The organism is Leucobacter sp. VD1, from assembly GCF_037150695.1.
Lineage (GTDB): Bacteria > Actinomycetota > Actinomycetes > Actinomycetales > Microbacteriaceae > Leucobacter.
Genome location: NZ_JBBCPO010000002.1, coordinates 508,186 through 623,528, shown reverse-complemented (window position 1 = coordinate 623,528; position 115,343 = coordinate 508,186). Strand labels below are relative to the sequence as shown.

Genomic DNA, 115,343 nt, shown 5'->3' with positions numbered 1-115,343 from the left:
ATCGCCCTGTCGATGCCGGCGTGGGAAATTCGCTCGAAGAGCTGCAGGGGCTCGCCCGCTGATTCGATCACTACTGCGCCAGGGGTGATGCCGCCGACCTCCCATTCTTCGCGCAGCGCCTCGGCTGAACGCATGAACCGCTCGGGCACCGCCCACAGCACGCCGTTGCCCGCGCCGAGCGCGGCGAGCACCGACTCTGCCTGTTGTGAGAGCGGTGTGGTCGCGTCGGCGACGACGAGCACCAGGCCTTCCGAGACGAATGTGGCTCCGCGAACCGCCGCCAACCCTTCTGCGAGCTGACCACAGTAGCGGGCGGCATCGACGATGTCGCCCACTTCGGCGTCGAGCTCTGCTGCGGGCGCCCCGGTGTCGGCGGCGAGCGTCTGCAGCAGGCGGTCGCGCGCGGCGACCACGGCAAGCGCGGCCCGCCGCAGCCGCGACGCTCGCGCCCGCGGGGCTTGGCCGCTCCACCGCTGGCCGGCATCACGTGCCGCGCGCAGCAGCTGCTCGGCGGTATCGGGGGTGGCGGGGGTGGCGGGGGCGTCCGCAGCCCCGGGCTGCGCATCGGCCGTGGTGTCATCTGCGAGGTCGGTGCCGCGCGCGTCGGCAAGGGCATCATCAGACTGCGCACTTTCAAGCTGCGCGCTGTCAGCCGCGCGGGCGAGCAGTGCTCGCACCCAGTCGCGGTTGCCTGCGAGGCTTGCATCGGTGGCTGGTTCGCCCGCGAAGCCAGATTCCGAGACCACCGGGATCGGGCACGGCGGGGCCAACGGTTCGAGACGCACTTCACCCGTTGAACCTCGGGTGAGGCCGAGCACGGCGGCGGTGAGGCCGCCGGTGTCGAAGCGCGCTGGTTCGTCGGGTGCCCGGTAGAACAGGGCGCTGTCGCGCTCGCTGGGATCCCATTCGCGGGCGCGCAGCTGGGTGCGGTGCGATGCGGGGGGCGGATCAGCGGCGAGTGCGGCAGCCGCCCGGAACGCCGCCTGTTCCGCCTCAGCCCCCTCCGCCTCGACCAGCGCGTCGAAGCGGGCGATCACCGACTCGGGATCCGCCGCTTCGGCCGCGAAGCCCACGAGCAGATCGACAGCACCCGAGAACTCTCGTGGCGCGACGACGGGCAGCGAGACGCGCACCTCGGGGGCCGCGTCTGCGATCACCTGCGCGAGACCGGGGGCAATGCCGCTGCGTAGCTGCAGGGAGAACAACTCCTGCGCACCCAGCTGCTCGGCCAGGGCTACGGTGCCGCTCAGCACGAAGAGGTCTTCAGAGGCGATGATGGGGCGCAGCACGGCGGCCCGAGCCGGGTGCAGCGCCAACTCGATCAGGCGCAACAGCTGCGCTGTGACCTGCTCGCGCTCCTCGAGCACGGGCACCGGCAGCCCGCTCTCAATAGAGGCGATGCGCTCGGCGCTCGCCACCCCGGAAACCCCGATCACGGCTTCAACTGCTGCCCCGCCATCGGCCGCGCGCTGCTGCGCCCAGCGGCTGATGCGGTCGTAGTGCTCACGCGCTTCGGGCAGCTCGGCCATGATGCGCACCCCCAGCCGCACCCGGTCGAGCGCTGCATCGGCGAGGGCGCGCACCACAATCTCGGGCAGCAGGCGCGCCCAGCGCACGCTACGGGGTTCGAGGTGCACAGTGGTGCCGTGCTCGGCGGCCGCGTCGAGCACCGGGCGCAAGGCGCGCACCGCGCGCAGCACGTCGTCTTCGGCAGACCAGTCACTGCCGCCGGGTGCGATGCGGGCGGGATCGACCACGAGGTGCCCCACTGCGGGCAGCGCGCAGAGCGCCACTAGCCTGGCCACCTCGGCCTCGGCACCGGCAGGCCCGTGCACGGCCTCGCCGAGCGGCACGACCACGGGCACCATGTCGGCTTCGGCCACACGCCGCAGCGCCTCGGTAAGGCGACTCATGCGCGCCGGGCCTGCGAGCCTGCCGCTGCTCGGCAACTTCGCGGCGAGCACCAGATCGGCAACTCTGTCGCGCAGGCGCCGTCGCGCCATCGGCAGCACGGCCCAGGGCAGGCCCAGCGACGTGGCACCCCCGGCACGCACTGCCAGGCGGTCGCGTGTCGGCAACGACGGGGGCACCTCCTGTGAGACTTCTCGCAGCCCAGCAGCAGACGCGAACACGTCTTCGGTGCTTGCCAGCAGTTCGAGCAGGCGCCGAGTGAACTCGAAGCTCTCGGGGTCTTGTCGCATCGCCCGCAAGAAGCCCGGCTGCGCATCGCCGTCGCGAGCACTCAGCGCTGCGAGCCACCCCGCGGCGCGAGCCTCAGCCTGATCGGCGATCGCCTCCCACGTCGTGTCGCGACCGAACATCTCTGCTGCCATGTGCCCACTGTAGAGGTCACCTCCGACAAAATCGGGAGCGCACGCGGGCACCGCTCAAGCCCCTGCACACGGGTATCGTCCATGCCCGCAAGCAGTCCCCGCCTCCGCGCCCGATCCGCGCCAATCGCGTGCATCGAGGTAACGCGTGTGGTCGTTATCGCGCCGGATAACGACCACACGCGTTACCTCGTCGCCACCGACAGCAGGGAGGAAGCGAGGAACGGAGGCAGGGCGAGAGCCCCTACGAGAGCAGCGCGCGGTCGTCGAGCTGGGCGCCCTTGATCTTGCCGAACTCCTCGAGCAGGCGCGGCACCGTGAGCGTGCGCTTCTCTTCTGCAGAGGCCGAGAACACGATCCGCCCCTCGTGCATCATGATGAGGCGATTGCCGAGATTCAGCGCCTGCTCCATGTTGTGCGTCACCATCAAAGTAGTCAACCCACCCTGCGACACGATGCGCCCGGTGAGTTCGGTCACGAGCGCGGCCCGCTGCGGATCGAGCGCGGCCGTGTGCTCGTCGAGCAGCAGGATGCTCGGATGTGTGAACCCGGCCATGAGCAGTGACAGCGCCTGCCGCTGACCACCCGAGAGCAGGCCGACCTTCGCGGTGAGCCGGTTCTCAAGGCCGAGTTCGAGCGACCGCAGATCTTCGCGAAAACGTTCGCGCAGCGAGCGGGTGAGCGCAAGACCCAAGCCGCGCCGTTTGCCGCGCCGCACCGCGAGCGCGAGGTTCTGCTCGATGGTGAGATCAGGAGCGGTGCCCGCCATCGGATCCTGGAACACGCGGCCCACATACGCGGCCCGCTGATGCTCCTTGAGCTTGTTCACGCGGCGACCGTCGATCTCGATGCTGCCACTATCCACGGTGTAGCGGCCGGAGATCGCGTTGAGCAGCGTCGATTTGCCGGCACCGTTCGAACCGATCACGGTGACGAAGTCGCCCTCGTCGAGGTGCAGACTGAGCCCGGCGAGCGCGCGCCGCTCATTGACGGTGCCCGCGAAGAAGGTCTTCTCAATAGTGTCGATCTTGAGCATGCGACTACCTTCCGCTGGTCTCTGAGGGGGATGCACCGTTGGCGGGCGCGGCGGTCGCCGGTGCGGGATCCGCCCCGCTCACCGCAGCCTGCGCAGCCCTGTCGGCTTCGGTCTCGATCACCACCGAAGCCCCGCGGCGACGCAGGGCCGGTAGCTTGCGCAGGAAACCCCAGCGCGGCAGCAGCAACGCCACCACCACCAGGGCGGCCGTGATGAACTTCATGTCGTTGGGGTCGAGCCCGGCGCGCAGTGCGAAGAAAATAATGAGGCGGTAGAGCACGGCACCGAAGATTACGGCGAGGCTTGCCACCCAGATGAAGCGTTGTCCGAAAATCGCCTGGCCGATAATGACGGAGGCGAGACCCACGAGGATGAGACCGACACCCATACTGATGTCTGCGAAGCCCTGATACTGCGCCACGAGCGCACCGCAGAGCGCGACAAGACCGTTCGAAATCGCGAGGGTGAGGATCGTGGTGCGATCGGTGTTCACACCGAAGCTGCGGATCATCTGGCCGTTGTCGCCGGTCGCCTGGATCGCGAGGCCGAGGTTGGTCGACAGGAACCAGTCGACCACGAGCTTGAGCACCAGCACACCTGCCGCGATGATTGCGACGCCGCCCCAGCTGCCGAGCAGATCGCCCTCGCGCAGCGGAGTGAACAGCGTCTCGGCGCGCAGCATCGGCAGGTTGGCGGCACCTGTCGCGCCCTCTTTCGCCGTGCCCATGATGCGCAGATTGATCGACCACAGCGCGATCATGGTGAGAATGCCCGCCAGCAGGCCATCGATGCGGCCCTTCGTGTGCAGCAGGCCTGTCACGATGCCCGCGATCACTCCGGCACCGGCGCCGGCCGCCGTCGCGAGCACGGGGTTCTGTCCGAGCGTGATCAGCGCCGCCGCGACGGCTGCGCCGGTGGTGAAGCTGCCGTCGACGGTGAGGTCGGGGAAGTTCAGCACCCGGAAGGTGAGGTACACACCAAGCGCCATGACTCCGTAGATGAGTCCGAGTTCGAGCGCGCCGATCATGCGATGTTCCTTACTGTCGTACAGAGCCGCCGGCCGAGCCGTCGGGGCGGGATCCGAGAGAGGATCCCGGCCCCGTCGAGCTCAGCCGGCGGCGAATCTGCGGGTCTCGGCTACTCGCCGACGGTCTCAGCCTGGTCGAGGATGTCCTGCGGGATCTCGACGCCCATGCGCTTCGCAGCGCCCGGGTTGACGACGTAGGCGAGCTCGGTGGCGAACTCGACGGGCATGGTGGCAGGCTTCTCACCCTTCTGCAGGATGCGGATCGCCATCTCACCGGTCTGACGGCCGAGCTCGGTGTAGTCGATGCCGAGCGTGGCGATCGCGCCGCCCTCGACGGTGCCGGCCTCGGCGCCGATCACGGGGATCTGCTTCTCTTCAGCGACCTGCACGAGCGAGGAGATGCCACCCACGACAAGGTTGTCGGTGGGCACGTAGATGGCGTCGACGTCACCGAGGGCCTCGGTGGCCTGCGCGATGTCGTTGGCGGTGGTGACCGTCTTGGTGACGATCTCGAGGTCGAGACCGGCGGCAACCTTCTCAGCTGCGGCGACCTGCACCTCGGAGTTCACCTCGCCCGAGGCGTAGACGATGCCCACAGTGGTGGCGTCGGGCACGAGCTGCTTGATGAGCTCGAACTGCGCCTGCAGGGCATCCTCGGGCACGGCATCGCTGGTGCCGGTGACGTTGCCGCCCGGCTTCGCGTTGGAGTTGACGAGCTCGGCGGAGACCGCGTCGGTGACAGCGGTGAAGAGCACGGGCTTGTCGGTGATGGCCTGCGCTGCTGCCTGCGCGGCCGGGGTGGCGACGGCGAGCACGAGGTCGGTGTCGGAGGAGGCGAAGCCCTGAGCGATCGACACAGCGGTGGCCTGCTCGCCGTTGGCGTTCTGCAGATCGAACTCGACGGTTTCACCCTCGACGTAGCCGGCGTCGATGAAGGCCTGCTTGAAGCCTTCGGTGGCCGAGTCGAGTGCAGGGTGCTGCACGAGCTGGCTGATGCCGATCGAGACCTTCTCGATGGAGGCATCGGCGCTGTCGGTTGCTTCTGAGGAGCCTGAGCAGGCGCTGAGCGTGAGCGCGGCAGCAGCGGTGAGGCTGACTGCGGCGAGCGCACGGCGGAACGAGGTCTGACGCATGTGTTATCGATCCTTCGCAGGTCTACCCGCCGAGGCCAGTGCCTCGGCGAACTGAGAGATCGGCGCGAGTAAACGCCGATTCAAGCATCGTAGACTGCGGCGACCTTATTCGCGCAAACCGGCCGCGGTTTCGTGATCCACACGTTGTGTTGGGGTGACGCGATACGCCGCCTCGTTCTGCCAGAGGCGGCGTATCGCGACTCCCCGCGGGAGGGGCGGGCATGGGGCCCGCCCCGGTTCAGGCGAGCAGTGCTCTGTCGTCGAAGCTTGCGCCCTTGATCTTCGCGAACTCAGCGAGCAGCAGCGGCACGGTGAGGCGCTGCTTCTCCTCGGCCGAGGCCTGGAAGACGATGCGCCCCTCATGCATCATGATGAGGCGGTTGCCGAGCTTCAGCGCCTGCTCCATGTTGTGCGTCACCATGAGGGTTGTCAGACCGCCCTCGGCGACGATGCGCTCGGTGAGGTCGGTGACGAGCGCTGCCCGCTGCGGATCGAGCGCCGCGGTGTGCTCATCGAGCAGCAGGATCCGCGGCTTCGTGAAGCCCGACATGAGCAGGGACAGCGCCTGCCGCTGACCACCCGAGAGCAGGCCGACCTTCGCGGTGAGCCTGTTCTCGAGGCCGAGTTCGAGCGAGCGCAGCTCCTCGACGAACTGCTCGCGCCTGGCCTTCGTGATCCCAAGGCCGAGGCCACGGGTCTTTCCGCGCTGCAGCGCGAGCGACAGGTTCTGCTCGATCGTGAGGTCGGGCGCGGTGCCCGCCATCGGATCCTGGAACACGCGGCCCACGTAGCGTGCGCGCTGGTACTCCTTGAGCTTGTTGACCCGGCGGCCGTCGATCTCGATGGTTCCGGTGTCGACGGTGTATCGACCCGAGATTGCGTTGAGGAGGGTCGACTTGCCGGCGCCGTTCGAACCGATGACGGTGACGAAGTCTCCCTCGTCGAGCGTCAGGCTAAGTTCGACAAGCGCCTTGCGTTCGTTGATGGTGCCCGCGAAGAAGGTCTTCGAGATGCGATCGATGTTCAGCATGTGCGCCTACCTTTCTGCGCCGGGAACGGTGACGCCGGTGGTCGCCGAGGCGACGAGATCGGGCGCTGGATCCTTCGATCCCGGTCTGCGGTTGCCGCGATCCTTGAACGATGGGAGCTTCTTGAGGAAGCCCCAGCGCGGGAGCAGGAGCGCGAGGATGACGAGCACTGCGGTGACCGCGCGCATGTCATTCGGGTTGAGGCCGACCGACAGTGCGAAGAACACGATGAGTCGGTAGAGCACTGAGCCGATGAGCACCGCGAGGCTCGCCATGAACAGGTTGCGCTGCCCGAGCACCGCCTGGCCGAGGATCACCGAAGCGAGGCCGACGAGGATGAGGCCGACGCCCATGCTGATGTCGGCGAAGCCCTGATACTGCGCGACGAGTGCGCCTGCGAGGGCAACGAGACCGTTCGAGAGGGAGAGGGTGAGGATCTTGGTGCCGTCGGTGCTCACACCGAAGCTGCGGATCATCTGCTCGTTGTTGCCGGTGGCCTGGATCGACAGCCCGAGGTCGGTCGACAGGAACCAGTCGACGATGAGCTTGAGGAGGAACAGGGCCACGGCGAAGACGAGTACCGCGATCCAGGTCTTGCCCATCCAGCCACTGTCGCGGAGCGGCGTCATGACGGTGTCTTCACGCAGCAATGGCACATTCGCTTTGCCCATGATGCGGAGGTTGATCGACCAGAGGGCGATCATCGTGAGGATACCGGCGAGGAGTCCGTCAATGCGGCCCTTCGTGTGGAGGAGACCGGTGACGGCCCCGGCCACGAGCCCGGCCGCGCCACCCGCGAGGGTGGCGAGGACCGGGCTCTGGCCCGAGGTGATGAGCGCAGCGGCAACCGCAGCTCCGGTGGTGAAGCTCCCGTCGACGGTCAGGTCGGGGAAGTTCAGCACCCGGAAGGTGAGGTAGACGCCGAGCGCCATGACTCCGTAGAGGAGCCCGAGTTCGATTGCTCCGATCATCGTTACTCGATGACGTTCGATGCGCGCTCAACGAGAGCCTGCGGCACCTCAACGCCGAGACGCTTTGCCGCTTCGAGGTTCACCGTGAGCTCGAGATCCTTCGAGGTTTCGACAGCCATCGTTGCGGGGTCGGCGCCTTCCTTGAGGATGCGCACTGCCATCTCGCCGGTCTGGTAGCCGAGCTTCTCGTAGTCGATGCCGAGGGTGACAACGGCACCGCCCTTCACATGCTCGGAGTCGGCGCCGACGACGAGTATGCCGCGATCCTCGGCAACGCCGATGATCGAACCGAGGCCGGCGATGACGAGGTTGTCGCTGGGGGTGTAGATCGCGTCGACGTCGCCCAGTGCCTCAGTGGCCTGCTTGAGCTCGTTCGCGTTCGTGACGGTCTGCTCGACGAGCTTCATGCCGCGCTCCTCGGCGGCCTTACGCGCCAGCTCGACCTGCACCTCGGAGTTCACTTCGCCGGAGCTGTAGACGACGCCGACGGTCTTCGCATCGGGGTTGATCTCGGTGATGAGGTCGATCTGGTCGGCGACGGGGTTCATGTCGCTCGTGCCGGTGACGTTGCCGCCCGGCTTCTTGTCCGACTTGACGAGGTCGGCGGCGACGGGGTCGGTGACGGCGGTGAAGAGCACCGGCACCTCGGTGATGTTCTGCATGGCGGCCTGTGCCGAGGGGGTGGCGACGGCGAGCACGAGGTCGGGGTTATCGTTCGCGAGCGTCTGGGCGATGGTCGTGGCGGTAGGCACTTCGCCGTTCGCATTCTGCTCGATGTACTTGATGTTCTCGCCCTCGGTGTAGCCCGCGTCTGCGAGGGCTGCCTTGAATCCCTTGACTGCGGCGTCGAGGGGCGGGGCCTGTACGAACTGGCTGATACCGACGGTGGTCTGCTCCGAGCCGGAGCCCTCGCCACCGGCGGGGGACGAGCAGGCGCTCAGCGCGAGCGTCGCGGTTGCGGCGAGACCGAGCAGAGCAAGTGCCTTGCGGTTGCGGGTGAATGCCATGGTGGAGTCCTCACTCGAGTTCCATATTGCGTGCCTCGGGCGGGATTGCGCCGAGGAAGATGGGGTCACACGACGCGATAGGACTGCGTCGTCCGATTGGTGTTGATGCTAGCTCCGAGGAGCCGATACGGCAAAGTTGCCATGAGAAAACTGGCGAGATGTAGCAACTAGCCCAGGACAACCCGGGTTTGGCTATACATTCTGTGCAATATTGCTCCGCGGATCGGCCGTCCCGCCGATCTGCGAAAGCTATGCATCAGCTCAGCGCTTCGACCACCGCGTCGTTCTCCGCGGGCGTTCCGATCGAGATCCGCACCCCCTCCCCGGGGAAGCAGCGCGCAGAGATCCCACGCGCACTCAGACGCTCGGCGACCGTTGCACTCGCAGCGCCGGCCGGCAGCCAAACGAAATTCGCCTGCGACGGGGTCACTGCGTGCCCGGCAGCGACCAGCCCTGCGGCGAGCCGCGCGCGCTCCGCGATCATCACGTCGATCCGCTCCTGGAGCTGCGCCTCAGCACGGAGCGAGCACACCGCCGCCTCCTGCGCGAGCCTGGTGACGGCGAACGGGATCGCCACCTTGCGAAGCGCCTCGGCAACCTCGGTCGGGGCGATCGCATACCCGACCCGCAGCCCGGCGAGCCCGTATGCCTTCGAGAAGGTGTGCAGCACCGCGACGTTCGGCCGGCGGCGGAACACCTCGACACCGTTCGGAGAATCAGGGGCGACGTCGAAGTGCACGTAAGCCTCGTCAATGACGACGAGCACGTCCTCAGGCACCGCTTCGAGGAACGCGTCGAGCTCATCTGCCGAGACGACGGTGCCCGTCGGGTTGTTCGGGTTGCACACAAAGATGAGTCGCGTGCGGTCGGTGATCGCAGCGGCCATCGCGGGGAGATCATGCCGCGCACCGGCGTCGAGGGGCACCTCGACGGGCACAGCGCCTGCAACGCGGGTGAGGATCGGGTAGGCCTCGAAGGATCGCCAGGCGAACATCACTTCGTCGCCTGGCGCCGTCATCGCGTGGATGAGCTGCGCCGCGACCTCTACGGAGCCAGCCCCGAGAACGATGTGCTCCGGCTCCACAGCGAAGCGCTCGGCGAGCGCCGCCGTGAGCTCGGGGGCGGCGATGCTCGGGTAGCGACTCACCGAATCGCCTACGATGCGCCCGAGGTGCTCGACGACCTCGGCAAGCGGCGGGTACGGGTTCTCATTCGAGGAGAGCTTCGCGCTCAGCCCGTCCGGGCCGACGGGTGCCGGCTTCCCGGCACGGTACGCGGCGATCTGTTCAAGCCCGGGACGGAATCCCAGGCGGGGTGCTGTGTGCGACGTCATCGGCGTTCACCTTTCGAAACGGGGCGTGTACTGCGATGTCGTCACCCTAGGAAGCAGGGCCGAAGCTCGTCAAACCGTCCATAAAATCAGCAACAAGCTGCTCAGAACGTATAGCGCTCCCGGGCTTGAATCGTACAGAATGTATATGTTGGGGCGATGGCCGCCCGACGGCACCAGCGGACGCGAAGGAGCACCGTGAGCATCGATCAGCTCGACGTGAAACTCATCACCCTCATCAGCAAAGAAGCAGGCATCTCAGTGGTCGAGTGCGCCAGACGCCTCGGCATCGCCCGCGCCACCGCCCAGGGACGCCTCGATCGACTCAGGCGTACGGGCGTCATCTCTTCGATGGCCCCGCACATCGATCCCGTGGCGATCGGCTACTCGATCCGCTGCTTCTGCTCACTCCAGATCAGGCAGTCCGTGGGGCATCAGCGCGTCGCCGAAAACCTCACCCAGATTCCCGAGCTCCTCGAACTCCACACCGCCACTGGAGACGCCGACATGATGGCCACGATCGTCTCGCGCTCGACGCAGGATCTGCAGCGCGTGCTCGACCTCATCTCCCGCACCGAAGGGGTCGTCAGGGTCTCTTCACGACTCGCGCTCGGCACCCACTTCGAGGGGCGCACACTCCCCCTCGTGGAAGCTGCCGCCGGCGAGGGGGCCCGGGCTGCCGATTCCGCTCGCGCGAGATGATCAGGCGACCCGAGCTCCGCTGAGCCGAGCGAGCGCTACACCAGCTCGCGGGTTTCGTGCAGCGTGCCGATGCGCTCGCCGCTCTCGAAATCGAAGAGGTGCACGCGGTCGGGCTGCGGCGAGACCGTAACGAGGTCGCCGGGATCTGCGTGGTCGCGGCCATCCACGCGCACCACCAGCGACACGCGCTCGCCCGCGAGCTCCGCGTCTCCGAACAGGTAGCCGTCAGCTCCCAGCTCCTCGATGAGGGTCGTCTTCACCGGGATTCCCTGGTCGCCGGCACCGCCGACCACCAGATCTTCGGGGCGCACACCGACGGTCACCCGGCCGCCGCTGATCTTTGCCCGCACGCTCTCCGCCACCGGCAGCACGGCGTTGCCGAGCAGCAGGCCGCGGTCATCGACCTCGACCGTGAACAGGTTCATCGCCGGGCTTCCGATGAAGCCGGCCACAAAGGTGTTCACCGGGTGGTCGAGCAGTTCACGCGGCGACCCCACCTGCTGCAGCACACCGAGCTTCATCACCGCGATGCGATCCCCCATCGTCAGCGCCTCAGTCTGATCGTGGGTCACGTACACGGTTGTGACGCCGAGCCGACGCTGCAACGTCGCGATGCGCGAACGGGTCTGCACGCGCAGCTTCGCGTCGAGGTTCGACAGCGGCTCGTCCATCAGGAACACCTTCGGGGCGCGCACGATCGCACGGCCCATCGCCACGCGCTGCCGTTGGCCGCCCGAGAGCGCCTTCGGTTTGCGATCGAGGTACTCGGTCAGGTCGAGTTGTTCGGCGACCTCCTCGACGCGCTTGCGCCGCTCCTCCTTGGAGACGCCCGCAATCTTCAGAGCGAAGCCCATGTTCTCCGCCACCGACATATGCGGGTACAGCGCATAGTTCTGAAACACCATCGCGATATCGCGATCCTTCGGGGAGACCTGCGTGACATCCTGCTCATCGATGAGGATGCGCCCCTCGGTGACCTCTTCGAGACCCGCGAGCATGCGCAGGGCCGTCGACTTGCCGCAGCCCGACGGACCCACGAGCACAAGAAACTCGCCGTCCTCGATGTCCAGATTCAAATGCGTCACCGCGGGCCGTTCCGTTCCCGGGTATTGCAGGGTCACGTCGTCGTACACGACTCTCGCCATTGAGGTTTCCTCTCGTTCCACCGGCAGGTACGTGCCGGACGATCCGTTGTGAAATCGAAGTCGTCGGCGCGGCAGCCGACGCTGCCAGTGTGGCAGAACCCCTCTGCATTGCCAAGGAGGGGCGGATCACGGGCCGCGTCTCGGCACGCGATCAATGCGGGAGGCGGATCGCGATCCGCACCACCTCCCCCGTGATCAGGCCGCCTGCCCGTACTCCCCCGACGCCACGATAACGGCCCGCGCGATCACCGCATCACGCATTATGAACCCCATTACCGCGGGAGTGGCCTGCGGGTCGAGGTCGATGTGCTCGACATTCAGCGCGTGCACCACGAACCAGTAGTGGTGCACGCCCGTACCCTCGGGCGGAGCCGCTCCGGTGAACACCGGCTGCCGATACTCGTTGGGCATCGCGAGAGCCCCCGCAGGCAGCAGCGCGCTACCTGCCGAGCCAGCACCCGCCGGCAGTCCCGTGACGCTCCCCGGGATATTCGCGACCGCCCAGTGCCAGAACCCAGACCCCGTCGGCGCATCGGGGTCGAAGCAGGTCACGGCAAAGCTGCGGGTCTCAGCGGGGAACCCCGACCAGCTCAGCTGCGGCGAACGGTTCGATCCGCCCGCTGACTCGGCGTACAATTCCGCCGGCAACGGTTCTCCGTCCTGGATATCGGCGCTCGTCACCGTGAAGCCGGGCACCTCCCGCATGCCGGCGTACGGGTTGATCGCGCCTCGACTCGGATTCTTCTGCGTCATCGCTGGAGCCTTCCTCGGTAGCTTCTTCGGGTGCCCGACGCGCCCAGCACGGCGCCGTGTGCGCCGCACTGCGATCGGCCGAATCGGATCCTCACCCAGCCTAGGCCCGAACCCACCGCTCCGCACAGCCCTCCCACGCCCGCGGATATACTGGGCCGGGACCAGATGGATCCGCGGCGGCGAAGCGAGGCGAGGCATGGCAAGTACCACAGGTTCTGAACGAGCCCGTGCCACACTCGCCTACCTGCGGCGCAAGATCACCACAGGCGAGTGGCCCGTTGGCAGCCGCATCCCCATCGAGCCCGAGCTCTCTGAGCAGACCGGCGTCGGCCGCTCCACAGTGCGCGAAGCCGTGCGTTCACTCGCCAGCATGGGCATGCTTGAAACGCTGCCGGGCCGCGGCACCTTCGTGCGTTCCTCGGCACCCACGAGCACCCTGCTGAACGAGTTCTTGAACGACTTCACGCTCGAAGAAATCCTCAGCTATCGCCGCGCACTCGAAATCGAGGCCGCGCAGCAGGCCGCACTGCACCGCACCGATGAAGACGTCGCCGCACTCGAGCAGGCGGCGGCCGAAGAAGTGGGCTGCACCCGCTGCCCCGTACTCGGCCTCGCCGCAGGATCAGACAACTCGGCCTTCGACAGCAAGTTCCACCGCCTCATCTTCGACTCGGCGAAGAACCGCCTGCTCGCCTCGCTCTACGCGGGCATCAACGATCAGCTGCGCACCCCCGAGCACCGCGGGCGTCTCGCCAATGTGGCCACGGGCGCCGAAATGGAACGCGACCACGCGCGCGTGCTCGACGCGATCCGCCGCCGCGACTTCATCGACGCCGTGCACGCCATGGTCGACCACGTCGACCACGACGTGGTGATCGTGAACGACCAGCACGAGGTCGTGCCGCCGCTGGCGCGCACCCCCGAGCAGCAGCAACGCATCAACGACGCGCGCGCCGCAGAAGACGCACGCGTCGAAGAGGGGGCGCGCACGACGCCCAGCACCACCACCGTCTAACCAAATGCGGCGGCACGCGCTCACGCGCGGAGCTGCCTAGACGGTGAGCTCGTGCTCCACGTAGACCCGCAGCGCATCGCGCACGAATTTCGCGCCCGCCGCGCCACCGTAGTTCGCGGCGAACCGCTCATCGGCCACATACATCTCTGCAAGACCGAGCACGTAGCCAGCGAGGTCGCCTCCGGCCTGGTGCGCCGGGGTGCCCGGGATGCCCTGAAGCCACTCGACGTGCCGGCGGGCCAGATCCTGGCCCGCCGGCGCGGCGGGATCCGCCCCACCCTCGGCGGCCGCAATCCAATCTCGGCCCAGCTGCTCCATTACGCCACGCCACTCGGCCCGGCCCGCGTCGCCAAGACCACGCCACCAGCTGTCGCTGCTCGCGTAGGCCTCCGCTCCCCAGCGCTGCTCGACTTCCTCACGGTAGCGAGTGTGATCGAAGCCGTCGAACATGTTCTCTGACATGAGATCCTCCTGTCCCTCTGTCTGCTCCAAAGCGGCATCGGCGGTTCGGGTAAGCGCCGCGATCGTGCGCTCAACCGATCCGATCTGCGCGTCGATCCGCCCCCGCTCCCGCAGCAGCAGATCGAGGTGCGTGTGCAGCACGCGCGCTTCTGCGGTCGCGGGATGCTCCCCGCCGCGCGCCTGCGCGTCCTGCGCCCGCAGTACCTCGCCGATGGCGTCGAGCCCGAGCCCGAGTTCGCGCAGCAGCAGCACCCGCTGCAAGCGCACGAGCGCGCGGTCATCGTAGTAGCGGTAGCCGTTGCTGCCGATGCGGCTCGGACGCACAAGCCCGATGCTGTCGTAGTGGCGCAGGGTGCGCGAGGTTGTGCCCGCGGCTCGCGCGATCTGCTGGATCGAATACTGCACGCTGCCCTCCGGAGATTCGGCCGAGTATCTCCCGGCTCACTCCCCACGCTAGATCTTGACGCTACGTCAAGGTCAAGCGCTTCGCTACGGCGAGCGTCACGCCATCGTGTCGAGGATCTCAGTGAGCTGCTCGAAGGTGGTCAGCGGGTTCACGATCGCGAAGCGTGTATTGGGGCGCCCCGCATGCGAACTCGGCACCACAAAAGCTCTCTGCTCGTCGAGCAGGCGATCCGACCACTGATCGTAGTCGGCGCGCTGCCAGCCATCGCGCTCGAACACCACCACCGACAGCTGCGGCTGGCGCACCAGGCGCAGACCCGGGCGGCGTTCGATCTCGTCGGCGATCCGCCTAGCAAGCGCGATCGAGTGCGTGACCGCCTCCCGGTAGGCTGCCGCGCCATAGGTGGCGAGCGAGAACCAGAGCGGCAAGCCGCGAGGCCGTCGAGTGAGCTGGATCGAATAGTCAGAGGGATCGTAGTGCGCCTGCTCGGTGAGCACGTCAAGGTATTCGGCGTGCTGGGTGTGCGCCTGCCTGCCCGTCTCGGGATCGCGGTAGATCAGCGCACACACGTCGTAGGGCGCGAAGAGCCACTTGTGCGGGTCGACGATCACCGACTCGGCGCGTTCGACGCCCGCGAAGTGCGGGCGACCGAGCGGCGAAAGCATCGCGGTGAGCCCGTAAGCACCGTCGACGTGCAGCCAGAAGTCGAAGTCGTCTTTCAGCGCGGCGATCCCCGCAATGTCATCAACCACGCCGAAATTCGTCGAACCTCCCGTAGCGACCACCGCGAAGACCCTGTCACCGTGCTCCGCAAGCGCCTCGCGCACCGCCTCCGCGCGCAGCACCCCATCAGCATCAGCCGACACCGGCACCACGTCAACATCCATCACCCGCGCAGCCGACTTGATCGAGGAATGCGCCTCAGCGCTGCACACCACCGCCCAACCGTTCTCGGGGCGCGCAGCCGAGCCGGCCGCTTCGCGCTTCGAGCGCGCATGGTCGCGGGCCGCGACCAGCGCAGACAGATTGCCGATCGTGCCGCCCTGCACGAAAACACCGCCGGCACCCTGCGGCAGCCCGAACTCGGCGGCGAGCCAGCCCAGCACCTCATTCTCGGCGTAGACCGCACCCGCGCCCTCCATCCACGATCCGCCGTAGAGCGCGCTCGCCGAGACCACCAGATCGAAGGCGATCGCAGCCTTCGAGGGGGCCGAAGGAATGAACGAAAGATACTGCGGGTGATCGGTCGTGATGCATGCCGGTGCGAGAATATGCTCGAACACCGACAGCGCCCGGCGGCTTCCCAAGCCCTCCTCACTGATGGTGGTGCCCGCCAGTCGACGCAGCTCCTTTGGGGAGACAGCATGGTCGAGCGGCGTATCAGTTGCGAGGATGCGGCGTCTGGAATAGTCGAGCACCAGATCGACAATGCCGCGGGTCTCATCCGAGACGGAGTGCATGCGCGCGTGGTCGGGCTGGTTCATGGTTCTCTGCCTCTCAGAAGTGGGTCGCTTCGGCGCGTGCGCCCGCGAGCGCTGCCCCGATGCCAGTGTCGCACAGCATCATGGCGCGCACGTAGCATGGACAGGTGAGCGAGCCCAAGATTCTGCTGTACTACGTTTTCGCACCCGTCACCGACCCAGAGGCGGTACGGCTGTGGCAGCGCGAACTCTGCGAGTCACTGGGACTGCGGGGGCGGATCATCATCTCTCCGCACGGCATCAACGGCACCGTGGGCGGCGAGCTCGACGCCTGCAAGCGCTACCTGCGGCGCACCCGCGAGTATGCGCCATTCGCAAATCTCGAACCCAAATGGAGCGAGGGCACCGGCTTCGACGACCCAGAACTGCGGTTCGACGCCGCCAGCCTCACGGGTAAGACGCGCCCGGCGCCGTGGCGTCGCATCACTGACTTCCCCAAACTGAGCGTCAAAGTGCGCGACGAGCTCGTCGCATTCGGCATCCCCGACGAACTGCGCGTCGATGCCTCCGGGGTGATCGGCGGCGGCACGCATCTCTCCCCGCAGGCGGTGAACGAACTCGTCGACGAGCGAGGCGACGAGGTGGTGTTCTTCGACGGCCGCAACGCCTGGGAGGCCGAGATCGGGCGCTTCAAGGGTGCCGTGGTGCCCGACGTCGAAACGACGCACGACTTCATCACCCAGATCGACAGCGGCGCCTACGACGACCTCAAGCACCGCCCCGTCGTCACCTACTGCACGGGCGGGATCCGCTGCGAGATCCTCTCAGCAGCGATGCGCGAACGGGGCTTCGAAGAGGTCTACCAAATCGACGGCGGCATCGTGCGCTACGGCGAAGCATTCGGCAACGACGGCCTGTGGGAGGGGTCGCTCGCCGTGTTCGACGGTCGTGAAGCACTCGATTTCGCTCCGGGGGCGGCGGTGCTCGGAAGCTGCGAGGTGTGCGGTGCAGCCTCCAACAGGCTGGCGAACTGCGCCGATGCGAGCTGCCGTGCACGCTTCGTGGCCTGCGACACCCACCCGGAAGCCACCTGCGCGGCGCACGCCTGACGGCTGCGCCCGCCGGCTCTACGCCGTCGACCCGCAGGGCCTCCGGCAAGCGAGCGAGTGGCTGAGCCCCTTCGAGCGCTTCTGGCGCGGCTCCTTCGCCGCACTCGGCACGGAGCTGGCCCGCGGCAAACGCGAACAGCGGATCGCCGCGCAGCACGACGACAACGCCAGATCCGCCACCACCAACCAAGCCCCCGGCAGGAACCCCAGCTCCGCGGCCGCCGGCAGCCCCCACAGGAAGGAGCGATCATGATCGATGTGAACTCGCAGGTCACCGCCGTCAGCCGCGAACTGCGCGACGAGGAGATCGACGGCACCCCCGCCCGCGTGCAGTCACTCAGCCAGGAGTACCCTGCCGCCATCGACGACGTGTGGGAGGCGGTCACGAACGCCGACCGGATCGCCCGCTGGTTCCTCCCCGTCTCAGGAGAGCTGCGCCTCGGCGGACGCTATCGACTCGGAACACAGGCCGCATCGCTGTCCCCCGCCGAGGCTCAGGCTTGGGCCTTCACCGACGAGGGACGCGCCTTCTACCGGGCCGCCGCAGACGGGTGGGGCACCGCACACGAGGCCGCGGGAGCTGACCCCGCAACGGCGGCGCGCGGCGCCGACGCCACCTACGGCTTCTACACCGGCCAGGCACCATCCGAGTAGAAGCAGGGCCCGCTACTCCACGCTGTGCAGGGCTGCGCCGACGATCCCCGAGTTCTGACGCAGCCGTGCCGGCACCAGATCGGCTCGCACCGAGATCAGCGGCAGGAACCGATCGGCCTTCCGGCTGATCCCGCCCCCCACGATGAAGAGGTCGGGCGAGAACAGCTGCTCGACGTGCGAGAAGTAGCGCTGCAGCCGCAGCCCCCACTCCTCGTAGCTCAAGCCTTCCCGCTCGCGAGCCGCAGCCGAGGCGCGTGACTCGGCAACCGCACCGTCGACCTCGAGATGCCCGAGCTCGGTGTTGGGCACCAACCGGCCATCGACGAAGAGCGCCGACCCGATCCCGGTTCCCAGCGTCAGCATCATCACCACGCCGTCGCGCCCGACGCCGGCCCCCAGACGCATCTCCGCGAGCCCCGCCGCATCGGCGTCGTTCAGCGACCGCACGGGTGCGTTCAGACGTTCAGCCAGGCGCTGCTCCAGGTGCTCACCCAGCCACTCGTCGTCGATGTTCGCCGCGGATCCGACGACCCCGTCCTTGACCACGCCCGGGAAGGCGCAGCCGACAGGGCCGCTCCAGCCGGTCTGCGCCACCACGGCAGCAGCCGTGTCGAGCACCGCCGCGACCGTCGCGGGCTGCGGCGTGTCGAGACGCACGCGCTCGCTCACCAGATCCCCGGACGCGAGATCGACGACCCCGCCCTTGATGCCCGTTCCGCCGATGTCTAATCCGAACGCAGTTCTCACCCGCATCTCCTCCCGGTCACCGCTTGCCTGCCCCAGATGCGGGGTGCGGCTCGGCACAGCCATCGTTGCACACGTCGCTCACCCCGACCAAAGAACGCCGTCCATTCCTGGCGAAGCGTGCCCGCTGCGCGAGCGCGCACGCTCGCACAGCCCGGAACGCAGCGGGGCCGCTCCGAGGATGATCCTCGGAGCGGCCCCACGGGGTGCGGACCGCGAACCGCCTACGCGGTCACCTTCCGGCCCCGGATCACCAGCGCCACCCCGCCAAGACCGAGCAGCGTGATCCCTGCCGCGATGAGGCCGCTGAGATCAGCGCCGGTCACCGCGAGCGGCGCCTTGTCGATCTCAACCACACCGGCATCCCAGGTGGGGTCGATGCCCTCGCTGGCGTCCACACCGTTCTCGTAGTTGCGGGTGAGCGCCTTGTTCGTGTCGTCGAGCACGAACTTCTTGCTCACACCCACGAGCGGGTTGCCGCCGGTGATCGCATCGGAGTCGCTTGCGGCGTCGCCAACATTCGGCTTCGTAAAGCGGTAGCGCTTGCCCTGCTCGTCGGTCAGGGTGAAGCGCACCTGGTAGGTGCCAGCATCGAGCATGTCGAACTTGTAGAAGCCGCGGGAATCGGTCTTCGTCGTTGCGACGACCTCGCCCCGGTCGTTCAGCAGTTCGACCTTCACTCCGGGCAGCACGGGCTCGCCCGCGTCCTGCTTGCCGTTCTTGTTGGTGTCGATCCAGGTGTAGTCGCCGACCGCGTACGACTTGGCGTAGGCATTCCACACGTCGTTGTCGGTCACCGTGGCACCGTTCACTTCACCGCGAGCGGTGACCGTTGCGGTGTCGCGGTGGCTCTGGCCGGCTTTCAGGCCGGGGAGCGTGCCCGAGCAGTCGAACTGCGTTGCAAGCTCCATCGGGCCGGCCCAGGTGGTGCCGGTGCTGCCATCGGGGAACTCGCAGACGAGATTCTGGATCTCGCCGGCACCAGCGGTCAGCGCATCGGAAACGGCGATGTCGACCAGGCGGTCGGGGCCGTTGTTCGACACGGTGAAGTTGACCTGCTGGGACTGGCCGCCAGCGAGCGCCTTCCCCTTGAAAGCGGCGGGGTCGTCGTAGTCGCCTGCGTAGCCATCGGCGATCAGTGCACCGTTCGCGTCGTACTCGGGGCCACTGCCGGGCCCTTCGTCATTCCACTTCTCGATGTCGATGCCGGGTGCGCCGATACCGTCGATCGTCGTCGTGGAAATCGGGGTGGTCAGCCCCTCGAGCTGCAGCGAGTTCACCACTTGCTGGCTGCCGTCGTTCACCTCGACGAGGAAGCGGAACGGAATCTTGCCCTGCACGGGGAAGCGCCCGCTCTTCTGCTCGATGGTCACCGTGTGCGTGGTGCTGTTGTAGCTCGCCTCGATGCCGCTCTTCGCAACCGGCCCTGGCACCGCGTCGCTGTTCTGCGGATCGCTCCACACCGCGGGATCATCACTCGTGATGAAGCCGATGAAGTTGACGTTGCTCGGCAACTTGTCGATCACCGTGGGAGCGTTCAAGGAGTTGTAGCTGCCGTGGCCGAGCAGCTCGACCTCGTAGGCGTAGCGGGGCTGGCTCAGCTTGCCGTTCTCGTACGCGACCTTCAGGAAGGGGCTCCACTTCTTGGAATCCCAGATGCGCTTGCGCGCTTCGAGCTCGTCGCCCCACGAGGTAGCGGAGGCGTTGTTCTCGGCCCAGTAGGCGGCTTCGTCGTCGGCACCGTACAGCGTGGCGACGTTTCGCACCTCAAGGGTTTCCCTGCCCTGCAGCACGCGCGTGCGCAGCACGAGATCGACAACGAGGTTCTGCCCAGCGGGCTGCGCCGCAACCTTGTCTTTGCCGCTCTGCGTGAGCGTGATCGTGAGATCGCCCTGCTTCGCGCTGAGCTTGTTCAGGCTGAGATTGAAGTCTGCGGCGTTCAGGTTCGCCCCGGAGTAAGATCCCGAAACCACCACATTGGGCGCGTGCAGGGTATCTGCCGCGACGTCGAACACCGACAGGTCGAGATGGTCGACCAGGTGCAGATCCTGCGCCACAATCCCGGCATTTGACGAGGTCTTCCCCGTCTTCACCGTGAAGCTGTAGGGGATGTTCGTCGCCTGGTCAGGCGTAGCCGAAAGCTCGCCCGCAGGGCCAGCCTTCGTGAACGCGTCGGAGTCATTGAGACCCGGGGTGCGGTCCTGGGGCAACTTGATCGGCCGCACATCGGCGTCGCGCGTCACGGCACCTGACGAATCGGAGTAGGTGAAGCTCGCCGCATTGCGGAAGCGGTAGGCCGTGGCGCCCGCGACGTTGGTGGTGCCGTTCACGATGAGACCCGCACCGTTGCCCGTCGTCGGATCGGCCAACCGGTTCAGCTGCGCGTTCACGAGGATGCCGACGTTCGTGTCCTTGTTCTTGCCGACGTTGACGCGCAGGGTCTGACCGTCGACGCAGTAGCGGCCGATATTAGCGTCGCTGGCGATGGTGGCCGCGTCGCAGGTGCCGGTCGCGAGGGTCAGCGATGAGAAGTCGGGGCTGGTCGAACCACTCGCGAGCGAGACGACGCCGGAGCCCGTCTTCCAGCTGGCCTGAGCCGGCAGCGTGTCGGTGATGACCACGTTGCGGTTCAGGGTGTAGTACGAGTTGCTGCCATCCCAGGTGCTCAGCTTCGCGGTGAGCCGGTATGAGATGTCGACGGGCGCGGGCAGGATGTTGCCGGCGACGTCGGTGGCGAGCTCACGCTTCCAGCTGCCGCCCTCAACAGTCTTATCGAAGACACCGTCGCAGCTCGGGCAGGGGCCCGGCACCGTGCCGCGGATCTGAATGCTCGCAGTGTCGGTGCGCGAATCCGGCCCGAAGGTGGCGGTGTTCGTCTTGGTGATGCCGTAGCTGCCCGGCGCCTTCGGATCGGTGCGCCCGTTGTAGGCTGCGGCGAGTTCGGTCTGATAGGCAGCGACGTCGACGATGCGCGCCGCATAGGTCACGGTGAGCTTGGCGGGGCCCGTCAGCGGGATCGTGCCCGCGAAGGAGTTGTCGCCCGCCTGCACCGTGGGGGCGAAGGTCGGGTTGGTGACCACACCGGCGGCCGCGCCGCCGACACCGCCGGGCGCGTACTGCGTGAGCGTCGCGGTGGCCGCGACGCTGCCGCCCGCACCCGCGACCCCGCTCGCACCGACGTACTGCATGCCAGCCGGCAGCTGGTCGCGGATGGAGTAGTTGGGGTAGCTCTGCCCGTCAGGGATGTTAACGGTGAGCGTGTAGGTGATGTTCTCGTTCGCAATCGCGGGATCGAGGGAGTCGAACACGTAATCACCGTTGCCGTCACGCACCTGCTTGACGAAACGGTCAAGATTGCCGGCCGACACCGCCTTGTCGACGGTATCGGGCACCACGATCGGCGGCACCTCATCGCGGTCGCGCACGTTGATTGTGAGGGTCTGGTCTTCGCCGCCGATCGTCCAAGTGATGGGGCGCGGGCCCGAACCGTTGACATTGGCGAGCGCGAACTTGAGACCGAAGTCGCCGCCGATGATGCCGGCCGGCCAATTCTCCTCGTTGTGGAAGGTGATGCGCACGGTGTCGCCGCCCACGAGCTCGAACTTCTCGATGCCCGAGGTGCCCGCCGGCAGCGGGGTGCCGAGGGTGGCGTTGGGGCCGAGCTTGAAGTCGATCGCCTGCCCCTTCGCGAGTTCCGAATAGGCGACCTCAAGCGTGAGCACCGTGCCCTCGTCGAGCTGAGCGCCGTCGGCCACAGGGTTTCCGTTGCTGGCGACGATCGTCGCCCCGGTGATACCTGCTGGCAGCGCCAGGGCGGCCGTGCCACCGACAGACAACAAGCCGATGCTCATCGCGAGCGCCGCGATCACGGAGACCGCCCGCTTCCACCGGCTCTGACGCCGGGATCCTTCTCGGGATCCAGCGAACCCCAAATTCAACGACACTTTGTATCCTCCCCCGAAGATGTGTAGCGGAATCTCCGCCAGTAAGAAACGCATACCGAACGCACGTCAGTAGCCAACGAATCAGCTAACCGACGCGTAGACGGTACAGGCCTCGCTCAATCTACAGCCTATGCACCACTGCAACGGACGTCTCCGTCACGCGCAGCCTTTCACCCGCGAATTCACCCGTGATTTCACCCGTAAATTCACCAGATGACACCTTACCTAAAAAACGAGTGCCGCCTCGGAGTTCTGCTCCGAGGCGGCACTTGAGCGTGGACGCTACCGGCTATTCACTCGCTGCGCTTCGGCGACGCACCACCAGCAGCGTGCCACCCAGTGCGAGCAGCGCGAGCGCTGCCGCGACGAAGCCGCCGATATCGGTTCCCGTCGCCACGAGGCTAGCGGCCCCGCCCGGCACCTCGATCACACCGGCATCCCAGGTGGGATCGATGCCCTCGCTCGCCTCATACCCGTTCGGGTAGTCGCGGGTGAGTGCGGGGTTCGAGTCGTCGAGCACGAAACGTTTGCTCAAGCCCACGAATGGGTTGGTACCCGTAATCGCATCGGAGTCGAGCGCCGCATCGCCGGCGTTCGGCTTCGTGAAGCTGTAGCGCTTGCCCTGCTCAGCAGTCAGCGTGAACCGCAGCTGATACCTGCCTGCAGCAAGGTTGTCGAACTTGTAGAAGCCGCTGGCATTCGTCTTCGTGGTCGCGACAACCGCGCCGAGCTCGTCGAGCAGTTCGACCTGCACGCCCGGCAACACAGGCTCGCCCGAATCCTGCATCCCGTTCTTATTGATGTCGATCCAGGTGTAGTCGCCCACCGCATACGACTTGGCGTGCACGCTCAAGGTGTCGGTGTCGTAGACCGGGGCGGGATTGACCTCGCCGCGGGCCGCAACAGTGACGGTGTCGGTGTGCTGCTGGCCAGGCTGCAGCGCGGGAATGGTGCCGGAGCACTCGAAACGCTGAGCCGGCAGCAGGGGGCCTGCCCAGCTCGTGCCCGTGCTCGCGTCGGGGAACACGCAGGCGAGGTCGGTGACCGCGCCGGCACCCGAGGTGAGGGCGTCGGAAACCACGATGTCGCGCAGGTTGTCGGTGCTGTCGTTCGACACCGTGAACTTCACAGCCTGCGGTTTGCCTGCCGCAATGCCCTTCGTGACATCGAGATCATAGTCACCGGCGTAGCCGTCGTTCGTCACCGAACCATCGGTGCCATACGCGGGGCCGCTGCCGGCACCCTCATCGATCCACTTCTCGACATCGATACCGGGCTGAGCGCCGGCAACAACAGTCTCGCTCTTCGCGACACCGTAGCTGTTCCAGGCAAGGCTGTTCGCAACCTGCTTGGCATTGGCATTGACCTCGACCATCAGCAGGAACGGCACCGTCGCGCCGCGCTGGTACCAGGTGCCCTTCGGCTTGGAAACGCGCACCTGATGCGTCGCAGCGTCGTAGCTCGCCGCGAGTCGGTTCTTCGTCTGCGTCGGCACCGTCGGCGTGTTCGGGTTGCTCCACTGAGCCGGGTCAGTGCTCGTCACGAAGCCCTTGAAATCGACGTAGGGCGCGAGCTGATCCACCACATTGATGACCGCATCATCTGTGAAGTTGTTGAACGACTTGAACTCGATCTGGTAGACGTAGCGCGACTGCACCACATTGCCCTGATCATCGGTGAGCGCCTTCAACGATCGCTGCCATACCCCGTTCTGCCCGTCCCAGACGCGCTTCGTCACGGTAATCTCAGATCCGTACGAGTTGGCCTCCGCCTGCACCTCTGACCAGTAGTCAGCAAGACCATCAGTGCCGAAGAGGATTGCCTTGTTCGGGATGCTCAGGCTCTCCTTGCCGTTCAGCTTGCGCGTCTGCAGGGTGAGGTCGATCGTCAGACGACCACCCGGGGCGCGCTTCGACACCTCCTCTTTGCCTGCCTCAGACATGCGGATCACCAGATCACCGGCCGCGTTGAGACTCAAGACGAAATCGCTCTGAGTGAGCGCTCGTGCACCCGAATAGCTCGCGTTCTTGATCTGCACTGCGGGGGCCGTGAGCTGGTCCGCTTTGAGTTCGAAGAAGCGCTTGTCGAGGTTGTCGACCAGGTTGAGGTCAGCCGCTGGAGCGGTCTTGTCGGTGTAGATCGTGAAGCGGTAGTCGATCAGCGCCTGACCGTTCGGCTGCACACGCACCGTGCTCCCTGACGCAAGCTGCTTGCGGAACGCGCTGCTGTCCTTGAGGCCGTCAGTGGAGGGCTCGGGCAACTGCACCGGGTAGCTGTCGACACTGTCAGTCTTGTCGTAGCTGACGCCGGGGAACCAGCGGAACTTCGCCTCGTTTCGAAGCGCGTAGGCGGTGCCGCCCGACACACTCGTCGATCCGCTCTTTGGCAGTCCGGCGACGGTGGTGAGCGCAGCGAGCGCCTTCACAGTCACCCGCGTGCCCTTGTTCGCACCTACGTTGACCAGCAGTGTCTGGCCGTCGACGCAGTAGCTGCCGATGTTGGCATCGATCTCGATGTCGGCGATGGTGCAGGCACCCGTGAACTTGGTCAGCGAGGTGAACTCGGGCGAGGAACCATCGAAGGTGATGAAGCTCGGGTTTGCGGTGCTCCAGCTCGCCTGACTGGGCAGCACATCGGAGATCACCGCATTGCGCTGCAGCTCGAATGCCGGGTTCGGCAGGCCGTCGACGCCGTTGCGGGCATCCCACTGGCTGAGGTCAGCCTTGAACCGGTACTCGATGCGCGCACGATCCGCGGGCGAGACGATGTTGCCCGCAGCATCGGTGACGAACTCGCGCTGCGCGCTGGCCCAGTCGTCGCTCTTATCGAAGGCTGTATTGCCAAGTCCGTCGCACACGGTGAGGCAAGGGCCATCGATGCGTCCGGTGATCTCGGTCGATGCCTTGCGTTCTGTAGTGCCGGAGGGGGTGACGAACTTCGCGGTGTTCTCGAGCGCCAGCTTGAACTCGCCGTACTCGGCGTTCTCGGGGTCGAGCGCACGCTGCTGCAGACGGGTGAGGATCGGGCCACGGTCGGTGATCCGCGCCTGGTACGCGATGGCCACCTTCGCGGGGCCGTTGATTGTGAGCTGCCCAGTGAAAGAACGGTCGTCGTTCCCCACCTCAGCAGCGAAGCCACTGAGCGCCGTGATCGGGGTGGGGTTGAGCCCGTTGGCGTCCCACTGCGTGCCGGTGATCGCGACAGGCACTTCCTGGCCCGCCCAGAGTTCGTCACCGTTCGAGTCGACGTACTGCATGCCCTCGGGGAGCACATCCTCGATGTCGATCACACGGTTGACCGCGCCGTTGGGCACGTCGACGGTGAGTTTGTAGCTGATGAGTTTGCTCTCGATCTCGGGCTTCAGCGCTTCAACGCGCTGCCAGCCGTTGCCGTCCTGCTCGTAGTCGATCATGTCGGTGAGGGCGCCCGAGGTCGTGGACTTGCCAAAGCTCTCGTTCACGGTTTCGGGCTTCGGGGGCACCGGCGCCGTCGGATCCGCGATTTCAACATCGACGGACACCACCTCGGTGCCGACCTCCCAAGAGAGCGGTACCGTGCCGGGGCCGGCGTCGGCGTTCAGGGTGAATTCGAGCAGGAAGACACCGGCGGTGACATCGGGCCACGCTTCGGGGTCACCCTCCTCGCCGTCGCCCCTGAACTCCACGCGCAGTACATCACCGACCATCGTGAAAGACTTCACCGCGTCGTTCTTCAGCGCCGCGGGGTTGCCGATCGTGGCGTTGGGGCCGAGCTTGAAGTCAACGGTCTTGCCCTTCGCACCCATGTCGTAGCTGACGCGCAGGTACATTTTGTCGCCGCGCTTCGCGGGAGCACCGGGCTGCACCGGCGCAACCTCGGAGGTCGTGCTGTTGCTGGTGACGATGTAGGCCTGAGTGATGCCGGTGGGCAGTTCGGCATGCGCGGCGGATCCGCCCACTGCGAGCAGCCCCACGCTCATGGCGAGCGCGGTCAGCGCTGCCAAGCCGCGCCGCAAGCGGCCCGTGCTCCGGCTTCGTTCTGGGGATCTCCCGATCCCGGTTCTCGACGACAACTCGTACCTCCCCGATACTCGTCGGCGGAGTCTCCGCCGATGACGCGGAGCGGGCAGGCGCAGCACCATCGGGCGAACCGTTCCCCACGCACGCCCGGGTTTCACGCATCGAGAACCCGCTCAACCCTTCACGCTATTGAAGGGATCGGGTCACGCATTCCAGAACAGGATGTATTTCACCTGTTAATTCACCCTGTGCGGCTTGTGCGGCAGCTGCGGGTGAACACCTCACCTGTCGGCACGTATACCGCCGAGGTCGGCTACCAGATACTGACGCGCTCCTCGGGGTCGAGCCACAGGCCATCACCCGGCTGGGTGCCAAATGCCTCATGAAACGCAGCCAGGTTGCGCACGATCTGGTTGCAGCGGAACTCATTCGGCGAGTGCGGATCGATGGTGAGCAGGCGCACGGTCTCTTCAGGGCGCGACTTCTGCTGCCACGCCTGCGCCCACGCCAGGAAGAACCGCTCAGCACCGGTGAGGCCGTCGATCACCGGGGGCTGCTCGCCGCCCAGCGAACGCAGGTAGGCCTTCCAAGCGATCTCAAGGCCGGACAGGTCGCCGATATTCTCGCCGATCGTGAGCTCGCCATTGACGGTCTGGCCGTCGGCACCCTCGGGCGAGAGCGCGTTGTACTGGCCGATGAGGGCAGCCGTCAAACGCTCGAACGCCGCGCGATCTTCTTCGGTCCACCAGTCGGTCAGACGGCCATCACCGTCATAACGCGAACCTTGATCATCGAAGCCGTGCCCAATCTCGTGGCCGATTACGGCACCGATCGCACCGAAGTTGACGGCAGCATCCCATGACGCGTCGAAGAACGGCGGCTGCAGGATCGCCGCGGGGAACACGATCTCGTTGAACCCGGGGTTGTAATACGCGTTGACGGTCTGCGGTGTCATGAACCATTCGTCACGGTCGATGGGCTTGCCGACCTTGCCGAGCTCGCGCACGAACTCCATCTCGGCGACGCGACGCGAGTTGCCCAGCAGGTCGCCCGAGTCGGCAGCAAGCGCCGAATAGTCGCGCCACTTCACCGGGTAGCCGATCTTCGGGGTGAAGCTGTCAAGTTTGGCGAGCGCGCGCTGTCGCGTCTCGGGCCCCATCCATGTGAGCTGCTGAATCGACTCGCGGTACGCCTCGATGAGGTGCCCCACGAGTGCGTCCATCGCGGCCTTCGAGTTCTCATCGAAGTGCCGCTCGACGTAGAGACGCCCCACGGCTTCACCCATCGCACCTTCGACGAAGGAGACTCCGCGACGCCAACGCTCGCGCTGCTCGGGCGCCCCCGTGAGGGCGGTGCCGTAGAAGTCGAAGTTGGCCCGGGAGAGCTGCTGCGTGAGCAGGGATGCGGATCCGCGCACGATCGCCCACAGCAACCACGCGCGCCATGCTTCGAGTTCATCTTCGACAAGCAGCTCGGCGAGGCCCGCAAGCGCCTCGGGCTGCGCGGCGACGACCTCGGCAAAGGCCTCTTCTGGCGCACCCATAGCGGCGAGGTATGCGCGCCAGTCAAGCTGCGGAGTGATCTGCTGCAGGCCCTCGAAGGTGCGCAGATTGTAGAGCTTTTGAATGTCGCGGCTGGCGACCTTGTCCCAGTGCGACGCGGCGATGCGACGCTCGAGATCGTAGGCGAGTTGCGCGAGGCGCTCGGCCTCAGCACCCTCAGCCACACCGGCGAGATCGAGCATGCGGGCGATGTGCTCGCGGTACTGCTCGCGGATCGCGGCGAACTGCTCTTCGCGGTAGTAGGACTCGTCGGGCAGACCGAGCCCGCCCTGCATCACGAACACGATGTAGCGGGCCGGGTCGCCGGGGTCGTTGTCGACGAACATGCCATAGAAGCCGGCCACACCCTGCCGCTCCAGCTCGGCCACTACCGAGATCAGCTCAGGGATCGACGCAACCGCGCGCGCCTTTGCGACGTCTCCCACGATGGGCTCGGCGCCGAGGCTGTCGGCCCGCTCTGTATCCATGAAACTGGCGTAGAGCGCTGCCACTTTGTCGGCCTCGCGATCCGCACCCCCCGTGATCAGACCGGGCGCAGGGGCCTCTGTGCCGGTGATGATGTCTCGCACGGCTTCTTCGGCGTTCTCGGCCAGCACCGCGAACGACCCGTAGCGCGCCTTATCTGAGGGGATCTCGGTGCGGTCGATCCACTTGCCGTTGACGTGGCGGAAGAGATCGTCTTGCGGTCGCACCGCAGGGTCGAGTTCGGCGAGGTCGATGCCGGAAGTGTGCGGAGCGGGAGCTGCGTCGGTCATGCCGACAGCCTATCGAGGACGTCTGACATGCAAGGTGCAAAAGATTCTGACCGAAACTTCACCTGTCATCCACTCGTGTCAACTTCTTTACAGTGTGAGCGCTCCGCCCGGCGGCTGCCCTGTTCGCGCTCCGCATCGATGTCGGGGGTCGCCGCTAACGTGGTCAGCATGCCCCGTTCCAGCCCTATCCCGCCGCGAACGCCTCGCGGCGAGCGCCGCCGTATCGATCGCAGCATCGCGCACCTCGCGGTGCCCGCGCTCGGCGCCCTCGTGGCCGAGCCGTTGTTTCTCGTGGTCGACTCCGCGCTCGTGGGGCATCTGGGCGCAACACCGCTCGCCGGGCTCGCGATCGCGGCGGCGATCCTGCAGACCGCAGTGGGGCTCATGATCTTCCTCGCCTACTCCACCACCCCATTGGTAGCGCGCCGACGCGGTGCCGGCGAGCTGCGCGGCGCCGTACAGGCAGGCATCGACGGGCTCTGGCTCGCGCTCGGCATCGGCATTGCTGTGGGGGCCGCGCTGTGGGCGGCGAGCGGGCCGCTCGTGTCACTGTTCCACGTGGAACAACGCACCGCTGATCAGGCGCTGGCCTATCTCACGGTCTCGTGTCTCGGCATCCCCGCGATGCTCGTGGTCTTCGCGGCGAGCGGCCTGCTGCGCGGCTTGCAAGACACGAAGACCCCGCTCGCAGTGGCCACCATTGGCTTCGCGGTCAACGCGCTGCTCAACTGGTGGTTCATCTACGGCCTCGGGTTCGGAATCGCAGGCAGCGCCTGGGGCACCGTCATCGCCCAGTGGGGCATGGTCGCCGTCTATCTCATCGTCATCGTGCGCCACGCCCGCCGAGCTGGGGCAGGATTCTTCCCGCACCGCGACGGACTGACCCACGCCGGCCGCAGCGGGGGCTGGCTGTTCATCCGCACCGTGGGGCTGCGTGCCGCACTGCTCGTCACGGTTTTCGCAGCGACAAGCCACGGCACCACCGCCACTGCCGGCTACCAGGTGGTGTTCACGATCTTCTCGACAGCGGCGTTCGCGCTCGACGCGCTCGCGATCGCTGCGCAGGCACTGGTGGGCGATGCGCTCGGAGCCCGCGATGCGAAGCGCGCCCGCCTCATCGTGCGGCGCACCGTCTTCTGGGGCATCGCCTGCGGGGCCGCGATCGGCGCGCTGCTGGCCGTCGCGAGCCCGGTGTTGGGGCGCATCTTCACGAGCGACGAGAGCGTGCTCGCGATATTGCCTCCCGCTCTGCTGGTGCTCGGCGTCTCACTGCCCCTCGGCGGCTTCGTCTTCGTGCTCGACGGTGTGCTCATGGGTGCGGGCGACGCCCGCTACCTTGCGTGGACGAGCCTCGTCAACCTCGCCGTCTACCTGCCTGCGCTCTGGCTGCTCACCGTGCTCGTGCCGAGCGGCACGGCGGCGCTTGTCGCACTCACAGCGGGCTTCACGCTGGTGTTCATGCTTGCGCGGGCCGTGACGCTCGGGGTCCGCACTCGAGGCAGCGCCTGGGTGCGGCTCGGTGCCTGAGCCCGCCTCAGCCCGGCTCAGATCCGCGCCGCTCAGTCGGTCTTGCAGACCGTCCCCTCGGCGGGCAGCTCGCCCGTAAGCAGGTAGGCGACGGTCGCGTCGTTCACACAACTCGAACGCTCCGCAAAGCTGGCACCGTGTCCGTGGCCGTCGAGGGTGAGCAGGCGCGCGTTGCCGAGCTCGCGCACGAGCTGCTGCGACCCCTCATAGGGGGTGGCGTGGTCGCCGGTCACTCCGACCACGAGGATCGGCGCGTCTGGAGATCCCGAGAACGACTCGGTGATGTCGTCCCCGCTCTCGGGCAGCGCATCGCACGAGAGGTCGACCCACGGGCCCAGCGACTCGTCATTGACCTCGGGGCCGCCGAGCAGCTCAGGGATGCCCGCCTCCTCGACGTACTCGACAAAGCCCACGAGGTCGGGGTCGGCGGGGAAGGAGTGGCAGCGCACGATCAAGCCCTGGGGGCCGACCGCTGCCCCACCGCTCGCCATGCTCTCCACGATGCCGTCGATGCTCTGCTGTTCACCGCGCATCGCGCCGGCGAGCGTCTCGAGCGCGAGGTCGCGCGTCTCTGGAATGCCGTACAACGACGAGGCGAGGTAACTGAAGAGCAGGCCGCCGTCGATCTCGCTGCCGTCGCTCGCCACGAGCGGCGCCTCGGCGAGGCGCTGCATCGCCTGCCGCAGGGCTTCTTCGCTATCGATCGGGCAGTCGGCCTGAGCGTACTCCGTCGCGCAGGTACTCAGCAGCTCGACCACCTCGTGCGCCGTCGCCGCCTGCTGCGCAAAGGTCTGCTGCGGACTCGCCCAGCGAGCGGCGATCGCACTGTCGAGCACCATCCGACCCACACGCTCGGGAAACAGCGTGGCGTAGGTCGCCCCGAGCACCGTGCCGTAGGAGTACCCCAGATAGTGGGCCTTCTCGTCGTCCACGAGCGCGCGCAACAGCTCCATGTCGCGCGCCACCTGCGAGGTGCCCATCGAGTGAGCGAGCGGGTTCGCGTCGGCGCAGAGCGCGATCTCCAACTCTCGCACGCTCGAGAAGCCGGGGCAGTCGATGGCCGAACTGCGGCCGATGCCCCGTGGATCGAAACCGACGACGTCGTAGCGCTCGGTCACTGGCTCGGCACCGTTCATGACCGACACCCGGTAGGCGAGATCGACGCCGCTGCCGCCCGGGCCACCCGGGTTCACGAACAGCGTGCCGATGGGCTCACCGTCGCCCGTCGCCGCGCGGCGGTTGACCGAGAGCTCGATCGTCTCGTGATTGCTCGGGTCGTTCCAGTCAAGCGGCGCCTCGACCAACGCGCACTCGTACTCGTCGAGCGGCGCGCCCCGCTCTTCGAGACGCTTCGCAGCGCGATCCTCAATCTCCGAGAGGTCGCATTCGCCCCACTCGATCGACTGCGCGTACACGCCAGGGAAGGACTCCGCCTGACGGGCGCTGGCGGAGTCGTCCACAGCCGGGCTGCAGGCGGAAAGCCCGAGACCGCCGAGGGCGAGCAGCGCGAACGCTGCGGTGGTCCGGTTCCTCATGAAGCTCCTCCTGAAAAGTTGGATACAGTACATCACAGCTGAGCGCGGCGAGGAGCGCACACGCTGCGACTAGGCCGGGATCGGCGAGGCGATGACTGCGACGGAGCAATCCTGCTCTGAGAATCACGGGCACCCGGCAAGGGGCGGCGGTTCACGCGCAAAGTGCATCGAGCGAGCGCGAAATGCACGCCCACGCCCTGCCGACGCGAGCAGCTCAGTCGTCGGTGCAGACCGCGCCGGCCTTCGGCATCTTCCCGTCGAGCAGATAGCGCGTCACCGCGTCATCGATGCAGCTCGAACGACCGGTGTACGACGCTGCATGCCCCTGCCCGTCCAAGGTGAGCAGCGTGGCATCACCCAACTCATCGGCGAGCACCTGTGCGTACTGGAACGGTGTCGCGTGGTCACCGGTGATACCGATGACGAGGATTGGGCCCGCACCCGCGGCGTCGAAGGACTCGGTGTAGTCGAGCCCGCTCTCGGGCAGGGCGTAGCAAGAGAGGTCAAGGAACGGCGCCAGCACCTCGTCGGTGAGTTCGGGCCCGCCGAGCAGCTTCGGCACCCCGGTCTCCTCGATATGCGCGAGCAGCCCGGTGACATCGGGCTCGATCGGGAAGGAATGGCAGGTGACTACTGTGAACGCAAGGTCGAGACCTGCTCCGCCTGCGGCGGCCTCGCCGATTCCGTCAATGGCACCCTGGTCGCCGAAGAGCGCAAGGGCGATGGTGTCGAGCGTGCGGCCTCGCTCGAAGGTGCTCGAATAGAGCGCATCCCAGAGATAGCCGCGTAGCACCTCCCCGGTGATTTCGGTGCCGTCGCTCGCGACGAGCGGTGTGGCATTGAGCTCCGCGATCACAGCAAGCAACGACTCTTCGGAGGTGAACGGGCACACCTCCACCTCATCTGCATACTCGGTGCGGCATGCAGTTGCGAGAGCAACCATCGCGTTCGCGGCCGCTACCTGTTGGTCGAAGAGGTGGATCGGGCTTGCCCATGCGGCGTTCTCTGCGCTGTCAAGCACCATACGACCGACTTCATCAGGGAAAATACTCGAATATGTCGCTCCGAGCATAGTTCCGTAGGAGTAGCCCAGATAGTCGAGGCGATCCGCCCTGATCAGGTGCCTGAGCAGCTCCATATCGCGCGCAACCTGCACCGTACCCATCGTGTGCACGAGCGGGCTGCGCTCCCCGCACTCCGCGATCTGCACTGCCACGATGTCCGAGGTGATGTCGTCGCAGTCGAGGGGCGTGCTGCCGCCAATACCGCGCGGATCGAAGCCGAGCAGATCATACGATTCGAGCACGCCTTCGAAACCCGGCGACAGCGGCATGCCAAGCATGAAATCGACCCCGGTAGCGCCAGGCCCGCCAGGGTTGCCGGTGAGCGTGCCAATGGGCTCATCCGAACCCGTCGACGGGATGTGCACGATCGAAAGTTCGATCGTCTCCGAATTCTCGGGGTCGTTCCAGTCGAGCGGGGCGAGCACTGCCGCGCACCCGACCTCGTCGAGATCGACCCCGACTCCGGCCAACTCCTCGGCGGTGGCGTCATCGAGCCCCTCATCGGGGCCGCACTCGAACCACTCGATCTCTTGCGCATAGAGCTCCGAGAATGCTTCGGCCTGCCAGGCAGCCCCGCGCGTCGACGGGTCGAGCAGCGCCGCGGTGTTGTCGGTCGGCGCGTTGGCAGAACACCCCACGAGTGCGACAGTGGCGCAGCTTGCGAGAACAGCGGCGGTACGAATACGGAGGGCGCGTCGATGCACGGTCATACCCTCAGATTAGGCGGAACCCGCACGGTCGGCCGCGCCCCATCGCTAGTCGTGCGCAGGCTGCTCCATTCCGGCGCACGATTCCACCCCAAACCCAGCCCACACTGAGGCCCCACGCTCCCGGCAGACCGAAAGGCCGCCTCAGCGCCCGGATCGCAGCTCTCGGGGCCCGAGGCCGTACACATCCTCAAGCGCGCGACGCATACTCGAGCTCGATCCGAACCCTGCCTGCACTGCAAGCTCACCCACGGCGAGCCCGTCGAATCTGGCATCCTGCAGCATCGAGCGGGCAACCCGCGCCCGCTCCCTGCGGATCTCCCCGGCGACAGAGCTCCCGGCCTCCGCGAAGATCGCCTGCAAATGCCGCAGCGACACCCCCGCGCCCCGGGCCACTGTCTCCGGAGTGAGGCCGAGCTCGGCTCTGCGCGCCGCGATCTCAGCGAGGGCCCGCTCCCGCACAATGGCGCGCGGCGTGCCACGAAGCGTATCAGTGCCGGAGCGCCCCAGTAGCAGCGTGCCGGCCATGTCGATGACCAGCCGATCCACAGTCTGGCTCTCACTCTCGCTCACCTGCTGCTGCTCCGAAACCGCCTGATCGAGAAACGCCTGCATGGCCCGCTCGGGCACGGTGAGTTCGGAGTAGATCCCCACGGTGTCCGCGAGCATCGGCACATACGGCAGCACGGCCTCACGCGGAATCCGGGCGACGACGAAGCGCCACTCCCCCAGAAACCGCACTCGGTGCGGCAAACCGCTCGGGGCGACGAGCAACGGCCCGGACGACGCCTTCCACGATCCGCCATCGAGATACTCGAACTCGCCGCGCTCCACGAAAATAATGTCGATCGTCGAGAAGCCCGGCCGCAACGGTCGGCGTTCGATCTCTGCGCCGGCACCCCATGCCTCGATCACGAGAACCGCCCCGAACGCGCGCACTCGCGCCTGCATACCGAGTTCGCCGTCGACACCGCGCACACCTTCGCGGTGGAAATCCCCGCTTCGATACTCCGTGATCGAACGCTCCGGGAGGCCCTCTGCGTTCGTCTTCGAATTCTTCCCCACGGCGAAACAGTACTGTACTTCCGCTCGCGCCCGCAGCAGGTGAGCGCGCGGCCTGCGCAGGGATGAGCAGGGCGAAGCAAGCCGGGGCGTTCGTGCCACGCTCTAGACTCGATCCGTGGCAGAGCGGGCAGCAAGTGAACGAAGCAGAGTCGTGCGCTGGGTGCGCACCGTACCCGTCATCTTCCTGCTGCTGGGCATGAGCTTCGGCACCTGGCTGAGCCGCCTGCCTGCGGTGCGGGATCACCTCGGCGCCACAGCGAGCGAGATGAGCGTCTACGGCCTGTGCCTCGCGGTGGGCAGCCTGTCGGGGCTCATCATTTCGGGCCGTATCGTGCACCGCTTCGGCCCACGCCGCACGATCTTCGTCGGCACTGTCGCGATGGCGATCACCTTGCCGAGCGCGGCGGCCATCATTCTGTACGGCGCGATCCCGCCTGGCCTGGCCGTGCTCTTCGCCTACGGCTTCGCGTTCAGTATCTGCGACGTCGCGATGAACGTGAGCGGCGCGAACGCGGAGGCGGCGTTCGGGCGGCCCCGCATGCCGCTCATGCACGCGGGTTACAGCCTCGGCGCCGTTGCGGCGACGGGCCTCGGCGGTCTCGCCGAAGCGCTCCGCGTGCCCGTGCCTGTGCACTTCGCCGCGGTCATGCTCGTGAGCGCGGTCGTACTGTTCGCTCTGCTGCGCAATCTGCCGCGGGACGAGCACGCGGCACGCAGTGCCGCCGAGCTGGCGAGCACGGGCCACGACCCCGCCACAGGCCCGATCCCTGTGATCGACTCAGCAGCGGGCGAGCAGCCCGCCTTCACCACGGTGACGGGGTCGATTCCTGTGCAGCGCCCCGACCGCGACAGCGGCCCGAACAGTGAGGCGTCGCAGGCGCTCGGATCCGCCCGCCCCTACAGCCCCTGGCGCGACCCGCGTATTCTCTGCATCGGCCTGCTCACGCTCTCGTTCGGCCTCTTCGAGGGCACCGCGAGCGACTGGCTGCCGCTCGCGCTGGTCGACGGTCGCGGCCTCAGCAATCAGCTGGGATCGGTGATGCTCAGCGTGTTTTTCGTCGCGGTGATGGCGGTGCGGATCGCCGGTTCGTGGCTCATCATGCGTTTCGGCCGGGTGCCCGTGATGCGAGCATCTGCGGTGATCGCAGCGACTGGCGTGATGATGACGATTCTGCTGCCCGGCACGGCGGGCGCGGTGGCCGGGGTGCTCGCCTGGGGCGTGGGCACGAGCCTCGGCTGGCCGATCGCGATTTCAGCGGCGGCGGATCGCACCGACACCGCCGCCCGCGATGTCGCCGCGGTGTCGGCGCTCGGCTACGGTTCAATGCTTGTGGGGCCGATGGCGTTCGGATTCCTGGGCGAGCACATCGGGCTACTCACGGCGTTCTGGGCACTGTTGCCCTTCGCCGCCTACGTGCTGTTCGCGGCGTCGGCCGCTCGATCGCGGCGCTGATCCGCCGCGCGGCCCCTCATTCTCCCACCCTGCCCCTCGCCCCCCTGCCTGGCTCCCCCTCCCCCTCCCCTTCCCCTTCCCCACTCCCCCTTCCCCGCCGAGAGGCGGATTTCGCATGGGAAAGCTGCCGCGGAGCTGCGAAATCCGCTTCTCGACGCCCTGTTGGAGTGGGCAGAGTGGGCGCAGGAGGGGGAGAGCAACATGGGGAGCCTCTTCAGCGCAGCCGGCGCAGCGCGCGAGCGGGTAAACTACCGCGGGTGCGAATCGTTGTTGCAGACTGCTCGGTCGACTATGCAGGCCGTCTCTCGGCTCACCTGCCCCGAGCCAAGCGCGTGCTCATGCTCAAGAACGACGGTTCGATCCTGGTGCACAGCGATGGCGGCTCCTACAAGCCGCTCAACTGGATGAGCCCGCCCTGCTCGCTCACCACCGTCGAACTCGACGAGGATCAGCAGGCCGCCGGCATCGTCGAGGCTTGGCAGGTTACCCACAAGAAGACCGCCGACAAGCTCATCGTGTCGGTGTTCGAGGTGTTCCACGACTCCTCGCACGACTTGGGGGTCGATCCCGGTCTCATCAAGGACGGCGTCGAGGCGCACCTGCAAGAGCTGCTCGCCGACCAGATCGAGCTCGTGGGCGAAGGGCACACCCTCGTGCGCCGAGAGTACATGACGGCGATCGGCCCGGTCGATATTCTCGCCCGCGACGCCGAGGGCGCATCGGTGGCGATCGAGATCAAGCGCCGCGGCGGCATCGACGGCGTCGAACAGCTCACCCGTTACCTCGAACTCATGAACCGCGACCCGAAGCTCGCGCCGGTGCAGGGCATCTTCGCGGCGCAGGAGATCAAACCGCAGGCGCGCACCCTCGCCGAGGATCGTGGCATCCGCTGTCTCGTGCTCGACTACGACGCGATGCGCGGCATGGAGGATCAGAACACGCTGTTCTGAGGCTCTCCCGTGGCCCTTTGCGGGTCAGCCGAGCCCGCGGAGGATGATGTCGAGGCCGCGTTCGAAAGAGGCCTCGAGGTCGGTTGACGCGGCGGGGTCGGTTGCTCCGCCTCGCGGCAGGGCAGCGGGATCGATGAGGGCGCCGAGCGCTTCAGCCTGCCTGTGGGTCTGCGTCGATTGGGCGTGGCCGAAGGTGTAAAGCAGCAGCGTGCGCGCGCCGTCGGCACCAACGAGCCCGGCGAGGCGCCGTTCCGCTTCCGACGCACCGAGCCGGAATGCCGCGGCCGTCGCCACGACGTCGGCGCCGTCGCGCACGGCGAGCATCGCCTCGCGCAGGGCGATGCAGCAGGATCGCGGATCACCGGCGGCCGCCCCGAGCGCCGTCGCCGGCCCCACGATCTCATCGGCCATGAGCGCGAGCAGCGTCTGTTTGTCGGAGACGTGGTGGTAGAGCGCGCTCGGCTGCACGCCCAGCTCGGCGGCGACGCGGCGCATCGAGCAGTGCTCGAGCCCGTGCGCGTCGAGCACGCGCAGCCCGGCGGCGACCACGTCGGCGAGGCTGTTGCGCATTCGACCATCCTACCGCTAACCTGAACACCGTTCACCAGAACAGTGTTCAGGTAGCGCTCGGATCGCATCCGAGCACGCCCCCGAGATCCGCCCCGGATCCGCCCCAGAAATTCAAGATCCCCAGCTCCCTCCCGGAGCCCAACCACCCAGGAGTCAGCGTGTCAGCACCAGAAACCGGCACCGCCAGCGCAGCAGAGACCAGCGCAACCAGCGCCGAGACCCCCGCGCCGAAGCGCAACGTCGCCACCGACATCGCGCTTATCGCCACCTTCGCCGCACTCATCGCGGTCTGCGCACTGCTTCCCGCCATCAGCGTGGGCGGTGCCGTGCCTATCACCCTGCAAACCTTCGCGGTGATCCTCGCCGGCACCGTCCTAGGCGCGCGCCGCGGCTTCCTCGCCGTGCTGCTCTACCTCGCAGTCGGCGCCGCTGGCCTGCCCGTCTTCTCCGGCGGATCCGCAGGCCTCGCCCCCTTCTTCGGCCCCTCCGTCGGCTACCTCGTCGCCTTCCCGTTCGCCGCGCTGCTCGCCGGCTTCATCGTCGAACGCCTGCCCCGCCGCCGCATCGCCACCAGCATCCCCCTCATCTTCGTTGCCGGCATCGTGTCGAGCTTCGTGTTCGTGCACCCGCTCGGCATTCTCGGCATGGCCTGGCGGGCCGACCTCACCCTCGGTCAGGCTTTCCTCGCCGACCTCGCCTTCTGGCCCGGCGACATCATTAAGAACCTGCTGATGGCGGTCGTGGCGACGGCCGTGCACCGCGCCTTCCCCTCCCTGCTGCCCGCGCGTCGCCGCAGCTGAACCCGTCACCCACCCGCCCACACCCCGTAGGATCTCCGAGTGATCGAACTGCGAGACGCGCGCGTCGTCGCCACCACGCACGACGGCGAGACGACGATTCTGCACCCCACCTCGCTCGCCCTCAGCGAGCGGCGGGTCTCGATCATCGGCGCCAACGGATCGGGCAAGTCGACCCTCGCACGCCTGCTCAACGGCCTGGTCGAGCCGAGCTCCGGCAGCGTCACCATCACCGCGCAGGAGACGGAGGGTGCAGGAGCAGAGGCGGCAGCGAGCGCATCAGCGATGGGTGGCGGATCGGGCGGATCCCCGGCAGGCGCACGCGATCCGCGCCCCCTCGACACCCGCCGCGACGGGGCCGCCGTGCGCCGCAGCGTCGGCTTCGTGTTCACCGACCCCGCCGCGCAGCTCATCATGCCGACCGCGGTCGAAGACGTCATGCTCTCACTGCGCCGCGCGCACCGCGACAAGCGCGCCCGCCGCGACGCCGCGCTCGCCGTGCTCGACCGCTTCGGCCTCGCGGATCTCGTCGACCGTAGCGTGCACACCCTCTCGGGCGGGCAGAAGCAGCTGCTCGCGATCGCCTCGGTACTCGCGACCGACCCTGCGATCCTCGTCGCAGACGAACCCACCACTCTGCTCGACCTGCGCAACGCCCGCATGATCGGCGATCTGCTCATGGCGCTGCCGCAGCAGCTCGTCGTCGTCACCCACGACCTCGAACTCGCCGCGCGCGCCGACCGCACGCTGGTCGTCGAAGCGGCACGCGTGGTGTTCGACGGGAAGCCCGCCGCCGCGATCGCCCACTACCGGGAGTTGAGCGGGGCCCCGTCTGCACCGAGCGCGGACACCGCCGGATCTGCCCCCAACAGCCCCGCCGAGGAACGACCGTGAGTATCCCCTCACCGCTCGGGGCCTATCTGCCGGGCTCGGGGCCGCTCCACCGCCTGCGGCCCGGCGCGAAGCTACTCGGGCTCTTCGCGTTCGCGATCACGGTGGTATCGACGACCGGCGTACCGCTCACCGCGCTGTGGCTCGGGATCGCGGTCGCCCTCGCCGTGCTCGCGGGCCTGCGCGGGCACGACTTCTGGCGGGTCGCACGCGGCTTCGCGCTGGTCGCGATCCCGCTCTTCGCCTTCCAGGCGTGGCAGCACGGCTGGGAGCGCGGTGCCGAAGTGGTCGGGGACCTCTTCGCGATGATCCTCGCAGCGAGCGCCGTGACCGCGAGCACCGCAGTCGACGACATGCTCGACACGATCACCTGGGCACTCGGCCCGCTGCGCCGCTTCGGGGTGAAACCCGAGCGCTTCGCCCTGGCGTTCTCGCTCGTGATCCGGGCGATCCCCACCATCCTGGGCGTTGCCCGCGAAACCCAGGCCGCGGCGCGGGCCCGCGGGCTCGAACGGGATCCGCGCGCCCGCCTCATGCCGCTCGTGCTGCGCACGGTCGCGCACGCGCAGCGCACCGGCGAGGCTCTTGCGGCGCGCGGCGTCGGCGAGGAGTGAGGGTCACGAAAGCGCGGGCCGCACGCTCTAGGCTGGAGGGCATGGCCGAGAACCCGCAGCTCCCCGAATCCGACGCCGCGAACGACGCCGCGGCACACGAGACCGCAGCACACGAGGCGCTGATCCCGGACGAGGTGCACCCCGACTACGCGAACGACTCGGTGCGCGAGGCGCTGCGCGAACTGCAGCAGCAGCCCGACTACGCGCGGCTTGCCGCCTTCCTCAACGCACTACGCGACGGCTACTTGGTGGCCGATGTAACCGGCACCTCGTCGAAAAAGAAGGGGCCGCGGGTGCGCACGATCCGCTCCACGAAGGGCCAGCTCGTGCTGCCGCTCTTCACCTCGATGGCAGAGCTGCGCGCCGTCGCCCCCGCCGAGCGCCGCGCCGAGGTCAAGGGCGCCATCATGCCCGCGCACGAGGCGATCGCGCTGATCCGCACCGACCGTTTCGTCGCGGCCGAGTTCGACAAGGCCGGCGCCTCGCTCGTGGTGCTGCGCAAGTACCTCTCACTCGCGCTCGAGCCAGACCTCGTCACCGCGGATCAGCTCGAGCAGATGCGCTGAACCGGACCGGGCCACCGCAGCAGCGGCGGATCCGCCATCGCAGCCAACAGCCCCAGCAACGACTGAAGCCCGGAGCGCAACGCGCCCCGGGCTTCACTCTTCAGCGGCAACCGCCGCCCGGGTGCTACTCCGCAGAGCCGATCTTGAAGGCGCGCACCACCTGCACGACACCCATCACGACCATCGAAATGCCGAGCAGCAGCCACAGGGTGACTGCCCCGACCAGCGGCGACAACATGAGCGCAAGGCCGGCGATGACGCTGATGATGCCGTAGATGACGGTCCAGGTCTTATTGCCGCTCTGCTTCACAACGGTGAACGCCATCACGCCCTCGAAGAGCCACAGCACACCGATGGTCACCGACAAGAAGATCGCGAGCACCGCGGCGGTGGCGCCGAGGTTCGCCATCATCACGACGCCGCCGATCACGTACAACACACCGAGCAGAATGTGACCGGTGCGAGCCCAGCCACCGAGCGTGCGGCTGAAGATCGCCGAACCGATGTAGACAACGCCCACGACAAGCGCGTAAGCGGCCATGACGGCGGCGATGATCTGCATGGCGACCGCGCCCGTCTTGCCGGGGAAGAACATGATGAGCAGGCCGAGCACGATTGCGATGAGACCGCCCACGCCAAACGCGGTGCGCACCCCGTCTCCCGCGCGCTGCAGCAGATTCGTTTCGGGTGAGGTCATGAGAACTCCTTCGCTGAGAAAGCGTCCGCAGACGCGGCGCATACCCTCATCATGGCGCATCAGCGGTCACGGCACTACTCCCGGCTATGCTGCGGCGGCGTCTGCGCCGCGGTTCGCGGGCAGCAAGAGTGGCGGATCGGCCCATCGCCGATCCGCCCCTCCTCTCACGCGCCGACGACGGGGATGAGCCCGGTGCGGCTTGTCGGATTCGTCTTCCAGAGCAGCGCGTAGACGAGCGCGGCCGATACGGCGGTGAGAATCGGCCCCCAACTCGACCCGATGCCCGCGAGCTCAGGGTTCATCGTGCCGAGCTGCAGCATGCCGATACCGATGACCGTCGCGACCACCCACGCAATCAGGCCGTTCGTGTTGAACGCCCGGTAGCGCTCGTCACGGATGCCGGCGTGCTCCTGCCCCTTGCCGCGCCCCATCAGCACATGGGTGAGCGCGATCGCCACCCACGCCGTGACGAGCACGCCCTGCCAGGCGAGTGCGATGAGGATGTACTGCACGACCGGTAGCAGCATGAGCAGGTAGATGATGAGCGAGGAGAGGAGCACCCAGGCGAGATTCGGCATGCGCAGCCGGAAGACCTTCTCCCCGAACGCGCGCAGATTCGCAGCGCCGAGATAGTAGTTCGCGGTGTTGATGCGCGTCTGCGTGGCGATAACCACGATGATCCCGAGGAATCCCATCAGCTGCACGATGCCACCCACGATGCCCGTCTCCGAGGCCTCGGTGCCGGGAATCGTGAATGTGAGGATGATGCCGACCACCGCGGAGAACGCGAAAGCCACGAGATAGAAGAACGGCCCGAAGGTGAACACCTGATGGAAGCGGGTGTCCTTACGCTTCCCGAGTGCGGCGTAATCCATCGTGTACATCATGAGGATCCACACCCCCATGTAGCCAGAGAACGTTGCCAGCCAACCCGGTCCGCCCGCAACGAAGGGCAGCGACACCTCGGGGGTGTGCGTCAGCCAGGCCGGGTTGTAGCCGTACTGCACGGTCGCCCACACGACCGCTGCGATGAGGCCGAAGAAGTAGATCGGCAACAGGATGCCGTTGATCTTGTCGAGGAAGCGGCGAACACCACCGATGATGAGCGGCGTCGTGCCAACCACCACGACGAGACTCCAGAACCACATCTCGCCCCCGAAGGCCGCCATGAACGCGTAGGCGACGAGTGAACCTTCGAAGACGGCGTAGTAGATCGCGATGAGCGCGAAAATGATCATCGCGATAGCGGATCCGGCGTTGCCGAGGATGGTGCGTGAGAACGCGGCCACCGTGGTGCGGTTGTTGATGGCGTAGCGGGAGAGCACGGCGTTGATTGCGCCGTAGACGATGACAGAGAGGGCGATGCCGATGAGGGCGTTGACGGTGCCGTAGGCGATCGCCATGGCCGCGCCGATATAGACGAAGAAGAATGCGCTCGCAACGCCGTACCAGGCCATCGCGAGGGAGCCACGGCTCATCTGGTCTTCGTCGCTGCCCTCGCGAGCGAGGGCGTCGGTGGCTTCAACATCTTCGTTGCTGCCGGTGAGATTGATGGACACTGCTGATACCTCCATTGGTATTTCGGGCAGGGCGCGATGGCCCCCGGCTACGTTGCCGGGGGCCGGTGCGCCGAAAGGACTGGTGCCGGTTATCGGCTCCAGTGGTCGAGCGAGCGGCGGCTCATCTGCGCGCGGTGCTGCTTAGTCGTCTCCTCGAAGAGCTCGCCGGTGCCCCAGTCGAGGATCACGCCGTGGCGGCGGATCACGTCGAGCAGGTCGAGGTGCCCCGCGCGGTACTGCTCTGCCACCTCGTGGGGATCGGCCTCGAGCCAGGAAGCGCGGTGCTCGCGGATCCAGGCGCGCTTGGCCAGCGTGGCCTCGCGGTCGATCTCGTAGCGGTCGAGTTCGGGGTCGATCGGCACGATGATCACACCGTAGTCTTCGGCCGCGCGCTCGACGGAGACGCAGTCGTCGATCACGTCTTCGAGCACTTCTTCGGGGGTGCGGTCGAGGGGGTCTCCGAAGCCGCCGCCACCGGCGGAGGGACGATAGAAGGTGTCACCGGGCTGCACCGGTACCGACGAGAAGATGGAGCCGAGGAAGCGCTCGTTCTCGGTGTCGCGGTTGAGCCATACGCCGTGCGGGATCGAGGGCAGGCCGCCCTCGATGCCCCACGTAATGGATCGGGCGCGGTCGCAGCAGTAACTCATCACCGAGGCATCGGCATCGGTGAGGGTACCACCCTTCTCGACACCGCAGCCGCCGCGGAAGCGGCCGGGCCCGCCAGAGTCGGTGCCGATCCGGTGCATCGTGGTGAGCACCGGCGTCAGCCGCTCCTGCCCCTCGCACGCCTGCACCGCGAGGCCCACCCCGAACACGGGAGCGGTGGCACTGGAGCCGTCCTTGGAAGAGCGGCCACCCCAGCCGCCGGCCATCCAGTCGTACCACATGAAGTACGGCTTCGACTCGCTGCGAGCATCGCGGCCGCCCACGAGCAGGTACTCGAGATTGAAGGCGCAGGCCATCGCCCGCTCGGGCATGAGCTGCGACCAGATCTCAAAGATGCCGTTCATGAGCTTCTCGTAGGGGCCCGAGCAGAAACCCGTCACCGCGTAGGGCCAACCGGCATTCACCACGGTTCCCTCAGGGCCGATGTCGGCGGTCACCGCAGCGTAGAAGCCGGAGTTGAGCGGCACGTCGGGGAAGAAGGTCTTGGTGCCCGCGTAGATCGCCGAGAACGTGGTGCCGTAGCCCGAGTTGAGGAAGGTGTCGACCACGTCGGCACTGCCCTCGAGGTTGTAGTGGATCCCCTCGCCGTCGAGCGTCATGGTGATCTTGATCGGCACGAGACCCTCGGGCTTGCCGGGGTCAAGGTCGAGGTAGTCGACGGTCTCCCAGGTGCCCCGGGGCAGGTCGGCGAGGCGGCGGCGCACGGTGCGCTCGACGTAGTCCTGCGTCTCCTGCATCGCGAGCTCAACGGTTTCGGTGCCGTAGCGGTCGACGAGGCGCAGCACCTCTCGCTCGCAGACAGCGGTGGCCTCGGACTGCGCGTGCAGGTCGCCGAGCGCCTGCTCGGGCGCTGGTGTTCGCGACGAGCAGCTGGGCGACGTCGTGCAGGAACACCCCCTTCGACCAGACGCGGATGGGCGTAATGCGCAGACCCTCGCCGAAGTGCTCGGAGGCCGAGACATCGAAGGAGCCGGGCACCTTGCCGCCGATGTCGGCCCAGTGGCCCTTGTTCTGGGCGAAGGCGATGATGCGGCCCTCTGAGAAGATGGGGCGCACGAAGGAGACATCGTTGAAGTGCGTGCCGCCGCGGTACGGGTCGTTGATCGCAAACACGTCGCCTGGGTGGATGTCTTCGCCGAACTGCTCGATCACCGCCTTCGCCTGGAAGTGCAGGGTGCCCACGTGCACCGCGATATCGCCTGAGCCCTGCATCACCGTGTTGCCGTGCGCGTCACACAGCGCCGACGAGAAGTCGCGGGAGTAGATGACGAAGGAGTAGCAGGTGCGCAGGATCTGCTCGCTCATGAGGTCGACGCTGGTGGCGAAGGCGTTCTTCAGCACCTCGAAGGTGACGGGGTCGAGCGCGGTCTGGCGGGCCGCAACGGGGCTGAGAGTAGTGGTGTCGCTCATCAGTGGATCTCCTCGAGGTGGATGCGGATGTTGAGCCACTCGTCGATCTCGGCGCGAGTGTACGGGGGCACGACCGTGGTCGAGTCGAGCTGGTTGATGATCGCCGGCCCCTGGAACGCGGTGCCTGCGGCGAGCGCGTCGCGATCGTAGACAGGAGTGTCGAGCCAGCCGGTGACCCCGAAGTAGACCGGGCGGCGCTCAGCGGGCTCGCCGGGAGCCTGAGGGACGGGGTCGGCGGGGCGGAACGAGGGCTTCGGGATCTTGCCGACGGCGCCGAGATGCAGCTGGTAGACCTCAACAGGGGCGTCGTCTTGACGGAATGCGAACTCGCGCTCGTACTGCTCGTGGAAGGTGCGCACTGCCTGCTCGAGCGCGCCCGGGCCGGTGCCCATGGGCACCTGCAGCGAGCGCCACTGGCCTTGGTAGCGCATGGAGATCTTGCGCTGCAGGATCGCGTTCTCCTCGGCGACGCCTTCGTGGCGCAGGCGGGCGCTGGCCTCGGTCTCGAGGGTGATGAAGGCCTGCTCGATGCCTTCTTCGTCGGCGCCGGAAGCGAGGCCCGTGTACATCTGTGCGAAGTCGTGCTGGATGTCGACGAGGAGACATCCCATGGCGGAGGTAACGCCGGGGTTGGGCGGTACGACGACGGTGGGGATGCCGAGTTCGCGTGCGACGTCGGCGCCGTGGAGGGCACCTGCGCCGCCGAAGGCCAGTAGGGCGAAGTCGCGAGGGTCATAGCCGCGGCGGATCGAGACCAGGCGCACGGCGTCGGCCATGTTGGCGTTTGCGACGGAGACGATCGCCTGAGCCGCTTCTTCGAGGCCCATGCCCAGGGGCTCGGCGATGACGCGCCGGATCGCTTCCTCGGAGAGCGAGCGGTCGAGCTGCTTTACGCCGCCGGCGAGCGAGGTGCCGAGGCGGCCGAGCACCACGTTGGCATCGGTGTTGGTGGGCTGGTCGCCGCCGGTGTTGTAGCAAGCGGGACCGGGATCAGCGCCGGCCGACTGGGGGCCGTTGCGCAGTGAGCCCGCGATGTCGATGTGGGCGAGGGATCCGCCTCCGGCCCCGATGGTGAGCACTTCGATGGAGGGGAAGATGATGGGGTGGCCGTATTCGACCTGCCACTCCTGTGAGACCCGCAGCTCGCCGTCGGCGACGAGGGCGATGTCGGTGGAGGTGCCGCCCATGTCGAGGCTGACGGCGTTGTCGTAGCCGCACTGCTGGGCGATGTGCTTTGCCGAGATCGCGCCGGCGGCGATGCCCGAGGCGGCGAGCCGCACGGGGAACTTCTCGACGAGACGGGGGGTCATCGAGCCGCCGCCGGAGTGGAGCAGCAGCAGGTCGCCGCGGTAGCCGCCTTCGCGGAGCCGATCCGCGAGCCGGTTGACGTAGCCGGACACCAGCGGCGCGAGCACGGCGTTGGCGACGGCGGTGTTGAAGCGCGGGTACTCGAAGATCTCGGGCAGCACCTCGGCAGAGGTGGAAACGGTGGCGTCGGGAATGACCTCTTCGAGGATCTCGCGCATGCGGGTCTCGTGGGCGGCGTTGGCGTAGGAGTTGAGGAAGCAGACCGCGATGGTCTTCACTCCGCGGCGACGCAGCAGCTCGGCCAGCTGTCGGGCTTCGGTCTCGTCGAGCGGCGTGATGGTGTGGCCGTTGTAGTCGATCCGCTCGCTGACCTCGAAGCGGTCGCGGCGACGGATGTAGGGCTCTGAGACATCGTTGTATGCGTCCCAGAGATCATCCTTGGTTCCGTCGCGAATCTCGAGCACGTCGCGGAAGCCGCGGGTGGTGACGAGCGCCGCGGCCGGGAAGTTGCGGGTGATGAGAGCGTTCGTGGCGACGGTGGTGCCGTGGGAGAAGAGGGCGACCTCGTTCAGGTCGATCTCGCCTCGATCCACCCCGTTCATGACCGCGATCATGGGGTCGGCCGGCGTCGATGGCACTTTGGTCACCCGCATCTGCTGGGTGGCGTCATCGAAGATGCAGACGTCGGTGAATGTGCCGCCGACGTCTACTGCGACGCGAATACTGCTCATGGGTCCTCCTGGATTCATCGTTGACTTCCGGATGCATCAACCTTCGTGCCCGTCACGCCCGGGGTCACTAGAGAATACGAAGGTTTGCGGCGCTCCCATTGTAAAATTCACAAAAATAGCGGGTCTGGCGCTCGGCAAACCTCCGCTTCGCACAATTCGCACGCAGGATAGCTTCGAACCCGGACATGCGCTGCCGCAGAGAGGACGGTTCCATGCTCGACACCCCAGACACCGCCTCCGAGATCGACCGCCTCCGCACCACGCTCGATATCACCCACGCGATGCTCGCGGCAGTGTCGTCAACCGACCCCGTGCGCTCCCTCGCGTCACGCGCAAGTACCATCTGCCACGGCACCGCGATCATCTACGACTTCGAGGGCGCCGTGGTCGCGAGCACGGGCGAAGCGCCCGTGCAGCTCATCTGGAACGAGGTCGCCGCCACCAACCAGCGCGAACTCGCTCTCGAGATCGGCCGCTGGCACGTGCGCACCCGACGGGTCGCCCTGCGCGATGGCGTGCACGTCATCGCGATCGCGAGCCGCGGTCCCGAACGGCTCGAACAGATCGGCGAGCTGCTGCTCGACACCTCGGAACGGCTGCTGGGTGCCGTGCACGGCATCCAGTACGGTGCGACGCAGCGCGACCGCCGCGACAACGAGCAGCTCATCGCAGCGCTGCACGACGGGATCGTGCCGGCCCGCGAGCACCGGTTCTGGAGCCGGCTCGCGCAGTTCCGCTTCCCCACCTACGCGAGTGTGCGCGCCGTTGAACTCGCTCCGCTCGACGCGCCGTCTGCGTCGGAGGCCCACATCGCCCAGCTCGTCTCGCGCGCCCGTTCCGACGACCTGCCGCTGCTCGTCATGCTGCGCCGCGTCGACATGGACGCGCCTGCGACGATCGCCGCACTAGTGCCGGCCTCGACCTCAGGCGAGCAGTGGCTCGCGTCGGTCGCGCGCCAGTTTCTCGTCGGCTCGTCGGCACCGACGCCGTCGCTCTCGACCCTCCCCGAATGCGTGCGCGAAGCCGAAACCGCTCTCGGCATCGCCAGGCAATGGGCAGCGGCAGCCGAGGTGCCGGAAGAGCTCGGGCCGGTGCTGATCGACCGCATCGACCTGTCGACCTGGCTGCTTTCACACGTCGACCACCGGCAGTTGCGTGACCGGATCGATCGCACACTCGCACCGCTCGACTCGCAGGTGTTGCGGGACACCCTCACGACATATCTCGCCACCGGGCAGAACGTTGCGGCCACGGCGCAGGCGCTCTTCCTGCACCCGAACACCGTGCGCTACCGCATCGGACGCGTTGAAGAGGCGATCGGCGAACCACTCACTTCCCCCTTCGCACTGTCGAACCTGATTCTGGCGCTGTACCCAGAGATCATCGGCCGCGGCGCCGAGCTGGGCGAGCGACGGCCAGCCGGGCCATCCGCGCCTTGAGAGGGTCTCGTCACGAGCTACCCGCAGCAGTGTCCTCACCCGGAAACCTCCCTATGCTGGAGTGGGTGGGCCCAGTTGGGGCGCCCGTCGTGTATCGAGGAGGATCATGAGCACCGGATCTCACAGCGAAGTACAGCTCGAGAACGAGCATTTCCGCGTCACGAAGTGGACCATTGCACCGGGCGGGGCGATCCCGATGCACCGGCATGAACACGAGTATGTGGTGGTGCCGCTCGTGACCGACACCATGCATGTCACGAATGCCGATGGCAGCGAGATCGTGGCCGAGCTGGCAACGGGTCGCAGCTACACCCGCCCCTCCGGCGCTGAACACCGCATCGAGAACCGCGGCGACAGCGCTGACGTGGTTTTCGTCGAGGTGGAGAAGCTGTCGTGACCGGGCAGGCTGGCGGATCGGGTGCCTCCGCATCGCTCGTGGTGCGGCCCGTCGCGGCGGGTGACCGGGAGGCTTGGGCGGCGCTGTTTCGCGGGTATCGGGACTTCTACGAGAAGCCGCATGATCAGGCCGTGATCGAGACGGTGTGGGGGTGGCTGATGGATCCCGCGCACGAGAGCCGCGGGCTTGTTGCGGAGATCGACGGGCGGGTGGTCGGGATCGGTCATTTCCGTCGCTTCGCGCGGCCGGTCATCGGCGAGCAAGGCTTCTATCTCGATGATCTCTTCACCGCGGCTGAGGCGCGCGGCACCGGCGCGGGATCCGCGATCCTCGCCCGCCTCGCCGAGATCGCGCGCGATGAGGGCGCCTCGGTGGTGCGCTGGATTACCAACGAGAACAACACCACGGCACGCAGCCTGTACGACAAAGTCGCCACGCAGACCCCCTGGGTCACCTACGATCTGGCGCCCGCCGAGTAGTCGCGGCGCACCCCGGCAAGCGGAGCTCACCCGCGTTGCAGATCAGATCCACCGGGTCACTCTGCAGCACGGGTGAGCTCTGCAGCACGGGTGAGCTCTGCAGCAACGATGAGCCGGCCGGTCTGCTCAAGGAGCGGCAGCGGATCGCGCATGCATCGTTCGGGGTCAGCCTCGAGCGCGGTGAGTTCGTAAACCTCACGAAAGCCCGCCGCGATCGCCCGCGCGCGCTGCAGCTCGCTGGATCCGCACACCACCACGACCGGCCTCCCGCCTGCCCGCGCCAACACCCCGGCCGGCGCCTTGCCGCTGAGGGTTTGCGCGTCGAATTTCCCCTCCCCGGTGATGATCAGGTCGGCACCCGCAACGGCGGCGTCGAAGCCGAGCAGGTCGAGCACAAGGTCGATGCCCGGCCGCAGTTCTCCGCGCAGCACCGCCAGTGCGGCGAAGCCGAGGCCTCCTGCAGCGCCCGCGCCCGGCCGCCGGGTCCACTCCCCCGGCGCCGCACCCCAGCTGCGCTCGATCAAGGCACCGAAATGGCTGATGCCAGCATCGATCTCGGCGACCCGCTCGGACGGGAGCCCCTTCTGCGGGCCGTAGACGGCGGCCGCGCCGTCATCACCACAGAGCGGGTTCACCACGTCTGAAGCGATGAGGATACGCGTGCGTGCGAGGCGCGGATCGAGACTTGCCGAGTCGATCCGCACCGCAAGCGCGGCACCGGCACCGCCGGGGCCGATAGCTTCGCCCGCCGCGTCGAGCATGCGCAGGCCGAGGGTTGCGAGCATGCCTGCCCCGGCATCGGTGGTGGCGCTGCCGCCCAGGCCGAGCACGACGCTGCGCGCCCCGGCGTCGAGCGCGGCGAGGATCAAATCGCCCACGCCCGCGCTTGTGGCGGTCGCAGCGTCCAGCACGCCCGAGCGTAGCGCCGCATGGTCGACCAGGCGCACACCGCAGGCCTCCGCAGCCTCGACCACCGCGACGCCGGCGCGCTCATCGAAGGCGAAGCGTGCCTCGCGGGGTTCGCCGTAGGGGCCTGTCACGGTGCAGCGGCGTTCTTCGAAAGCGGGGGCGGATCCTGCCGCAAGAGCTGGGTGCTCGGCGGCGAGCGCGGCATCAACGGTGCCGTCACCGCCGTCTGCCACTGGCAGCATCACCACATCGGTGTTGGGCTGTTCGGCGATGATGCCGCGGCGCAGCGCCGCTGCCACTTCCAGTGCGGTGGCCGAGCCTTTGAATTTGTCGCAGGCGATCAGTACGCGGGGCATTGCGGCACCCCGCTCACGCACCTGCCTGATCGGCTGCCACCACCGCAGAGGCGACTCGTCGGGTGGGCGCACCGGAATCCCGCAGCCGCTCAGTGCCTTCGGTTGCGCTGGTGCGACCGTGAGCGACGGCGCGCCCCTCGGCGTCGACCGCGACGAACACGATGCTTTCGAGCGTCAGCACCTCCTGCCCAGTGACGGCGTTTTCGACACGACAGCTCAGCGTCACCGAGGTTCGTCCGAAGGCTTCGACCCGATATTCGAGTTCGAGCAGGTCGCCACGGTCGGCTCGCGCCGAGAAATCGATGGCGGACATGTGCCGGGTCACCACGTCGATAGTGCCGAGCTGCGTCACCGCCACAATCGCGGCCTCCTCGTCGACCCACTGCAGCAGGCGACCACCGAACAGCGCCCCGTGCTGGTTGAGATCTTCGGGCTTCACCCATTTGCGCACCACGTGCCGGTACTCGCTCATGCCCCTCAGCCTACGCGGGAGGGCCGGGCACTGTCTGACCCGAGTCCGCCTGTCCGCCCCGTTCATCGTGTGCCAACCCATCGAGGTCACCCGTGTGGTCGTTATTCGGCTGGGAAACGACCACACGAGTGACCTCGATGCGAGGAGTATGCGACGCAGGCGGCTAGGAAGGGCAGATCAAACCCGCGGGAAAACCGGAGGGAAGAGCTGCGCCTCACTCGACCCTTCCGGGCCGGCGAGTGCGTCGCGCTCGGCGTAGGCGGCGCGCAGCTTCTCGAAGATCCGCTGCCCCTCCGCCCGCAGCGCCCGCTGGTCGAGGCCCGGGATCCGCCCGTCACGCATCACCACGCGTCCCTCGACCATGCTGAACACCGCGTCGCGACCCGTGCCCGCAAGGGTCAGCGTGCGGATCGGGTCGTCGACCGCGCCCATGCGCAGGTCGTCGAGCGCGAACGCGACGAGGTCGGCGGCGGCACCCGGGGCGATGCGCCCCAGGTCGGGCCGGCGCAGGGCGCGCGCGCCGCCGAGGGTGGCGGCCTCCACGTACTCGGCGAGCATTCCCATGCCGAGGTCGTCATGCTGCGCTTTCGAGAGCTGCACGCCCGTGTCGATCGCGCGGATCAGGTCCGGCGGGAACGAGTCGGTGCCGAGCGCAATGTTCACGCCGGCGTCGAGGTACTGCGAGAGCCGCTCCAGCCAGAACGCATAGCGCGCGTTGGTGAGCGGGCAGTGCACCACTGTGGCGCCGGCCTCGGCGAGGCGGGCAAGGTCGCCGCGATCCTCCCCGTGCACATCGGGGTGCACGTCGAGGTAGACGCCGTGCGCGAGCACCAGCCGCTCGTTCAGCAGCCCTGTGCGATCGAGCAGATCGAGCGGGGTCGTGCCACGATCGGCGGCGAGGATTTCGCGCTCGTCGGCAAGACCCTGCGTGGCGTGCACGCGCACGAGTGCGTCGCGCGCGGCCGAAACCTCGGCGGTGCGCGCGAGCAGCTCGTCACTCACGGTCTCGATCCGGCACGGCACGAGCACGCCCGTCACGAGCGGATCGGCCAGACCCTCGACGGTGTCGAGGAAGCGCACGGCGTCGGCGAATCCCGCTTCGCCCCGCGCCTCGTCCCAGTGGATGCCCGTCGAACCGTCCGAGTTGGTGACGTGCACACCGGAGCGATACGAGGGCCCGAGGAAGACCCGGAGACCGAGCTCGCTCGCGGTGCGGGCCGTGTCGAGCAGGTCGTCATGGGTCTCGGCCCAGGCGCCGTGGATCTCGGTGGAGATGGGCATCGCACTCGTGATGCCGTGCAGGATCAGCTGTACCAGCCCGTAGCGGCGCAACGTGCTGCGCTCGGCGGGGGTGAGCACCTCGTGCGGCGCCTCGGCGTACTCGGCCGACCACTCGAGCCGTGCCGCGTGCTCGGCACCCCACCAGGAGTCGAGCAGCAGGTGGTCGATGTCGACGAGACCTTCAAGGTCGATGAGGCCAGGCATGAGCAGGGCCTCGCCGAGGTCGATCGTCTCGTCGGCGCGTTCGGCGAGGGCGGATCCGGCCGCGGCGCCCGCCACAGCCTCGACGCGCGCACCGCGCACGAGCACCACCGCGTCGCGCAGCTCGGCGAAGCCGCCACGCGCCTCATCCCACACGATCGCGTGCGAGGCGCGCAGGGCGGTCGCTGACTCAGCCGAGGTTGCGGCCGGAGCCGCCACCTCTGCTTCTGTCGCGCCCGCTGCCCCCGGCACGCAAGCCCCCGTCACGATGCCAGGCGCTCGCGCCGCACCGGCTTCCAGCCGGGCCCCGGAACGGCCGCACGCAGCGCCCGCGTGTACGGGTGGGTGGGGTTGGCGAGCAGATCCGCCGTCGCCCCGCCGTCGACCACCTGCCCGTTCTCCATCACGATCATGCGATCCGAGATCTGGTTCACAACCGCGAGATCGTGTGAGATGAAGAGGTAGCTGATCTCGCGCTGCGCCTTGATGTCGGAGAGCAGGTTGAGGATCTGCGCCTGGATCGACACGTCGAGAGCCGCGACGGCCTCGTCGAGCACGATCACCTTGGGGTCTGCGGCGAGCGCGCGGGCGATGGCGACGCGCTGCCGCTGGCCGCCCGACAGCTCCTTGGGGAGGCGGTCGAAGAAGCGCTGCGGCAGCCCGACCGCGTCGAGGATCTCCTGCGCGCGGCCGCGCAGCTCGCGGCCGCCCCGCGACCCGCCGGCGTGCAGCCGCAGGTTGCCGAGGATCACGTCGCCGATGCGCTGCCGTCCGTTGAGCGACGAGTACGGGTCCTGGAACACGTACTGCACCTCGCGGGCGCGCTCGCGCCGATCCCGCAGGCGCTTCGGCGGCTGCGAACGGTCGTGCTCGCCCACGGTCACGGTCCCGCTCGTCACCGATTCGAGGCCGACGATCATGCGGGCGACCGTCGTCTTGCCCGATCCCGACTCCCCCACGATCGCGAGGCATTCGTCGGCGTGCAGCTCGAACGAGACGCCGTCGACCGCGACCACGTCGTCGCCCTTGGAGCCCCGCGGGGCGGGGAACACCTTGCGCAGTTCGCTCACGCTGATGAGCGGCGCGCCCGATTCCGATTCGCTGTGCATCACGACCTCGCCTTCAATTCCTGGTGCAGCTCGAGGTTGTACTCGAGCACGGGGAGGCGGTCGAGCCGCTGGTCGATGCTCGGGCGCGCCCCCATGAGTTCCTTCGTATACGGGTGGGTCGGCGCGTCGTAGACGTGCGCGCCCTGCTCGACGATCTCGCCCGCATACATGACCGCGAGCCGGTCACAGCAGGCGTTCGCGAGTTCGAGATCGTGCGTGATGAACAGCAGCGCCAGGCCGCGGGCCCGACGCTGCTCGTCGAGGATCGCCATAACGTCGGACTGGGCGGTCACGTCGAGCGCGGTGGTGGGCTCGTCAGCGAGGATCAGCCGCGGCTCCGCGAGCAGGACGCTCGCGATCATGACGCGCTGCAGCAAGCCGCCCGAGAGCTCGTGAGGGTACTGGCCGAGTCGCCGCTCGGGGTGGCGCACACCAACCTCGTCGAGCAACTGCACCGCTCGGCGCTCGGCCTCGGCGCGCGGCACGCCACGGTCGCGCACGAGCGCCTCGGTGAGGAAGTCGCCGACGGTGTGCACTGGATTCACGTGAGCGCGCGGATCCTGGAAAATCATTCCCACGTCGGTCGCCCGATAGCGCCGCAGCCGCTCACGGCCCATTCCGAGCACGGACTCGCCATCGAAGCGGATCTCGCCGTCAACCTGGAATCCCTTGGCGAGCATGCGCATTACCGCGCGCGTAGTGAGCGACTTGCCCGAACCCGACTCGCCAACGAGGCCGAGGGCCTCGCCGCGGTCGAGAGTGAGGCTGACACCGTTCAGCAGGTCGAGTTGACGGTACCGGGTGACGAGGCTCGCGTGCAGGTTTTCGATCTGCAGCAGGGGTGCGCTCATCGGATGCTCCTAGCGTTCGAGGTGAGGCGATCACCGATCACGGTGATGCTCCACACGATCAGCACGATTGCGAGGCCGGCAAAGATGGCCTCTCCGGGCTGCCCGCGCAGCACCGAGTCGAATCCACTCTTGACCATCAGACCGAGGTCGGCAGTGGGCGGCTGCACGCCGAGCCCGAGGAATGAGACCGCGGCGAGGTCGATGACCGCGAAGCCGAGCGACGACACGGCCTGGGCGACCACGATGGGCTGCACATTGGGCAAGATCTGCGTGAGGCTGATGCTCACGCCCGACTGGCCCTGCAGCCAGGCAGCTTGCACGTACGGCATACCCCGCTCGCGCAGCGCGGCACCGCGAACGACTCGCGCCACGTAGGGGATGTAGCCGATCGCGAGACCGCACACGACGGTCACGAGGCTGGGGCCCCAGATCGCGACCGCGATGAGGCCGAACACGATTCCCGGCACAGAGAAGAGCACGTCGAGCACCCACGAGATCACAGTGTCGACGCGGCCGCGGTTCCACGCCGCGAGCAGCGCCAACAGGGTGCCGACGACAGTCGCGATCAGGATCACGAACGTCGGCCCGAGCAGCGTGACGCGTGCGCCCCACATGAGACGCGACAGCAGGTCGCGGCCCAGCGCGTCGGCGCCGAGCAGGTGCTGCGCGCTCGGCCCGCTGAGCGCGGCGAACAGGTCGGGGAAATCAGGGTCGTAGGGAGCCACCCAGGGGGCGAGCAGCGCGGCGAGCACGAACACGGCAAGCACGACCGAGGCGATGATGCCAAGCGGGCCGAGCTTGCGCACGAGCAGGGTGAATCGGCCAGGATCGGCTGCGGCGGAAGCGCGCGCCAGCGCGATCTGTGTGGTGCGCGGTGCGCTCATTGCTTGCTCCCCAACTGGATGCGCGGATCGATCATCGTATACAGGAAGTCGACGATGGCGTTGATGATCACGAAGGCGACCACGAGCACGAGGATCACAGCCTGCACGACAGCGAAGTCGCGCTGCAGGATCGCCCGCACGAGCAGCGATCCGAGCCCGTCGAGGGCGAACACGCTCTCGACGATCACGGCGCCCGCGATGAGGGTGGCGACGGTGAGGCCCAGCACGGTAGTGATGGGGATCAGCGCGTTGCGCAGCACGTGCCGACGGATGATGATGGCGGGCTTGAGGCCGCGCGCTACCGCGGTCTGGACATGTTCGCGCCCCTCTTCCTCGAGCACGGCCGCGCGGGTGATGCGCGCGAGATAGGCGGCGCTCGCGACGGCGAGGGCGATCGCCGGCAGTGTGAGGTGCAGGATCGTGTCGAATCCTCCGCTCCCCGAGCCGTTGGTGGGAAACCACCCCAATCCGACCGCGAAGACGCTGATGAGCGCGACACCGATCACGAAGGTCGGCGTGGCGAGGCCCAGTGTGGCGAGGGTCGTGACGACCTGATCCGTCCATCCGCCCTTGAGCGAGGCGAGGAGGCCCAGCCCGATGCCGACGACCGCGATGATGATCGTCGAGAGCGCGATGAGCGCCACCGTGGTGCCGATGCGGCTCCCAATGAGGTCGGTCACGCTTTGACGGTAGACGATCGACTCGCCGAGGTTGCCGCGCACGATGTCGCCGAGCCAGGCGAAGTAGCGCAGGAAGAAGGGGTCGTCGAGGTGGTACTGCTCGGTGACCCTAGCGATCTGGTCAGGGGTCCCGCCCCGGGGCCCCAGCACAAAGCTGAGCGGGCTCCCCGGAGCGAGATACATGAGCCCGAACACCACGAACGAGGTGACCAGCAGGACGAGCAGGAGGCTTCCTGACCGTCGCAGGAGGAACGAAGGGATCGACACGGGTTACTCCACGCCGCCGATCGTGGCCGCCCAGGGGTAGTAGAGGTAGGCGACGGAGGCCGTCGCACCCGAGATGCGATCGTTTTGGACGAGGATGGTGGGCATGTAGTTGAGCGGCATCCAGGGCAGATCCTCGGTCACCTTCGCCTGGATCTCGTTGGTGAGCTCGGCGCGCGCGGTGGGGTCGAGCTCGGCACGAGCCTGCGAGATGAGGTCGCTCACCTCGGTGTAGTTGCCGAAGTTGCTCATGCCGCCCTCGGTGAAGACTTGGTAGACGTCGAGCGGATCGGTGACGTTGCCGTACCAGGTGGTGAAGAAGGCGTCGATGCCCTTGCGAGCCTCAGGATCGAAGTAGAGGTTGCCGTACTGCTCGACCGGCACGACCTTCGTCTCGATGGTGAGGCCGACGGCCTGGCCGGCAGCCTGCAGCAGGTTCGCGGTCTGCTCATGCACTGCCGAGGAGCCCTGGATCGCAATGGTGATCGGCTTCGAGAGGTCGCCCACCTCGCCGAGTAGTTCCTTCGCCTTCGCGGGATCCGACTTCGCGCTGAACTCACTCCAGGCGGGTTCGAAGATGTCGGCACGGTCACCCCAGTAGTCGGGGCCGGCGAGGGTGGGAGCGGCGATGGCCGCGCCCTGGAAGACCACGTCGGCGACCGCCTGGCGATCGATCGACTGCAGCAGCGCCTCGCGCACCCGTGGATCAGAGAAGGGGCCTTCTTCGGTCGCGCTCGCCAGCGTCCAGAACACGAACGACTTGCCGTAAGTGGTGGTGACGGCGTCGCTCGACTCGAGCTGGCCGAGACCGGTCGGGGGCAGGTAGAAGAACTGGCCGTCGACGTCGCCCGAGCGCAGCGCGTTGATCGCGGTGCTTTCGTCGGCGATAAAGCTGAACGAGAGCTTCTCGACCTTGGGCGCCAGCTCCGCGTCCCAGTAGTTCTCATTCTTGACGAGGTCGATCGACTTGCCTGCCTTCCAGGCGTCGAGTGCGAAGGGACCGGTGCACTGCATACCGCCCTGGGGGGTGCCGAACTGTTCGCCAGCGGCCTCGGCGGCGGCCTTCTGCACGATGGCGCCGGCGGCAACCGACATCGCCTGTTCGAAGAGTGCGTCGGGCTGCTTCAGCTTGACGGTCACCTCTCGGTCGCCGGTCTGCTCGACGGACTCGACTGAGAGGAAGTACTCGTTGTAGTACGACGGCGTCTCGGGGCCGACCTGACGGCCGAGCGAGTAAACGACATCGGCGGGGGTGAGCGGAGTGCCATCCCAGAAGGTGACTCCGTCACGCAGGGTGTAGACGTAGGTGGTGTCATCGGGGGTGGCTACCGATTCCGCGAGCCCGGGCGAGGTGCTCAGGTCCGGGTTCATGCGCATGAGGCTCTCGCACATGTTCGCGATCACTGTGTTCTCGGCGTAATTGAACGAGAACCAGGGATCGATCGAGAGCGGCTCGTAGGGCAGGTTCCAGTTGACGACGTCGACGGGCTGCGTGCCCGGCTCGGTGGTGGTGGCGAGGTTGCTGAGGTCGACGTCGAGGCCGCCGCCCTGGGCTCCTGCTGCGCCGCCGGCCCCGCCGCCGGCGCAGGCGGTGAGGGTGAGCGCGGCGGCAACAGCCGCCCCTGCGAGGGTGAGACTGCGCCGCTTACGGGTGCTGTGTGTGGACACGGGTACTCCTTTGTTCCGTCTGGTGAGTTCTTCGGGTTCGTTGGTCGGCGGTTCGCCGCTCAGATCTGGTGGCCGTCGCGCAGCACGCGCAGCGGCGCGGGGCGGTCGACGACGAGTTCGGCAATGCTCGCGGCGTCGAACTCGAGCCGAGTGCCGCTCTCGGGCCCCTGCCACTCGGCGATCTCGGGGATACCGAGCATGGCGCCGCCGGCAGTCGATGCGAGCCGGAAGGCACGTTCGAGCTCCGCGTCGGTGATCGCGCCGGTGCGGTAGGCGAGCAGGTGGGCGCGATCCACCATGCTGCCGGTGCCGAACGGGCTCCACGAGTCGCGCACGCCGTCGGATCCCGCTGCGAGGTTCACGCCGTGCCGTTCGAGGAGGTCGATATCGGGCACGGGGTCGGGTCCAAGGGCGCAGCTGGCGATCCAGATGCCGGCCTCGGCGACGCGGTCGAGCGTCTCCCCCAGGCTGGGCAGCGAGGTGTCGCAGAGGGCGAAGGCGTGGCCGATGGTGACGCGGCCCTGCCGCCCGCCGGCGATGGTGCGGGCCGCGATCTCGCGAATCTGCTCGAGCCCCTGCTCGCCCTCGTCGTGGAGGTGGATGTCGAGGTCGCGTCCGGCTCGGTCGGCGAGTCCGAAGATCGCGTCGAGGTGGCCGTGGAGGTCAGATTCGAGACCGATGGGGTCGATGCCGCCGACGAGGTCGGCGCCGCAGTCGAGCGAGGCCGCCATCACGTCGAGGGTGCCGGGGTTCGTGAGCAGCCCGAACTGCGGAAAGGCGACGATCTGCACGGTGAGGTGCGGCGCGAGCCGTTCGGCTGCGGCCCGCACGCCCTCGACGTTTGCGGTGCCAAGTTCGGTGGACACATCGACGTGGGCACGCATCGCCAGGGTACCGTTCTCGAGGGCGTGCGCGAGCAGCGAGTAGGCCCGTTCTTCGACACTGCGCTCGAAGGAGAACTGGGTGGCGCGATCGTTGTCGATGAGATCCTGCAGTGTCGCCGCGGGTCGGCGGGAGAGCCAGCTGCCGCCCCACGTTGTCTTGTCGGGGTGGATGTGCGCATCGACGAGTCCGGGAGTGCGCAGCGGTGCGGAAGCTGGGGTCGCCGTCATTGGTGAGCCTTTCTCGGGGGTCTCGGTGCGGAGTGGTCGGTGCCGGGATGGCGCCAGACAACTCGTCAGACATATGATAACCATATAACCAATCGAATCTGCAAGGATGTGACACGTGCGACAAATTCAACGACGATCACTCGTCGACACGGTCGTCGACGAGCTGAAGCGCGAAATCAGCCAGGGTCGATGGTCTATCGGCGACAAAATCCCCTCCGAAGCGGAGCTCACCACGACGCTCGGAGTCAGCCGCCCCTCCGTGCGCGAGGCGGTGCGGGCCCTGGTGCAACTCGGGCTGCTCGAAACCCGCCAGGGCGACGGCACCTACCTCATCGCCACCGATCCAACCCAGGTCGCCCTGCGCCGGGCCCTCCGATCCGCCGACAGCCTTGAAGTGATCCGCGTGCGTCAGGCCCTCGACGCCCTCGCGGCCCGCGAAGCAGCCACGGCCCGCACCGAGGCGGATCTCAACACCCTCGCCGCGCACCTCGAAGCCCGGCGCGACGCCATCGCCGCGAGCGACACCCTCGCCTTCGCCGACGCCGACGTCGCCTTCCACCTCGGCATCGCCCGAATTTCGGGGAACCGCCTGCTCTCCGACATCTACGCGAGCTTCGACGGCTCCATCAAGGAGTCCGTCACCGACGCCTCCTGCCTCGCCAAGGGCGACGACCCCGACCGCCACGACATGCATGAGACCCTCTTCCGCGCCATCGCGGCCGGAGACCCCGACGCAGCGCAGGCCGCCGCCCTCGGCGTGCTCGAGCAGCAGGAGCGTCTCCTCGATGAGCTCCTCTGAGGGGCGCCAGGGGGTCGCTGCCGGGATCCTGATCCTCGCCGTCGGGCTGAGCGTCCGCTTTCCCATCACCTCTGTCTCCCCCCTCCTCGGCGAGATCGGACACGCCTACGCACTGTCTCCCTCCGGGCTCGCCGTGCTGAGCGCGATCCCCGTGCTGCTCTTCGGCCTCGCATCGCCCCTCGCTCCGCTGCTCGTCGCGCGGCTCGGGCTCACGCGCGCGATCACTCTGCTGCTCGCCTCACTCTCCTTCGCCACGCTGCTACGGCCACTCGCGCCGCCGCTGCTCTTCGTCGGCACCGTGGTCGTTGGCGCCTCGATCGCGCTGCTCGGGATCCTGGCTCCGCAGATCATCAGGCACGCCCTACCCCACCGTGGCGGATTCTGGACCGGGGTCTACACGACCTCCTTCGGCGTCAGCGCTGCCGCCGGCGCCGCCTTCGCCGTTCCCGTGCTGCACCTGCTCGGCGAGCGCGTCGGGGCCGCGCTCATGAGCTGGGGGATCCCGCTGCTTATCGCGCTCGCGCTCGCCATCGCCTTCGGGCCGCGACTCGGCGCCCCCGGCCCCGGCAGCCGACGCGACACCAGCACTCCCCGCAGCTCGGCGTTCCGGGCGCCTGGCATCTGGCCGGTGACCGGATTCTTCGGATCCCAGGCTCTGATCTACTTCTCGCTCACTGCGTGGCTGCCCACCATTGCCGTTGACCGCGGCATGGTGCCAGCCCAGGCAGGGCTCCTGCTCGCGTGGATGAGCGTGGCCGGCCTCCCTGCATCGCTGCTCGCACCAACGCTCGCATCACGGCCTCGGTTGCGCACCAAGCTCATCGTGGGAATCTCGCTGCTCTCCGCCACCGGGCTTGCCGCTCTGGCCTTCGGCCCGCTCCCCCTTGCCCCGGTGGCCGTCGCGGTGCTCGGGATCGCGCAAAGTGCTGCGTTCGGGCTCGCAATCGCGCTCATCGTGTTCACAGCCCCCAGCGTCTCGCAGACGGCGAGCTTCTCGGCTGTCAGCCAGGGCATCGGATACGCTTTCGCAGCCGCAGGCCCCCTGCTGCTCGGCCTGCTCGCGCAGACGGGGCTCGACTGGTCGGTCATCCTCGCGCTGCTCATAGCCGTGGCGCTTTGCGAACTCGGCTTTGGGGTCGCCGCCTCGCGGGCCTCCGGCCGGGCATAGCTCACCTGCCCAAGCAGCGGATCCCGACAGCTCAGACACTCGCTCCTAGACTGGGGGCATGGTCGTCTTCGCAGGCATTGTGCTGCTTCTCAACGCCGTCTACAACGTGATCGTCTGGCCGCGTTTCTGGAAGCGCGTCACCCAGGATCCCCGGGCCCATGATGCGCAGGGGCGCCCCACGGCGTTCTACAGGGTGCACGCCGTGCTGATCGGCGTCGCACTGCTGCTGGCCTTCGTCTCGGCGGTCGCCGGTGTGCTGGTGCTCACCATCGCCGCCTGACGCGCGGGCCCGAGACGGGAGCACCCGCCGCGGATCTCACTCCTCTTCGTCATCGTCGCCGTGCGGGCGGCCCGAGCCGAGGTGAGTGGCGGGCCCGAGATGCGAGGCGCCGCCTTCGTCGACCCACTCATGGCCGAGTTCATCGCTGTGTGCGGGATCCGACTCGTGATCCGGGCCGCGACGTTCTTCGTCGAGTTGCATCGTGACCTCCTCGTTCGTGGGCCGTGGAGTCCGTGGCCCTGTCTTTCCAGGGTACGCGCGCGCTGCGGCTTACGATAGAGAGATGAAGCGGATCCTCACCTACGGCACCTTCGACCTCCTGCACTGGGGGCACATTCGGTTGCTCAAGCGCGCGCGCGATCTCGGCGATTACCTCGTGGTCGCCGCCTCCACCGAGGAGTTCAATGCGGGTAAGGGCAAGAAGACCTACCACGACTTCGAAACCCGCAAGAACATGCTCGAGGCTGTGCGCTACGTCGACCTCGTCATTCCCGAGCAGGCGTGGGACCAGAAGATCCGCGACGTGCAGAAGTACGAGATCGACGCGGTCGTCATGGGCGGTGACTGGGAGGGCGACGAGCGCTTCGAAATCCTGCGCCCCTTCTGCGAAGTGATCTACCTCGACCGCACCGAGGGCGTGTCCACCACCAAGATCAAGCGCGACCTCGGCGTCAACGCCTAAGCCAAGGGTAGGCGGCGCGCTCCCGCGATCCGCACCCCGGAAACGACTGTTGCAGCGAGACTGACTCTTCCAGGGCTTCTGGAACAGTCGGTCTCGCTGCAACAGTCGTGCTTGGCGAGGGCGCGCCTACAGCACCTTCGAGAGGAATGCCTTCGTGCGTTCACGCTGCGGGTTGGTGAGCACCTCAGTGGGATCACCGGACTCGACGACAACGCCGCCGTCCATGAACACCAGCTTGTCGGCGACTTCACGGGCGAAGCCCATCTCGTGGGTCACCACGATCATCGTCATACCGCTCTGCGCGAGCCCCTTCATAACTTCGAGCACTTCGCCCACGAGCTCAGGGTCGAGTGCGGAGGTGGGCTCATCGAAGAGCATCAGCTTCGGTTCCATCGCGAGCGCCCGCGCGATCGCGACGCGCTGCTGCTGACCGCCGGAGAGGTGCGCCGGGTAGTAGTCGTGGCGTTCGGCAAGCCCCACCCGTGCGAGCAGCTCCATGGCGCGCGACTGCAGCGTCGCCTTGTTGCCCTTCTTCAGCAGCGTGGGAGCGATCATCACATTCTCGAGCGCCGTCATATGCGGGAAGAGATTGAAGCGCTGGAACACCATGCCGATGTCACGCCGCTGCTTCGCCGCCTCCTTCGGGTGCATCTCGTAGATCTTGTCGCCACTTTGCCGGTACCCCACGAGCTCGCCGTCGACCCAGAGCCGGCCGGCGTTGATCGTCTCAAGGTGGTTGATGCAACGCAAGAAGGTCGACTTGCCCGAACCTGAGGGGCCGACGAGGCAGAGCACCTCGCCGCGCTGCACCTCGAGCGAGATCGACTTCAGCACCTCATTGGAGCCGTAGGACTTCGACACGGCCTCGGCCTTCACCATCGGCGTGTCGGTCGCGTGCACGTTCATGCGCCACCTCCAGGTCGGTTGTGCGGGGGCACGATGGTCTCGCCCGCGGTGCTCGGATAGCTCGGCGTGGTGGGGTCCACCACACCGACGACACCGATCGTCTGCGTCTCGACTGTCGGCTTCATCACGTCCGGCCGCTGCTCCACACCGCGCGCGAAGTGCTTCTCCAGGTAGTACTGGCCCACCATGAGGATCGAGGTGACCGCGAGATACCAGATCGAGGCGACGATGAGCATCGGCACCGGCTGATACGTCACCGCGGTGATGTCACGGGAACGACCGTAGAGATCGAGCGTGAACGGCACCGCCGCGACCAGCGAGGTGGTCTTCAGCATCGAGATGACCTCATTGCCGGTCGGCGGGATGATCACGCGCATGGCCTGGGGCAGCACCACGCGGAGCATGGTGTGCCACCAGCCGAGACCGAGGGCGGTCGCCGCCTCGCTCTGGCCCTTGTCGACCGAGAGCAGGCCTGCGCGCACGATCTCGGCCATGTAGGCGGCCTCGTTCAGCGCCAGGCCGATGATCGCGAGGGTGAAGTAGCTGAGCAGATCCTTCGTGCTGATCGTCGCGACGGCCTCCGTGAACGGAATGCCCAGCGTGATCGTCTTGTAGATGGTCGGGATGAGGCCCCAGAACACGAGCTGCACGTAGACCGGGGTGCCGCGGAACAGCCAGAGGTAGACCCAGGCCACCGATTTGACCACGGGGTTGGGCGACTGCCGCATGACCGCGATCGCGACGCCCAGCACGATGGCGATGATCATCGAGTAGATCGTGAGCTGGAGCGTGTAGCCCGCGCCGGTGACGATGCGGGTGTCGAAGAGGTACTTGCCGACCTCGGGCCAGTTGTAGACCGGGCGGTTGACAGCGGTGTCGTAGATGAAGAGGCCAGCGATGAGCACGATCACCACGGCGAACGTCACGCGCCAGGGATGCCTTAGCCGGATGGCCTGAATAGCCTCAGGGGTGGCGTGGGCGTCGGGGCCTCGGCCGCCTCCGCCCTCGGATGGGAGATGTGACATGACTCACTTCCAGAATTCGTTTCAGCGTCGTCGTCGATGGAGTGCGGACCGTGCCGTGCACGGAGACCGCTGCGGGCCGGGGCGACAACCGCACCCCGGCCCGCTGCGGCCGGAATCGGCTATCAGTTCTTGGCCGCGTTGATTGTTGCCGTGTCGACAGCGCCGGCTTCGATGCCCGCCGAGGTGAGGATCTTGAGGTAGGTGCCGTCATCGATGAGCGACTGCAGGGCTGCCTGCACGGCCTTGGTGGTGTCGCTGCCCTTCTGGGTTGCGAATCCGTACGGCGCGGCGTCGAACACCTCACCCACGGTTTCGAGCTGACCCTTGAGCTTCGCGACAGCGTCGCCGGTCACGGGCAGGTCGGCCGAGAATGCATCGGCGCGGCCGTCCACCACTGCCTGAGTCGCCTCCGGCTGGCCGTCGAAGCGCAGCACCTCAATGGCCGGCTTACCGGCATCGGTGCAGGCCTTCGACTTCGCCGGCAGTTCGTCGGTGTCTTGTACGGTGGTCGCCTGCACGGCGACCGTCAGGCCGCAGGCGTCGTCGGGGTTGACGTCGGAGCCTGTTGCCGCGGCCCACTGCGTGCCGGCGTTGAGGAAGTTGACGAAATCGACCGACTTCTGCCGCTCGACAGTATCGGTGAATGACGAAGAGCCCATATCGAGCGCACCCTCCTGAATCCGAGGAATGATGCTGTCGAAGCCCAGGATCTCCCACTTGGGCTCAAGGCCGAGCTTCGCGGAAACTGCCTCGGCGAGTTCGACGCCCCAGCCGGTGGGGTTGCCATCGGCGTCCTTGAACTCGTTCGGCGGGTACTCGGCATCTGTGCCAATGCGCAGCACGCCGGAGTCCTTGAGCTCGGCGGGCAGCAGGTCGACGGCGGCTTGATCCGCCTTGATCGAAGAGGCCTGCGAGCTGTCTCCGGTGCTGCCTCCCTCAGACGCCGCGTTATTGACGCAACCGGTGAGCGTGAGCAGCGCAGCGGCTGCGAGTGCGGGAACTGCGTAGCGAATCTTCATTGATTCCTCCAAGTGATGGATGACCGGGTGCGCCCCGGCGTGCGATCTCGCTCCGAGTGTACTGCTCGTGCGCGGCGGGGTGATCACAGCCTCTCTATGCGGCACCATAGAGAGGCTGGATCCCTCCCGGCACCCCGCATGTTTCCGCGGTGGGCCACCCCGAAACCTTGGAGATAACATTCGGGTTAAGCTGTATACGGGGGAAGGCCGAAGTCGGAACGTGCCCTGCGGAGGGAGCGCGAGGGGACGTTGCCGCCCGGGCACCAATCTGCGGAAGGGATATCGCTGTGTTTGGTGACCCCAAAAGCGGAACCGCGGTGCCGGTAGATGCGCCAGGCCAGTTGCAGCGTGAACGCCTGCTCACGAAGCTTGAGAACGGCGGCCGCGTCGTTATCGTGCGGGCGGAGGGCGGCGCGGGCAAGACGGCGCTCATCGCGCGCTGGGTGCGGGAGCAACAAGACACCGCTGTCGCCTGGGTAACGCTCGACGAGGGCATCCTCGACGCACGCAGCTTCTGGCTGCGCACGTTCTCAGCGCTGCATGCCGCAGCCCCTGAGACATTCCAGCACCTCACCGACGGCTACATGAGCGGGTTCATCTCCCCCGACAACGCCCCCGCACTGCTCGCTTCGACGCTGCTGCGCGCTGAAACCCGCGTGGCACTCGTGTTCGACGATCTGCACCTCACCTGCGACTCACTGCAAGACCAATTGGTGTCACTCGCTCGTGTCGCACCGCCCACGCGCATCATCGCCACCACCCGCCAACGCACTCGCTTCGAGTCTCCCCTCACCTCGACCGCGATCCACACCACCGTGATCGGCTCCGAAGAGCTCGCCTTCACCCGCGAAGAGATCGCCGAACTCGCAACCGCCCTGCCCTACGCGGTCACCGCTGTCGAACTCGCGATGCTCGAACGCATCACCCGCGGCCACTCGCTGGCGGTGCGACTCGCGCTCTCGGTGATGGACGGGCTCTCGGCGGGCGGATCACGTCGGCCCACCCTCGACGAGATCGAGCGCGGCGTCGCCGCGGTACTCGTCGACTTCACACCGTGCTTCGAAACCCCCGACGAGGAAGCCCTCGCACTGGCCCTCGCGCTCTGCCCCGAGGTCGATGAGGCCCTGGCCGCGCGTCTTGGCGACTCCGGCCTCGGCTGGGCCACCGTCGAGTCGTTCGAAGAACGCGGCCTCGGCCGCATCACCCTGCGACGCGGCCGGCCTGTGTTTCTCATGCACACCCTCATCACATCAGCGCTGCGCCACCGTGCACCGCAAGAGCTCAGCGCCGAACGTGTCGCCGAGGTGCGCCGCATTGCCTTCGAACAGCTGCGAGATCTCGCCGACCCTGTCGAAACGCTCGCGCTGCTCATCGACGGCGGCATGGACAACCTGATCTTCCCCCACTTCGCCCACTATTTCTCGGAGTTCAGCCAGTTTCGCTCTGCCGAGGTGATCGCCATGCTGAGCCCCCTCGCACCCGAGCGCCTCAAACGCGACGGTGGCGTGCCCATCGCGCTCACCATCGCCCTCAGCGAGAACGCGATCGTGCCGACGCCGCGCATCAAGCAGCTGCTGCGGATCGGCCTCGCCGAGTTGTCGCGGCGCTCGCCCGCGGCCGGCAGCATCGAAGCGAGGTTCGTGGCGCTCGCACGCTTCGGCGGGATGCGTGTGAGCCGCAACTACGAAGAAGCCTTCCGCGCAGGTGAAGAGTTCATCCGCCTCGTCGAGGAAGCCCGCAGCCCGAGCGGCACGTCATGGCTCTACGCCGGCAATCTGCAGATCCTCATCACGGCGCTGCTCGCGCACCGTATCCCCCGCGTCTTCGAGCTAGCCGCCGGCATGGAGGGCGATCCGCATCCCGGGCGCCCCTTCCACACCCGCTCCATCCTGTCGTTCGTGCGCGCCTACGCCGGCGATTTCGTGGGTGCCGAACGCGAGATCGCCATGATCGGCACCTCGCCGTGGAGCGGCTGGGAAGGCTCGCTTCACGCGCTCAATTGGCACCTCGCATCCGCCCTGTCAGCGGCGAACCGCGACGACAGACTCGGTGCGCTGCAGGCGCTGCAGCCCATCACCACACGCATCGACGAGTTCGAGCAGTGGCCGCTGATCGCCTGGACCCGAGGAGTAGTGCGCCTGGTGGGCGGCGAAGCGGGTCGCGGCCTCGAAGAGCTCGAGGCGACCCGCAACGAACTGAGCGCGTATCCGCTGAGCTCCGGGTGGGCCGAAGAGCTGCGCACACTGCACGCCGATCTGCTGCTCGCAACAGGCGACCTGCTGCGCGCCCGCACGGTGCTCGCCCACAAGAGCGAAAGCGGCGAGGCACCCGTCACCGTGCTCACGCGCGCGCGTCTGGCCCTGCTCTCCTCACAGCCGGAAGAAGCCGTGACACTGCTCAGCGACCTCAGCACTACCGGGCTGTATCCGGCGCACCAAGCTCAGCACCTCCTGCTGAGCGCGGCGTCGCACGCGCGACTCGGCAACACCGGGCACGCGTCGGCGCTGCTCGAACAAGCGCTGTACGCCCTCGACCGCACCAACAACAGGCTGCCGCTGTCGTGGGTGCCCACCGCCGACCTGCGGATGCTGCGCTCGCTCGTGCCGGCAAGCATGTGGATCGAGCCGGTGAGCGCCCCCTTCGAAACCGAGACCGAGGCCTTCGAGAAGCTGTCGCGGCGCGAGTCGCTGGTGCTCGCGGAGCTCGCGAGCGACGCCTCGATCGAGGAGATCGCGGCGGCACTGCACGTCTCAGCCAACACCATCAAGTCGCAAACGCGCAGCATCTACCGCAAGCTGCAGGTGTCGTGCCGCGCCGATGCGCTGCTGCGCGCTCGGCAGATCGGGCTTCTCTAAGCCGTCTCGGCGGGGCGATCCGCGCCCGCGGTGATTCGCCCGCGCACGATCCGCCCCGCGAGACGCGAACTATCCGAGCTCCCCGTCGACAGCGCTGGCGAGCACCCGCGCCCCCGCAAGCGCCTCTGGCGTTGCGCTGCGCGGATCGACATCGAGCACCGTGAAGTCGGCGCGGAGGCCGGGGGCGAGCGCCCCGATCTCATGCTCGCTGCGCAGCTGCCAGGCCGCGTTCGCCGTGTGGGCGCGCAGGGCGTCGAGCCTGCTCGCAGGGGTGCCGCCGCCCAAGTGCCGCCCGGTGCGGGAGGTGCGGGTCTCGGCGACCGCCATATTGCGCAGCGGCTCGTAGGGCGTGACCGTGCCGTCGTTGTGGAAGGTGGCGCGGTGGCCGGCCGCGAAGGCCGCGCCGGCGTCGGCCCAGCTCGCACCACGCTCGCCGAAGAGGTCGTCGATGAGCACGTCGCCCCAGTAGGTGATGTGGTCGACGAAGAGGCTTACGGTGACGCCGAGCGAGGCAGCGCGGCTGAACTGATCCGGTGTCATCAGCCCGCAGTGCTCGACACGAAAGCGGTGGTCGCGCAGCGCGAAGCGCCTGATGAGCTCCTCGTAGGCGTCGAGGGTGCTGTCGATGGCGACATCGCCGTGGGAGTGGCAAGCGATCTGCCAGCCCTCGCCCGCGTACTGGGCGCCGATGTCGATGAGCTGCTCGGTGGTGTAGTTCGCCTTGCCGATGTGGCCCGGTTCGAGGCCGATGGCGTGGGTCGCCTCGGTGTCGAGGTAGGGGAAGGAGGTTGCGATGTTGCCCACCCATGGCGATCCGTCGCTCCACACTTTGATGCCGACCTGCCTCACCCGGGCGTCGCCGTTGACGAAGGGCCGGGTCGCGTGGGCGCCCGGGCTCGACGTCTCGTAACCGCGCACCCGCACGGGGAGCCGCCCGGCTGCGTGCAAGCCGTCGAACAGCGGCCCAAGCTCGGCGCTCCAAGAAAGATCGGCGATGGTAGTGATGCCGTGTCGTCGCACCTCCGCAAGGTGCGCGGCCATGCGCTCGGGCAGGCGCGCACGCGCGGCTTCCATCACGGGGCCCGCGATCCGCGCCACCGCCGCAGCTTCGTACGCGACACCGCTCAGCTCGCCTGACGCGTCGCGCCCGTACGAGGCACCGGCGGGATCGGGGGTGTCGCGGTCGATACCTGCCTCACGGGCGGCGGCGGTGTTGAAGTATGCGGAGTGCAGAGAGTTGTGCACGATGACGAGCGGGATGTCGCCGGCCACGGCATCGAGGTCGGCGCGGGTGGGCTGCACCAGGCCGCGCTGCAGCAGCGGATCCCATCCGTTGGCGAACACCCGCTCTGGGCGGGGGTCGGCGGCGAGCGCTTGCTTGATGCTGCCCCACACCTCGTCGGCGCTTGCGATGGTGACGGGGCGGATGTCGATGACACCCTCACCCATCAGCAGCGCCACCTCTGAGGGGTGGCCGTGCGGTTCGATGAGGCCCGGGATCGCCCACCCTTCGCCGAGGTCGAGGTGGCGCCCGCCGGCGGGTGCAGGCACCTCGTCTCGGGAGCCGATCGCCACGATGGTGCCGTCTTCGACGAGCATCGCCTCGGGGGCGGATGCCGGATCGGGGTTCTCGCCGACACAATCGAGGTCGGTGCGCACGAAGCGCCCGGTGATGCGGAGTGTGGGTGCCATGGTCAGGTCCTTTCCCGGGTGGGCTGCAGAGCCCTGCATCATTTGTACCTGTCGGTGCTGGCCCCTGGGAAGCTGTGCGGGCGGCTTCGCACGCGATTTCACCCGGGGCTACTCGAGGTGGTCTCGCCGCCGCCACCATTGACAGCCCCCGCCCGATCTAGAAGTATCGGCAGTGTCGACGGAAGTTCACAGGCGAGGTCGCCCGTCGACCCGCCGCCTCCGCCGCGATCAGTTTGAACACTCATCTCGACGTGGAGGTTGCAGTCATGAAAAAGCTCATCAACGATCCGGCGGATGTGCTCGCCGACGCACTTCGAGGCCTGGCGAAGGCCCACCCCGAGCTCGACGTCGATCACGAGCACCGGGTGATCTACCGACGCGAACCCAAAGCGCAGGGCAAGGTGGCGCTGCTCTCGGGCGGTGGCTCCGGGCATGAGCCGCTGCACGGCGGATTCGTAGGCCTCGGAATGCTCGACGCCGCCTGCGCAGGCGAGATGTTCACCTCGCCGACGCCCGATCAGGTGGTTGCGGCAACAAAGGGCGCGGATCGTGGCGCCGGGGTGCTGCACATTGTGAAGAACTACACGGGCGATGTCATGAACTTCGAGATGGCGGCCGAGATCGCCGCCGCCGAAACCGGCGTCGAAGTTGCGACAGTAGTGGTCGCCGATGACGTTGCCGTGCAGGATTCGCTGTACACGGCGGGGCGCCGCGGTGTCGGCCTCACCGTGCTCATGGAGAAGATCGTGGGCGCGGCGGCAGAGGAGGGGCGTGACCTCGCGGCTGTCACCGCGCTTGCGGAGAAGCTGAATGAGCGAGGCCGGTCGATGGGTATGGCACTCACCAGTTGCACGGTGCCCGCCGCAGGCAAGCCCACCTTCGACCTTCCCGACGACGAGATCGAAATGGGGGTGGGCATTCACGGTGAGCCCGGCCGCAAGCGGGTGCCGCTCGCTCCCGCCTCGGAGATCGCGGCCCAGCTTGTGGAGCCGATTCTCGCCGACCGCGACTTCACCGGAGAGCCCGTGATCGTGATGCTCAACGGTATGGGTGGCACGCCGCTCAGCGAGCTGCACCTGATGTACGGCGAGGTCGCCGAGCTGCTCGAACAGGCAGGCGTGGAGGTGGCCCGCGTGCTCGTGGGCAACTACATCACCTCGCTCGACATGGCCGGCTGTTCGGTAACGCTGCTCGCAGCCGATGACGAGATCCTGCAGCTCTGGGACGCCCCCGTTCGCACCCCCGGACTGCGCTGGCTCGCCTGAGCTGCAGCGATCCGCCCTCTCACCCCGTCACGCACAGGAAGCCACTATGACGAACACCATCACCGTCGACACCCTCACCCGCTGGCTCACGGGCTTCGCAGACCGCGTCGCCGAACAACGCGAGTACCTCACCGAACTCGATTCTGCGATCGGTGACGCCGACCACGGTGCGAACATGGCCCGTGGCATGGCGGCTGTGGTGGAGAAAGCGGGGCAGGATCCCGCCACCACAGCCGATGCGCTGCTGAAGACGGCGGGCATGACGCTCGTCTCATCGGTGGGCGGTGCCAGCGGGCCGCTCTACGGCACCTTCTTCTTGCGCATGGGAGCGAGTGCGGGCGCGGTAACCGAGCTCGATGCGGCGGCACTCGGGGCTGCATTGCGGGCCGGCTATGAGGGAATTCTGCAGCGCGGCAAGGCGGAGCCCGGTGACAAGACCATGGTCGATGCCATGCTGCCCGCGCTCGACGCCTACGATGCGGCGGCGGCCTCGGGGTCGCTGGGGGATGCGCTCGCGGCGGCGAGCGCTGCAGCGGCGAAGGGGCGCGATGCGACTGAGCCGTTGGTCGCCCGCAAGGGTCGCGCCAGCTACCTGGGCGAGCGCTCGGCCGGGCACATCGACCCCGGCAGCGCTTCGACCGCGCTGCTCTTCGAAGCTCTCGCCGCCGCCTGAGCCCCCACCCACACCGCGAGGCGCATGTCGCAGCGCAGATCACCGCTCCGCCTGCGAAATCAGCCGGTCGGCCGCTCTCGCCCCACACCATCGGAGGTCTAGCATGACCGAACGCGTCGGCATCGTCGTGGTCTCGCACAGCGCACCCCTCGCGGCAGCAGCGGCGGAGCTCGCCCTTGAGATGACTCCCTCGAATCCGCCGCGGGTGGTACTCGCAGCGGGCACCGCAGATGGTGGCACCGGCACCGACGCCATGCGGGTGGCAGAGGCGATCGGCGAAGCAGCTGCTGAGGGAGGCGGGGTGCTCGTGCTCATGGATCTCGGCTCGGCGGTGCTCAGCGCTGAGATGGCGCTCGAGTTCGCCGACATCGGCGACACTCCTGTGCGGCTCACGAGCGCCCCCATCGTGGAGGGTCTGCTCGCCTCCGTGGTGACCGCCGCGGCCGGGGCTTCGCTCGATGCTGTCGCCGCGGAGGCGCTGGGGTCGCTCGGGGCGAAACGTGCGCACCTCATCAATGAGGAGGCGGGTGCGGATCCGGGGGCAGCAGGCGCCACCGGATCGGCCGGGCCCGAAGATGCCCCTCCCACGCAGCCCGATGCGACGGTCGAGGTCGTGGTGCGCAACCGCGACGGCATCCACGCGCGCCCGGCCGCGCTGATTGTCGCGGCGCTCGCGGGCCGTGACGCAGTGCTGCGGATCGCACGCACCGGCGAGGAAGCCGTGCGCGTCGGCGGACCCACCGGGCTGCTCGCGCTTGGCGCGAGGCAGGGCGAAACGCTGACGCTCACAGCCACCGGAGCCGATGCGCAGGCCCTGATCGATGAGCTCGCCATGCTGTTCGCCGACGGCTTCGGCGAGCCATGCGATCCCGAAGTTGCCGCTGCGCCTGCCGCGACAACGACACGCACCGACCCAGATGCAGCGAAGCCGGCGACCCCCGCCGAGAAGCAGCTGCCGGCCGCAACGCACTCAGGCGGGCCCCTCGCGGGCGCGCTGGGGGTGAGCCCCGGACGTGTGGCGGGCAGGGTGGTGCGCATGCCGAACCCCATCGCGGCACCACCAGAGGGGCCAGAGATCACGGAGGAGTATCGGCAGGCGGAAGGCAGCCGCGTCGCTCAGGCCGCCGACGCCGTCGCCGAGGCCCTGCGACATCGCGCCGCGCGCGCAGGCGAGACCGGCAGCGCAATCCTCGAAGCCGGTGCCGCGATCGCAGCCGACGAAGATCTCAGGGAGTCTGCCCGCGAGCGGGTGCGCGCGGGTGCGCCTGCGGCGCGCGCCGTCTGGGACGCCTTCGGTGCGGCGGCTGACACGCTGCGCAGCCTTGGCGGCCGCACTGCAGAACGCGCCGCAGACATCCTCGACGTGCGCGCCCGCATCGTCGCGCAGCTCACAGAGCAGCAACCACCGGGGCTGCCAGACACCGACGAGCCGTATGTGCTCGTGGCCCACGATCTCGCACCTGCCGACACGGCACTGCTCGACCCCTCGCTCTGTCTCGCCCTCGTCACCGAGGAGGGCGGGCCCACCTCGCACACCGCGATCCTCGCGCGTGGGCGCGGCATCCCTGCGGTGGTCGCGGCCCGTGGTGCCTGGAGTGAGCCGGGCGGTGAGACGCTGCTCGTCGACGGTGCGAGCGGCGAACTCGTGTGGAATCCTTCGCCCGAGCAGCTCGCTTCGATTACGGAGCGGGCCGAGACCCCGCCCTTCGACGGCGCGGGCCGCACCGCTGACGGCCACCGGGTGCCGCTGCTCGCGAACGTCGGCAAAGCGAGCGACGGTGCAGAGGGAGCGCGGGCGCTCGCTGAGGGTGTGGGCTTGTTCCGCACCGAGTTCTGCTTTCTCGGCCGCGCGGAAGAGCCGAGCGTTGAGGAGCAGATCGAGATCTACCGCAGAGTGCTTGCGGCATTTCCTGGGAAACGGGTCGTGGTGCGCACGCTCGACGCGGGATCCGACAAGCCGCTCGCGTTCGTGCCGAGCGGCGAGGAGGAGAATCCCGCGCTCGGCGTGCGCGGGCTGCGCACCTCGTGGATCGTGCCGGGCCTGCTCGACAGGCAACTCGACGCGATCGCCGCCGCAGCATCGCAGGAAGCTGCGGAGGTCGCTGTGATGGCGCCGATGGTGGCGACCGTCGCGGAGGCCGCAGACTTCGCCGAGCGGGCGCGGGCGCGCGGCCTCGCGCACGTGGGTGTGATGATCGAAACGCCATCGGCCGCGCTGCTCGCGAATCGTCTCTTCGAGGTGATCGACTTTGTGAGCCTCGGCACCAACGATCTCACGCAGTACACGATGGCAGCGGATCGGCTGCTCGGCAGTCTCGCCGCACTCAACGACCCGTGGCAGCCGGCCGTTGTCGAACTCATCGGCCGGGCCGGGTCGGCCGGGGCCGCCGTCGGCGGCGGGGTGGGGGTGTGCGGCGAAGCCGCCGCGGACCCGCTGCTCGCCGCAGTGCTTGTGGGAGCTGGTGCGACCAGCCTCTCGATGGCGGCCCGGGCAATCCCCGCGGTCGCAGCACAACTGCAGAAGGTCACCCTGGAGCAGTGCCGGCAGGCCGCCGCAGCCGTGATCTCCGCCCGCGACACCGCCGCAGCCCGCAATGCAGCCGCCGCGATCCTGAGGTGAGGGGGTGGGCCAGGGGCGGACTCTTCCCGCACCAGCTTCACTCAACAGCCTCAGCACCACTCTGGGACTTTGACGAACAGGTGCATCGAAATCCACACTCGTATCACGCCTGCGGAGCGCGTATATTAAGTCCATCATGGCCAAGAGACCGAAGCAGCGTCGCACCCGCATCGAATTACAATCGCTCTCCGATGCCGCCCTGATCGATCTCACACGCGCTGGCACTCCAGAGGCATTTGCAGAGCTCTGGTCACGGCACCATGGTGCCGTCGTCGCAGCGACTCGGTCGTTCACCCGGTATGAACCCGAAGATCTCACGCAGGAAGCGTTTGCGAAGGTCTACGCGAGCATTCTGCGAGGTGGAGACATGACAATCTCGTTTCGCGCGTACGTCGCGACTGTCTCTCGCAGACTCGCGATCGACCAGTCTCGCAGAGACCGCGGCATCGCTCTCGAGAGCTTCGACGACGATCTCGACCCGGTCGATCCAACGGCGGGGGATCACGCGGAACGCGCCCTCGAGAAGACCACTACCACGAAGGCGTTCAAGGCGCTCTCCGCCCGCCAGAGGGAAGTGCTGTGGTATCGAGACGTCGAAGAACTTCCGGTTGTCGAGATCGCCCGATATCTCGGGTTAACCGAGAATGCTACTAGCGCGCTCATCAAACGATCGCGGGAAGCATTCAAGGCTTCATGGATCTCAGCTCAACTCAGCTCCGAGCACAACCGGCATCCCAATTGCCTCGCCATTTCACCGATGCTCGCGCGTTTTGCACGCGGAACGCTCACAGCACGTGACACTGCTGCAGTCGCGCGACATCTTTCGAACTGTGCGCACTGCGCTGGCATTGCCGCAGAAGCTGATGACTTGCATCGCAAACTCGCTCTCGTCCTCCTCCCGCTCCTTTTGTTGGGCGGCGCACCCGGCTATTTGGCATGGGTGCGGTCGAGACCTCAGCAGCCCCTTTCCGCAACTCAGGCGCACATCGCCGAGACCCCCAACGTCTCACCGGCAACAACCGTCTCACTGCCATCCGCAGGCGTTCCATCCTTGAGACCTGCAGTCGTTCTCGCGGCGAGCCTGACGGGGATGCTCCTGGCGGGTGGCGCAGCGTTCGCGACCGGTGTTCTTCGAGCCCCCGGGACGATCGCAGCGGCCTCAGATCTCACCCGAGACCAAGTCCAGAACGACCCGGGCAGCCCTGAATCCGGCCTCCCGGCCCCTAAGGACCAGTCCCCTTCTGACACTTTGGACACGGCCTCCGCCGTCGCGGCGCCACGAGACAGCGGCGCCCAGACCGCGCGCTGGCAAGGATCCACGCCGCGCGCCGAGTCGTTGCCGCCCGCGCCCAGTGTTCAAACGCCTGACCCTTCGCTGCTTCCGATCACCTCCTCGTCACCGCCGGCCGACCCCCCCGCCTCGTCGTCAGTCGATCCTGTGATCTCACCGATCCTTTCGCCTCCATCAGCGGTTGTCTATCCCGAGTACCGCGAACTCTCGACCGTGTCTGCCGATGGCCCGTTCCGCTTTTGGATCTCCGCAACCCCGTTGTCGACGGTCGATCTGCTGATCCAGGAGGCCGGCCAGCTCGACATCGTGCTTTCCTTCGCGATCCCGACGAGCGGAGAGGTCATGTACGACTTCCCGCAGCATCGCACCCGGGTAATCGACATCACTCTCACTCAGTACTACGCGACGGAGAACGGCATCATCCGCAGCGACGCACTCGCCTTTACTCAGTACCCGATCCCAGCTCATTAAGCCGCCTCGGCCCCCACCCCAAGGCCTTGCACCCCATCTCGTGGACTGAGCCTAGGATTGGCAAATCTGAAGCACGACTCGAACTTGCGATAGCGCCGCGGCACTGGTCTTTCTTTTCACTCACTCGCGTCGGATTCGCGGCACCGAATCCGTCTCTTTAGACGAGGGGAGTTCGCCCCTCATCTCTGAAGGGGAATGGAAGAGACATGAGGGAGACGACGCGCACCCCGATCGCGAGTTGCGTGCTGCGCAGCGCTGGGTTAGCCCTAGTGCTTGCACTAACCGGCTGCGGGAATGACGCGCCGCCGGAGGAGCCGTTCCGTGCGATGCCCGACAGTGTGCAACTGAGCGGCGACGAGCGCCAATCGTTGATGGAGCTATCCAACTCCCTCGACACGCAAGTCCAGCCAGGAGCGCGGGTAGACCTGATCGTCGCCCCTCACGCGGGCCGCGAGGCCGTCGCACAGATCGTGCTTCCCACCGATACTGCCCTCCCCACGACTGCCGACGTCACGGCGGTTCTGAGAGGGATCGAGGGCTCTCTCCTCGCTGCTGCCTTCGACTGGCGAGTTGAAGCCGTCTCCCCGACAGGCGCACTCGTCTCGCTCGAAGCATCGGCACTCGCGGCAGGAGTCAGCGCCGCCCACATCTCTCCCTTCGGAGAACTCCGAATCGAGGCCCCCATCAGCCAGGAGGCATCATGAAGCCCGCTTTCCCAGCACTCTCGAAACGGGTGCGCGTTGTCACTGCCGCGGGAGCGGCACTGCTCCTCACTTCCCTGTGGACCGTCACCGGCGCCGCGCCGGCAGCTGCCAGCGTCGGGGCTGCGCAGTTCGCCCTGCGCCGCGTACGTCGGCCCCGGGGCTCCTGCTAACAGACTCAGGGGTTCCCGCGCTCCTTCCCCCTTCCCCCTAGAGTGGCGGGGCCCCTGACAGCGGCATCCGATTCCCCCTTTCCCCGGGATGCCGCACCCCCGGTTCGAGCGCAGTGCTCACCGGAACCAGCCGGGGGCGATCCCGGACCCCTCGCTGGGTCCGGGTCGCCCCCGCACACTGGCCACGAGGCATGTGTGCCCTTCATATACATGCTGTGTGCAGCTACCTCAAGATGTCATGCCTTGGACGTCGGGTTGGCGCCTACAGTATTGATCCTCGTATTCTGTCGATCCATCCAATACGTATATCGGGTGAATCATGGCAAAGAAGGCGCGGTCGGTCCCGACGAGCCTGAACCTCTCGTCGATGTCCGACTCCTCGCTCATCGAGCTGGCCGGTGGTGGCAACTCCGAAGCATTCGGGGAGTGGTGGAAGCGTCACCGGGGAGCAGTGGTTGTCCTAACGCGCTCGTAGACCGGATACGAGGCGGAAGATCTGATGCAGGAGGCATTCGCGAAGGCCTACTCCAGCATCATGCGTGGCGCTGAGGTGAACGCGTCATTCCGGGCAAATGTTGCCTCAGCCTCTCGGCGGATCGCCATCGATAAGGCCCGAAAGGAGGGCGACTTCCGCACCGAGATTTTAGGAGGAATCGCTCGACACGGGATACGCGTCCTTGGGCGATCATGCCGACGGAATTCTTGAGAAGTCCATCACCGTTCAGGCGTTTAAGTCCCTGACGTCTCGGCACCGTGCGGTACTGTAGTGCCGAGATGTCGAAGACCTTCCCGTAGCGGAGGTCGGTAGGTACGTCGGCATGAGCGAGAATGCAACCAGCGCGCTGATCAAGCGTGCTCGTGAGGCGTTCAAGATCTGGTGGCTTGCTGTCCACCTCGATTCCGATCGCGCCTCAGATCCTGAGTGCAGGGAAATCATCCCCTCACTGCCGCGCTAGACGCGAGGGGCGCTTGCGCCGCGGCATACGGCGAAGCTCGAACTGCACGTCTCCGACTGTGTGCACTGCGCCGCGATCGCGGCAGAGGCCGATTCGCTGCACAAGAAGCTCGCGCTCGTGCTCTTGCCGCTTTTGCTGCTGGGAAGCACCCCGTCCTGCGTCGAATGGGTGCAGTCGAAGCAGAATCGCACTCCTGCCCGGCCCAGGCGATTGCCGAGCAGTGGACGCGGTCTCGACGTCCACCGGTTCGTTGGCGACAACGTACTGAGGATCCGCAACGCAGACAGCCGTTCGGTGCAGGTCGCTCATTCGCAAACAACTCCACTTCCAGCCCTTCCTGCCGACCCGGCAGTGATTACGGATCCCACCCCTCCAGCGCCAGCGGTCTACCCGACCCTCGAGAGCTCACCACGATGTCAACCGACGGCCCGTTCCGGTTCAGGGTCTCAGCCACCCCGCTTTCCACAGAAATACTGGTGATTCGGGAAGACCCCCTTCCCGAAGTCGTTGACGACCTCGCGATCCCCTTGAGCGGTGAGGTAATGTTCGACTTCCCGCAGCATCGTGGGAAGGTGATCAGCTTCTCGCTCACTCAGGAGTACACGACCGCGAACGGCACTGTCACCAGCGATCTGCTGGCCTTTGTGAATTTCCCGGTCCCGCTCTACTAGGTCGCGTGGCCCGAACTCCACGTTCCTCGCCGCAAGTGAGCCATATCGCGCATCGCTACTGGTGAGCGAGGCCTCGGCATCGGAGAATCAGTGCCGACTCGAACTCGAGCCACAGGCCAATTTCGCGACGGTGCCAGGCAGGCCGTGTGCTGCTGCGAGAAATTTCTTGCTGTTCTCGTCGGATTCCTGCCCGATTGTTCGTCTCAGTAGTCGAGGGGATGTTCCATTCCCTATCGATGTGGACGAAATGGGGAACTATGAGGGGTGAGAAACGAGCGTCGATCACGGCGCATGTGCTCGTTATCGGGGGACTGATTCTGCCGCTGGCACTTACAAGCTGCGCCGCAGAGGAGCAGCAGCCGGAGGATGTCAGAGCCAGCTACGACAGCGTCAATCTGACCGGCGATCAAAAGCAAGAGCTGATGAATCTCTCCAACGGGCTGGACGCACAGGTCCAGGCCGGTGCCCGAGTGGATCTGGTGATCGATCCCGACACAAGCACGGAAGCCGTGGCTCAGATTGTGCTCCCCAGCGATCACGTAGTACCCACTTCCGATGACCTCACCGCAGTTCTAGAAGCCATCGACCAGTCGACCACCGCCACGGCGTTCGCCTGGAGGGTCGAAGCGGTTTCCCCAACAGGGGCACGGGTCTCACTCGCCGAAACCGCTCGTGAGGCCGGTGTCAGTCCCGTTCAGATCTCCCCATTCGGAGACATTCGTATCGAAGCCCCCCTCGAGGAGGAGCAGTCATGAACACCCAGAAGACCTCTCTCTTCAAGGCGGGCCGCGCGATTACCGCGGGCCTCGTCGCCTTCGCAATCGCCCTTCTCAGCGCGGTGACCGCGGTGACCCCTGCCCTTGCAGCGAGTGTGGGCTCGGTCGCGATATCCACGTCGTCGCCCACGACGCAGGAAGTCTCCAGCACCTTCGATTACCAGGTGTCCTGGTCATGTTCAGGTCTCGTTGGTGAGGACTGCGTCCGGCCGGTGATCGAAATTCCGATCACCCTCATCAACCCGAACCCCGCGGCGATGCAGGACATGTCGACTTGGGGAGTGACGTTCACCCCACCAACGACCTCGTCTGCGAACTTCACCCCGACAGTCGTGCGCTCGGACACGGAACTCATCCTGCGGCTGACCTCCACCCGCACCGTGCCCGCGGGCACCCAGGAGTCCTTCATCGTGCAGGTTCGCCCGCACCCGTCCACCGGTGACGGGGTTCGATTCTCGTTCGGATCCGCAACGATCAACTCAGAGAGCTTCTCGGAAGCCACCTCGAACCGTCTCGAGGGCGAAGTCGTCACACGCCTCCTGGAACCAGTAGACAAGGAATTCCTCGGCGGACTGGTGCTTTCGGACGGGACCACGGCTCGCGCTACCTACCGGATCACCCCCAACATCCGCGGGGTCTGGGAGCCGCTGACCGACACCTGGTCCTCCTGCGTGCTGCAGGACAATAATCAAAACCGGTGGGATACCGCGCGCGCCGAGACCATCGAAATCGTCGACACGCTCCCCGCCCAGGCCACGTTCGTTTCAGCGACCGGAGGTGGCATCTACGACCCCGCCACCCACACCGTCACCTGGAACGATTGCTCCAACTACCAGGACCTGCCCTGGTACGTCATCGTCGAGCTCCCCGCAGCGACCGATTCGTCAGACCCCGCATACACAGATACGATCACGAACTCGGTGTCGCGCTCATTCCTAGACACCGCCGGGAACATGCGGACCTCGGAAGATTCCGTCACCCATGACAACATCTTCCGTGCGCGTCCCACCCCCGAGCTTGCCAAGTGCGGGCAGGGCCGGGTGACCCCCACCACTGAGCCAGCTCCAGGCGGCCAGTGCGCTCCGTGGCGATTCTCTCCCACGTACGCCTACTCGGGTGGTGCCGGGGTGCACTACTACAACATCGATGCACGACGGATCCTGCAGGGAGATGAAGTCGAGGTCACCGACTGGATGCCCTGCGCGTCGAGCCCGACGGTCGATGGGTACGCCTCCGAAGCCGGCTGCACTCAGCCGGTCGAAGAACTCACCCATCTCACCTTCACGACCGCGCCGGGTGGCGTGGGGAACCGCAACCTGAGCTACCAGACACTCACGCTGTTCCTGAGCGACGGGACGCAGCAGGACTTCACACCCGCTCAGCCCATCGCTTCGCTGGCGCCCCTGCCCGCACCCCCAGCAGGGCTCCACTACGTCGGGTTCCGTGTCGTCCTCAGCGGGCTGAGCCTCGACGGTTCTGTCCGGGTAGCCGTGCAGACGCGACTTCTGCCCGGAGCCGACCACGACATGAACCTCGAGAACCGTGCACGCGTCGCGGTGACCAATGACAGCGACGGCTACTTCTTCGAAGGTGACGCCACGGGCATCGGAGCTGTGCGGGAAAGCGTCGTGGGAACCTCATCAGCCGGATTCTCGGTATCCGGGTCCGGTATCCGATATTCGACCGCATCGTTCGGGGCGTTTGCGCTCGACCCGTCGGTTGCGCTGCCCAGCTATGTGCAGGTGCTGCCCGCCGGGTATGTCGTCGCCGGCCAAACCACGAACAGCATTCTCATCACCGACAGCGATGGGCGCACTAACCGCAGCCACTACACAATCGAAATGATCCCTGAGGATACGGTGCTTGGACACCCCGCCCTGGTGCGCATCACCCCGATCCCGGGGACTCCCGCGGTGCCCTCGAGCCCCAGCGAAGGCTGGCCGTATGTCAGCGTGCAGACCACGCTCGAACGCACCTGGGGTGCCCAGTACGGGACGCTCGCAACGGAAGCGTTCACGTCGATCGACGGTTCGGCTTCTGCGATCGACAACTGCCTGCAGTACTCGCCTCGCGTGGCCGATGATTCTCGCGATCTCGACGGTGACGGCCTCACCTCCGGGGATTCCGGATGCCTGGCTTACGGAACACGCCAGTTCAACTCGACCTTGAGCGCAGCGACCAGCGTCGTTACGAAGCACGTGCGTGACGTGCACTCCAGCAGCTGGTCGGGAGCGAACCAGGTGGCCGGCATCACTTCCGGTGAGGCGGAGTACCTCCTGCACTGGGAGAATGCAGGACAGCCCGCGCTCTCCGACGTCGTTCTCTATGACTTACTCCCGCATGTCGGAGACACCGGTGCGACCGCAGCGAACCAGGGCATGAGAGGGAGTGAATTCACCCCCACCTTCAACGGCCTGTCCCGGGCAGTCCCTGCGGGCGCGCAGGTCCACTACTCCGCATCCATGAACCCCTGCCGTCCGGAAGTGTTTCCTACGAACCCGGGCTGCGACAACGACTGGACGACCGACCCGAATACTCTCGGCGGAGTTGCAGCAGTGCGAGCATTGCGCGTCACGCTGCCCGGTGAATGGCCTTCAGGCTCGAACATCAACCTCGCCTTCAACATGCTCGTGCCTGCCGGCACTGTGAGCGGTGATGTCGCATGGAACAGCGTCGCCCAGGTTGCCAGCAGTGCCGGTTCACCCCTGGTCGCCGCTGAGACTGCGCGCACCGGAATTATGATGCCTGCAGATGTCGTGATCGAGAAGAACAGCGAGCAGTCGGCCGCGCCGGTTGGCGTGGGAGACACGGTCAGCTACACCATTGATCTCTCGAACCGCCTCGCCACGACAGCGAACGGCATCCGTGTCGTTGATGACCTTAGCGGCGTGCTGCAGACAGCGACATTCAACAACGATGCAACGACCGATCGTGGCACCGTCGTGTGGGATGACGTGAACCAGCAACTGATCTGGACCGGAAACCTGGCCGTCGGAGAAGCCGCAACGATCCACTACACGGTAACCACCACGTCGCCGACCGTTGCCCCAGGCATGCGGAACACGGTCACCGGTCAGGTCGGCTCACTCCCGACGAACTGCACCGACGGCACCGAGGACGGATGCTTCGCCCTCGTCGAGGTGGTCGCCCCGGACGTTCAACTGCAGAAGACCGCGCAGGGCGTCACCGAAGGGTCGACCATCGCCGGACTCACCAACGTGACTTGGGACTACACCGTCCGCAACTCCGGCACGGAACCGCTCACCGATGTGTCCGTGGGGGACAGCGAGGGAGTCATTGTGACCTGCCCCAGCACCGCCCTCGACATCGGCGAATCCATGGTGTGCCAGGGAACCGGAAATGTCGGCAACGGCCAAAGCTACGAGAACACCGGCGCGGTGATCGGCACCGGTGCGATCAGTGGCGATCCCGCCTCAGCCGAAGACACCTGGTCTGTTGTGATCTCCCCGTTGAGCCCTGCGCTCACGATCGACAAGACCGCAGACGGCGTCGCCGAGGGCACCCCCATCCCGGCTCTCAGCACGGTCACCTGGAACTACCAGGTGGTGAACGCAGGAGCTGAGCCCGTCAGCGCCATCAACGTCACCGACAGCCAAGGGGTCGCAGTGACCTGCCCTGCAACGGTGCTGGCGGTCGGCGCGTCTATGGACTGTACCGGCACCGGCCCGATCGGACTGGGGCCGAGCTACCAGAACACCGGCGTCGTCGTCGGCACAGGTGATCTGACCGGTGCCCCGGCAACCGCGACCGACACCTGGAACGCGGAAGTCATCCCCTTGGAGCGGGCGATCGAGGTGGTCAAGTCTTCGCCTGACACGGTGGAAGGCGGCACTCTTCCCGCATTCACAACAGTGAACTGGGAGTACCTCGTCACGAACACCGGCGAAGAACCCGTGACGAACCTCGTCGTGACCGACGACCAGGGAGTCGCGGTGTCCTGCCCGGTGACTTCGCTCGCAGTCAACGAATCCACCACCTGCACGGGGTCCGCCTCAATCGGTGCCGGCCCGGCTTACCGGAATGTCGCAACCGCTGCGGCTGTGGCTGAGTACACCGGACTTCCCGTTCAGGATCAGGACGACTGGTCGATCTCAGTTTCCCCGCTCAACCTCGATCTGCAGCTCGACAAGCGGGCCCCCGCAGTGCAGGAAGGGTCCTGGGTGCGACCAGGCACAATGGTGGACTGGGAGTACATCGTCACCAACACCGGCGACGAAGACCTGGCCGACCTCCAAGTGCTGGACGACCAAGGCGTCACCGTCAGTTGCCCAGGGACCATGCTCTCTGCGGGAGATTCGATGACCTGCACCGGTACGGGCAGCATTGGCAGCGGCCCCGGCTACACCAACATCGGCATAGCCGAAGCCGTGGGTGCCCTCAGCCTGACTCCCGTGACCGCAGAGGACGACTGGAGTGTTGAGGTCCGCGAACCGGTCACTTCGATCTCCGTGGTCAAGGGCGCGGAGAACGCGCTCGACGGGGGTACCGTTCGCCAGGGCACCGTTGTGAACTGGAACTACGCGGTTACCAACACCGGTGAAGAACCGGTCGAGACGCTCACCGTGACCGACAGCCAAGGCGTTCAGGTCACTTGCCCAGCCACCGAACTCGCCCCCGCAGAAACGATGGTCTGCACCGGCTCAGGCCCCATTGGGGCGGGACCGGACTATGCAAACACTGCCGTGGCCACCGGAACCGGAACAGTGACCGGAGCCGAGGTCACCGCGGAGGACACGTGGACGACCCTGGTGCAGGTACTTCTGTCCGGGATCGCAGTGATCAAGGACGCGGTCGCCTACGACACCGGGGCCACCGTCCCGGCGAACAGCGATGTGGCATGGAACTACACCGTGATCAACATCGGCGAGGACGCGCTCTGGCGCGTCACCGTCACCGATGATCGTGGCGTTACTGTCACCTGCCCGGACGGAGAGCTCGCGGTTGGAGCGTCGATGGTGTGCACCGGCGCAGGAAGCGTCGGCTCTGACGCCAGCTACACCAACGTCGGAACCGCCACCGGAACCGGCGCGGTCAGCGATCAGCCGGTATCGGCGGAATCCACATGGACGGCGGTCCTCACGCAGGATGCACCTCCGGAGGCTCCCACGCCCGCAGAGCCGGTCACCCCGCAGGCACCGTCAGACCCGCCCGGGATGCTTGAACTCACCGGCGGCGCAACCATCACCGTGTTCGGTGCAATCAGTGGTGGTCTGCTGCTTGCAGGTCTGCTCCTCCTGCTCGTGAATCGGCTCCGTAGAATCCGAGGAGGCCACCGGTAAAGACTGAGGGCGGCCCGCATCCCCCGAGGGCGTGCTGACTACCCTGACTCGGCACTTGACCCGCTAGATGCCGTACCCAGCCCGAGCCCTTAGCTCGCCGGATGAAGAAGGGGCGATCCTCAGGCACTTTCGACTGCCGCAGGATCGCCCCTTTCCCTTCCCCACCTAACAGGAAGGTCTCTGCATGGACCTGAGCCCCTCAGATCTTGCCGCAATGCAGCGGGACTTGCGGATGGACCTGATCGAAGAAGGCATCAAGAGCGGCTACGTTTCGAGCCCGCCAGGCAAGGTGGGATGCTCGCTGTGCGAACTCAGGCACCAACCCTCAACGGCTTATCTACCGCGGTTCCTGGAGGATGAAAGCACAATTCCTATAGCGGTGAATCGGATTCCGGAGGTTGCAGAAGGGATTCGGTGGAAATTCGAAGAGGATCTCCGTGCCAGCGCCTGGGACGACCGATACTTCTACCTTCCGGACGCAGCGGAAGATTTGATCTGATCGCTCCCCGAGCTGCAGGAGAGGCTGATCAGGTTGGCGAACATAGCCACCAGTAGCCCGCAGGCGGTCACTCTGCACGAAGCCTCGTTGTTCCTCAGCCTGCACTCGATTCGGAACCGCAGTTACCTTTTGCACTGACTGAGGAGTGGTCAGAGCTCTGCACCCTGGCGGCCTCACCATGCGCTGAGCCGCACGACGACTGTGACAATTGCACGCCCGCCGAGGACCTCCCCTTGGGAAAGGAAGCCCGCCATGAGCGAGCAGACCCCGGGCACCCCGAAAACCCCCGACGCCACCACACCGGCCGCAGTGAAGCGGCCCTGGTACCAGCGACCCGCGCTCATCCTCCCGATGTGCGCGCTCGTGGTCACCGCCAGCACCGGCATCCCCGTCACCGCGAACGCAACGGCACAGGCGCAACGGATCGAGCAGTACAACTCCTCCGTCAACGCAGCAAACACCGCGTTCGCTGACGCCGCAGCAGCGGAAGACGCGCTTTCCGCAGCAGGCGACGCGGCAGTAAAAAACGCGGACGCCTACCTCGCGGCATTCTCTAAGGCGGGCGATGCCGGTGCCACGGCAATGACTGCCAAGCAGCAGCTCGCCGATTCGCTTGCCGACCTCGCGAACACAAAGAGCACCAAGCTGGAGGCCGAGGCCGCCCCGGTCTTCGGCTTCGAGCACACCGATCAGCTCCGTGAGACCGCGACGGTCCGTAACACGCTTGCTGCGTTCCTGAATTCCGCCGCTGCGGCCGCCGCGATTGCAGAAACCTACGTCGTTTCCTCGGGGCAGACCGTGGCCAACCCATACTACGTGGGCTGCAGCAATGGCGTCACCTGGTCAGGCAGCGGCTCCAGCTCGGGAGGCAGCAACTCGGGCGGGTGCATTCCTGCGCCTGGCAGCGTCACGCTTGGGCTCGAGAAGGACGTGATCAAGCACCTGCAGAAATTCTCTTGGAGATCAGAGGACTGGTTTCACGCGTATGGGCGGCGCGATCAGGTTGAGATGAGCAAGATGCTGTTGAAACATCCGGGAGACACAAACCAGAAAGATGGAGCGGTGCGCACGGGCGAGAGTATGCGTACGACTATTTCGGGGTGCGCGACGGTGCTGTGAGCGTCGCTGAAACGAAAAATGGTCCGGATCGTGGTGCTGATCCGAACCATTCTTCAATTTCACGAAATACAGATCGCTAATTCTGAGAAACCATCCTCGTGCGCGAGGGGGGACTTGAACCCCCACGCCCTTGCGGGCACTGGCACCTGAAGCCAGCGCGTCTGCCAATTCCGCCACTCGCGCGAGTCGTTTTCCGGCCTTTCGGCTCGGACAACTCTGCAAGCTTAGCAGCACCGCAGCCCTCACACCAAAGCGGGCTAAACTGCGGGATACACTAAAGCGAACATCGCAGCCGATCGGCGTGCGATCACACCGGAGCAGAGAGGCAAGCGCAGCACGTGGGCATCCTGGATAGCGTCGAGCGTGGTCTCGAGCGCGCCGTCAACGGCGCGTTCGCCCGCACCTTCCGCTCCGGCGTGCAACCCGTCGAGATCGCTGCCGCGCTGAAGCGCGAACTCGACATCGGCGCCGTGATCGTCGACCGCGACCGCGTGCTCGCCCCGAACCGCTTCGTGGTGCGCGTCTCCCAGAAAGACGCAGATCGCCTGCGCGCCCTCGGCGACACCCTCGAACAAGAGCTACGCGGCGTCGTCGCGAAACACGCGAAGCAGCAGCGCTACCAGCTGCTCGGCGAACCCGACGTCGAGGTGCGCCCCGACAGCGCCCTCACCACCGGCGTGCTCGAAATCGACTCTTCTCGCGTGGAAGGCTCGGTCGATTGGGTGGCCGTCATCGACGTCGACGGCACCCGCCACCAGCTCCCCCGCGGCACCACCACTGTGGGCCGCGGCAGCGACTGCGGCATCCGTATCGGCGACACCGCGGCCTCCCGCAAGCACCTTGAGATCATCTGGGACGGCACCGCAGGCCTTGCCCGCGACCTCGGTTCCACGAACGGCTCGAAGATCAACGGGCAGCGGTTCCGTGAAGCGGCCCTCTCGCAGGGCATCGTGATCACCATCGGGCAGACCGCGCTGCGCTTCCAGCTCGTTCCGGGCCGCGCCGACCGGGCCGCCCGTCCCGCAGCAGCTCCTCCCCGACCGGCCTCACCGCCCCCTGCGGCGAGCACCAGCCCTGCGCCGCCCCCGAGCGCCGCAGCACCTCCGCCATCAGCGGGAGCCGCCCCCGGCATCGACGAAGATTTCTGGAGGGGACTATGAGCGAACTCGCCCTGCTGATCCTGCGCATCGGCTTCCTGCTGCTGCTCTGGTTCTTCATCTTCGCAATCGTCTACGCACTGCGCAGCGACCTCTTCGGTGCCCCCGTGCGGCGCCTCCGCACCGACGGCAGCGCCGCACCGCAGCCAGCGCTGCAGCTCGTAACACCCGCAGCAGCCCCGGCACCGGCCGCGCAGGCGAGCCCCGTGCCGTCAGCAGGCAGCTCGGGCCCGGCACGCCAACTCGTCATCACCTCAGGCGTCGCGAGCGGCACTTCCATCCCGCTCGACGACGACATCCTCACCATCGGCCGCAGCGGCGACTCCACCCTCGTCATCGTCGACGAATACACCTCCACCTACCACGCACGGCTCGCCCGCAGCGGTGAAGACTGGGTGCTCACCGACCTCGACTCCACGAACGGCACCCGCCTCGACGGCACCCGCGTCACCAAACCGGCGCGTGTACCGCTATTCACGCCCGTCACGATCGGCACCACAACCTTCGAGCTGAGGCCCTGAGCGTGACGGTCGGCTACGAAAGCGCCATCGGCTCGCATGTCGGGATGGTGCGCTCCAACAACCAGGACTCCGGTTTCGCGGGCGACTACCTCTTCCTTGTCGCCGACGGCATGGGCGGTCACGCGGGAGGCGACGTCGCCTCCGCTATCGCCGCGAAAACCATGGCCGACTTCGACGTCGCCCCCACCGGCAGCCCCGAGGCGACCACCAACACCCTGCGCTCCGCGATCCTCGACACCAACGCGAAGCTGCGCAGCACCGTCAAGGACCGGCCCGAGCTTGCGGGCATGGGCACCACCTTCACAGGCTTCATCACCGTCGGCGATCAGCTCGCCCTCGCCCACATCGGCGACTCGCGCCTCTACCTGCTGCGCGACAATGAGCTGCGGCAGATCACGAAGGATCACACCTTCGTGCAGCGCCTCGTCGACAGCGGCAAGATCACCGAAGACGAAGCGAAGGTGCACCCCCGCCGCTCCGTGCTGATGCGTGTGCTCGGCGATGTCGAAGCCTCACCCCAGGTCGACACCGAAGTGCTCGATACCCAGCCCGGTGACGTCTGGCTGCTCTGCTCCGACGGCCTCTGCGGCTACGTCGAAGATTCAGACATCGAAAAGATCCTGCGCCGTCGCGGCTCCCTGCAGGGCGCCGTCGACGCCCTCATCGACAAGAGCCTTGCGCACGGCGCCCCCGACAACGTCACCGTGGTGCTCGTCGAAACCGTGCCGGCGCCCGAAGCGCCCGAGACCGTCGCCGCAGATCCGCTCGCCTCCGCCGCCGCATCCTCCACCGACACCGTCGAACTCACCGACGTGCTCGACCAGGCCGCGCGCGCCGCCCAGGAAGCACGCGCACCGTCGAACCGCCGCTTTGCCGGCTCCGCCGCCACTTCAGCGGGATCCCGTGACGGTGCCGTCACCACCGCCCGCACCCGCCTCATGGGCCGCCGCCGCACTGTGCGCCGCCCACCGCAGATCGAAGAAAGCCACTTCGAGCCGCGCGTCGACGAGTATCTCGCCGAGCTCATGGCCGAGACGAAGCGCCGCAACAAACGCCGCCGGCTGCTGTGGGCGCTCGGTGCGGTGGCGGTGCTGCTGGCCATCGGCGGTGCCGTGCTCTTCGGCTACCAGTGGACGCAGAGCCGCTACTTCGTGGGCACCGACGGTTCGACAGTGATCATCTATCGCGGTGTGCAGCAGGAGATCGGGTCGTTCTCGCTCTACTCCACCGCAGAGAACACCGAGATCCCGCTTTCCGAGCTCGACGGGCTTGAGCAGCGGCAGGTCAAGCGCACCCTCAGCGCGGCCTCGCTCGAGGAGGCCCGCGATATCGTGCTCCGGCTGGGGGTGCACGATGAGTGATACCAGCGCCGGCAAGGAGCCGCGCACCTTCGAGAAGACCCGCACCAGCGAGACGGTGCTGCAGCGCATCACCGCGCTGCGGGCACCTCGCAAGTTGCGGGCGCTGGAACTGGCACTGCTGCTGTTCGCGATCGCCATCGGCATCGCCGCCGTGGTGATCGTCGATCTCACCCTTGAGGGCGCGCCGAGCACGACGCTGCTGCCCACGGGCGTCGCGTTCATCGTCGCGCTGCTGGGGCTGCACATCACCATTCGAAGGGTCACGCCCGACGCCGACCCGCTCATCATGCCGATCGCGGCAATGCTCAACATGGTCGGCGTCGCGATGATCTACCGCATCTCGTTTGAAGACAGCGGGGCGGATCCAGTGCGTCAGCTGCTGTGGTCGACGGTGGCGGTTGTCGCGGCGACCGTGGTGCTGCTGGTGATCCGCAACCACCTGGTGCTGTTCCGCTACACCTACCTCACCGGTCTCGGTGCGGTGATCCTGCTGTTGCTGCCGATGCTGCCCGGCATCGGCAAGACCATCGGTGGGGCGCGGGTGTGGATCCACATCGGTTCGTTCTCGTTCCAGCCCGGTGAGATTGCGAAGATTCTGCTCGCGATCTTCTTCGCCGGCTATCTGGTGCGCAACCGCGACGCCCTCTCGATGGTGGGCAAGAAGGTGCTCGGGATCCGCTTCCCGCGTGCCCGAGATCTGGGCCCGCTGCTCGTGTTCTGGCTCGCCGCGATGTCGGTGCTCGTGTTCCAGCGCGACCTCGGCACCTCGCTGCTCTACTTCGGCCTGTTCCTGTCGATGCTGTACCTCGCGACCGGCCGTGTCGGCTGGATCGTGCTCGGTGTGGGGCTCTTCCTCGCCGGCGGGCTCATCGCCAGCCAAACCCTCGACTACGTGAACCGCCGCTTCGCGAACTGGCTCGACCCCTTCGCCGACCCGCACGGTGCGAGCCACCAGATGGTGCAGGGCCTGTTCGGCATGGCGAACGGCGGTATGACGGGCACGGGCCTCGGCCAGGGCTATCCCGCCGACACCCCGCTCTCGTTCAGCGACTACATCATTCCGAGCATCGGCGAGGAACTGGGGCTGATCGGCCTGTTCGTGATCTTGGCCGCCTACCTGCTGCTCATCGGTCGCGGCCTGCGGATCGGCTTCGCCGGTCAGGACGACTTCGGCAAGCTGCTCGCGGCGGGCCTCGCCTTCACGATTGCGCTGCAGGTCTTCATCGTTGTCGGTGGTGTTGCTCGGGTGATCCCCCTGACGGGGCTCACCTCGCCGTTCCTCGCCGCCGGCGGCTCCTCTCTCGTCTCGAACTGGATCATCATCGCGCTGCTGATCCTGCTCTCGAACTCCGTGCGCAACCGACCGAAGCTGGTGATCCGCTCGTGAATAAGCAGCTCAAGTTCATCACTCGCACCGTGTTCGCCATGTTCCTGGTGCTGTTCTTCGCCGTGACGATGATTCAGTTCGTGCAGGCCGACGATCTCCGCGCGAACGAGCTCAACGGGCGCACCATCAAGAACAGCTACAAGGTCGAACGCGGCTCGATCCTCGTCGACGGCGAACCTGTGGCGTACTCCACGCCCACCGGCGACTCGTTCCGCTTCATTCGTCAATATTCCAACGGGCCGCTCTACGCGCCGGTCACCGGCTACTTCTCGCATCTGCAGGGCGCCTCCGGTCTTGAGGCGGCGATGAACCAGGATCTTGCGGGCATCGGCAATGCGCAGTTCTTCACCCGCATCATGAACACTCTCAACGGGGTTGAGCCGCAGGGCAGCTCCGTTGAGACGACGATCGACCCCGCCGCGCAGGAGGCTGCAGCAGCCGCGATGGCCGAGAACGGCTTTGAAGGCGCGGTCGTCGCGATCGATCCCTCGACGGGCCGGATTCTTGCCCTCGTATCGACTCCCAGCTACGACCCGAACCTCCTCTCCACCAACGACGACGCCGAGATCATCACGAACTACCGTCAGCTCGACGACGACCCGGCGCAGCCGTTGAAGAACCGCGCGATCGCCGGAGATCTCTACCACCCCGGCTCCGTCTACAAGCTGCTCGTTGCCGCAGCCGCCATCGAGGCGGGCGCCGCAACCCCGAGCACGGAGTTCGACAACCCCGCCCAGCTCACGCTGCCGCAGTCGACGGCGATCATGCAGAACGCCTCACGCACCAGCTGCGGATCGGGCGCGAAGGCCACGCTCGAGCAGGCGATCGTGCTCTCGTGCAACATCCCCATCGCTGAGCTCGCGATGAGCATGGATCGCAACGCGGTGCCGAACATGGCGAATGCCTTCGGCTTCGGCAGAGATCTGTCGATTCCGCTGAAGGTCACACCCAGCCAGGCGCCGCTTCCCGCCGATCAGGCAGGCGTTGCGCTCTCTTCGATCGGTCAGCTTGACGTGCGCGCCACCCCGCTGCAGATGGCGATGGTTTCGGCGGGCATCGCGAATGACGGCGTGGTGATGAGCCCCTACCTCGTCGACAAGGTGATCACGCCGGATCTGCGGGTGGAACGCGAATTCTCGCCCACCGAGTTCTCGAAGCCCATCTCAAGCGATACGGCGCATGCGGTTGCTGAGATGATGGAGCGTGGCGTCTCGAACCCCGAGGGGCTCGCGAAGAATGCGGGCATTGAGGGCGTGCGGGTGGCGGGCAAGACGGGCACGGCCGAGAACGGTCAGGATGAGGCGGGCAACGATCTGCCATTCACCCTGTGGTTCACAGGATTCGCGCCCGTTGACAACCCGAAGGTTGCTGTGGCTGTTGTTGTGGCCAACGGCGGCGGCGAAGCATTTGGATTTGGGGGCGGATCATACGATCTGCCCACTGCAGTCGGAAAACGAGTAATGGAAGCGGTGTTGAGCGAATGAGACCAGCGGCAGGGATCACATTCGGCGGACGCTACGAGCTGAGCTCGAGGATCGCCGTCGGTGGTATGGGCGAGGTGTGGAAGGCAACGGACAGCATCATCGGCCGCACCGTCGCCATCAAGATCCTCAAGGATGAGTACATGGGCGACCCCGGGTTCCTTGAGCGCTTCCGCGCTGAGGCCCGCCACGCGGCACTCGTCAACCATGAGGGCATCGCGAACGTCTTCGATTACGGTGAGGAGCAGGGCTCCGCGTACATTGTGATGGAGCTCGTGCCTGGCGAACCGCTTTCGGCGATCATCGAGCGCGAGGGGCGTCTCCCCGCGAATCGTGTGCTCGGGATCGTGGCGCAGACCGCAACCTCGCTGCAGGCCGCGCACGATGCGGGTCTGGTGCACCGCGATATCAAGCCGGGCAATCTGCTGATCACCCCCGAGGGCCGTGTGAAGATCACCGACTTCGGTATTGCTCGAATTGCGGATCAGGTGCCGTTGACGGCTACCGGTCAGGTGATGGGCACGGTGCAGTATCTCGCGCCGGAGCAGGCGAGCGGTCACACGGCGACGCCGGCGACCGATATCTACTCGCTCGGTGTTGTCGCTTACGAGTGCCTCGCCGGGAAACGCCCCTTCACGGGCGAGTCGCAGGTGGCGATTGCGATGGCGCAGATCAACGACACCCCGCCGGATCTGCCAGCTGATGTGCCTGAGCCGGTGCGCAATCTGGTGATGGCATGCCTCGCGAAGGATGCGGCCGGTCGGCCTCAGACTGCGGCGAAGCTCGCGCAGGCTGCGACTGCGTTGCACCGCGGCGATGTGCGCCTCGCTGCGAGCTACGTACCCCAGGTGTTGGGTGAGACGGAGCCGGCCACGACTGCGCTGCCGCAGCAGACACGGATGATGGATGCGGCGACGACTGCGCTGCCGCAGACCACGGCGCTGCCGGGCCAGACCGCTGCGACTGCGGCCTTCGCGGCCGACCCTGTGGAGGGCGACGGCGAGGAGCCGCCGCAGAAGAAGAAGCGCAGCCCGTGGACGTGGCCGCTCATCACGCTGCTCGCTCTGCTGCTCATCATCGGTGTGGGCACTGCTGTGGCGCTCATGAACCAGAACAACACCGACGAGAAGCCGACTGCCACCACGAGCACGCCGAAGACCACGACGAAGAAGCCTACGACCACGAAGCCGCCCACCACGGGCGTGGTCGACAGCGGGGCGATCATCGGCAAGAACATCGATGAGGCCGTGGGCTACCTCACGGGTCTCGGCTTCACGAACGTCTCGCCGCAGGAAGGCAACGCCGCGCCTGACGATCAGGTGGGGCTCGTCACTGCCGTCAATCCGACTGGCGACAAAGTGCCCTTCGATCAGCCGATCACGCTCACTTACAACGTGGCCTTCGGGCAGGCGGGGCAGCCGGCCGCACCGACCACCACTAACGCTGAGGTGAACTCAGGCCAGGCCTTCACCGTGCAGCTCGCGCCGGCGCAGAGCTTCTGCCCCACGAACTTCACCGTGCAGAACTACGCGGTGAACGTTGCCGGCACAGGCTCGCTTACAGGCATCTCCGGTGCGACCGCGAACCTGCAGGCGCAGACCCTCAACCCGGGCGATCCGAACGGCACGATCACGGTCACCTATTCCGCGACCTGCCAGAACAGCGCAGGTGTGGTGCGCGAGTCGTCCATGTCGCCGGAACTGACGGTGACGGTGAAGGCCCCGTCGAATAATGGCGGCGGCAACGGCGGCTCCACCAACCCCTAGGCAGCCGCGGCGGGCCTCGTTCACGGGGTCTCGCACAGCACCTGCCCCTATACACTGGACACATCTATGAGCACGGAAGAGGTGGACATGCCGGAGACGCCAAGTGGCGGCGAACAGCGCATCCTCGCCGGGCGCTACGCCATCGGCGAGTTCGTCGGTCAGGGTGGCATGGCCACGGTGTACCGCGGCACTGACACCAAGCTCGGGCGGCAGGTCGCCATCAAGGTGATGAAGGCGGATCTGGCCGGCGATGAGGAGTTCCGCTCCCGTTTCCGCCAGGAGGCGCAGTCGGCCTCGCGTATGGCCCATCCCACGGTGGTGCGCGTGTTCGATGCGGGTGATGATCTCATCCAGACAGCTGACGGCCCCAAGCGCCTGCCCTTCATCGTCATGGAGTACGTGGAGGGCACCAATCTGCGCCAGCTCGTCTCGGAGGGCGCGCTGTCGCAGACCGAGGCCTGCCGCGTTGTGGATTCGGTGCTGACCGCGCTCGAGTATTCGCACCGCGCGGGTATCGTGCACCGCGACATCAAGCCAGCGAACATCATGATCAGCAAGACCGGCCAGGTCAAGGTGATGGATTTCGGCATCGCGCGCGCAGTCTCCGAAACCTCGTCGACGCTGCAGCAGACCACTGCGATTCTCGGCACTGCCGCCTACTTCTCTCCCGAGCAGGCGAAGGGCGAGTCGATTGACGCTCGCACCGATCTCTACTCGACGGCGGTGCTGCTCTACGAACTGCTGACCGGCGATGTGCCGTTCCGCGGTGACACGGCGGTGGCCGTCGCCTACCAGCATGTCAGCGAGCGGCCCACGGCTCCCAGCGAGCGCGAGCCCGCGGTGACCGCTGAGCTCGATCGGGTGGTGCTGTACGGTCTCGCGAAGGATCGCGCCAAGCGTTTCCAGTCGGCATCGGAGTTCCGTGATGCGCTGCGCACCGCGGCGAGCGGCCAGATGCCCAAACTGCTGCTGCAGCAGACAGATACGGTGCTGTTCTCCAGCGGAAACGAGGTCTCCGAGTCGGATCTGGCGCTGCGTCAGCTCTCAGAGGGGAGCGGAGGCGCACGCACGCAGAGTCGCCCACCGGTGATGTGGACCTGGGCCGCGATTCTCACGATCGCTGCCATCATCATCGCCGTGGTCTTCTGGCTGGTGACGCTCGCGCCGCAGACCTTCCAACCCGACACTTCGCGCGAGGTGCCGCAGCTGGTCGACCTCAAACGCGCGGATGCCATGACCCTGTTGAGCGAGCACGATCTGACTCCGATCCCGATCGAGCAGACCAGCGATGAGATTGCGGCGGGGCACGTCATCTCCTCCGATCCTGAGGCAGGCACCATGCTCAGCCGCGGCGATCGCGTGACGCTGTACATCTCCACGGGCCCGGTCACGGCAGCGGTCCCTGATATCGACCGTATGACGCTCGACAGCTACAAGCAGGCGCTGGCCGACCTCGGTCTCACAGTGGGTCTGGTCACGAGTGTCGATGATCCGCTCTCACCTGCGAACCGCGTGCTCGAGGTGACCCCTGCACCCGGCACCGAGCTGCGGTCTGGTGAAAGCGTCGAGCTGACGGTTTCGAGTGGCAAGGTGCAGGTGCCTGAGGTGATCGGTCAGCCGCTCGAGGTGGCTCGATCGATGATGGACGGGCTCGGCCTGAACGTCACCTACACCCCGGAAACTTGCCCGTCCCAGGGCAATTACCCCGTCAATGGCCAGTCGATCATCGGCGAGCAACAGCAGGGTGCAGCGATCGAGATCAAGTACTGCGCGGCGTAGCCGCCACCTGGCAGTACGAAGCTGGCCCGGATCCTTCTAGGATCCGGGCCAGCTTCGTGTGGGTGCCGGGTCTCACGCTGAGCGGGGCCCGAAACCCGACCTAGGCCTTCAGCAGCGGCGACAGGCTCTGGGCGATGATCGCGGCGTTGGGCAGACCGACGACCGCGAGCCAGTTGCCGAGCTGCTGATACCCGCCCTCGGTGAGCACCGATTCGGGGTGGTACTGCACGCCGTAGATCGGAAGCTCCCGGTGGCGCAGCGCCATGACGATGCCACCGGCGGTTTCGGCGGTGATCACGAGGGTCTCGGGCACGGTGTCGCGCACCACCGCGAGCGAGTGATAGCGCGTGGCATTGAACTCGGGGGCGACGCCCTCGAAGAAGCGGTCACCCGAGTGCCGCACCCGGGAGATCTTGCCGTGCATCAGTTCCTCGGCGTGGGTGACCGTGGCGCCGAGCGCTTCGGCGATGGCCTGGTGCCCGAGGCACACCCCCAGCACAGGCACGCCGGTGCGCAGCGCGATACCCACCATCGAGATCGAAACGCCGGCGTCGGCGGGGGTGCCGGGGCCTGGCGATATGAGCACGCCATCGTAGTCGGCGACAAGCTGTTCGAGTTCGCCGGGACTCACCTCATCATTGCGGATCACCCGCGTGGAGGCGCCCAGCTGTTGCAGGTACCCGTTGAGGGTGTAGACGAAGCTGTCGTAGTTGTCGATGATAAGAATGTTCGTCATGTTCCGACAGTCACCTCTTCTGGTTCGAGGAATTCAATGGCCACCCACGGGTAGACGTAGGTGATGAGCGCGTAGACGAGCGCTGCCGCAACCAGCAGCAGCACGATCACGCGGAACCAGGCCGGGCCTGGGAAGAAACGCCAGAGCAGTGAGAACATCAGCCTTCCTGATCTCCTCTCAGGGCCTGGTGGCCCTCCATCGTGGGGTTGAGCTCGAGCAGCTCAGCCGGGGGGCCATCGGCGCGCGGCTGGAACGATTCGAACACGGAGTAGGCGATGGCCCGCTCATCGCTGCCCGCCCACTTCGGGTGGCAGGTGGTGAGGGTGAGGATCTGGTCGGTGCCTGGCACTCCATCAAGCCGCGGGAAGGGGTTGAGCACATCTCCCTCAGTGGGCAGCACATACTCGATGTTGCGGAAGCGGTAGGTGTACCAGCCGTCTGCCGTTTCAAGGAATAGCGGGTCTCCGACGCGCAGGTTCATCACCTCGCGGAAGGAGTTGATGAGGGGGCCTGAGCGGTGGCCCGCGAGAGCCACATTGCCCGGCTCGCCAGGCATCTGCGTGTTGACGTAGTGCCCGATGCCCTTCTCGTCGAGGTTCAGCACGGTTTCCCAGTCGGTGCCTTCGGCAACCCGGTTGGCGTACGTCGTGCCGAAGGCGGGCACGCGCAGCACGCCGAAGACCTCGCTCTTCGCAGGCCTCGCGGTGACAGGCACCACGCCGTCGTAGGGCTGCGCGGTCTGCTCGGTATCCCACCGAGCAGAATCTTGGGCAGAGAGATCGGCCTGCTTCGCCGTCACGCCGATACCGGTATGCCAGGGCTGCCAGATGATGTAACCCAGCACTCCCAGGCCGCCGAGCAGCAGCAGTTCACCGACCACCGTCAGTGGGCTCAAACGGGCCCGTCGGCGTCGGGCTCGCCTGTCGCGGGTTTCCGTCACCCTCCACATTCTAGAGCGAATGGCTGAGGTCAGCCGGAATCCCGGTAGAATCGACGACATGGCAGCAGCTGGGAAGAACGTAAGCAAGCGCAAGTCGGCAGAGCTCGCTCAGGAGCGCGCAGAGATCGCGTCGACGCGCAAAGATGCCCCGAACCCGGTGTGGTTCAAGCCGGTGATGTTCGGCTTCATGCTGCTGGGCCTGATCTGGATCGTGCTCTACTACATCACGAGCACCACGGTGCAGCTGCCAGTTCCGGCGCTCGGGCAGGCCAACATTTTCGTCGGCTTCGGCCTGGTGCTCGTCGGCTTCCTCATGACCCCCTGGTGGAAGTAGCCCGCTGTTCCGTGCGGTCTCAGGTGGCATCATCGCCTGATCAGCCCCACTACGTGACAATCACACCGGTGTAATTCCTCCCCAGCTGGGGATACATCTGTGGATAACGAACGGAGGCCCCGGCAATCGCCGGGGCCTCCGTCATAGGCTCTCAGGTGGCACCGAAGACACCCTGCTCACGGAAGCACCACGAAGTAGGCGAAACTGAGCGCCACGAGCACGGCGGTCACCGCCACCAACGACACGATCCGCTGCGTGCGCTTACGCGGCCCACGATTCGAGACCAGCAGCCACATCGTGAGCGCACCCACGATCATGCCGCCCAGGTGCGCCTGCCACGAGATGTTGGCCCCAGGCAGCAGCCCGATTCCGAAGTTGATGGCGATCAGCGCGACGAGAGACCCGACATTCACGCCGGCCGCCCGGAAGGCCACAGCCGTCGCACCCAGCACTCCGAAAATCGCACCCGATGCGCCCACAGTGGGCACAATCAGAGCGCTCGGATCCGCGTACACCCACAGCATCACGGCCAGCGAACCGCCCAGCCCAGCCAACAGATAGAGCACGAGGAACTGCACGTGCCCCATCAAACGCTCAAGATTGCGGCCGAAAAGCCACAGCGCATACATGTTGAACAGGATGTGCAGCAGGAAACCCGTCGAGTGGGTGAACGTTGCCGTGAGCATGCGCCACGGCTCGAACCCGACATCGCCGAACAGCTGACTCGAGACCGACTCCGGCATCGAATAGATCGGCATGTACCAGAGCGCGCGTGTCACCCCATCGGAGAAGAAGTAGCGGCTCAACAGCTGCAGCACGAAGAGCACCACATTGACAGCCACGATGCCGTAGGTCACCGGAGTATCGAGTGCGGCGAGACGACGCCCCGTGACTCGAGCGGTGCGCGAAGCACGCTTGGCCGCACCGGGTTGCGTCTGCTTCACGCACTCGGGGCACAGCACGCCGACGGCCGACACGACCTGGCATTCAGGACAGATCGTGCGGCCGCAGCGCTGGCACAGCGTAAAGCTGTGCGTTCGCGGGTGGCGGTAGCAGACATCATCGGGGCCGTATTCGACGCGCTCGCCGAACACCGGCCCTGAGCCGTTCGCCACCACTGAACTCAGGCCTCGGCGATATCGACGCCGGTGATCACGACATCCTCGACGGGGCGATCCATCGCACCGGTCTGCACCGACTCGATAGCGTCGACCACTGCCTTGGAGGCGTCGTCAGCCACCTCACCGAAGATGGTGTGCTTGCCGGTCAGCCAAGCGGGCTCAGTGGTGGTGATGAAGAACTGCGACCCATTCGTGCCAGCGAGACGGCCGGTCATGTCGGGGCGCTTGCCCGCGTTGGCCATGGCGAGCTGGTACTTCGTGTTGAAGGCGAGCTCTGGGTGGATCTCGTCGTCGAAGGTGTACCCGGGGCCGCCGGTGCCGGTGCCCGTGGGGTCACCGCCCTGGATCATGAAGTCTTTGATGATGCGGTGGAAGATGACGCCGTCGTAGAACCCCTTGTTGGCAAGGTCGACGAAGTTCTTCACGGTCTTGGGAGCGTGATCTCCAAAGAGGTTAATGACGATGTCGCCGTGGTTGGTGTGAATCGTGGCTACGGAAGTATGAATGCTCATACCGACCAGTCTAGGCGCGGCCACCGACTCGCAGGCAGCGGCGCGGGCGGCAGAGCCTACCGTCAACTGGGAATCAGGGGCAAGCGGGTCTTCCAGTGCCGCACGACTGTCGCCGTTCGGTGTAGCGTTGAGACACGAGCGATGTCGCTCTGAGCATTGCCTCGCCGAGCTAGGAGGACAGGTATGAAACTCTCACGCAAGCGCCGCCGCGAACTCCGCCGTCTACGCAAGGACGCCCAGGAGCTGCTCGACCAGCAGCGCGTCGTCCTCGGCCACGCCGGAGATGTGCTGCACTCCGCCGGTCACCAGGCGAGACGGCTGAGTGACGAGCACCTGCAGCCCCGAATCGACCGCGCTGTTGAGACTGCGCGCCCCACAATCGAGCGCGGCGTGATGAGCGCCCGCCGCTCGGCCGAGAACGTGCGCCGCTTCTCAGCACCGTTCGTAGCAGCCGCGCTGACGCGCACCATTCGCGCCCTCGACGAGATCGAAAACCACGACGCTGCCAAGCAGGTGCGGGGCTTCGGCGAACGCACCGGCTACCTCAAGCCCACGAAGAAGCGCCGCGCAGGTGGCGTCATCGCACTGGGTCTCGGCCTCGCCGCAGCAGCCGGTGTCGGCTACGCGCTGTGGCAAGCCTTCCGCACCGATGAAGATCTCTGGGTGGCCCCCGAGAACTAATCGGCGACGCACCGCAAACGGGCGGTGTCGGATCCTCACGATCCGGCACCGCCCGTTGTGCGTCTCAAGCTTCGGGCGGGCCCGCAGGGTCGATCGGATCGGAGAGATCACCCCGGGTGCCGAGCCCTGCAGCGACGGAGCACCGGGCGAACGCGTGCCGTCGCTACTTGCGCGGCTTCGCCGACTTCCCGCCCTGCCGTCCACCCGACTTGCCGCCGGACTTCGACGGGCTGCGGCGCGAGGTGATCCCCGCCATGCGAATGCCCGTCTGCACGAGCGAGAGCGTGCGCAGCGAACGGATATCGCGGATCGCGACCCAGCGCGCCTCATCCGAGGAACCATCGACCTCGTGCTGCAGCGGGCCGTCCTTCACAGAAGCCCGGTAGACGATGCGGATCGTGTGCAACTCGGGATCGGTGCCCTCGGGCACCTCCTCGCGCACCATGACCCGCGAATCAACGCCGAGCAGCTTGCCCACCCGGGCCTCCAGCCCGGTCTCCTCGAACACCTCACGCACCACAGCGTCACGGGGATCCTCACCGGCTTCAAGGCCGCCGCCAGGGAGCGTCCAGCCGTGCAAATGACCACGGCGCCAGTGAGTGAGCAGGATCTTGCCGCGGCGTTCCACCACCGCGTAGGCGGCCACTCGAAGATCCATGGTACGAGCCTAGCCTGTCGTGCTGCGAGCCCGACGCGCAACGCACACCTCGATCAGCCTGCTCGCCAGCCTCTCAGCCAACGATCCAGGCGAGCATAGGCTTCGTTCCGCACCGGCTCGCTCGACAGGAACACATCGTGCAGCGCCCCGTCGATGCGATCCACCGTCACCGTCGAGCCCAGTTTCAGCGCGGCCTTCGCCACCTCGTCAACATCGAGCACCGAGTCTGCTCGCGTCAACTCCTCACTCCACTTAAGCGGGATCGCCGTGCGCGCTGAAAGCAGCACCTCAACGGGTTCCGCGATCCCGAGCCCCCGGCTCACCCGAGTATGCCCCTCAAGGATCGCGCGCAACCAGCCCCCGCGCACCGCGTGCGTGCGCTCGGGGCGCCACACCGGATTGACGAGGTCGAGCTCGTCGCGCGGCCCCACCTCACGCTGAGCACGGGTGTAGAAACCGTAGTCAAGCTGCGGGGCCACCTCGTAGGGGTTGGTGCGCGCTCCAAGATTGAGCAGGGGCATGAGCACCTGCCGCCCCGTGCTGGCAAGCTGAAATTCGAGCCACGGGCTGTTGAGCACCAGCGCAGCGGCCTTGCCGGGATGCGCCGCCGCCCACAGGCTGAGCACCAGCCCGCCCGTCGAATGCCCAAACAGCACCAGTGGGCGAGGCTCAGGCTCACCCTCCCCCATCACCTCAAGGGCCGCCTCGATCTCGAGATGATAGTCGTCGAGTCGCTCAACGTAGCCGGGTGTCTGCCCCTCGCGCAGACTGCGACCGTACTTGCGCAGGTCCAGGGCGAAGAAACGCGCGCCTCGGTTCGTCCAGAACGCTGCCAGATCGCGCTGGAAGAAGTAGTCCGACCAGCCATGCACGTAGAGCACGTCGACACCGTCGAGCACACGTTTCCCGTGAAACATTCGCTCCTGCCACGAGCGGCGATCCGGCTTCGCGCGCACAAGTGTCGCGACAAGCGGGCCCTCGTCATCGCTGCCGAGCTCAAGGTCAGTGCACTCGAACCCGGCACCGAGCACGTCCTCACGCCACTGCGCCATGTCGCCAGTCTAGGGCGTGTCTCGCAAATCCTCGCCTCCTGCAGGCACCGAACCGTTGCACCATAGGGGCCGGCTCCGCTCCACAGAGCAGGGCCGCCGGTGCCGGGCCATTCGCAGACAGCCCGGCACCGGCGACCGTATGCGCGCCGATTCGCGGCGCTCAGCCCCGCGAGGTCTCCCGCAGCACGATCCTCGCTGCCTCAGCGCTCGCCTGCACGCGATGCTGCGAACTCTCGTCAACGGTGAGCTGATTGTCGACGGCTCCCACCTCTGCCGAGGCCTCCACGCGGTACGCGCCCTTCGGCAGCTCCAGCACGGCCTTCCCCACGCTCGCCTCAACGTCTACCGAATCGGGCTGATCGCCCGTGAATGCGAGCTGCGCATCCCCCGCCTCGACCACAATGTCGGCCGTGCGAACATCACCAGCGTCGATCTGCGCCTTCCCGCCCGAAACCTCAAGATCGATCGCCGGAGTGCTGCCGCTGTATTTCAGCTTTCCAGCCTCGACACCCGCAGAAAGCTCTGAGAAGTCGCCCTCCGCGGTGAGCGTCGCGGCGCTCACCGTCAGTTCGGCGGCGATCCCGCCATCCTCCGACAGCCACTGCGGCAACACGAGCTTCACGCGTTCCTCGCCAACGTTCGGGCCGAAGTTGGGGCCGTCGAGACGTTCCGCCACGAGCGTGCGGCCTTCGACGTGCATGCTCCACTCCGCACCGCTGCCGCGCGTGGCCGAATACTCGACGGTGAGTTCTGCGTTCTCAACATCTCCGAACGCGAGATCGAAGGTCACCGCTTCAGCGTCCACTCGGAGCGACTGCACCTCATCGACGGGCACCGAAAGGGTGTCGTCGGTCCAAGCGACCTGCGGCTCATTGATGCTGTTGGCGGCAGGACCCGTCGAGCCAACGTCAGTCAAGCTGCTGATTCTCGCCTGGATCGGGCCGAAGACCGATGAGAAGGCGACCGCAAGCAACGCACCGCCACCGACCACCGCGGTCACAATGCTGAGCGTGCGAGCAGTGCTCGTCACGGTTTTAGGGGTCTGCTGGGGGCTGGTCATGAGGATGGTCCCGTCTGTGTGTGGGGTGAAATGTGAGCACTCGAGAAACCGGGCGCCGGTGGAGCGGTGCTTTCGATATGCGCGATTGCGGCAAGCACGCGGCGGTTGCCGCCCTCCTCCGCGTCGAGCCCGAGCTTCTGGAAAATGGCCGTGATGTGCTTCTCGACGCTCGCCTCCGACAGGAAGAGCAGCGCCGCGATGGCCTGGTTGGAACGCCCCTCGGCGAGTGCCGCGAGCACGGTGCGCTCGCGATCGGTGAGGGAGCGCATACGGTCGTCGCGGCTGCGGCGGGTCAGCAACTGCGCGACCACTTCGGGATCGAGCACGGTCGCACCCTGGCCGATCCGCTCCACCGACTCGATGAACTCGCCGACATCGGCGACGCGATCCTTCAGCAGATACCCGAAGGCCCCGCCCTGGCCCGTGATCAGATCGCTCGCGTACCGCTCCTCGACGTACTGCGAGGGCACCAGCACTGCGAGCCCTGGGCGGGCACGCCGCAGTTCCAGGGCCGCGCGGATTCCCTCATCCGTGAATGTCGGCGGCAGGCGCACATCGAGGATGCAGAGATCCGGATCGGTCTCGCCCACTCGCTCCATAAGCCGGCTCGCCTCGGGCAGGGCGGCGACCACCTCGTGGCCACCGTGCTCGAGCAGGCGCACGAGCCCCTCGCGCAGCAGCACGGAATCTTCGCAGATCAGGATGCGCATGGCACACTCACCTCCAGGGTGGTCGGACCGCCCTGCGGGCTGTCGAGTCGAGTGGTGCCGCCCGCGGCGAGCACCCGGTTCATGACGCCGTCGATTCCGCCCCCGGGCAGCACACTGGCTCCCCCGACACCGTTGTCTTCGACGCGCGCCCAGAGAATACCGCCCTCGCGCACCCGCACCACCACGCGGCACTCGCTGGCGCGCGAGTGCTTCGCGGCGTTGGTGAGCGACTCGGCGATCGCGAAGTAGACGGCGGCCTCGGCGGTGCGACTGCAGCGCTCAGGCAAACGCACATCGAGCTGCACTGGCACATGGGATCGCGCTGCGAGCGCGGACAGGGCCGCATCGAGGCCGCGGTCGTCGAGCACGGAGGCGTAGATGCCGCGCGCCAGCTGCCGCAGCTCTGTGATCGCCGCCTTCGTCGAGGTGTGCGCCTCGGCGACAAGCGCCTTCGCAGCCTCTGGGTCCGTGTCGATCTTCTGCTGCGCGAGGCCCAGCGTCATCCCCACCGAGACGAGGCGAGGCTGCACCCCGTCATGCAGATCACGCTCGATGCGCGTGCGCTCGACATCGGCGGCGCGCACCGCCCCCTCGCGCTGCGCAGTGCTCGTACGCACCTGCGCGGTGAGCTCTTCTTCCTTCACATCAGCCCCCAAGATGGCGACCGAGATGAGCCGGTGCAGCAGCGCCAATCCCACGATGCCGACCCCGCACAGCAGAGCGCTCAGCAGGGCAGGCTGCCACCACACTGAGATCGTGCTGAGCACCGAGAACATCGAGTGCACGAAACCCTGCGCGAGCGCAAGCACCGCCACACCCATCACGCTCGCAATGCCGAAGCTCGCGAGTGCACGCCACATACGACCGTCGGCTGACTGCCGCGCAAGCGCCCGCAGCCACGCCTTGAACCCGTGCCCCGTCTGTGGCGTCCACCGCAGCGCGGGGGTTCCCAACTGGTACAGGCCGCTCACGCGCTGCGTCTCGAACCAGGCGATCCCGAACATCGCATACACGAGCCCCACCAGCACCACAGCACCAATACCGAGCACCAGCAGCAGCCCAAGGCCCGTACCGAGCGCGCCGAACAGCAGGCCGATTACCGAGAAGCCGATCAGACCGGCAGCAGCGAGGTGCAGAATCGTCATCACGATGCGCAGCGGCGGGCGGCGCAGCGACTCCTGGGCGGAGGTGAGCGGCGAGGCGGTGCCAGTGGCCGAGGTCCCAGTGGACGCGGTCCCAGTGGCGAGATGCGGGAGTTGCTGAGTGGTGTGCGCATCCGCGATGTGCGGGACCGGCGGCTGCGGGGTCGCAGTGGTCGGCGCCGGTGTCTGCCCGGCTGCCGGCTGCCCCTGAGGCAGCGATGTCTGTGATGTCATGGTGTCTACGCTAGGCCGTGGCCTGCGAGGGGCGACACCGAGAGATCCGGAGAGAACGCTTCCGGTTTTCCCTACCCCCTGTTCTGGGTTCGGCATCCCGGCTTAGGCTGAGGCCATGAACTCCCATGACGCACCTCAAGTCGCCGCGGCTGAGCCGCTTCCGCTGCTCGACGAGATGGGGATCGGGCGGGTGCTCGTGGTGGTGGCGCACCCCGACGACGCCGAGTACGGCACCTCCGCAGCCGTCGCGCACTGGACCTCCCGCGGCATCGAAGTCGGGTATCTGCTGCTCACCGCCGGCGAGGCGGGGATGCAGCGCCCGCCGGAAGAGGCGGGCCCGCTGCGCGCCCGCGAGCAGCGGGCGGCCTGCGACGCGGTGGGTGTGGAGCGGCTTACGATGCTCGATTTCCCTGACGGGGTGCTCGAATACGGGCTGCCGCTGCGCCGCGCGATCGCCCGTGAGATTCGCGCCTTCCGCCCCGATGCTGTGGTGTGCGGATCAGGTCAGCTCGCGGTGGCGTGGGGCTTCGATCACGCGGATCACCGCGCCGCCGGCCTCGCCACCATTGACGCGGTGCGCGACGCCGACAACCGCTGGGTGTTCCCAGAACTGGTGCACGACGAAGACTTGGCACCGTGGGGCGTGCAGCGTCTGCTGCTCACCGGGGCCAGCGCCACCCACTGCGTGCCCGTCGATGCGGAGGCTGAGCGTCGCGCTGTCGCGTCGCTCAGCGCGCACGAGGCGTATCTTGCCGATCTGCCCTGGCATCCCGCACCCCAGGAGCTCATCACCGGCGTGCTTGCCGAGCAGGGGTGTCTCGCTGGCGTGCCGCGCGCGGTCGCCTTCGCCGAGCACCGCCTGCGAGGCTAGTCACGCCGCGGCCGCGCCCATTCGCCCCGCTGCAGTGGCCCACTCCGGGCGCGCATTACAGCGGCCGAATGGGGGATTTCGCACAAGATACCGCCGATCCGCCTGCACCACCCGCCTCTCGAGCCCACTGTGCGGCGGGGCCACCCAGCAGAAGCTCGTGCGCTCAGGTCAGCGGTAGGCGCATCAGCACTCGTGGGAAGCCGTCGAGCATCGAGCGCGTGTCTGCCACTTTCTCGAAGCCCGCCGACTCGAAGAGGCGCCGGGTGCCGACGTAGGCCATGGTGAGGTTCACCCGTTCGCCCCCGTTGTCGAGGGGATAGCCCTCGATCGCGGGGGCGCCGTTCGCGCGGGCGTGGGCGACGGCACCTTCGATGAGCGCGTGCATCACGCCCTGCTTGCGATAGCCGGGCCGCACCCGGAAGCACCATAGCGACCACACGTCGAGGTCGTCGAGGTGAGGGATCAGCCTATTGCGGGCGAAGCTGGTACCGGCTCGCGGGTGCACCGCGGCCCAGCCCACGGGTTCGCCGTCGATGTAGGCGAGCACACCGGGGGGCGGATCTTGCTCGCACAGTTGGCGCACCCTGGCAGAACGAGCCGGCTCACGCAGGGCCACGTTCTCTTTGCTGCCGATACGGTAGCTCAGGCAGAAGCACACGTTCGAGGTGGGCTTTTTCGGACCGACGACCGCGGCGACATCCTCGAAGACCGTTGCCGGTCGAACCTCGATTCCCATGCGAAACAGTATGGACTGCGGGGCGTCGTCGCGGAAGTCCCGCACGGGGCCGGCACGCACACCGAGCCGCAGGGCCCGAAGGCCCGCGGTCAGCGGGCTCCGAGGCGCGCGGCTTTACGATCTTCCGAGTGAGTTCCCTCCCCCGCAGCGCAGACAGCCCAGCGCCCGACCGCCGTGGCGGCGGGTCGCGCCGTCGCGCCGGGGCCGCGATCAGTGCGGCGGCGTTCATTGCGCTGGTGCTGCTGGGATTCGTGCCCGGGATCGTGGGCACCGCTGTCGCGGTGATGCTGCCGTGGCTCTGGATCCCAGCACTCGTGCTGTGCGTCGCCGCGCTGCGGGTGCGCGGCCGCCGCTGGATCGCGGCGGTGCCTGCGCTCACATGGGTGCTCGCTGTGTCGACATCGATCACGTGGCTGCCCGCAGCGATCACGGGTTCTCCCTGGCAGACCGACGGCAATCTTGTCGTTGCGAGCCAGAATGTGCAAGCGAGTTCAGGCACTGCGGATGCGTCGGCGCGGGCACTGCAGCAGCAAGGGGCGGATCTCGTTGCGCTCACCGAGCTCGACGCCGAGTCGCGTGAGCAGGCGATCGCGGAGCTTGCCGGCAGCCATCCCTACTCGTACCTGGTGGGAACGGTGGGTCTGTGGAGCACGCTTCCGATCGCGGAGGCGCCCCCGCTCGATCTCGGTCTGGGCTGGCGGCGGGCCTTGGCCGCGCAGGTGGAGGCTCCCGGCGGGCCCATCGAGGTGTATGTGATTCATGCGGCGTCGTTGCGGCCCGGTTCGCAGTCTGCGCGCGACACGATGCTGCGCGCACTCGGCGACACGATCGCGGCGGATGCGGCGGATCGGGTGATCGCGATCGGTGATTTCAATGCTGCGGCGACGGATCCGGCGCTCGCTGCGATCCGCGCACAGCTCGATGAGCCGCGGCAGGAAGCCGGCGGATTCGGGTTCACCTGGCCGGCTGGGGTTCCGCTGGCGAGGATCGACCACGTGTATCAGCGCGGCTTCGAGGATTCCAGCGCGAAGACGCTGCGCGCCGGGGAGAGCGACCACCTGGCGATTCTCGCCGCGCTCGGGTGAGGCCGGTGCTGGTTCTCGTGCCGTAGCATCGCTTCATGCACACCGCAGATGCTGCCGAGCGCGTGACCTCGCGCGAACTTCTTGCGATGCTCAGGGCGGAGGCCTCAGAGCGGCATCGGCTCAGCGTAGTGCGACTCGGTATTCCTGAGGCTGACAGCATCGGTGTGCCGATACCAGTGATCCGCAGGATCGCGAAGGGTGTGGGGCGCTCGAACCCGCTCGCGCGCGAACTGTGGGCGACGGGGGTGCATGAGGCGCGGCTGCTCGCGGCGCTGGTGTTCGATCCGGCGACGCTGGCCCTCGATGAGGCGAGCGGGCTGCTGGTGGATGTGCGGTCGTGGGATCTCTGCGATCACCTGTGCAATTCGCTCTTTTTGCGCATCGAGGGGTATGGATCGCGCATTCCCGTGTGGGCTGCCGCGGAGCCGACGTACACGAAGCGGGCGGCGTTTGCGCTGATGGCGTCGGCGACGACGCACGAGCGTGCACTGTCGGAGGAGACAGTGGGCGTCTATCTCGACCTCATCGAGCGGCACGCGGGTGATCCGCGATTGCACGTCAAGAAGGCTGTTTCGTGGGCGCTGCGGGAGGTGGGTCAGCGCGATCTGGTGAGCCGGGATCGGGCTGTGGAGGTGGCGCAGCGGCTGGTGGCCGCCGCCGAGCCGCCGCGGGTGTGGGTGGGCCGCGATGCGCTCAGAGATCTGGAGCGGATGCGCTTCGTGGAGGGGAAGCGTCGCTTGGTCGTGGTGCGCGACTGAGGGAGATTGACTATCCCCAAGTTGTGAATAACAACTTCGAGAGCCGCAGCGTCTGTTTTCGCCCTGCGCACGCGAAGATATGTGTCATTTACCCCCTCCCCCGAATCACACCACTGTAATTCATCCCCAGCTGTGGATAACTCTGGGGATAGGTTCCACCGAGATTTTGCCCCCAGCTGGGCCCCCGCAGCCGCAGCTGCGATAGACAGCCAGAGCGGGTAACCCCCAGGGCCACAGACAAACCCTGACCCACAACCCAAAAACCCCGGATCTCGAAAGACCCGGGGTTGTGTGAGTGGTGGATCCTGGGAGAATCGAACTCCCGACATCCTGCTTGCAAAGCAGGCACTCTACCAACTGAGTTAAGGACCCGAAGCCGCTAGGCGACTTCCGCAGCGGGAGATCGAATCGAACTCCTCCGGGCTGAACTTCTGCCCGTCGCTGACCTAGACAACCTTAGCGACTCAGGAAGCGACGCGCAACATGAGCGCGCGTCGCCCCGCCAAATCAACGGAATGTAAGCACCTCGTCGCCCCAGCCCGCCCGCAACTGTCCGTCGAGATCATCGACGCAGCGGTCCTCCCGAGCGATCACCAGCGTGGCGCGCGACTCAAGATCATACGGCCGCCACTCAGCCGCATCCGCAGGCGCAGCGCCCTGCAACACCTCAACCTGCGGCTCTCCCCCGCGCGCGAACGCTGTCCAACGCGCACGCATGCGAGCACCGATCCTGCCAGCCTCACGGCGCCCACCGAGCCGGAACGTGGGATCCTTCGGCCCTCCATCGAGGTTGCCCCACAGGTAGGGCAGCTCGGTGGCGTGCGTGGCACCGAGACCGATCACCCTCAAGAACGGGGTGCTGTAGTCAAAGCGGTAGAACCACACCGGCGCCACCGCGCTGTGCCCCTCCGCAATCCACACGCTCGGCATACGGAAGCCGATATCCCTCGCCACCCCGAGCCCCAGCACGCGATGCCGCACCCCCTCATAGGCCGACATCACCTGCTGCACCGACGGCAACTCCATATCCGGCGCCTCAGCCTGCATATCCGTGAACATCTCCATGATCCGATCCTCAGTAATCGGAATCAGGGGCGACTTCATGAACTTGAACAGCGACGCCTCATCGCGATTCGTGCCGATAATGAGCGGCACCGGATGCCCGCGCCCCTCGCGCAACACCGTAATCGGCGGCTCAGGCAGCAACGAACCGTCAACCACCGGCGCAAACGCCAACCGCCCCGGCGACTCCTGCGGCACAGCCGCATACACAGCGCTGCTCGCACGCACAATCTCATCAACGGGCAGCTCGCGCACCCGGGCAGCATCCGCCGCAGACACCCCCACCTCAGTGAGGAAGCGATCCGCCACCTCCCGCGCCCGCTCCGGCCCATACATGCTCGACGCCGGAGAAGACTGCGCGATCGCGCGATGGAACAACCCCGCCGCAGAAGGCACCGCCAGCAGCGCCGTCACCAAGCCGCCGCCCGCCGACTCCCCGAACACCGTCACCCGCGACGGATCCCCGCCGAACGCGGCAACGTTCTCCTGCACCCAATTGAGCGCGAGCAGCACATCCTTCAGCGCGAGATTGCCGTCGAACGCCTCGGGATCCACCCCCGAAAGATCGAGGAAACCCAGCGCGCCCAGCCTGTAGTTCACGGTGACAAGCACCACACCGCCGTCACGCACCAGCGTGGCACCCTCATACAGTGGCTGCGCCGACGACCCGAACGTGTAAGCCCCGCCATGCAGCCACACCATGACAGGCAGCGCCTCAGCAGACTCAGGTGCCCACACATTGAGGAACAAGCAATCCTCATCGATCACGGCACCATCGCCGAGCGGCACCCCGGGATTGGGGGCCTGAGGTGCCGCCGGGGGTTTGCTCACACATGCCGACGGCTCGGACAGCGCCGGTGCCGCGACAGGATCACGCCACCGCAGCTCGCCCACAGGCGGCAGCGCATACCTGATGCCGCGCCACACCCGCACGCCCGACTCCGCCTCCACGGACCCGATGAACGTGCCAGCACCCGCCTGCGCAATGATCTCCTCGGACATGTGCGCTTCCTTTCGTTGAGACGGCGCAGAGCACCGCAGTTCAGTGGAGCAGTGCGTGCAGCAGGTGCCCAATCTCCGAAGCCGCCAGCAGAAGGAAGAGCACCGACATGATGATCGCATTATGTCCGATGAGCTCAGCCTTCAGCCGCTGCAACGCCGCAGCAATACGCTGCGAGCGGCTGGCCGCGAGCAGCACCAGCACGATCAGCACCAGCGACGCACCCACCGCGAACACCGCGCTCACACCGACAACCGCCACCACAGGCAGATCATGGGCCCCGATCAGCGCACCAGCCTTCAGCGCAAGCGGAATGTTCTTGGCGTTCGTCACACCCATGAGCGCGCCCAGACCCGCGGAGCGCACCGGCGTAAGCGTGTCAGCGACAGCAAGCCACGACGGCGTCTTCGCCGGCTCCCCGTTGCGCGGCCTGCCCAACCAGCTCGTCACCGCAAGCACGAGGAAGCCGAGCGCGAGCACCGCCGTGATCACGAGCACCACAACGTCGTCACCGTCAGAGTGGCCCGCGCCAGCGCGCGACGCCGTCAACCCGCCAAGCAGGGTCCAACCGAACACCACAACCACACTCGCCCCAACAAAGGCGAGGCCGTTCACCCGGCCCCGCGCCGAAAGCAGCAGGGCAACCGCCGCGACAATCGGGAGCGGTGAGATCATGACTCCAACGGCGATGGGGATCAACTGGGTGAGATCGTTCACGGGTTCCGCCTTCTCGCTGGGTAATTCGAACGCTAGCGCGTCGCCCCAAACGGATCTGCGGAATGTGCGGTTGGCACGACTGCCGGCACCGCGAGGCTCGCACGCAACACAACATCACCGCCCCGCTGCCCCAACTCCGCACCGATCAGCGCCACCGGCGCATCCCCGCGCAACGCCGCACCGGCAGGCAGCACACCGGCGCTTACCACCTCCACGTCGAGCCGCACTCCGGCCGCCGTCTGCACCCGCGTCACCGACACCCGCACCTGAGGCGCTGCAGCGTGCTTCACCGCATTCACCAGCCCCTCGGTCACCACCTCGGCCGCACCCGCCGCCGCACCGGGGGCGGCTTCCAGCAGCTCGCGCGCTTCAGGCGAAATCTCGTGCATGAGCGGAACCACGCGAGCCCAGTCGTGCAGCACTGCATCGAGCGGCGCGGCACCCGAGTGAACCGCAGGCACCACAGCGGCCCCGAGTGGTGCCAGCGCCTCACGCAACTCCAGCAACGTCGCTTCAGCAGGCTCACCCCCAACACTCGCGAGCATCCGCACGCAGGCCGCCTGTACCGCGCCGTGCAAGCGTCGACTCGTCGCCTCCGCCACGCGATGTGCCTCAGCATTCGCCGCAGCAAGCGAACGCTGCCGCTCGCGCACCATCGTCTCGAGTCGGCGCCCGTCGAGCCCCAACCCGTGCACCAGACCCGTGCAGCGGCACAGCACCAGGGCCACGAGCGGCAGCGCCAGCGCAGAAACCCAGGCGTAGCGCAGGGGTGCACCACTGCCCAGCAGCACGAGCAACGCGAGCACCACGCCCGCCACGCTCCAGAGCGCGAGCAGCACCGCCACCCTGTTGACGGCGCGGATCCGCCGCCTGCGCACCGCAACGTCGATCGCGAGCCCACCCCCGATCAGCAGCAGGCATGACACCGCGAGGGTCGCGGGCGGCAGCTGCCGCACCGCGTAGGGCAGCACCAGCAGGGCCCATAGCGCGCTCACCGCGCCGACTGGCGGCACCCGCAGCATCGCACCCGGCAAGCGCCCGCCGCCCCGGGGCGTCGCATCGGCCGGGTGCGGATCGGCTCGCCGGTTCCGCGCCGCCTCCGCCTGCTGCGCAAAACGGTGCGACCACTCCCGCACGCGCTGCGAGAAGCGCGCCACAGCCTCGCCTCGCTCGGGGTCGAGATGCGCAGCCTCGCTGACGAGCTCGCCCCGGCACTCCTCCACCAGACGCTGCACTGCCCGCGCCCGCTCGGCGCCCTCGTGCTCAATGCTCGCAAAATCGGCAGCGAGCACGGCGAGGCGACGGTTGGCGATCCGTCTCTCCCTCACCGTCTCAGCAAGCAGCGCAAGCACCGACAGCACCGCCCACCAGACCACTAGGTTCGTGGCGACCCGAAACGGCAGCCACTCAGGCGGCGCCGCAATCGCGCCCACCATGCCGCACAACGCATCGAGCAGCAGCGGGCGCGTGCCCGCCAGCACCGTGACCACGACAGCCACCGCAACCGCCCTGCCTGTCGGATGCGCCCACCGGGCCACCCACCGCGCAAGCGGCCACAGCACCGCCACCGCGACCACCCACGACGCTGCCGAGACCACGAACAATGCACCGGGGCGGCCACCATCCGAGCCGAAATAGGCACCCATCACCGTGACCGCCACCGGCAGGGTGCCCCACAACGACCACCGTGAGAGGAAGCGACGGCCACGCAGCACCGACCACCACGTTTGGGCCAGCCGTGTCACCTCACGGGCCCGAACTCGGCAAGGTATTGAGCCGCAGCCGCCACCCGCGCATTCACTCCGCGATCCCCCGACACCTCGAGTCGCTCGAAGATGCGGCTCACCGAACGTTCAACGGCCCGCAGCCCTGCCCCCGACTGCTCGGCGATCTGCTCGTTCGACCAGCCGCGCGCCACCATGCTCAGCACCCGCAGCTGGTGCCGAGTGAGCGATCCGATACCGTTGCCGCCACCAGCCTTCGCAGCCCCAGAAACAGCATCAGCACCAGCCCCCGGGCCATCGCCAAAGACGTCACCCGCGCTGCTCCCCAGGGCCCCCTCGACGGCCGCCACCAGCTCATCGGCTGAACCGATCGCCGCCTTACTCAGAAACACCGCATCGGCGAGCCCAAAGGGCTGCGCGCGCGCGGCAGCCCGAGGGTAACTCGATAGGAACACGACCCCCAAGTGCGGGGCGCGAGCGCGAAGAATCTCTGCCAGCTCAGCACCATCGGGTCGCGCTCCGAGATCGATGTCGGCCACCAGCACATCAGGGTCGAAGGCATCGAACGCTGCCAGTGCTTCAACGCCCGTGGCGGCGCTGCACACCTCGAAGCCGCGCTGCTCGAACAGCTCCCGCGTCAGGGTACGCAGCACCGCCTGGTCTTCAACCAACAACACACGACGAGCCCACCCCGGTTCCATGGCATCACGCTACCGCGGACGGGGCCTCGCATCACGACACCGCGCGCTGTCGGCTCAGCTTCGACGGCCACCACACTGCCGGCCCGATGTCGTACATCAGCGCCGGCACGAGCAGCGCCCGCACGATGAAGGTGTCGAGCAGCACACCGAAGGCGACGATGAACGAGATCTGGGCGAGGAACAGGATCGGGATCACAGAAAGCGCGGCGAAGGTCGCCGCGAGCACGAGGCCCGCCGAGGTGATCACGCCGCCCGTCACCGATAGACCGCGAATGATGCCCTCGCGGGTGCCGTGCTGCAGCGATTCTTCGCGGATCCGGGTCGCAAGGAAGATGTTGTAATCGATGCCGAGCGCCACCAAGAACACGAAGCCGTAGAGCGGCACCGCCGGATCCGCCCCCGGGAAGTCAAAGACGAAATCGAACACCAGAGCCGACACCCCGAGCGCCGTGCCGAAGGACACCACGGTGGTGAGCACCAGCAGCACCGGTGCCAGCACCGAGCGCAGCAGCAGCATGAGAATCACCAGAATCACCAGCAGCACGATCGGGATGATGAGCGTGCGGTCGTGGATCGACGCGTCGTTCGTGTCGATCGCCGTCGCCGTGACACCGCCGACGAGTGCCTGAGTGCCGTCGGTGGCGAAGGTTGTGCGCAGCTCGCGCACCGTCTGCTCCGCTGCCGCCGAATCTGCGGCGTCAGTGAGGGTGCCCTGCAGCAGCACGTCTCCGCCTGCGACGGTGGGCTGGGGTGCGGGAGTGCCGGGCGGGCCGAAGGCGGTGATGCCGTCGGCGGTGACCGGCGCGGTGCCCGAGGGCGAGTCGGCGCTGAGCACCGTCACACCGTCGACACCCGAGCTGCCGAGCAGCACATCTGCCGCGGCCTGCAACTGGTCCTCGGCCACCAGCACTGACACAGGGCTGCCCGATCCGCCGGGGAAATGCTCGCCCAGCGCGATCTGGCCGTCGCGCGCTTCAGAGGCGCCCAGCACGAGGTCTGACTGCGGCACACCCTGTGCCTGCAGTTGCGTCACCCCCATCGCGCCGATCAGGAGCACCACCGCAGTGGTGACCCAGATGGCGCGCGGCCGCTTGCGGATGAACACGCCCAAGCGGTGCCAAAGCCCCCGAGAGGGTACTCCGCCCTCGGCTGCCACCACCTCGGGCTCGTACTTCGGCCGACGCGGCCAGAACGCTGCCCGCCCGAAGGCGAACAGGATCGACGGGAGCAGCGTCAGCGCCGAAAGCATCGCAAACACGATGCCGATCGATGCGACAGGGCCCAGCGAACTATTCGACTTCAGATCGCTGAACAGCAGGCAGAGCAGACCTGCGATAACCGTGCCGCCAGAGGCCAGAATTGGTTCAAACGACCCGCGGATCGCGCGCATCGTCGCCGTCCACTTGTCGTGCTGCACGCGCAGCTCCTCGCGATACCGCGACACGTAGAGCAGGGAGTAGTCGGTTGCGGCGCCGATCACCAGGATGAAGAGAATGCCCTGCGTCTGCCCACTGAGCAGCAGCACGCCGGCCTTCGCAAGCCACCACACCGTGAGCAGCGCCACGGTCAGCGCGAACAGGCTGGTGGCGAGCACGGCGATCGGCAGCAGGAAGGAGCGGTAGACGATGATCAGGATGATGAACACCGCAATCAGGGCGACGAGCAGCAGAATGCCATCGATGCCGGAGAACGCCTCGACCAGGTCGGCCGTGAACCCCGCTGGCCCTGTCACGAACGATTCGACGCCCTGGGGAATATCGGCGCGCAGTTGCGCCGATATCTCGGAAACGACATTGCCGACCTCGGAGGTGCTGTCGATGGGCACGAACACCTCGACCGCGAGACCGTCTTCCGACGGGATCAACGGCGAGGCGTCGGGCAGCACCCCTGTGATCTTCGTGAGATCGTCGACCGCGGTCTGCAACTGCTCGACTTCGCTGTCGCTGAGTTTCTGCGAGGCGGTGAACACGATAACCGCCGGAATGGCGTTCTGCTCACTGAAATCACCCAACCGCTCCTGCACGCGCGTCGCATCGGCAGACGCCGGCAGATAGGAGGTTTGATCGTTCGACGACACCTCGCTCACCTTGCCGAAGTAGGGGCCGCCAATCCCCGCCCCGGCGAACCAGACAAGAATCAGCACCGCCGGCAGCAGAATCCTGAGCCAGCGCGGCACGCGGCTGCGCTGCGGGGTTGAGGGTGCGGTGGGCGCTGCGTGGCGCCGCGATGACTCGTTCATGATGAGACGCTCCAGAACAGGATCAGGATCAGAGTGACGAGAAACCCAGAAAGGTAGTTGAGCCAGATAAACCGGCGCCACGCGCGATTACTGCGCGCGGAATCCGCATCGGTGACACGCACGAAGGGGG

At 67.0% G+C, this 115,343-nt stretch carries 97 protein-coding genes, 2 tRNA genes and 2 pseudogenes (2 of these 101 only partly in view); 44 read left to right on the top strand and 57 right to left on the bottom strand.

Going from position 1 to position 115,343, the window contains the following annotated elements; all coding sequences use genetic code 11:
- The 8 genes from WFL22_RS08250 to hisC all read right to left on the bottom strand — a co-directional run.
- Positions 1-2,333, bottom strand: the 5' portion of a protein-coding gene (locus WFL22_RS08250; RefSeq protein WP_336652376.1) for a proline dehydrogenase family protein. 1,429 nt of this gene lie to the left of the window's left edge; the window shows 2,333 of its 3,762 coding nt (coding positions 1-2,333); its start codon is at positions 2,331-2,333; the stop codon falls past the left edge of the window.
- Positions 2,334-2,574: 241 nt separating this feature from the next.
- Entirely contained in the window at positions 2,575-3,366 is a 792-nt protein-coding gene (locus WFL22_RS08245; RefSeq protein ID WP_336652377.1) for an ABC transporter ATP-binding protein, read from the bottom strand.
- 4 nt (positions 3,367-3,370) lie between these two features.
- On the bottom strand, positions 3,371-4,393 hold the full coding sequence (locus WFL22_RS08240; protein WP_336652378.1) for an ABC transporter permease: 1,023 nt from the start codon (positions 4,391-4,393) through the stop codon (positions 3,371-3,373).
- Positions 4,394-4,503: 110 nt separating this feature from the next.
- A complete protein-coding gene (locus WFL22_RS08235) occupies positions 4,504-5,526 on the bottom strand; it encodes an ABC transporter substrate-binding protein (protein ID WP_336992228.1) in 1,023 nt (340 codons plus the stop codon).
- Between the two features lie 238 nt (positions 5,527-5,764).
- Positions 5,765-6,556 carry an ABC transporter ATP-binding protein gene (locus WFL22_RS08230; RefSeq protein ID WP_336652380.1) on the bottom strand — a complete coding sequence of 264 codons (792 nt, stop codon included), beginning with the start codon at positions 6,554-6,556 and terminating at the stop codon, positions 5,765-5,767.
- A gap of 6 nt (positions 6,557-6,562) precedes the next feature.
- Positions 6,563-7,525 (bottom strand): ABC transporter permease, encoded by a 963-nt coding sequence (locus tag WFL22_RS08225; protein WP_336652381.1) that lies wholly within the window; start codon positions 7,523-7,525, stop codon positions 6,563-6,565.
- A 2-nt stretch (positions 7,526-7,527) separates the two neighbouring features.
- A complete protein-coding gene (locus WFL22_RS08220; RefSeq protein WP_336652382.1) occupies positions 7,528-8,532 on the bottom strand; it encodes an ABC transporter substrate-binding protein in 1,005 nt (334 codons plus the stop codon).
- Between the two features lie 256 nt (positions 8,533-8,788).
- Positions 8,789-9,865, bottom strand: a complete 1,077-nt coding sequence (hisC, locus tag WFL22_RS08215; protein WP_336992225.1) for a histidinol-phosphate transaminase — start codon at positions 9,863-9,865, stop codon at positions 8,789-8,791.
- A 195-nt stretch (positions 9,866-10,060) separates the two neighbouring features.
- Here hisC and WFL22_RS08210 point away from each other — a divergent pair, with 195 nt between their 5' ends.
- Positions 10,061-10,564, top strand: coding sequence for an Lrp/AsnC family transcriptional regulator (locus tag WFL22_RS08210; protein ID WP_336652384.1), 504 nt, complete (start codon positions 10,061-10,063; stop codon positions 10,562-10,564).
- Between the two features lie 35 nt (positions 10,565-10,599).
- Here WFL22_RS08210 and WFL22_RS08205 read toward each other — a convergent pair whose 3' ends face one another.
- Complete coding sequence (locus tag WFL22_RS08205; RefSeq protein ID WP_336992221.1) at positions 10,600-11,709, bottom strand: ABC transporter ATP-binding protein; 1,110 nt, start codon at positions 11,707-11,709, stop codon at positions 10,600-10,602.
- 195 nt (positions 11,710-11,904) lie between these two features.
- Complete coding sequence (locus WFL22_RS08200; RefSeq protein ID WP_336992219.1) at positions 11,905-12,462, bottom strand: YbhB/YbcL family Raf kinase inhibitor-like protein; 558 nt, start codon at positions 12,460-12,462, stop codon at positions 11,905-11,907.
- 196 nt (positions 12,463-12,658) lie between these two features.
- Between WFL22_RS08200 and WFL22_RS08195 the strand changes: the two genes are divergently transcribed.
- Positions 12,659-13,477, top strand: a complete 819-nt coding sequence (locus WFL22_RS08195; RefSeq protein WP_336992217.1) for a FadR/GntR family transcriptional regulator — start codon at positions 12,659-12,661, stop codon at positions 13,475-13,477.
- Between the two features lie 36 nt (positions 13,478-13,513).
- Here WFL22_RS08195 and WFL22_RS08190 read toward each other — a convergent pair whose 3' ends face one another.
- Positions 13,514-14,344: a MerR family transcriptional regulator gene (locus WFL22_RS08190; protein WP_336992216.1), complete on the bottom strand. Its 831-nt coding sequence runs from the start codon at positions 14,342-14,344 to the stop codon at positions 13,514-13,516.
- Positions 14,345-14,440: 96 nt separating this feature from the next.
- Positions 14,441-15,829: a pyridoxal phosphate-dependent decarboxylase family protein gene (locus WFL22_RS08185; RefSeq protein ID WP_336652389.1), complete on the bottom strand. Its 1,389-nt coding sequence runs from the start codon at positions 15,827-15,829 to the stop codon at positions 14,441-14,443.
- 104 nt (positions 15,830-15,933) lie between these two features.
- On the opposite strand from WFL22_RS08185, the gene WFL22_RS08180 reads away from it, so the two are divergent.
- Complete coding sequence (locus WFL22_RS08180; RefSeq protein ID WP_336992214.1) at positions 15,934-16,875, top strand: tRNA uridine(34) hydroxylase; 942 nt, start codon at positions 15,934-15,936, stop codon at positions 16,873-16,875.
- Positions 16,876-17,124: 249 nt separating this feature from the next.
- Positions 17,125-17,529 carry an SRPBCC domain-containing protein gene (locus WFL22_RS08175; protein ID WP_336992212.1) on the top strand — a complete coding sequence of 135 codons (405 nt, stop codon included), beginning with the start codon at positions 17,125-17,127 and terminating at the stop codon, positions 17,527-17,529.
- Positions 17,530-17,541: 12 nt separating this feature from the next.
- Here the strand turns inward: WFL22_RS08175 and ppgK are convergent, their stop codons facing one another.
- The 4 genes from ppgK to WFL22_RS08155 all read right to left on the bottom strand — a co-directional run bounded on the left by ppgK (position 17,542) and on the right by WFL22_RS08155 (position 28,532).
- Positions 17,542-18,282, bottom strand: a complete 741-nt coding sequence (gene ppgK, locus WFL22_RS08170) for a polyphosphate--glucose phosphotransferase (RefSeq protein ID WP_336992397.1) — start codon at positions 18,280-18,282, stop codon at positions 17,542-17,544.
- 215 nt (positions 18,283-18,497) lie between these two features.
- Positions 18,498-22,217: an SdrD B-like domain-containing protein gene (locus WFL22_RS08165; RefSeq protein WP_336992210.1), complete on the bottom strand. Its 3,720-nt coding sequence runs from the start codon at positions 22,215-22,217 to the stop codon at positions 18,498-18,500.
- Positions 22,218-22,506: 289 nt separating this feature from the next.
- Positions 22,507-26,199, bottom strand: coding sequence for an SdrD B-like domain-containing protein (locus tag WFL22_RS08160; RefSeq protein WP_336992208.1), 3,693 nt, complete (start codon positions 26,197-26,199; stop codon positions 22,507-22,509).
- Positions 26,200-26,528: 329 nt separating this feature from the next.
- Positions 26,529-28,532, bottom strand: a complete 2,004-nt coding sequence (locus WFL22_RS08155; protein ID WP_336652393.1) for a M13 family metallopeptidase — start codon at positions 28,530-28,532, stop codon at positions 26,529-26,531.
- A gap of 168 nt (positions 28,533-28,700) precedes the next feature.
- Between WFL22_RS08155 and WFL22_RS08150 the strand changes: the two genes are divergently transcribed.
- The gene (locus WFL22_RS08150; protein ID WP_336652394.1) at positions 28,701-30,059 is read left to right on the top strand and encodes an MATE family efflux transporter; all 1,359 of its coding nucleotides are present in this window, start codon (positions 28,701-28,703) and stop codon (positions 30,057-30,059) included.
- Positions 30,060-30,091: 32 nt separating this feature from the next.
- Here the strand turns inward: WFL22_RS08150 and WFL22_RS08145 are convergent, their stop codons facing one another.
- The 3 genes from WFL22_RS08145 to WFL22_RS08135 form a co-directional block, all read right to left on the bottom strand.
- Positions 30,092-31,594, bottom strand: a complete 1,503-nt coding sequence (locus WFL22_RS08145; protein ID WP_336992207.1) for an alpha/beta hydrolase — start codon at positions 31,592-31,594, stop codon at positions 30,092-30,094.
- A 214-nt stretch (positions 31,595-31,808) separates the two neighbouring features.
- Positions 31,809-33,368 carry an alpha/beta hydrolase gene (locus tag WFL22_RS08140; RefSeq protein WP_336992206.1) on the bottom strand — a complete coding sequence of 520 codons (1,560 nt, stop codon included), beginning with the start codon at positions 33,366-33,368 and terminating at the stop codon, positions 31,809-31,811.
- Positions 33,369-33,509: 141 nt separating this feature from the next.
- Entirely contained in the window at positions 33,510-34,430 is a 921-nt protein-coding gene (locus WFL22_RS08135; RefSeq protein ID WP_336652397.1) for a helix-turn-helix transcriptional regulator, read from the bottom strand.
- A 115-nt stretch (positions 34,431-34,545) separates the two neighbouring features.
- Here WFL22_RS08135 and WFL22_RS08130 point away from each other — a divergent pair, with 115 nt between their 5' ends.
- Entirely contained in the window at positions 34,546-35,883 is a 1,338-nt protein-coding gene (locus tag WFL22_RS08130) for an MFS transporter (protein ID WP_336992205.1), read from the top strand.
- Between the two features lie 257 nt (positions 35,884-36,140).
- Positions 36,141-36,833, top strand: coding sequence for an endonuclease NucS (gene nucS / locus WFL22_RS08125; protein ID WP_336652399.1), 693 nt, complete (start codon positions 36,141-36,143; stop codon positions 36,831-36,833).
- Positions 36,834-36,857: 24 nt separating this feature from the next.
- Here the strand turns inward: nucS and WFL22_RS08120 are convergent, their stop codons facing one another.
- Entirely contained in the window at positions 36,858-37,403 is a 546-nt protein-coding gene (locus WFL22_RS08120; RefSeq protein WP_336652400.1) for a TetR family transcriptional regulator, read from the bottom strand.
- A gap of 158 nt (positions 37,404-37,561) precedes the next feature.
- On the opposite strand from WFL22_RS08120, the gene WFL22_RS08115 reads away from it, so the two are divergent.
- Genes WFL22_RS08115 through WFL22_RS08100 form a run of 4 tightly spaced genes read left to right on the top strand, consistent with a single transcriptional unit; the run spans position 37,562 to position 40,271 of the window.
- Positions 37,562-38,203: a biotin transporter BioY gene (locus WFL22_RS08115; RefSeq protein ID WP_336992204.1), complete on the top strand. Its 642-nt coding sequence runs from the start codon at positions 37,562-37,564 to the stop codon at positions 38,201-38,203.
- Positions 38,204-38,242: 39 nt separating this feature from the next.
- A complete protein-coding gene (locus tag WFL22_RS08110; RefSeq protein WP_336992203.1) occupies positions 38,243-39,094 on the top strand; it encodes an energy-coupling factor ABC transporter ATP-binding protein in 852 nt (283 codons plus the stop codon).
- Positions 39,091-39,705 carry an energy-coupling factor transporter transmembrane component T family protein gene (locus WFL22_RS08105; protein ID WP_336992201.1) on the top strand — a complete coding sequence of 205 codons (615 nt, stop codon included), beginning with the start codon at positions 39,091-39,093 and terminating at the stop codon, positions 39,703-39,705. The genes WFL22_RS08110 and WFL22_RS08105 overlap by 4 nt, the downstream gene beginning before the upstream one ends.
- 41 nt (positions 39,706-39,746) lie before the next feature.
- The gene (locus tag WFL22_RS08100) at positions 39,747-40,271 is read left to right on the top strand and encodes an SseB family protein (protein WP_336992199.1); all 525 of its coding nucleotides are present in this window, start codon (positions 39,747-39,749) and stop codon (positions 40,269-40,271) included.
- A 124-nt stretch (positions 40,272-40,395) separates the two neighbouring features.
- Here WFL22_RS08100 and WFL22_RS08095 read toward each other — a convergent pair whose 3' ends face one another.
- From WFL22_RS08095 to WFL22_RS08080, 4 genes and pseudogenes are all read right to left on the bottom strand, one after another.
- Positions 40,396-40,968: an HdeD family acid-resistance protein gene (locus WFL22_RS08095; RefSeq protein ID WP_336652405.1), complete on the bottom strand. Its 573-nt coding sequence runs from the start codon at positions 40,966-40,968 to the stop codon at positions 40,396-40,398.
- 164 nt (positions 40,969-41,132) lie between these two features.
- Positions 41,133-42,527: a purine-cytosine permease family protein gene (locus WFL22_RS08090; RefSeq protein WP_336992198.1), complete on the bottom strand. Its 1,395-nt coding sequence runs from the start codon at positions 42,525-42,527 to the stop codon at positions 41,133-41,135.
- An 89-nt stretch (positions 42,528-42,616) separates the two neighbouring features.
- Positions 42,617-44,606, bottom strand: a pseudogene (locus tag WFL22_RS08085) (hydantoinase B/oxoprolinase family protein).
- Entirely contained in the window at positions 44,606-46,645 is a 2,040-nt protein-coding gene (locus WFL22_RS08080) for a hydantoinase/oxoprolinase family protein (RefSeq protein ID WP_336992196.1), read from the bottom strand. The pseudogene WFL22_RS08085 and the gene WFL22_RS08080 overlap by 1 nt, the downstream one beginning before the upstream one ends.
- 212 nt (positions 46,646-46,857) lie before the next feature.
- Between WFL22_RS08080 and WFL22_RS08075 the strand changes: the two genes are divergently transcribed.
- The 3 genes from WFL22_RS08075 (at position 46,858) to WFL22_RS08065 (ending at position 48,960) form a co-directional block, all read left to right on the top strand.
- Positions 46,858-48,084 (top strand): PucR family transcriptional regulator, encoded by a 1,227-nt coding sequence (locus WFL22_RS08075; protein WP_336652409.1) that lies wholly within the window; start codon positions 46,858-46,860, stop codon positions 48,082-48,084.
- A 106-nt stretch (positions 48,085-48,190) separates the two neighbouring features.
- On the top strand, positions 48,191-48,481 hold the full coding sequence (locus tag WFL22_RS08070) for a cupin domain-containing protein (RefSeq protein WP_336652410.1): 291 nt from the start codon (positions 48,191-48,193) through the stop codon (positions 48,479-48,481).
- A complete protein-coding gene (locus tag WFL22_RS08065; RefSeq protein WP_336992195.1) occupies positions 48,478-48,960 on the top strand; it encodes a GNAT family N-acetyltransferase in 483 nt (160 codons plus the stop codon). Before WFL22_RS08070 ends, WFL22_RS08065 begins: the two co-directional genes overlap by 4 nt.
- Before the next feature lie 56 nt (positions 48,961-49,016).
- On the opposite strand, the gene WFL22_RS08060 is transcribed toward WFL22_RS08065, so the two are convergent.
- The 9 genes from WFL22_RS08060 to WFL22_RS08020 form a co-directional block, all read right to left on the bottom strand.
- Complete coding sequence (locus tag WFL22_RS08060; protein ID WP_336992193.1) at positions 49,017-50,225, bottom strand: glycerate kinase; 1,209 nt, start codon at positions 50,223-50,225, stop codon at positions 49,017-49,019.
- Between the two features lie 13 nt (positions 50,226-50,238).
- The gene (locus tag WFL22_RS08055; RefSeq protein ID WP_336992191.1) at positions 50,239-50,697 is read right to left on the bottom strand and encodes an acyl-CoA thioesterase; all 459 of its coding nucleotides are present in this window, start codon (positions 50,695-50,697) and stop codon (positions 50,239-50,241) included.
- Positions 50,698-50,874: 177 nt separating this feature from the next.
- Entirely contained in the window at positions 50,875-52,431 is a 1,557-nt protein-coding gene (locus WFL22_RS08050) for a chlorohydrolase family protein (RefSeq protein WP_336652414.1), read from the bottom strand.
- Positions 52,432-52,442: 11 nt separating this feature from the next.
- A complete protein-coding gene (locus WFL22_RS08045) occupies positions 52,443-53,288 on the bottom strand; it encodes an ATP-binding cassette domain-containing protein (protein WP_336992190.1) in 846 nt (281 codons plus the stop codon).
- Positions 53,288-54,139 carry an ABC transporter ATP-binding protein gene (locus tag WFL22_RS08040; RefSeq protein ID WP_336652416.1) on the bottom strand — a complete coding sequence of 284 codons (852 nt, stop codon included), beginning with the start codon at positions 54,137-54,139 and terminating at the stop codon, positions 53,288-53,290. Before WFL22_RS08040 ends, WFL22_RS08045 begins: the two co-directional genes overlap by 1 nt.
- Positions 54,136-55,023, bottom strand: a complete 888-nt coding sequence (locus WFL22_RS08035; RefSeq protein ID WP_336652417.1) for an ABC transporter permease — start codon at positions 55,021-55,023, stop codon at positions 54,136-54,138. The genes WFL22_RS08040 and WFL22_RS08035 overlap by 4 nt, the downstream gene beginning before the upstream one ends.
- On the bottom strand, positions 55,020-55,970 hold the full coding sequence (locus tag WFL22_RS08030) for an ABC transporter permease (RefSeq protein ID WP_336992189.1): 951 nt from the start codon (positions 55,968-55,970) through the stop codon (positions 55,020-55,022). Before WFL22_RS08030 ends, WFL22_RS08035 begins: the two co-directional genes overlap by 4 nt.
- 3 nt (positions 55,971-55,973) lie before the next feature.
- Positions 55,974-57,635 (bottom strand): ABC transporter substrate-binding protein, encoded by a 1,662-nt coding sequence (locus WFL22_RS08025; RefSeq protein WP_336992188.1) that lies wholly within the window; start codon positions 57,633-57,635, stop codon positions 55,974-55,976.
- A gap of 59 nt (positions 57,636-57,694) precedes the next feature.
- The gene (locus WFL22_RS08020) at positions 57,695-58,747 is read right to left on the bottom strand and encodes an amidohydrolase family protein (protein ID WP_336992187.1); all 1,053 of its coding nucleotides are present in this window, start codon (positions 58,745-58,747) and stop codon (positions 57,695-57,697) included.
- 115 nt (positions 58,748-58,862) lie between these two features.
- On the opposite strand from WFL22_RS08020, the gene WFL22_RS08015 reads away from it, so the two are divergent.
- The 3 genes from WFL22_RS08015 to WFL22_RS08005 are packed head-to-tail and all read left to right on the top strand — an operon-like array spanning position 58,863 to position 60,994.
- Entirely contained in the window at positions 58,863-59,546 is a 684-nt protein-coding gene (locus WFL22_RS08015) for a FadR/GntR family transcriptional regulator (RefSeq protein ID WP_336652421.1), read from the top strand.
- Positions 59,533-60,714, top strand: a complete 1,182-nt coding sequence (locus WFL22_RS08010) for an MFS transporter (RefSeq protein ID WP_336992186.1) — start codon at positions 59,533-59,535, stop codon at positions 60,712-60,714. Before WFL22_RS08015 ends, WFL22_RS08010 begins: the two co-directional genes overlap by 14 nt.
- Positions 60,715-60,772: 58 nt before the next feature.
- Entirely contained in the window at positions 60,773-60,994 is a 222-nt protein-coding gene (locus WFL22_RS08005) for an SCO4848 family membrane protein (protein WP_336652423.1), read from the top strand.
- 36 nt (positions 60,995-61,030) lie between these two features.
- On the opposite strand, the gene WFL22_RS08000 is transcribed toward WFL22_RS08005, so the two are convergent.
- Positions 61,031-61,195 carry a hypothetical protein gene (locus WFL22_RS08000; RefSeq protein ID WP_336652424.1) on the bottom strand — a complete coding sequence of 55 codons (165 nt, stop codon included), beginning with the start codon at positions 61,193-61,195 and terminating at the stop codon, positions 61,031-61,033.
- 82 nt (positions 61,196-61,277) lie between these two features.
- On the opposite strand from WFL22_RS08000, the gene tagD reads away from it, so the two are divergent.
- Positions 61,278-61,676 (top strand): glycerol-3-phosphate cytidylyltransferase, encoded by a 399-nt coding sequence (gene tagD / locus WFL22_RS07995; RefSeq protein WP_336992185.1) that lies wholly within the window; start codon positions 61,278-61,280, stop codon positions 61,674-61,676.
- A 126-nt stretch (positions 61,677-61,802) separates the two neighbouring features.
- Here tagD and WFL22_RS07990 read toward each other — a convergent pair whose 3' ends face one another.
- The 3 genes from WFL22_RS07990 to WFL22_RS07980 all read right to left on the bottom strand — a co-directional run bounded on the left by WFL22_RS07990 (position 61,803) and on the right by WFL22_RS07980 (position 64,626).
- Positions 61,803-62,582, bottom strand: coding sequence for an amino acid ABC transporter ATP-binding protein (locus WFL22_RS07990; RefSeq protein WP_336652426.1), 780 nt, complete (start codon positions 62,580-62,582; stop codon positions 61,803-61,805).
- Positions 62,579-63,508: an amino acid ABC transporter permease gene (locus WFL22_RS07985; RefSeq protein WP_442918873.1), complete on the bottom strand. Its 930-nt coding sequence runs from the start codon at positions 63,506-63,508 to the stop codon at positions 62,579-62,581. Before WFL22_RS07985 ends, WFL22_RS07990 begins: the two co-directional genes overlap by 4 nt.
- Before the next feature lie 221 nt (positions 63,509-63,729).
- Positions 63,730-64,626: an ABC transporter substrate-binding protein gene (locus tag WFL22_RS07980; RefSeq protein ID WP_336652428.1), complete on the bottom strand. Its 897-nt coding sequence runs from the start codon at positions 64,624-64,626 to the stop codon at positions 63,730-63,732.
- A gap of 287 nt (positions 64,627-64,913) precedes the next feature.
- Here WFL22_RS07980 and WFL22_RS07975 point away from each other — a divergent pair, with 287 nt between their 5' ends.
- Positions 64,914-67,481, top strand: coding sequence for a LuxR C-terminal-related transcriptional regulator (locus tag WFL22_RS07975; protein ID WP_336652429.1), 2,568 nt, complete (start codon positions 64,914-64,916; stop codon positions 67,479-67,481).
- Positions 67,482-67,550: 69 nt separating this feature from the next.
- On the opposite strand, the gene WFL22_RS07970 is transcribed toward WFL22_RS07975, so the two are convergent.
- Positions 67,551-69,173, bottom strand: a complete 1,623-nt coding sequence (locus WFL22_RS07970) for an amidohydrolase (RefSeq protein ID WP_336992184.1) — start codon at positions 69,171-69,173, stop codon at positions 67,551-67,553.
- A 266-nt stretch (positions 69,174-69,439) separates the two neighbouring features.
- Between WFL22_RS07970 and dhaK the strand changes: the two genes are divergently transcribed.
- From dhaK to WFL22_RS07910, 13 genes and pseudogenes are all read left to right on the top strand, one after another.
- Positions 69,440-70,438: a dihydroxyacetone kinase subunit DhaK gene (gene dhaK / locus WFL22_RS07965; protein ID WP_336992183.1), complete on the top strand. Its 999-nt coding sequence runs from the start codon at positions 69,440-69,442 to the stop codon at positions 70,436-70,438.
- A gap of 46 nt (positions 70,439-70,484) precedes the next feature.
- Positions 70,485-71,111: a dihydroxyacetone kinase subunit DhaL gene (gene dhaL, locus WFL22_RS07960; protein WP_336992182.1), complete on the top strand. Its 627-nt coding sequence runs from the start codon at positions 70,485-70,487 to the stop codon at positions 71,109-71,111.
- Between the two features lie 103 nt (positions 71,112-71,214).
- A complete protein-coding gene (gene dhaM, locus WFL22_RS07955) occupies positions 71,215-73,731 on the top strand; it encodes a dihydroxyacetone kinase phosphoryl donor subunit DhaM (protein WP_336992181.1) in 2,517 nt (838 codons plus the stop codon).
- 136 nt (positions 73,732-73,867) lie between these two features.
- The gene (locus tag WFL22_RS07950) at positions 73,868-75,493 is read left to right on the top strand and encodes a sigma-70 family RNA polymerase sigma factor (RefSeq protein WP_336992180.1); all 1,626 of its coding nucleotides are present in this window, start codon (positions 73,868-73,870) and stop codon (positions 75,491-75,493) included.
- A gap of 326 nt (positions 75,494-75,819) precedes the next feature.
- On the top strand, positions 75,820-76,197 hold the full coding sequence (locus tag WFL22_RS07945; protein ID WP_336992178.1) for a hypothetical protein: 378 nt from the start codon (positions 75,820-75,822) through the stop codon (positions 76,195-76,197).
- A gap of 489 nt (positions 76,198-76,686) precedes the next feature.
- Positions 76,687-76,842, top strand: a complete 156-nt coding sequence (locus WFL22_RS07940; RefSeq protein ID WP_336992177.1) for a hypothetical protein — start codon at positions 76,687-76,689, stop codon at positions 76,840-76,842.
- 15 nt (positions 76,843-76,857) lie between these two features.
- Positions 76,858-77,073, top strand: a pseudogene (locus tag WFL22_RS12430) (hypothetical protein); the annotation flags it as partial.
- A 112-nt stretch (positions 77,074-77,185) separates the two neighbouring features.
- Positions 77,186-77,323: a hypothetical protein gene (locus tag WFL22_RS07935; RefSeq protein ID WP_336652438.1), complete on the top strand. Its 138-nt coding sequence runs from the start codon at positions 77,186-77,188 to the stop codon at positions 77,321-77,323.
- A 476-nt stretch (positions 77,324-77,799) separates the two neighbouring features.
- Complete coding sequence (locus WFL22_RS07930) at positions 77,800-77,994, top strand: hypothetical protein (RefSeq protein WP_336652439.1); 195 nt, start codon at positions 77,800-77,802, stop codon at positions 77,992-77,994.
- 194 nt (positions 77,995-78,188) lie between these two features.
- Positions 78,189-78,749: a hypothetical protein gene (locus WFL22_RS07925; protein WP_336992175.1), complete on the top strand. Its 561-nt coding sequence runs from the start codon at positions 78,189-78,191 to the stop codon at positions 78,747-78,749.
- Positions 78,746-84,070 carry a DUF7507 domain-containing protein gene (locus WFL22_RS07920; RefSeq protein WP_336992173.1) on the top strand — a complete coding sequence of 1,775 codons (5,325 nt, stop codon included), beginning with the start codon at positions 78,746-78,748 and terminating at the stop codon, positions 84,068-84,070. Before WFL22_RS07925 ends, WFL22_RS07920 begins: the two co-directional genes overlap by 4 nt.
- A gap of 184 nt (positions 84,071-84,254) precedes the next feature.
- The gene (locus WFL22_RS07915) at positions 84,255-84,569 is read left to right on the top strand and encodes a hypothetical protein (protein WP_336992172.1); all 315 of its coding nucleotides are present in this window, start codon (positions 84,255-84,257) and stop codon (positions 84,567-84,569) included.
- Positions 84,570-84,821: 252 nt separating this feature from the next.
- Complete coding sequence (locus WFL22_RS07910) at positions 84,822-85,688, top strand: hypothetical protein (RefSeq protein WP_336992171.1); 867 nt, start codon at positions 84,822-84,824, stop codon at positions 85,686-85,688.
- Positions 85,689-85,787: 99 nt separating this feature from the next.
- Here WFL22_RS07910 and WFL22_RS07905 read toward each other — a convergent pair.
- A tRNA-Leu gene (locus tag WFL22_RS07905) sits at positions 85,788-85,871 on the bottom strand.
- Between the two features lie 155 nt (positions 85,872-86,026).
- Between WFL22_RS07905 and WFL22_RS07900 the strand changes: the two genes are divergently transcribed.
- The 7 genes from WFL22_RS07900 (at position 86,027) to pknB (ending at position 95,140) form a co-directional block, all read left to right on the top strand.
- Positions 86,027-86,848: a DUF3662 and FHA domain-containing protein gene (locus WFL22_RS07900; protein WP_336652444.1), complete on the top strand. Its 822-nt coding sequence runs from the start codon at positions 86,027-86,029 to the stop codon at positions 86,846-86,848.
- Positions 86,845-87,366: an FHA domain-containing protein FhaB/FipA gene (locus WFL22_RS07895; protein ID WP_336992169.1), complete on the top strand. Its 522-nt coding sequence runs from the start codon at positions 86,845-86,847 to the stop codon at positions 87,364-87,366. The genes WFL22_RS07900 and WFL22_RS07895 overlap by 4 nt, the downstream gene beginning before the upstream one ends.
- Before the next feature lie 2 nt (positions 87,367-87,368).
- Complete coding sequence (locus tag WFL22_RS07890) at positions 87,369-88,727, top strand: Stp1/IreP family PP2C-type Ser/Thr phosphatase (RefSeq protein WP_336992168.1); 1,359 nt, start codon at positions 87,369-87,371, stop codon at positions 88,725-88,727.
- Positions 88,720-90,114, top strand: coding sequence for an FtsW/RodA/SpoVE family cell cycle protein (locus WFL22_RS07885; RefSeq protein ID WP_336992167.1), 1,395 nt, complete (start codon positions 88,720-88,722; stop codon positions 90,112-90,114). The genes WFL22_RS07890 and WFL22_RS07885 overlap by 8 nt, the downstream gene beginning before the upstream one ends.
- Positions 90,111-91,598: a penicillin-binding transpeptidase domain-containing protein gene (locus WFL22_RS07880; RefSeq protein WP_336652448.1), complete on the top strand. Its 1,488-nt coding sequence runs from the start codon at positions 90,111-90,113 to the stop codon at positions 91,596-91,598. The genes WFL22_RS07885 and WFL22_RS07880 overlap by 4 nt, the downstream gene beginning before the upstream one ends.
- The gene (locus WFL22_RS07875; RefSeq protein WP_336992166.1) at positions 91,595-93,361 is read left to right on the top strand and encodes a serine/threonine protein kinase; all 1,767 of its coding nucleotides are present in this window, start codon (positions 91,595-91,597) and stop codon (positions 93,359-93,361) included. The genes WFL22_RS07880 and WFL22_RS07875 overlap by 4 nt, the downstream gene beginning before the upstream one ends.
- A 66-nt stretch (positions 93,362-93,427) precedes the next feature.
- Positions 93,428-95,140 (top strand): Stk1 family PASTA domain-containing Ser/Thr kinase, encoded by a 1,713-nt coding sequence (gene pknB, locus WFL22_RS07870; protein ID WP_336652450.1) that lies wholly within the window; start codon positions 93,428-93,430, stop codon positions 95,138-95,140.
- Between the two features lie 100 nt (positions 95,141-95,240).
- Here the strand turns inward: pknB and WFL22_RS07865 are convergent, their stop codons facing one another.
- Genes WFL22_RS07865 through WFL22_RS07855 form a run of 3 tightly spaced genes read right to left on the bottom strand, consistent with a single transcriptional unit; the run spans position 95,241 to position 96,816 of the window.
- Positions 95,241-95,876 carry an anthranilate synthase component II gene (locus tag WFL22_RS07865; protein ID WP_336652451.1) on the bottom strand — a complete coding sequence of 212 codons (636 nt, stop codon included), beginning with the start codon at positions 95,874-95,876 and terminating at the stop codon, positions 95,241-95,243.
- Positions 95,873-96,034, bottom strand: coding sequence for a hypothetical protein (locus WFL22_RS07860; RefSeq protein WP_336652452.1), 162 nt, complete (start codon positions 96,032-96,034; stop codon positions 95,873-95,875). The genes WFL22_RS07865 and WFL22_RS07860 overlap by 4 nt, the downstream gene beginning before the upstream one ends.
- Positions 96,034-96,816, bottom strand: a complete 783-nt coding sequence (locus WFL22_RS07855; protein WP_336992165.1) for a class E sortase — start codon at positions 96,814-96,816, stop codon at positions 96,034-96,036. The genes WFL22_RS07860 and WFL22_RS07855 overlap by 1 nt, the downstream gene beginning before the upstream one ends.
- Positions 96,817-96,874: 58 nt before the next feature.
- Between WFL22_RS07855 and WFL22_RS07850 the strand changes: the two genes are divergently transcribed.
- Complete coding sequence (locus WFL22_RS07850; protein ID WP_336652454.1) at positions 96,875-97,150, top strand: cell division protein CrgA; 276 nt, start codon at positions 96,875-96,877, stop codon at positions 97,148-97,150.
- Positions 97,151-97,326: 176 nt separating this feature from the next.
- Here WFL22_RS07850 and WFL22_RS07845 read toward each other — a convergent pair whose 3' ends face one another.
- A complete protein-coding gene (locus tag WFL22_RS07845; protein ID WP_336992164.1) occupies positions 97,327-98,265 on the bottom strand; it encodes a rhomboid family intramembrane serine protease in 939 nt (312 codons plus the stop codon).
- 8 nt (positions 98,266-98,273) lie between these two features.
- Positions 98,274-98,783, bottom strand: coding sequence for a peptidylprolyl isomerase (locus WFL22_RS07840; RefSeq protein ID WP_336652456.1), 510 nt, complete (start codon positions 98,781-98,783; stop codon positions 98,274-98,276).
- Between the two features lie 183 nt (positions 98,784-98,966).
- Here WFL22_RS07840 and WFL22_RS07835 point away from each other — a divergent pair, with 183 nt between their 5' ends.
- Positions 98,967-99,464: a DNA/RNA helicase gene (locus WFL22_RS07835; protein WP_336652457.1), complete on the top strand. Its 498-nt coding sequence runs from the start codon at positions 98,967-98,969 to the stop codon at positions 99,462-99,464.
- Positions 99,465-99,627: 163 nt separating this feature from the next.
- On the opposite strand, the gene WFL22_RS07830 is transcribed toward WFL22_RS07835, so the two are convergent.
- From WFL22_RS07830 to WFL22_RS07810, 5 genes are all read right to left on the bottom strand, one after another.
- The gene (locus tag WFL22_RS07830; RefSeq protein ID WP_336652458.1) at positions 99,628-100,122 is read right to left on the bottom strand and encodes an NUDIX hydrolase; all 495 of its coding nucleotides are present in this window, start codon (positions 100,120-100,122) and stop codon (positions 99,628-99,630) included.
- 53 nt (positions 100,123-100,175) lie between these two features.
- Positions 100,176-101,174, bottom strand: coding sequence for an alpha/beta hydrolase (locus WFL22_RS07825; protein WP_336992163.1), 999 nt, complete (start codon positions 101,172-101,174; stop codon positions 100,176-100,178).
- Positions 101,175-101,334: 160 nt separating this feature from the next.
- Positions 101,335-102,234 (bottom strand): hypothetical protein, encoded by a 900-nt coding sequence (locus WFL22_RS07820; protein WP_336992162.1) that lies wholly within the window; start codon positions 102,232-102,234, stop codon positions 101,335-101,337.
- Entirely contained in the window at positions 102,231-102,944 is a 714-nt protein-coding gene (locus WFL22_RS07815; RefSeq protein WP_336992161.1) for a response regulator transcription factor, read from the bottom strand. The genes WFL22_RS07820 and WFL22_RS07815 overlap by 4 nt, the downstream gene beginning before the upstream one ends.
- Entirely contained in the window at positions 102,932-104,320 is a 1,389-nt protein-coding gene (locus WFL22_RS07810) for a sensor histidine kinase (protein WP_336992159.1), read from the bottom strand. Before WFL22_RS07810 ends, WFL22_RS07815 begins: the two co-directional genes overlap by 13 nt.
- Before the next feature lie 115 nt (positions 104,321-104,435).
- Between WFL22_RS07810 and WFL22_RS07805 the strand changes: the two genes are divergently transcribed.
- Positions 104,436-105,191, top strand: coding sequence for a PIG-L deacetylase family protein (locus tag WFL22_RS07805; protein ID WP_336992158.1), 756 nt, complete (start codon positions 104,436-104,438; stop codon positions 105,189-105,191).
- A 163-nt stretch (positions 105,192-105,354) separates the two neighbouring features.
- On the opposite strand, the gene WFL22_RS07800 is transcribed toward WFL22_RS07805, so the two are convergent.
- Complete coding sequence (locus WFL22_RS07800; RefSeq protein WP_336992157.1) at positions 105,355-105,927, bottom strand: GNAT family N-acetyltransferase; 573 nt, start codon at positions 105,925-105,927, stop codon at positions 105,355-105,357.
- A 128-nt stretch (positions 105,928-106,055) separates the two neighbouring features.
- On the opposite strand from WFL22_RS07800, the gene WFL22_RS07795 reads away from it, so the two are divergent.
- Positions 106,056-107,012, top strand: coding sequence for an endonuclease/exonuclease/phosphatase family protein (locus tag WFL22_RS07795; protein ID WP_336992155.1), 957 nt, complete (start codon positions 106,056-106,058; stop codon positions 107,010-107,012).
- 35 nt (positions 107,013-107,047) lie between these two features.
- The gene (locus tag WFL22_RS07790) at positions 107,048-107,770 is read left to right on the top strand and encodes a DNA alkylation repair protein (RefSeq protein WP_336992154.1); all 723 of its coding nucleotides are present in this window, start codon (positions 107,048-107,050) and stop codon (positions 107,768-107,770) included.
- 296 nt (positions 107,771-108,066) lie between these two features.
- On the opposite strand, the gene WFL22_RS07785 is transcribed toward WFL22_RS07790, so the two are convergent.
- From WFL22_RS07785 to WFL22_RS07755, 7 genes are all read right to left on the bottom strand, one after another.
- A tRNA-Ala gene (locus WFL22_RS07785) sits at positions 108,067-108,142 on the bottom strand.
- Between the two features lie 135 nt (positions 108,143-108,277).
- Complete coding sequence (locus WFL22_RS07780) at positions 108,278-109,834, bottom strand: carboxylesterase/lipase family protein (protein ID WP_336992153.1); 1,557 nt, start codon at positions 109,832-109,834, stop codon at positions 108,278-108,280.
- 40 nt (positions 109,835-109,874) lie between these two features.
- Positions 109,875-110,549 carry a GAP family protein gene (locus WFL22_RS07775; protein WP_336992152.1) on the bottom strand — a complete coding sequence of 225 codons (675 nt, stop codon included), beginning with the start codon at positions 110,547-110,549 and terminating at the stop codon, positions 109,875-109,877.
- A gap of 32 nt (positions 110,550-110,581) precedes the next feature.
- Positions 110,582-112,264: a hypothetical protein gene (locus WFL22_RS07770; RefSeq protein WP_336992150.1), complete on the bottom strand. Its 1,683-nt coding sequence runs from the start codon at positions 112,262-112,264 to the stop codon at positions 110,582-110,584.
- A 26-nt stretch (positions 112,265-112,290) separates the two neighbouring features.
- The gene (locus WFL22_RS07765; RefSeq protein ID WP_336992148.1) at positions 112,291-112,974 is read right to left on the bottom strand and encodes a response regulator transcription factor; all 684 of its coding nucleotides are present in this window, start codon (positions 112,972-112,974) and stop codon (positions 112,291-112,293) included.
- Between the two features lie 31 nt (positions 112,975-113,005).
- Positions 113,006-115,213: an MMPL family transporter gene (locus tag WFL22_RS07760; RefSeq protein ID WP_336652471.1), complete on the bottom strand. Its 2,208-nt coding sequence runs from the start codon at positions 115,211-115,213 to the stop codon at positions 113,006-113,008.
- Positions 115,210-115,343: the 3' portion of a prenyltransferase gene (locus WFL22_RS07755; protein ID WP_336992147.1), read on the bottom strand. 1,045 nt of this gene lie beyond the right edge of the window; only the last 134 of its 1,179 coding nucleotides appear in the window; its start codon lies off the right edge, out of view — the gene reads right to left on this strand; it ends in the stop codon at positions 115,210-115,212. Before WFL22_RS07755 ends, WFL22_RS07760 begins: the two co-directional genes overlap by 4 nt.

What these genes read in the sequence shown, in the direction of transcription:
- WFL22_RS08035 (WP_336652417.1), bottom strand. Translation starts at nt 55,023, where the DNA reads ATGAGCGCACCGCGCACCACACAGATCGCGCTGGCGCGCGCTTCCGCC.
- WFL22_RS07935 (WP_336652438.1), top strand. Translation starts at nt 77,186, where the DNA reads ATGAGCGAGAATGCAACCAGCGCGCTGATCAAGCGTGCTCGTGAGGCG.
- dhaK (WP_336992183.1), top strand. Translation starts at nt 69,440, where the DNA reads ATGAAAAAGCTCATCAACGATCCGGCGGATGTGCTCGCCGACGCACTT.
- WFL22_RS08100 (WP_336992199.1), top strand. Translation starts at nt 39,747, where the DNA reads ATGGCCGAGAACCCGCAGCTCCCCGAATCCGACGCCGCGAACGACGCC.
- WFL22_RS08205 (WP_336992221.1), bottom strand. Translation starts at nt 11,709, where the DNA reads ATGGCGAGAGTCGTGTACGACGACGTGACCCTGCAATACCCGGGAACG.
- WFL22_RS08150 (WP_336652394.1), top strand. Translation starts at nt 28,701, where the DNA reads ATGCCCCGTTCCAGCCCTATCCCGCCGCGAACGCCTCGCGGCGAGCGC.
- WFL22_RS07810 (WP_336992159.1), bottom strand. Translation starts at nt 104,320, where the DNA reads ATGACATCACAGACATCGCTGCCTCAGGGGCAGCCGGCAGCCGGGCAG.
- WFL22_RS07800 (WP_336992157.1), bottom strand. Translation starts at nt 105,927, where the DNA reads ATGGGAATCGAGGTTCGACCGGCAACGGTCTTCGAGGATGTCGCCGCG.
- WFL22_RS07875 (WP_336992166.1), top strand. Translation starts at nt 91,595, where the DNA reads ATGAGACCAGCGGCAGGGATCACATTCGGCGGACGCTACGAGCTGAGC.
- WFL22_RS08075 (WP_336652409.1), top strand. Translation starts at nt 46,858, where the DNA reads ATGCTCGACACCCCAGACACCGCCTCCGAGATCGACCGCCTCCGCACC.
- WFL22_RS08230 (WP_336652380.1), bottom strand. Translation starts at nt 6,556, where the DNA reads ATGCTGAACATCGATCGCATCTCGAAGACCTTCTTCGCGGGCACCATC.
- WFL22_RS08200 (WP_336992219.1), bottom strand. Translation starts at nt 12,462, where the DNA reads ATGACGCAGAAGAATCCGAGTCGAGGCGCGATCAACCCGTACGCCGGC.
- dhaL (WP_336992182.1), top strand. Translation starts at nt 70,485, where the DNA reads ATGACGAACACCATCACCGTCGACACCCTCACCCGCTGGCTCACGGGC.
- WFL22_RS07780 (WP_336992153.1), bottom strand. Translation starts at nt 109,834, where the DNA reads ATGTCCGAGGAGATCATTGCGCAGGCGGGTGCTGGCACGTTCATCGGG.
- WFL22_RS08010 (WP_336992186.1), top strand. Translation starts at nt 59,533, where the DNA reads ATGAGCTCCTCTGAGGGGCGCCAGGGGGTCGCTGCCGGGATCCTGATC.
- WFL22_RS08055 (WP_336992191.1), bottom strand. Translation starts at nt 50,697, where the DNA reads ATGAGCGAGTACCGGCACGTGGTGCGCAAATGGGTGAAGCCCGAAGAT.
- WFL22_RS07835 (WP_336652457.1), top strand. Translation starts at nt 98,967, where the DNA reads ATGAAACTCTCACGCAAGCGCCGCCGCGAACTCCGCCGTCTACGCAAG.
- WFL22_RS07840 (WP_336652456.1), bottom strand. Translation starts at nt 98,783, where the DNA reads ATGAGCATTCATACTTCCGTAGCCACGATTCACACCAACCACGGCGAC.
- WFL22_RS08225 (WP_336652381.1), bottom strand. Translation starts at nt 7,525, where the DNA reads ATGATCGGAGCAATCGAACTCGGGCTCCTCTACGGAGTCATGGCGCTC.
- WFL22_RS07885 (WP_336992167.1), top strand. Translation starts at nt 88,720, where the DNA reads ATGAGTGATACCAGCGCCGGCAAGGAGCCGCGCACCTTCGAGAAGACC.
- WFL22_RS08245 (WP_336652377.1), bottom strand. Translation starts at nt 3,366, where the DNA reads ATGCTCAAGATCGACACTATTGAGAAGACCTTCTTCGCGGGCACCGTC.
- WFL22_RS07945 (WP_336992178.1), top strand. Translation starts at nt 75,820, where the DNA reads ATGCCCGACAGTGTGCAACTGAGCGGCGACGAGCGCCAATCGTTGATG.
- WFL22_RS07980 (WP_336652428.1), bottom strand. Translation starts at nt 64,626, where the DNA reads ATGAAGATTCGCTACGCAGTTCCCGCACTCGCAGCCGCTGCGCTGCTC.
- WFL22_RS08120 (WP_336652400.1), bottom strand. Translation starts at nt 37,403, where the DNA reads ATGCGCAACAGCCTCGCCGACGTGGTCGCCGCCGGGCTGCGCGTGCTC.
- WFL22_RS08070 (WP_336652410.1), top strand. Translation starts at nt 48,191, where the DNA reads ATGAGCACCGGATCTCACAGCGAAGTACAGCTCGAGAACGAGCATTTC.
- WFL22_RS08155 (WP_336652393.1), bottom strand. Translation starts at nt 28,532, where the DNA reads ATGACCGACGCAGCTCCCGCTCCGCACACTTCCGGCATCGACCTCGCC.
- WFL22_RS08240 (WP_336652378.1), bottom strand. Translation starts at nt 4,393, where the DNA reads ATGATCGGCGCGCTCGAACTCGGACTCATCTACGGAGTCATGGCGCTT.
- WFL22_RS08145 (WP_336992207.1), bottom strand. Translation starts at nt 31,594, where the DNA reads ATGAGGAACCGGACCACCGCAGCGTTCGCGCTGCTCGCCCTCGGCGGT.
- WFL22_RS08020 (WP_336992187.1), bottom strand. Translation starts at nt 58,747, where the DNA reads ATGACGGCGACCCCAGCTTCCGCACCGCTGCGCACTCCCGGACTCGTC.
- pknB (WP_336652450.1), top strand. Translation starts at nt 93,428, where the DNA reads ATGAGCACGGAAGAGGTGGACATGCCGGAGACGCCAAGTGGCGGCGAA.
- WFL22_RS08220 (WP_336652382.1), bottom strand. Translation starts at nt 8,532, where the DNA reads ATGGCATTCACCCGCAACCGCAAGGCACTTGCTCTGCTCGGTCTCGCC.
- WFL22_RS08080 (WP_336992196.1), bottom strand. Translation starts at nt 46,645, where the DNA reads ATGAGCAGTATTCGCGTCGCAGTAGACGTCGGCGGCACATTCACCGAC.
- WFL22_RS07860 (WP_336652452.1), bottom strand. Translation starts at nt 96,034, where the DNA reads ATGTTCTCACTGCTCTGGCGTTTCTTCCCAGGCCCGGCCTGGTTCCGC.
- tagD (WP_336992185.1), top strand. Translation starts at nt 61,278, where the DNA reads ATGAAGCGGATCCTCACCTACGGCACCTTCGACCTCCTGCACTGGGGG.
- WFL22_RS08095 (WP_336652405.1), bottom strand. Translation starts at nt 40,968, where the DNA reads ATGACCTCACCCGAAACGAATCTGCTGCAGCGCGCGGGAGACGGGGTG.
- ppgK (WP_336992397.1), bottom strand. Translation starts at nt 18,282, where the DNA reads ATGCGGGTGAGAACTGCGTTCGGATTAGACATCGGCGGAACGGGCATC.
- WFL22_RS08060 (WP_336992193.1), bottom strand. Translation starts at nt 50,225, where the DNA reads ATGCCCCGCGTACTGATCGCCTGCGACAAATTCAAAGGCTCGGCCACC.
- WFL22_RS07990 (WP_336652426.1), bottom strand. Translation starts at nt 62,582, where the DNA reads ATGAACGTGCACGCGACCGACACGCCGATGGTGAAGGCCGAGGCCGTG.
- WFL22_RS07850 (WP_336652454.1), top strand. Translation starts at nt 96,875, where the DNA reads ATGGCAGCAGCTGGGAAGAACGTAAGCAAGCGCAAGTCGGCAGAGCTC.
- WFL22_RS07895 (WP_336992169.1), top strand. Translation starts at nt 86,845, where the DNA reads ATGAGCGAACTCGCCCTGCTGATCCTGCGCATCGGCTTCCTGCTGCTG.
- WFL22_RS08235 (WP_336992228.1), bottom strand. Translation starts at nt 5,526, where the DNA reads ATGCGTCAGACCTCGTTCCGCCGTGCGCTCGCCGCAGTCAGCCTCACC.
- WFL22_RS07970 (WP_336992184.1), bottom strand. Translation starts at nt 69,173, where the DNA reads ATGGCACCCACACTCCGCATCACCGGGCGCTTCGTGCGCACCGACCTC.
- WFL22_RS07790 (WP_336992154.1), top strand. Translation starts at nt 107,048, where the DNA reads ATGCACACCGCAGATGCTGCCGAGCGCGTGACCTCGCGCGAACTTCTT.
- WFL22_RS08040 (WP_336652416.1), bottom strand. Translation starts at nt 54,139, where the DNA reads ATGAGCGCACCCCTGCTGCAGATCGAAAACCTGCACGCGAGCCTCGTC.
- WFL22_RS07950 (WP_336992180.1), top strand. Translation starts at nt 73,868, where the DNA reads ATGGCCAAGAGACCGAAGCAGCGTCGCACCCGCATCGAATTACAATCG.
- WFL22_RS08000 (WP_336652424.1), bottom strand. Translation starts at nt 61,195, where the DNA reads ATGCAACTCGACGAAGAACGTCGCGGCCCGGATCACGAGTCGGATCCC.
- hisC (WP_336992225.1), bottom strand. Translation starts at nt 9,865, where the DNA reads ATGACGTCGCACACAGCACCCCGCCTGGGATTCCGTCCCGGGCTTGAA.
- WFL22_RS07865 (WP_336652451.1), bottom strand. Translation starts at nt 95,876, where the DNA reads ATGACGAACATTCTTATCATCGACAACTACGACAGCTTCGTCTACACC.
- WFL22_RS07765 (WP_336992148.1), bottom strand. Translation starts at nt 112,974, where the DNA reads ATGGAACCGGGGTGGGCTCGTCGTGTGTTGTTGGTTGAAGACCAGGCG.
- WFL22_RS07910 (WP_336992171.1), top strand. Translation starts at nt 84,822, where the DNA reads ATGAGCGAGCAGACCCCGGGCACCCCGAAAACCCCCGACGCCACCACA.
- WFL22_RS07805 (WP_336992158.1), top strand. Translation starts at nt 104,436, where the DNA reads ATGAACTCCCATGACGCACCTCAAGTCGCCGCGGCTGAGCCGCTTCCG.
- WFL22_RS07830 (WP_336652458.1), bottom strand. Translation starts at nt 100,122, where the DNA reads ATGGATCTTCGAGTGGCCGCCTACGCGGTGGTGGAACGCCGCGGCAAG.
- WFL22_RS07760 (WP_336652471.1), bottom strand. Translation starts at nt 115,213, where the DNA reads ATGAACGAGTCATCGCGGCGCCACGCAGCGCCCACCGCACCCTCAACC.
- WFL22_RS08185 (WP_336652389.1), bottom strand. Translation starts at nt 15,829, where the DNA reads ATGAACCAGCCCGACCACGCGCGCATGCACTCCGTCTCGGATGAGACC.
- WFL22_RS07920 (WP_336992173.1), top strand. Translation starts at nt 78,746, where the DNA reads ATGAACACCCAGAAGACCTCTCTCTTCAAGGCGGGCCGCGCGATTACC.
- WFL22_RS07815 (WP_336992161.1), bottom strand. Translation starts at nt 102,944, where the DNA reads ATGCGCATCCTGATCTGCGAAGATTCCGTGCTGCTGCGCGAGGGGCTC.
- WFL22_RS08045 (WP_336992190.1), bottom strand. Translation starts at nt 53,288, where the DNA reads ATGCACAGCGAATCGGAATCGGGCGCGCCGCTCATCAGCGTGAGCGAA.
- dhaM (WP_336992181.1), top strand. Translation starts at nt 71,215, where the DNA reads ATGACCGAACGCGTCGGCATCGTCGTGGTCTCGCACAGCGCACCCCTC.
- WFL22_RS07915 (WP_336992172.1), top strand. Translation starts at nt 84,255, where the DNA reads ATGGACCTGAGCCCCTCAGATCTTGCCGCAATGCAGCGGGACTTGCGG.
- WFL22_RS08175 (WP_336992212.1), top strand. Translation starts at nt 17,125, where the DNA reads ATGATCGATGTGAACTCGCAGGTCACCGCCGTCAGCCGCGAACTGCGC.
- WFL22_RS07825 (WP_336992163.1), bottom strand. Translation starts at nt 101,174, where the DNA reads ATGGCGCAGTGGCGTGAGGACGTGCTCGGTGCCGGGTTCGAGTGCACT.
- WFL22_RS08140 (WP_336992206.1), bottom strand. Translation starts at nt 33,368, where the DNA reads ATGACCGTGCATCGACGCGCCCTCCGTATTCGTACCGCCGCTGTTCTC.
- WFL22_RS08005 (WP_336652423.1), top strand. Translation starts at nt 60,773, where the DNA reads ATGGTCGTCTTCGCAGGCATTGTGCTGCTTCTCAACGCCGTCTACAAC.
- WFL22_RS07940 (WP_336992177.1), top strand. Translation starts at nt 76,687, where the DNA reads ATGGCAAAGAAGGCGCGGTCGGTCCCGACGAGCCTGAACCTCTCGTCG.
- WFL22_RS07820 (WP_336992162.1), bottom strand. Translation starts at nt 102,234, where the DNA reads ATGACCAGCCCCCAGCAGACCCCTAAAACCGTGACGAGCACTGCTCGC.
- WFL22_RS08195 (WP_336992217.1), top strand. Translation starts at nt 12,659, where the DNA reads ATGGCAAGTACCACAGGTTCTGAACGAGCCCGTGCCACACTCGCCTAC.